The sequence below is a fragment of the Azospirillum sp. ST 5-10 genome, from assembly GCF_051225715.1.
GTDB lineage: Bacteria > Pseudomonadota > Alphaproteobacteria > Azospirillales > Azospirillaceae > Azospirillum.
Genome location: NZ_JBPJSP010000025.1, coordinates 1 through 101,706, shown reverse-complemented (window position 1 = coordinate 101,706; position 101,706 = coordinate 1). Strand labels below are relative to the sequence as shown.

Sequence of the window (101,706 nt, the reverse complement as noted above, 5' to 3'; positions counted from 1 at the left end):
GCGGCTTCTCCATCCACACGTTGACTCATATTCCGAGCCCCGCGGCAACCCTTTTCGCCAACCCCGTGAGCAATTACGTTCAGCCCACCTCAATACTGGAGGAATTGCCTCCACTCGTCAAAAGAAAGGAATTTCAAAAACGGATGACCCAATACCATCGACACCATCCAAACCGAATAATCTGATATCCTACTGATTAGTTGAGCATATCCCAAAGCTCGTCGCCGCAGCTTGTTTGTAGCTCCCATATTCTCGCCATTCGCCTGGTGTGAGATCGCCTCGGAACATACAAAAGACCATGGTTTCCGTTCGCTTTTATTGCAATTTTATTCGAAACCATGTAGTGCAGTACTTTTTCTGCTGACTCAGAGTCCCAGTAGTCCTCGGCGCCGCGCAGCAAGGCATCCTCTTGCCTTCCGCCGCCTTTTTGGAAAAACAGCTTTTTGATAATTGACAACAGTGTCTTATGCGCATTGCAAAGGTTTAGCTTACTTATTCGAGATGAATTGTAAGCTCCCTGAAATTTCCCGAAAACACAATTCTGGAATATTTCGGGCAATGCATTGACACTGCCGATCCCATTTACCGCGCTGATGACGCAGTCGCTCAAAAATACATTCGAAAATGACGCCGATTCAATCTCTAGCGTATCAATTTCAACTCCATCGAGCCGCAGACCTGAAACACGCACATCTACAAAACTCAACAGCTCAAAGGCGCCCCCGGACACACTGAGATTACGAAAGTCACATGACCTATTATCGCTTCCGAGTATAAGAGCTATGTAGTCACACGCCACTTGGCTATTGCCGTGGGTTGCGCAATAGCGAATAAACTTCTCAAGACCTTGGTCAGCCTTCACTTTACTAGACAGGACTCTTAGACCAAACGTCCCTAGCGCCTGCTGCCATCTCAGAGAAGCGATTTCTTTACTACTAGTAGAGAGAGATTGACTCAATGAAATGGCCCTCAAGCCATCTTTCGCGTAGTCGTCAATAAATATTCTCTCAGCTCCGCCCGTTCCAATTCGACCGAGGTACGGAAGGCGTTGAAGGAGAGCCGCAGACTCGTCAATAGGCGCATATCCAACGATGTCATAGAACGCTTGATTAATCTCAGCGTTGGATATTCTCTCGTCGTCCTTTCTTTTTTCCCGAGTTTTTTGCGCAAGCGCCAGGAGTATCCCCTTTAAGGCGTCCGCGTAGACTGTAGGGCTTATTCTCGTCTCTCTTTTGCAGATAGCATCAAGAATGCTTTCGAAAAATTCCACTTCGCCATTTGCCGAGTCGTGAAGACGCTCAACCTCAGCTGGATCAAGTCTGCTTAGAAGCTGAAATATGAGGGGTTTTCGAGGCATCCATTCAGGAATTTTTTTAAGGCTTGTGTTTCCTTCTATGTATTTCCTAACCTCGCCTTCAGAAAACTCTTCTGGACACTTTAGTAGTATAATCTCGCTCTTCTTGAGGCCAAGGCACTCAGCCATTTCATCGTCGGAATTGAAATAGTGCTCTCTTCCAGTAATAAGCATCCCTGAACCCGGGCACGATTGGATAACGTCGCGCACCCCTTCGAGGCTTTTTTTCCGAATTTCAGTCAGGCGAGCCGGATCGCCAGACCAGGATTGGGATCCAATCTCATCAAAGCCGTCGAGCAACAGGACATGGTTTCCTCTCCGGAGGCTTCTCACTAGGTTATCCGCATAGTCACCAAGCCCAAGAGAGTCCAAGTGATTGCTTATTATATGGCTTAAGCGCTTGTAACCCCAATTATCTCTAAGGTTAATTGCAACAGGAACGAACTCACGGCCGCATGCTGAAAGTTCGCTAAAAACCTCCATTAGACACCGGGATTTTCCGGAGCCGAATTCTCCAACCAAAACAATTTTGGCGCCACTTTCAACTTTACGCGCAATGTCAGATACTCCATACTGTGCGCCATCTTTGTCTACGTATTTAATCTCAATGTATTTTGCTTTATCAACCTTCCCGGTGTCCGGATCCACCGCACTTCCAAAAGGGGATAGCAACCTTTCGTTTGTATAAAACCTCGATCCAAGAAATTTTGTCGCAAATCCATCAAGATCAAGCACTTCGACATTCAGAGCAACCCCGCTTTCCTTCAAAGACGAGTGGTTGCCGCTCGTAATGAAGTAGCACTCAGAGTAAATTCCGCGCGCCATTAGGGCTGTGCGCATAACTGCAAACTTAGCCAAGTCGTCGCGCAGCTTATCGAGCCCGTCCCTTTTCGAGACTTCAATTAATATCCAATAGTCACTTCTGTATTTTACTATAGCATCACATTTCACTCCGCTCTCGCGTTCAGGTGTCGCAACAGCTCCCCAAATCGACTCCGCTATTTTTCGAGCCTTCTGCTCAACCATCTGCCATTTCATATTTTGCCTCGTTCAACTTACAATCGAATGTGAGAGGCCCTAACGCATCTACTAGGCCAGAGCATAGCTTGCCCAAGTATCATAAATTCGCGCCGTTTGGAATAGGACACATCTGATAGGAGATAGGTTTGGGTGCCTTTCTTCCACTTTTTGGCGGACGCTCCGGTAGTGTTGAATTTCGCGGAGGTGGCTTGTTGTAAAAAAAATTCCCCAGACATATGTTGTGAGCCATCTCGGCGATGCACTTTTCCCTAGACCTTTTTGTTCAAGGGATTGACGCCCGCTGTCCGCGAGTGTACCACTCCTAGGTGCCAGGGACGCTCCGGTCTAAGTTTCCAGCCGGAAAGTGCAGTTGTTGACAAACACTTGACGGGCAACGGCCTGTCTCCTCCCCTTGGGGACGCCAACCTTTCAAATGGGTTGGCATGTCAGGCGAAAGGTGGACGGTATGACTTCCGCTGTTTGTCCACTGCGCCATCCGAAGACCGGGGCGAACGGCTGTCGTCGGGTGGTGTCTCCGGCTGTCTCGTCGGCGCCGCGCCGGCGGCGGGCCAGCGCCGACCGCGCCCGATGCGGCCACCGCCGCAAATCCCCATGACCATGCCCACCGATGACCAGCTGGCGACGCTCGGCGCCGCGTTCGACGCTTTTTCACGCCGGTACAAACTGGCCGATGCGCTCAGTTCGGAAAAGCCGCTGAACGAGCTCGACAAGCAGACGCTCCTGTACGTGGCCGACCATCCGGGCTGCGGACCCACCGACGTGGCGCGGTTCCTCGCCGTCCCGAACACGACGGTCTCTTCCGCCACCGACCGCCTCGCCAAGCGCGGGCTGCTGGAGCGCGACCGTCCGGAAGGCGATCGCCGTGCCGTCGCGCTGCGGCTTTCGCAGGACGGCAGGCGGCGGGTCGATGCCTTCGTGGCGGCGCATCGCGCGCTCTACCGGAGAATGCTGGAGCCGCTGTCGCCCGCCGAGCGGGACAGCTTCATCGGCATGATCACGAAAATCGTATCTGACGATCATTGAATAATACGAATCTCGTTCCATCTTCCGGAGGAGCGTGACCGACACGCTCCCTTCACTCGGATGGACGAGGATGACGATCAGGATCAACGGCACCGATGTGGCTGCGCCCGAGGACGCGCGCATGTCCCTGCTCGACCTGCTGCGCGAGCGGCTGCACCTGACCGGAACCAAGGTCGGCTGCAACCAGGGTGCCTGCGGCGCGTGCACCGTGCTCATCGACGACGAACGGGTGCTGTCGTGCCTGACCCTGGCCGCACAGGCGGACGGGCGGTCGGTCACGACGATCGAGGGACTGGGCAGCGCCGACGAGCCGCATCCGCTGCAGGCCGCGTTCATCGACCATGACGGCTTCCAGTGCGGCTACTGCACGCCGGGCCAGATCTGCGCGGCGGCGGCGATGCTGCGCGAGATCGATGCGGGTGTCCCGAGCTACGTCACCGCCGACCTGACGGCTCCGGCCCCGCTCTCGCGCGACGAGATCCGCGAGCGGATGAGCGGCAATCTCTGCCGGTGCGGCGCCCACAACGGCATCGTCGACGCGATCCTCCGGGTGGCGACGGAGCGCGCGGCATGAGGCCGGTCAGCTATCACCGCGCGACCTCGGCCGACGAGGCGGCGCGCCTGGCCGCCGCCGACGGCGGCCGGCTGCTCGGCGGCGGGACCAACCTCGTCGACCTCATGCGCAAGGGCGTCGAGCGGCCGGCCGCTCTGGTCGATGTGACGGCCCTGTCGAGCGCGATCGCGGAGACGGGCGATGGCGGCCTGGTGATCGGCGCCGCCGCGCGCAACAGCGCCGTCGCGGCGCATCCGCTGGTCCGCGCGCGCCATCCCATGCTGGCGCGGGCGATCCTCGCCGGCGCGTCGGCGCAGATCCGCAACATGGCGACCGTCGGCGGCAATCTCATGCAGCGCACCCGCTGCCTCTACTTCCAGGATGCCGCCGCCTCGCGCTGCAACAAGCGGGCGCCCGGCAGCGGATGCGACGCGGCGGGCGGCTTCAACCGCCATCACGCGATCATCGGCACGTCGCCCCACTGCATCGCCGCGCACCCGTCGGACATGTGCGTCGCGCTCGCCGCGCTCGACGCCGTCGTCCGCGTCGCCGGCACGGACGGCCCGCGGACCATTCCCGTCACCGAGTTCCATCGGCTGCCCGACGACCGGCCCGATCGCGACACCGTGCTCGAACCGGGCGAGGTGATCACCGCCGTCGAGATTCCTCCATCGCCGTTCGCGGCGCGCTCCGCCTACCGCAAGGTGCGCGACCGGGCGAGCTACGCCTTCGCGCTGGTCTCGGTCGCCGCCGGGCTGACGATGCGCGGCGACCGGATCGACGACGTCCGCATCGCGTTCGGCGGCATCGCCCCGAAGCCGTGGCGGGCGTTCCGTGCCGAGGCGGCGTTGCGCGGCGCTGCGGCCACGCCCGATGCCTTCGCGGCCGCCCTGGCCGACGAATTCGCCGGCGCCGCGCCGCTGGCCGGCAACGCCTTCAAGGTCGAACTGGCGACGCGCACGGCGGGCGCCGTCCTCGCCGAACTGAGCGGAAGCGAACGATGAGCAGGATGCAGAACGTCATCGTCGAGTCGGTCAAGACCGCGCTCGGCTGGGTTCCGGCGCAATGGCTGCCGGGCGGCACGCCCGATCCGCTGATCCAGCGCCGCGCCGCGGTCGGCCGGCAGGATTCCCGGCTGGACGGCCCGGCCAAGGTCGCCGGACAGGCGCGCTTCGCCGCCGAGGTCGCGATGGACGGGCTGGCCTACGCGAGCCTGGTCCACAGCACGGTGACGCGCGGGCGGATCACACGCCTCGGCACCGCCGCGGCGGAGGCCGCGCCGGGGGTGATCCTGGTGATGACCCATCGGAACATGCCCCGGATCGGCACCCTGCCCCTGATCAGCGTCACCGACCTGTCCGCCGTCGGCAACTGCGACCTGCCCATCCTGCAGGACGCCGAGATCCACTACAACGGCCAGATCGTCGCCGTCGTCGTCGCCGCGACGCAGGAGCAGGCGGACCATGCCGCCTCGCTCGTCGAGATCGCCTATGCGTCCGAAGAGGCCGGCACCCGCTTCGAAGCCGCCAGGACCAACGCGCGGACCCCGGCGTCGATCCTGATCGAGAGGAACCACGTCTCCGTCGGCGATGCCGAACGGGAGCTGGAGCAGGCGGCGCATCGCGTCGACCACGTCTATCGGACGCCGGCCCAGAACCACAACGCGATCGAGTTGCACGCCGTGACGGTCGCCTGGGAGGGCGAGGCGCTGGTGATCCACGACGCGACGCAGATGATCGCGCCGAGCGCCAAGGCACTCGCCAAGCTGTTCGGCCTCAGGAAGGACCAGGTCCGCGTTCTTTCGCCCTTCGTCGGCGGCGGGTTCGGCGGCAAGGGCCTGTGGGATCATCAGATCGTCGCGGTGGCGGCGGCCAAGCTTGCCGGCCGGCCGGTCCGCCTGATGCTGAGCCGCGAGAGCGTCTACCGCATCGTCGGCGGCCGCACCCCGTCCGAGCAGCGCGTGGCCATCGGCGCCGACGCGGACGGCCGGTTCACCGCACTGGTGCACACCGGCTACTCCGTCATGCCGCCGCACGGCGCCTGCCCCGAGCAGTACACGCTGAGTTCGCGGGCACTCTACCGCTCGAAAAGCTTCGAGATCCTGCAGCGCCACGTCGATCTCGACATCGTTCCCAACACCTACATGCGCGCGCCCGGCGAGGCGATCGGCACCTTCGCGATCGAGAGCGCCGTCGACGAACTCGCCCACGCGATGGGCATCGACCCGATCGAGTTGCGCCGGCGCAACGAGCCGGACCGCCATCCCATCCACGGCGCGCCCTTCTCGCAGCGTGCGCTGATGCAGGCCTACGACGACGGCGCCGCGCGCTTCGGCTGGCACCGGCGGGCCGAACCGGGCGTGCGCCGCGAGGGCGAATGGCGCATCGGCATGGGCTGCGCGAGCGGCAGCTTCCCCTACGTGCGCCTGCCGGGAGTGAACGTCCGCGTCACGGTGCGCCGGGACGGCTCGGCGACGGTCGCGTGCTCGGCCCAGGACATGGGCATGGGAACCGCGACGGTGCAGGTTCAGCACGCCGCGGACCGCCTGGGCCTGCCGGTCGGGGCGATCGCGTTCGAGATGGGCGATTCCGCGCTGCCGGCCGGGCCGGTGGCGGGCGGCTCGTCGCAGACCGTGTCGATCGCGGGCGCGGTCATGGCCGCGGCGGAGAAGCTGACGGGCGAGCTGCTGCGCCTTGCCGGCAACGACAGCCCGGTCGCCGGCCTGCGGCCCGGCGACGTTCGCCTCGCCGATGCCGGCATCGCCTCCATCGAGGACCCGTCCCGGCATGAGAGCTATCGATCGATCCTGACGCGTGCGGCGCGGGAGCAGGTCAGCGTCACCGCGGCCGGAAGCGCGCCGCTGGAGATGCTCAAGTTCGCGATGCACAGCTTCTCGGCCGTCTTCTGCGAACTCCGCGTGAGCGAGGTCACGGGCGAGGTCCGCGTGGACCGCCTGCTGGGGTCGTTCGATTGCGGGACGATCCTCAATCCGAAGACGGCGGCGAGCCAGTTCCGGGGCGGAATGATCATGGGCCTCGGCCTGGCGCTCACCGAGGAAACCCTGTTCGACGAGCGAAGCGGCCGGATCATGAACGCCACACTCGCCGACTATCACATTCCGACCCATCTCGACGTGCCGGAGATCGACGTGATCTGGACCGGCATCCCGGACCCGCGCTCACCCCTCGGCGCGCGCGGGATCGGCGAGATCGGCATCACCGGGGTCGCGGCGGCCGTCGCGAACGCCGTGTTCAACGCCACCGGCAAGCGCATCCGCGACCTGCCCATCACCCTGGACAAGCTGCTCTGAGGGGCGCCGGTCGCGGCCGCCGCCACCCGGGGTCGAACGGCCCACCCGCTTCGGTCGGGCGCATTCACGTGGCGGCGCCGGCGATGCGCTCGACGAGGGAGCGGTTCGGGCAGTGGGGGGGAGCCACCGCGGCGTCCGTCCCGGCCTGGATCAGCCAGCGGTCGCAGGCCTCCTTGCGCGGGCACGCGCGGCACCGGCGGACCGCGTCGTTCAGGTCCCGGCTGGCGCCGCAGGTCATCGCCGCCGCGCCGGGCCGCAGGCGGGCGACGACCCCGGCCAGGCGCAGGCGCTCCGCCGCGGCGCGCCGCGCCGCCAAGGACACGCCGGCCAGCAGGAGCGCGGCGGTCGATACGGCGAGGAACAAGGCTTCCATGATCTCCACTCCGATGGATGTCTGACATATCAAAGGTATGTCTAGCATCTCCGGACCGCCTTGACGTGGATCAATCCGGCATCGCCGCGCCTCCCGGAGCGTGTCCTGTCGGTTCCGCACGCACCGCCCCCGCGACAGGGCGCTCCGGCGTTCGGCGTCCGGCGACGGGAAGGGCGCGGCTGCCGTCGGGCCGGGGCGGCGTCGCGTCGGGCGAACTTTCCTCTGGCAAGGGATAAGCTACGACTGATATGTTAGGCTGGGTCCAGCCGATGCCCGCCGCCGGTGGGGTGTCCGGCGCCTGCCCGCGAGCGCGGCCGCCGACGGGTGGAACCATCGCGGAGGGGCCATCACATTGGACTGACCGATCTGCCATTGATATGCCTGATGGAAATCAGTCTCTCGCGGCGCGCAGAGCCGTCTTGACCTCGCCCGCCGCCACAACCCATATCGAGACCTGTGGACACCGAGGACGACCTCACGACATGCCACGTACGAAGCAAGGGGCGGCGGCCAGGCCGTCGCCCGCGGAGAAGGCCGACGGCGCCGGGGCGCCGGCGCCGGTCAAGGCTGGTCCGCCGGCCGGCGGCCGGCGCCGTTCCGCCGGGCCGGAGCCGGTGCCGGTCGAGATGCTGCCGGACCAGACGGCCCTGGCCGAACCGCCGCCGCCGGAGGAGGAGCCGGGCGACGGGACCATGACCGACCGGGCCTACCGGCAACTGGAGGAGCTGATCGTCACGTTGCAGCTGCCGCCGGGCACCGTGCTGTCGGAGCAGACCCTGGCGAACCGGCTCGCGATCGGCCGCACACCGATCCGCGAGGCGCTGCAGCGGCTGGCCCGGGAGGGGCTGGTGGTGATCCTGCCGCGCCGCGGCATCCTGGTGTCGGAGATCAACCTGCGCACCCAGTTGCGGCTGCTGGAGGTGCGGCGGGAGCTGGAACGCCTGATGGCGCGCACCGCCGCCGAACGGGCCACCGCCGCCGAGCGCAAGGAGTTCGCGGAGATCGCCGCCGGCATGCGCCAGGCGTCGGACGAGGAGGACGACATCGCCTTCATGCGGCTCGACCGGCAGCTCAACACCCTGATCTCCCTGGCCGCCCGCAACGAGTTCGCGACCCGGTCGATGGGGCTGATGCACGGGCTGTCGCGCCGCTTCTGGTACCAGCACTACAAGCAGGTGGCGGATCTGCCGCTGTGCGCCCGGCTGCACGCCGACGTGGCCGACACCATCGCCCGGCGGGACGCGGCCGCCGCCGCCGCCGCGTCCGACGCCCTGATCGACTACATCGAGGACTTCGCGCGCCGCACCCTGTACGCCTGAACGTGCGCGCGTGAACGGGCGGCGCCGGAGCGGGCGCCCGCCCGCCTCACGCTGGAGCGGGAACACTCCCGGTGGAATCACCGGGAGTGTTCCCGCTCTAAATTCAAATGTTTAGAGCAAGATTCACGCTTTTGGCCGGATCGGCCAAAAGCGATCTTGCTCTAGCGCCGGCAGGGCGGTGGCGAGGCGCCCGTCGGGCCGGGCGAGCTGGTCGAGGATCGAGAAGTGGTTCTCCCCCTCCAGGGGCAGCAGGGTCGCCGGCGTGCCCGCCGCCGCCAGGGCGGCGTGGTAGTCGCGCGACTGGCGCTGCAGTTCGGGCAGCTCGCCGGTGCCGTAGGCGATCGTCACCGGCAGCACGCGGCCCGGCGGGTGGCGGATCGGGCTCAGCGCCGCCGCCTCCCGCTCCGTCAGGCGCAGATCCTCGTTCATGGTGGCGAGCCGGCAGGGCTCCAGGTCGAAGATGCCGCTGACGCACAGGCAGGCGTCGATCTCCGGCAGGGCGAGATGGACGGCGCTCAGGTGCGCCCCGGCCGACCACCCCGCCAGCACCAGCCGGCCGCCGCCCACGCCGTGCGTCGGGCCGGCGGTGCGCAGGAAGCGGATGGCGTCGCGAATCTCGCCGGCGATCGCCGTCAGGCTCGCCTCGGGCGCCAGGGTGTAGCCGATCAGCGCGACGTCGAAGCCGTGGGCCATCGGCCCCACCGCCATGCCGGCGAACATCTCCTTGCCGTTGCGCCGCCAGTAGCCGCCATGGACGAAGGCCAGCAGGGGCGCCCCGGCGTCGCCGCACCGGAACAGGTCGATCCGGTTGCGGGGGCGGGGGCCGTAGGCGAGGTCCAGGAGGCCGGGGTGGCGCCGGCGCAGCGCCGCCCCCGCGTCGGCGTGACGTTGCAGCGTCGCCGCACCCGCCGGCACGGCGCCGAGATTGTCGTAGGCCCGGTCGAGCGCCGCGGTGTCCATGGCGCGCCAGCCGGCCGCGGGCGCGCCGCCGCCGCCCTGGCTCACTTCCGGCCGCCCTTGGCGTCGCGCGTGACCTCGGGGAACACCCACAGCGCCACCGTCATGAAGATGCCGAGGAACAGGACGGCGTATTTGGGGCCGGTCTGACCCACGGCGTCCTGGAACACGTAGGCCGCGACCATGACGAGCAGGACGGCGACGGAGAGCGTGAGCTTGATGGGGAAGGGCATCGTGGCCTCCTTCGGGTGGACCGGTGCCGCGCGGCCCCGGTCGGTATGGCAGGGATCGGGTTGGTCGGGCGCTCAGAGCACCGCCGGCGCGCCGTGCAGCAAGGACAGCGCGGCGAGCTGGGCGGCCAGCAGGGCCGCCAGTCCCGGACGCCCGTCGCGCCAGCGGGGCGGCAGGACGTCCAGCAGCAGCGGCGCGAACAGGAAGACGAGGCCGCCGCCGATCACCAGCGAGGTCCAGCGCAGCTCGTCCCAGCCGTAGAGCGCCGTACCCGCCAGGAGCGGCGGCAGCGCCGCCAGATTGGCGGCGATCAGCGCCAGGCCGCCCGCCGCCCGTGCCGGTTGCGGGCGCAGGGACAGCGGAAACATGCCGGCGACCACCAGCACGGCGAGGCAGCCGACGGCGAACAGGAGGCCGAACCACGCCAGCGCGAGAATGTTGGGTTCTATCTCGTTCATCGCTCCCCCGCACTGCTTGACGTACGGATGATATGTCAGTTATATTTCTATGGCAAGCCAATCTTGAGCAGCAGGATATCAGCATGAGCAGGACCTACCGGGGCGACCGCACCATCGACGGGGTGATGGTGACCGTCGACGGCCAGCCGCTGGCCCACCGCACCGACCTGAAGTCGATCGCCGGCGAGGATTTCGAGTGGAGCTACGAGGGCGACGCGCCCAACCAGCTGGCGCTGGCGATCCTGGCCGACCATCTGGGCGACCAGCGCGCGCTGGCACTCCACGACCGCTTCATGCGCGACGTGGTGGCGAACTTCAGCAACGAGTGGGAAATGACCTCGGCCGACATCGACGCGTTCGTGGAATCGCTGACCGACGCCGCGGCGTGACGGCGCCCGACCGCAGACCGTCGAAGGGGGCGCCGCGGCCGCGGCGCCCCCTTTTCGCTGCCCTTTTCCGCACGGCGGGCACGGCCGCCGGCGCCCGCCGGCATCACTCGGCCGCGACCATCGCCTTCGCAGCGCGGGGCTTGGGCGTGCGCGAGGTCTTGCGCATGTCCCGCTTCACGTAGCGCGTGTCGTAGCCGTTGAACAGGTGACCCCACAGGCCGCGGTCGAGATCGGAGGTGCCGAACAGCCAGTCCATGATCGGGAAGGTCAGGTTCATGTTCCGCTCCATCATGATCGACTGGTCGTGGTGGGCGGTGTGATGGCGGCGGTTGGTGTTGATGAACGGCACGTTGCGCACGAACCAGTTCTCGTCCACGTGGGTGCAGAAGTGCATGAACTCGTAGATCAGGTACATCGAGGTGGTGGTCGTGATGAACAGCCAGCCGATGTTGGCCGTGAACAGCCACGCCGCCGCCAGTGCCATCGGGATCGACATCAGGGTGAAGGTCGCCAGGGCGTAGGGCGGGAAGAACGTGACGCGCCAGTCGTGATGACCGGCGAAGCGCATCTCCTCCTCGGTGAAGAACTGGTGGTGCATCAGCGTGTGGCGGTTGTAGATCGCCCGCAGTGCCGGGATGTGCGACGGCCGGTGCATCACATAGCGGTGCAGGAACCATTCGAAGAAGTTGCAGCCGATGAAGGTGACCGGGACGATCGCCAGCTCCCACCACTTCAGGTCGTCGACGTTCGACAGGTAGATGTAAAGCGCCGTGAAGCCGATGGTGTAGATGATGAAGACGTGAAGCCATCCGTTGTACCAACCGGCCACGCGCTCCCGGTACGTCGAGCGGTACTTGCGCTGGCGGTCGGTCATGACCGTTTGCGTGAGTTCCATGAGGCGCCTCCTTCGACCTTGGCTGAGGTTCGTCCGGGCGGGGCGGCGTGGCCGCCGGCCCGATCTGACATATCAGCAGCCTATCAGTGACGTTTCTTGATGTCCACAACAATCGGGCCAGCGCATGGTTGCCGTCGCCGGAACGGGGGCTTGAAGAATATCAGTGATATGTTAGTCTTGTCCGGGCTGCATCTCACGCTGCGCCCGCCGCGGGACCGGCCGACCGGCGGGACCGCTCGCGACTGACTTCACGGGATTGAAACGCCATGCCTTTGGACTATCGGGCCGCCGTCCTTCACGAGGCCGGGACGCCGCTGCGGATCGAGACGGTCACCGCTCCCGAGCTGCGGCCGACCGACGTTCTCGTGCGCGTCCGCGCCGCCGGCCTCTGCCACACCGACCTGGAGGTGATTCAGGGGCAGCTGCGCTACCCCATGCCGATCGTCCTCGGCCACGAGGCGGCGGGGGAGGTGGTCGCGGTCGGCGAGGCGGCGACCGGCGTCAGGCCCGGCGACCACGTGGTGCTGTCCTGGAATCCCCACTGCGATCACTGCTTCTATTGCGATCGCGACCTGCCCATCCTGTGCGAGACGTACCAGCGCGAAGGGCCCCGGGCGATGCAGTTCGACGGTGCGTCCCGGGCGCGCTTGCGCGACGGGACCGAGCTGCATCACCTGATGTTCCTCGGCGCCTTCGGCGAATACTGCATCGTGCCGGACCAGTCCGCCGTCCCCGTCCCCGAGGCCGTGCCCTTCGACGTCGCCTGCCTGATCGGCTGCGGGGTGATGACGGGGGCCGGGGCCGCCCTCAACATCGCCGAGATCGCCCCGGGGGACAGCGTGATGGTGGTGGGCTGCGGCGCGGTCGGGCTTGCCGCGGTGCAGGGCGCGCGCCTTGCCGGGGCGGGCTCGGTCATCGCCGTCGACCTCGACGACGGCAAGCTGGAGCTGGCCGCCCGCCTCGGCGCCAGCCACGGGGTCAACGCGCGGCGCGCCGACACGGCCGAGGCGGTGCGGGCGCTGACCGGCGGGCGCGGCGCCGACGTGGTGCTGGAATCCGCCGGCAGCCCGGCCGCGTTCCGCGCCACGGTCGAGGCGGTGCGCCCGGGCGGCCAGGTGATCTGGCTCGGCAAGACCGACGTCCAGTCGGACATCGCCTTCCGCTGGGGCGCGCTCATGGGCGAGAAGCGCATCCGCCGCTCCAGCTATGGCGGGGCCCGGCCGACGCGGGACTTCCCGATGCTGGCCCAGGCCTACGTCGACGGCCGGCTGAAGCTCGACGAGCTGATCACGCAGCGCATCGCCTTGGACGACATCAACGAGGGCTTCGCGTCGCTCGCCCGCGGCGAGGCGATCCGCAGCGTCGTGATCTTCTGAGCGGACGGCCCGGGCGGCTCGCCGCCGAGCCGCCCGGGCCGTCCGGATCGCCGTCTCACCAGCCGCGGTTGCCGAGCACCGCGCCCTTGGAGAGCGGCTGGACGAGCTGGCCGTAGAGCGACAGCCAGCCGTGCCGTTCCGGCGGCGGCGGCGTCCAGTCGGCGCGGCGGGCCTCCAGCTCCGCGGCCGGGACGCGCAGGACCAGCGACCGGGCGTCGAGGTCGATGGCGATGGGATCGCCGTCCCGGACCAGGCCGAGCGGTCCGCCCTCGGCCGCTTCCGGCATGACCTGCCCCACGGTGATGCCGCTGTTGAGGCCCGACAGCTCGCCGTCGGTCACCACCGCGACGCCGCCGCCCAGGCCCGCCCCCACCAGCGCCGCCATGAAGCTGCAGGCGAAGACGGTGCCGGGACCGCCCTTGGGGCCCATGTTGCGCAGCACGATGACCTGACCGCGACGGATGGCGCCGGTCTCCAGCCCCTGGATGGCCAGATCCTCGTCCTCGAACACCTGGGCCGGCCCCTCGAATCGGCGCACCTCCGGCGGCACCGCCGACAGCTTCACCACGGCGCCGTCCGGGGCGAGGTTGCCGCGCACGATGATCAGCCCGGGTTCGCCGCGGAAGGGGCGGGAGAGGGGGCGGATGACCCGCTCGTCGGGCGGCGCCACCGTCTCCAGGTTCTCCCCCAGGGTGCGTCCGGTCACCGTCATGACGTCGAGGTCGAGGGCGGCGCGGAGCTGCCGCATGGCGCCGGCGCAGCCGCCGGCGGCGTCCAGGTCCTCGATGCGGTCGGGACCGTTGGGACGGACCCGGGTGATCTGGACGGCGCCTTCGGACAGGCGTTCGTACTCGGCGACCACGTCGATGGGGCATTGGCTCTCGATGGCGATGGCGGTGAGGTGCCGCACCGTGTTGACCGAGCAGCCCAGGGCCTGCGCCACGCGGATGGCGTTGCGGAAGGCGCCGGGCGTCAGGATGCGGCGGGGCCGCAGGTCGCCGGCGATCAGCTCGACGATGGCGCGCCCGGCGCGCTCGGCATACTCGTACAGCCGCTCGCCGTTGGCGCGGATCGGCGCGTTGCCGGTCAGCGCCATGCCCAGGGCCTCGGCCAGCACGTGCATGGAGTTGGCGGTGGCCAGCCCGGCGCACACGCCGGGACCCTTGATGGCGTGGCAGGACATGGCGGTGAGCTCATCCAGGGAGATCTGCCCGGACTTGTAGGTGCCGACGCTGTTGTACAGTTCCTCGATGTCGACGGACCGGCCGGCGCACTGGCCGCCCAGCTGATAGCCGCAGGCCAGCACCAGCGACGGCAGGTCGAGGCGTCCGGCGGCCATGAGCTGGCCGGGCGTCGTCTTGTCGCACGACGCCAGCAGCACCATGCCGTCGAGCTCCGCCCCTTCCACCTGCACCTCGACGTCGTTGACCAGCAGGTCGCGCGACGGCATCAGGTAGCGGGCCTTGCGCCCGGCCGAGGTGACGAAGTCGGAGGGGGCCACGGTGCGGATCTCGAAGGGCAGGCCGCCGGCGTCGCGGATGGCCGTCTGCACCGCCCGGCTGACCTCGTCGAGGTGCTGGTAGCACACGGACAGGCCGCTGGACGAGTTGACCACCGCGATCTTCGGCTTGTGGAAGTCCTCCTCCTTGATCCCCATCGCCAGCCACTGGGCCCGGCGCACGGCCCAGCGGGTGGTGCCGGGTTCGAACTCGCTGCGCAACTTTCGGGTCATCGTCGTTCCTCTCGCGGTCGGCGGCACGCGCCGGTCACATCCGGTTCGGGGTGGGAGGCGGCCCGACGCCGCCCCCGGCGGGGGGTTGCCGGCTAAAGCGCGCTGCCGTTTCGCGTCATGGCGGCGCGCACGGCCGCGACGTCCAGGTCGCGCAGTGCTGCGTCGTCGTCGATGGACATCACCGCCGCGACCGCGGCGGCGTGGCCGTACTCGAAGCACTGGGCGGTGACCCGGGCCGACGCCAGGGCCTCGTGCTCGGCGCTCAGGCAGCGGCCGGCGACCACGACGTTCTCCGCCGTCTCGGGGACCAGGGCGTGGTAGGGCACCTCGTACCAGTCGTCGAGCAGCCAGTGCAGCTTGGGCCGGTCGCCGACGTGCAGCTCGATCGGCCAGGGCACGCGGCAGATGCCGTCGCCGCGCTTGCGCCCGCCGACCACGTCGGCGTTGCGCAGCGTCTCGACGCCGGCGATCGTCCGGGTCTGCCGCACCCCGGCCTCCACCCCGGTGTCGACGACGTGGCTCGCGGCGCAGCCCGGCACGTGGTCGGCGAGGAAGCGGGCGTAGTCGCGCACCTGACGGCGGCCGAGGATCTCGGCCTCGGTGAAGTCGGCGGGGTCGACGACGTTGAGCATGCGGCCGTCGCGGCCGCTGAGCCGGGTGGCGTTGACCATCAGCTCGCCCGGCCGGGTGGTCGGGAAGACCCAGATCTTGTGCCGCGGCAGATGGTAGGCGCCGGACGCGTCGGCCGCCTGCAGCGCCTCGGTCAGCTTGGGCGGGCAGATGGTGTCGTCGCCCCACCAGGCGAGGAACCGCGCCATGTCGACGTTGCCGAGGCGGAAGAACATGGTCGGGTTCTGCACCCGGCCGTCGTCGCCGAACCGGCAGCGGTGGCCGCCGCGCGCCAGCACGGCGGCGTCGCCCGAGGCGTCGACGATCCGGCGCGCCAGAATGGTGGAACGCCCGGCCTTGGACTCGATCACCACGCCGCGGTAGGCGTCGCCGTCGGTGAGGACGCCGGTGACGGCGGTGTGGAACAGCACGCGCACGCCGGCCTCCTCCAGGAAGGCGTCGGCCGTCTCGCGCCACATCAGGGGATCGTGGGTGACGGTGAAGGTCTTGCCGTAGACCTGGGGTTCGGTCAGGCCGCCGCGGGCGGCGAGCGCGGCGCGGAACCGCTCGGTGAAGCCGAAGACGACCTGTTCGGGGGCGTTGCGCCGGTCGCTGGCCAGATACATGCCGCAGATGGTGCCGGACATCCCGGCCACCGCGGCGCCGCCGCAGAAGCCGTACTTTTCCAGGAGCAGCACGGACTTGCCGGCCTCGGCCGCGACCGTCGCCGCGGCCACGCCGGCGGCGCCGCCGCCGACCACGAGCACGTCGACACGGGCCAGCACCGGCAGGCCGGGGGCATCATCGAAACGGCATGCGGTGGTCCATCCGGGAAAGGGATTGGTCTGATCCATGAGTGATCGCATCTTGATATATCATCAGTCCATCAAACATAGACCAGTCGGCGGCGGCTGTCGACGCCTTTTCCGGGGGCGACGTCCGGTCGGGGAGTCCCCCCGTTCACGCCGTCGGCGCCAGGGCCGCCGAGGGGGCCGGGGCGTCGCCGCGGCGCAGGGTGCGGTACGCGAAGTCGGTGAGATAGTCGTTCAGCGCCAGCGACGCCGCCGCCGCCGCCGCCTCGTCGCCGCAGGCGACCGCCCGCAGGGTGGCCGCGTGCAGGCGGGCGCCGCTGCGCAGCTCCGCCCGCCGGTCCTTCAGGTTGGCGAACCAGAAGCGGCGCGACAGGCCCTGGAGGGGCATCATCGCCAGCTGCAGGTACTCGTTCTGGGCGGCGGCGCCGACGCTGTCGTGGATCGCCTTCAGAAGCTCGCCGAAGGCGTGGATGTCGTCGGTGTCCTCCAGGCGCTCCAGGTCGGCCGCCAGTCCCAGCATCGCCCGCCGCTGCTCCGCGGTGGCGCGGTGGGTCGCCATGCGCACGGCCAGCTCCTCCACCGCCCGCCGCAATTCCAGGAGCTTCAACTGCACCTCGACCGACACCGGCGGGATGACGATCCCGCGGCGGGGATGGATCTCGACCATCCGTTCCAGGGCCAGGCGCTGCAGGGCCTCGCGCACCGGCGTGCGGCCCAGCCCGGTCACATCCATCAGGGTCCCCTCCGACACCATGGAGCCGGGCTTCAGCTCCTGGAAGGTGATCATGCGGACGATCCGGTCGTAGGCGCGGTCGGTCTTGTTGGCGGACGACGGCATTGGCTTCTCCTGGCTGTGCCGGCGGCGGTCGGCGGGGTCGGCGGCGTCGATGGCCGAAAGGTATCGACAAACCCCGGCGCCGGCAATAAGCTGATCAGCGAATGATATATCTAGACACGATCAAGCGTTCACCACTGGGCGTCGCAGCGCGCGGGGTTTGCCATCCCTGTTCGCGGTGCCGCCGCCGCAGATTGGTGGACGGTTGACGTGGGAGAGATGTCCCAGCGTTCGGCGGCCGGCATGCGGACCCGCTCCGGTCCGCCGCGCGCCGGCCGTGGACGGCAGGGCGGGAGGCTGCCGGCGGGATGGGGCGGCCGCCTCCGGGGCAGGGGAAACGTTCTCCCGTCCAGCGGGACGCCACCGAAAGGCGCCCTCCGCGTCCGTCGTCGTGCGCAAGGCGACGGGTGGTTCCATCCGTGTCCGATGCCACCGAATCCGAAGGTCGGGCGGCGGCGGTGCGCCGGAACTCGAAGGCGCGATTGCTTCGCGGTCCGTACAAATGCGTTGACGGACTGCTTCGGCCAGAACTAGCATGCCGATGAACTATCGGTGAGATATCAGGTCGTGCGCAGTTGTGCGCCAGGTGGCGTGCCGGTCGACGGCCCGATGCACGGGGAGGGAAAAATGAAACGCATGTGGACATACGCCGCCGGCCTGGTCGCGGCACTGCTTATCGGCGGGCCGGCGGACGCCGCCGACACCTACAAGTGGAAGATGGCGACGGGCTGGGCCGGCGGTCCGCTGATGGACTACGGCGCCAAGGCGTTCGCGGAGCGTCTGGAGCAGCTGACCGACGGGCGCATCCAGGTCCAGGTCTTCACCGGCGGCGCCCTGGGCAACGCCTTGAAGGTGTCGGAGACCGTCAAGAACGGCGTCGCCGAACTGGGGCACACCTGGATGGGCTACGACTGGGGCAAGGACCCCACGGTGGTGCTGTTCGGCGGTTACGCCGGCAGCCCGGACAGCGAGCGCATGCTGCACTGGCTCTACGCCGGCGGCGGCGCCGAGCTGCAGCGTCAGTACCGCGAGGAGAAGTTCGGCGTCGTCTCCTTCCCGCTCTTCATCCGGCCGGCCGAGGTGTTCCTGCACTCCCGCAAGCCGGTCCGCACGCTCGCCGACCTGAAGGGCCTGAAGCTGCGCACGGCCGGTGCCTGGCTGGAGATGGCCAAGGAACTGGGGGCCTCGCCGGTGACCACCGCCGGCGGCGACGTCTTCCCCATGCTGGAGCGCGGCGTCATCGACGCCACCGAATGGGGGACGCTGTCGGAGAACATTCCCACCGGCTTCCACAAGGTGGCCAAGTACGTGATCGTTCCCGGCGTGCACCAGCCGGTCGCCCCGTTCGAGCTGGTCGTCAACAAGGACGCCTTCGCGTCCCTGTCGGAGGAGGACCAGAAGCTGGTCGCGCTCGCCGCCAAGCTCGTCACCTTCGAAAGCTGGCTCAAGGTCGGCCAGGACGACGCCAAGGCGCTCGAGTTCTACCGCAGCCAGGGCAACGAGGTGATCGAGCTCGACGCCGAGGTCCAGCAGCAGACCCGGGACATCGCGGCCAAATGGGCCAAGGAGACCGCCGCGGACAACTCCTGGTTCAGCAAGACGCTGGACTCGCAGCAGGCGTTCGACGCCCTGTGGCACGATGCCCCGCACTACCGCAATCTGAAGCTGAAGGACTGACGTCGCGGGAGGCGGGGCGGCCCCCGCCTCCGTCCTGGAACCCGTGGGACGGGGAGTCTTCCAACATGAAGTGGTTTGTCACAGCCGTCGACCGGCTCACCGGCGCGACCGGTGTGTTGGGCGCCTGGATGGTTGCCCCGCTGGCCCTGGCGATCGGGTACGAGGTGTTCTCCCGGTACGTGATGGGCGCGCCGACGATCTGGGCGTTCGAGCTCGGCTACATGCTGACCGGCGCGAACTTTCTCCTGGGCGCCCCGCTGGTGCTGCGCATGGATGGCCACATCCGGGTCGACGTGCTGTACGGGCGCTATTCGGAGCGCGCCCGCGCGCTGGTCAACGCGCTGACCCACATCCTCATCGTCATTCCGTTCAGCGCCTGGCTGGCCTGGAGCCTGTGGCACTACGCGCTCGACGCCTACGTCAGCGGCGAGGGCAGCGGGATGTCGGCCTGGAACCCGCCGGTCTGGCCGTTCCGCACCGTCTTCTTCGTGTCGTTCGCGGTGCTGGGCCTGCAGGCGCTGGCCGAGCTGGTGCGCTGTCTGGACGTCCTTTTCGCCCGTTCGGGCGCGGCCGAGGGCGCCGCGCTGGGCTTCGAAACCGGCACGCAGCCGCGGGGGCAGTGAGATGGGGTTCCTGGCGCTCTACATGTTTCCGGGCCTGCTCGGCGCGCTGCTGATCGGGGTCCCCGTCGCCTTCGCCATGTTCGGCGTGGCCATGTCGTTCGGCTACATCGTCTTCCAGGACGCGATCATCTACCAGCTGATCGAGAAGGTCGAGGACGTCGCCTCGAACTACGTGCTCGCCGCGGTGGCGCTGTTCGTCTTCATGGGCTGCATGCTGGAACGCGCCGGCGTCGCCGAGCGCCTGTTCGAGGCGGTCCACCTGTGGACGCGGCGCATACCCGGCGGGCTGGCCGCGGGCACGGTGCTGATGTGCATCGTCTTCGCCGCCTCCAGCGGCGTCGTCGGCGCCACCGAGGCGGTGGTCGGCCTGCTGGCCATCCCGGTGATGCTGAAGAACCGCTACGACAAGGGGCTGATCGCGGGCACCATCTGCGCCGGCGGCTCGCTCGGCACGATCATCCCGCCGTCGGTGGTGGTGGTGGTGATGGGCCCCCTGGCCAACGTCTCGGTCGGCGATCTGCTGGTCGGCATGGTGATCCCCGGCCTGATCATGGCCGGCCTCTATCTCGTGTACATCGTCCTGCGCTGCGTGCTCCAGCCGTCCGCCGGTCCGGTCGTCCACGAGGAGGACCCGATGCCGCTGTCGGTCAAGCTGCGGATCACGGCGACGGCGCTGGTCCCGCCCATGTGCATGATCGTGGCGGTGCTGGGCTCGATCATGACGGGCGTCGCCGCCCCGACCGAGGCGGCGGCCCTCGGCGCCCTCGGCAGCGTGCTGCTCAGCGCGTTCTACGGCACCTTCTCCTGGTCGGTGCTGAACGAGGCGATCATGAAGACGGTGCAGATCACCGCCATGATCATGATGATCCTGCTGGCCGGCAGCATGATGACCGGCGTCTTCATCTCCGCCGGCGGCGTCACCCTGACCCAGGAGCTGGTCGAGACGATGAATCTCGGCTCATGGGGGCTGCTGTTCCTGATCCTGGGGCTGGCCTTCGCCGCCGGCTTCTTCCTCGACTGGATCTCGATCGTCCTGATCATGATCCCGCTGTTCACGCCGTTGGTGGTGGCCCAGGGCTTCGACCCCGCCTGGTTCTGCATCGCGTTCCTGGTGGTCATCCAGACCAGCTACCTCACGCCGCCGATGGCGCCCGCCATCTTCTATCTCCGCGGCATCGCCCCGCCGGAGATGACGACGCGCGACATGTACCTGGGCGTCCTGCCGTTCATCGGGCTCCAGGCGATCACCCTCGCCATCGTCCTGGCGTTCCCGCAGACGGTCCTGTGGCTGCCGTCCAAGCTGCTGGGGTTCTAGAGCGGGATCACTCCGGGTGGAATCACCTGGAGTGTGAATCTTGCTCTAGGCGCCGTCGCGGGGGCCGTCGCGGTCTCGCCCCCGCCCTTCCCGTGTCGCGCACGGGGAGGGCGGGGGCAAACACGCCGAGCGCCCGCCGTCGCCGTCGCGAAACCGGCCGCCGCCGGCGAGGAAATCCGCGTAGGCCATCCGCAGGCCCGCCCGCAGCGGCGTGCGCGGGCGCCATCCCAGGGCGGTCAGCCTGGACGAGTCCAGCAGCTTGCGGGGCATGCCGTCGGGCTTGCTGGTGTCGAAGGTGACGAGCCCGCGAAAGCCGACGACGTCCGCCACCAGCCGCGCGAAGGCGGCGATGGTGGTCTCCTCGCCGCTGCCGACGTTGAGGAACATCTCGCCGGAGTAGCGTTCCAGGGCGAACGCGCAGGCGTCGGCGAGATCGTCGACGTAGAGGAACTCACGGAGCGGCGCTCCGGTGCCCCAGATGGCGACCCGGTCCACCGCCGCCTCCTTGGCCTCGTGGAAGCGCCGGATCAGGGCCGCGGGGACGTGGCTGTGCAACGGGTGGTAGTTGTCGCCGGGGCCGTAGAGGTTGGTCGGCATCAGCGCGATGAAGTCGCGGCCATGCTGGCGGCGGTAGGCCTGGCAGAGCTTGATGCCGGCGATCTTGGCGACGGCGTACCACTCGTTGGTCGGCTCCAGCGGCCCGGTCAGGAGCTGGTCCTCGGCGATCGGCTGCGCCGCCTGGCGGGGGTAGGCGCAGGACGAACCGAGGAAGAGCAGCTTGCGCACGTCGGCGAGGTGCGCCCCGTGGATGATGTTCGCCGCGATGACCAGGTTGTCGTGCAGGAAATCGGCGGGCAGGCTGGCGTTTGCATGTATGCCGCCGACCTTCGCCGCCGCCACCACCACCGCGTCGGGGCGGACGTCGGCGAGCCAGTCCCGGACCGCCGCCTGATCGCTCAGGTCGAGGTGATCGCGGCCGACGGTCAGGACGTCCGCGCCGGCCGCGCCGAGGCGGCGGACGAGCGCGGAGCCGACCATCCCCCGGTGCCCGGCGACCCAGACGCGCCGGCCCTCCAGGGGGAAGGGGATGGGCTGGCCGTGGTCCGACGTCATGGCGCTGGAATTCTCGTGGTGTGGCGGCAAGATCACGTCTCCGCTGGGCCGCGCCGGACTGGCCGGCGGCCGTCCGGCCTGGGCCGCGCCGCGGCGGCGTCGACACAGTAGCGCGCTTCGGGCTCCCGGGCGGAGGAAATCCGGCGTCGGGTTCAGGGCCGGTGCCGGCCATTGGACCGGCCCGGCCGGACCCGCTCAGAGGATCGAGCTCAGAGGGTCGAGTTCGCGATGCGCAGGCTCGCGTCGGCCAGCAGTTCCTGCATCGCCTTGCGCGCCCGGTCCGGGTCGCGCGCCTCGATGGCGTCCGCCACCGCTTCGTGCAGCTTGAGCGAGGAACGGTTGTTCTCGGGGCGCGGGTTGGTGACGCGGATGCTCGCCTGCAGCCCGGCGAAGATGACGGCCTCCAGCGCGTCGAGGAACTCGTTCTCGGCCGCACGCAGCACGGCGGCGTGGAAGGCGGCGTCCGCCACGACATAGCCGTCGGCGCTGTCCACCACCTCCTGCATGGCCTGGTACGCGGCGCGGATCGACTTGCAGGCGCGCAGGTCGGCCCGTTCGGCGGCGAGGGCGGCCACTTCGGGCTCGATGATCCGCCGCACCTCGAGGAGCTGCTGCAGCACCTCCCGCGTCGGCGTGATGGTCTGCTGCCACGCCAGGAGATCGGAATCGAGGCGCTGCCAGCGCTTGCGCGGCAGGACCGTGGTGCCCCGACGGGGCCGCACCTCGATGAGACCCTTCGCGGCGAGGATCTTGACCGCTTCGCGGACGACCGTGCGGCTGACGCCCAGCTGCTCGCACAGCGACGGCTCGTCGGGCAGCGTGTCGCCCGGCTTCCAGTCGCCGCGAATCACGCTGGTGCCGATCTCCCGCGCGACATGCTGGGACAGGTTCCGCGGAACGCGTTCCTGGAACGTCGGGTCGGTGGTTTTCATCATACCTTTCCATACCGCAGCTCCGGCGGGTTCGTCAAATCCTACCCGCCGACATTCAGGCTTGACAGCGCTCCTCGTGGGCTCGTAGCCTTTTCATATTATGAAAATATGAAGAGAGGACGAGAATGTCCGGGGCGCAAGCGAAGTCGGACGGCACGGCCCGAGCGGGGATCGGTGCGGTGCGGATCACGGCGATCCGCAGCCACATCCTCAGCTATCCGATGGACGTCGAACTCGGCTATTCGCAGCAGTACTATCGGGCGCGCACCGCTCACCTCGTCGAGGTGGAGACCGACGGCGGCCTCACCGGCTGGGGCGAGTGCTTCGGCCCGGGCAACGTCGCCCTCGGCAACCGGGCAATCGTCGAGAAGACGATCGCGCCGATGCTGCTCGGCGAGGACGCGCTCGCCCGCGAGGCGCTCTGGCACAAGGTGTACAACGCGCTGCGCGACCACGGGCAGAAGGGCATGCCGCTCCAGGCGCTGTCGGGCATCGACATCGCCCTGTGGGACATCGCCGGCCAGGCGGCGGGGTTGCCGCTCTATCGGCTGCTGGGCGGGCCGTGCCGCGAGCGGGTGCCGGTCTACGGCTACGGCATGATGCTGCAGCGCGTGCCCGACCTCGCGGACCGCTTCCGCGAGGAGGCCGCGGTGCTCGGGCAGGAGCCTTTCGTCGGCGTCAAGATGAAGGTCGGCCGCGGCCCGCGGGAGGACATCGCACTGGTCGAGGCGGTGCGCGACGCGCTGCCCGACGACAAGCTCCTGATGGTCGACGCCAACCACTGCTACTCCATCCGCGAGGCGGTGTCCGTGGGGCGCGCCCTCGACCGTCTCGGCGTGTACTGGTTCGAGGAGCCGCTGGCGCCCGAGGACCGGGTCGGCTACCGCGAGCTGCGCACGGCGATCGACACCAACGTCGCCGGCGGCGAGGCGGAGTTCAGCCGCTTCGGCTTCCGGGACCTCCTGGCCGACCGGTGCGTCGACATCCTGCAGCCGGAGGTCTGCGGGCTGGGCGGCATCACCGAGTACCTGAAGGTGACGGCGCTGGCCGCGGCGCAGCTCGTGCCGGTGGTCAACCACGTCTGGGGATCGGCGGTCGCCGTGGCGACGAACATGCATCTGCTGATGACGCTCCCCGACATGCCGGGCGGCGCCCACCCCATCCCGCCGATGCTGGAGTTCGACACCACGCCGAACCGCTTCCGCGACGAGCTGCTGACCGAGCCGCTGGCCATCCGTGAGCAGCTGCGCGAGCACGGCGCGGTCCGCCCGCCGGAGCGTCCCGGCCTGGGCATCGCCCCGGACCGCGACTTCATCAAGGCCTACGCCGTCGCCGCCTAGAGCAAGATCGCTTTTGGCCGATCCGGCCAAAGCCGTGAATCTTGCTCTGAACATTTGAATTCAGGGCGGGATTCACACTCCAGGCGATTCCACCTGGAGTGATCCCGCTCTAGACGCCCGCCGCGGGCATGGCCGACCGGAACCAGAAACCCCAAGGAGGAAACATGAAGATTTGGACCTTGCTGCCGCTCGCCGCGCTCCTGGCGTCGGGCACCGCCCAGGCGGCCGATTTCACGTTGCGCGTCGGCGTGGTCACGCCGACCGACCATCCCCACAGCGTCTCCGCCCGCGAGTTCGAGCGGATCGTCGAGGAGAAGAGCGGCGGCCGGATCGACGTCGCCGTCCACGACAACGGCACCCTCGGCTCCAACCCCGAACTGCTCGACGGCGTGAAGGCCGGCGTCATCGACATCTGCATCAACACCCCGGGCGTGATGGCGGAGTACGCCAACGTCACCGGCATCCTCGAGCTTCCGTACGTCTTCCAGTCGATCGACCACATGCTGGCGGTGACGCGGGGCGAGATCGGCAAGGAGATCGCCAAGACGTACGAGGAAAAGGCCGGCATGGCGATCCTCGCCTATTTCGGCGGGGCCGAGCGCAACATGATCACCCGCTCCAAGCCCATCGCGTCGATCGACGATCTGGCCGGGCTGAAGATGCGCACCTGGGAATGGGACGTCATCCTGGGCTGGTGGTCGTCCCTCGGCGCGTACGGTGCGGTCGTCGCCTTCCCGGAAACCTACTCCGCGCTGCAGACCGGCGTCGTGGACGGGGCGGAGAACGAGTACAGTACCTTCACCTCGGCGCGCTGGGCCGAGGTGGCGCCCTACGTCGCGCTGACCCAGCACAACGTCACGGTGCGGCCGGTGGTGATGAACCTGGCCTCGCTGGAGAAGCTCCCCGACGATCTCAAGGCGGTCGTGCGCGACGCCGCGCTCGAGGCGGCCGACTTCGACGTGGCGCTGGAGCAGAAGCTCGACCGGGAGAACAAGACCCGCCTCGAGAAGGAGTTCGGCGTCACCTTCACCAGCCCGGACAAGGCGCCCTTCATCGCCAAGACGGTGCCGGTGATCGACGCCTACGCCCAGAAGGAAGGGGTGACCGAACTGGCGGAGCGCATCCGCGCCGCCGCCAAGTGACGAGCGTGTCCGCTCGATCGCTCCGAGCGGACGGCCCCCGTCCACCCCGCAGCACCGACGTCCACTGATGGGAGGAGGCGGAAACGCAGGTTTCCGCCTTTTTCAGCCAATGCCCACCTTCTTCGACCGGCTGGAGCGCATCCTGAACGCCGTGATCGCCACCTTGACCGTCCTGCTCGTCTTCGTCCTCTTCGAGCAGGTGGTCCACCGCTACGTCTTCGGCGGAAGCTGGCCGGTCACCGGCTTCCTGATTCCCCTGTTCTTCGTCTGGCTGTCCATGGTCGGCAGCGCCATCGGGGTCCGGCGTGGCGTCCACTTCTCGGCCGACGTCATCGTCCCCGCCCTGCCGCCGGAACTGCGTCTGCCCTTCCGCCTCGTGCAGATCGCCCTGTCGGGGCTCGTCGGCATCCTGCTGGTCTGGACGGGGATCGGCTTCGTCGGCCTCGGCCTCGTCAAGTCGGACCCCTTCACCGGGTTTCCCATGGCGGCGACCTACGCGGCGCTGCCGGCCGGCGGTCTGCTCATGATCGTCTTCGCCCTGGAGATCGCGCTGCGCGGCGGCGAGCCCCTGCTCGACGAGACCCTGCGGGCGGAAAGCTGAGGGAGCCGGCATGTCGATCCTCGTCCTCTTCGCCGTCTTCACGGCGATCCTGATCATCGGCGCGCCCATCGCCGCCGGGCTGCTCCTGGCCTCGGCCGGGGTGATCGCGCTCGATCCCGGGCTCACCCTGTCGGTCCTGCCGCTGCGCCTGTTCTCCGGACTGAACAGCTTCCTCCTGCTGGCGGTGCCCGGCTTCATGTTCGCCGCCTTCCTGATGAACCGCATCGGCGTCACGCGCGACGTCCTGGCGCTCGCCGGCCTGCTGGTCGGCCGGCTGCGCGGCGGCCTCGGCCACGTCAACGTCGCCGGCAGCGTGCTGTTCGGCGGGATCTCCGGCTCCTCCACGGCGGACGTCGCCGGCGTCGGCGGGTTCCTCATCCCGGCGATGACGCGCAAGGGCTTCGACCCGGGATTCACGGCGGCGCTGACCGCGGCCTCGTCGGTCATCGGCAGCGTCATCCCGCCGAGCATCCTCATGGTCATCTACGGCGCGGCGGGGAACGTGTCGATCGGCGCCCTGTTCGTTGCGGGCTACATCCCGGGCCTCCTCATCGCCCTGCAGCAGATCCTCGTCGTCTGGTTCTACGCCCGCCGCCACAATCTGGAGGCCGAACGTCAGGAGCACAGCGCGGCCGACGTCCTCCTGATCCTGGCGCGCGCGCTCATCCCGCTGACGGCCGTGGTGGTGATCGTCGGCGGCATCCGCTTCGGCATCATGACGGCGACCGAGGCGGCGGCGGTCGGCGCGGTGTACGTGATGCTGCTCGGCGTGTTCGTCTACCGCAACCTGACCCTGCGGGTGCTCTACGAGACCGCGCTGCAGACCGGCATCCTCAGCGCCGCGGTGATGTTCTGCGTCGGCGCGGCGACGCTCTTCGGCTGGCTGCTCACCTACTACGACGTGCTGGGCGCGGTGCGCGGCGCCATCGACATGATGGCGGTCGGGCCGGTGCTGTTCCTGTTCGGCGTCGCCGCCATCTTCCTGGTGCTCGGCACCTTCCTCGACCCGGCGCCGGCCATGCTGATCTTCGTGCCGGTCCTGACGCCCGTCGCCATGACCCTGGGGGTCGACCCGGTCAAGCTCGGCCTGATCGTGGTCATGGCCCTCTCGGTCGGCAAGATCACCCCGCCCTACGGCATCAGCCTGATGCTCGCCTGCACCATCGCCAAGATCCCGCTGGAGCGCAGCCTCGGCTGGACCGGCGTCTTCGTGGCCTGCTACTGCGCCCTCATGGGGGTCATCATCCTCTGGTGAGGTCGTCGGGGCGGCCGCGGCCGCGGCCGCTGTCGTCGGGGCGGCCGCGGCTGCGGCCGCTGTCGTCGGGGCGGCCGCGGCCGGCTACGGCGCGCCGTCGCCGGCCGGCCGCTCCGGCGCCGCGCGCTCCCAGGGGGCGACCGGCGACAACGCCGCCTTGAGGTGGCCGATCAGGGCCTGGACGGCCGGGGTGGCCGGACGGTTGGCCGGAAGCGTCGCCTTGATCCAGAATTCGGGCAGCGGGTGGTCCTCCAGGACCGGCACCAGCCTGCCGCTTCCGATCAGCGACGCGCTGACGTATTCCGACGCGGCGGCGATGCCCATGCCCGCGGCGGCGGCGTCGACGATGAGCTGGCCGTCGTTCGAGCTCAGCCGCGGCGCCACCTCCAGCTCGATCGGCGCCGTCCCGGTGCGGAAGACCCACACCGCGCCGGACGGCATGAAGTTCAGGCAGGTGTGGTGGACGAGGTCGCGCGGACTCTCGGGCCGGCCGAAGCGCGCGAGATAGGCCGGCGAGGCGCACAGGAAGCGGCGCAGGCGGCACAGCGTGACGTCGGTGATCGTCCCGACGGTGACCGGGACGGCCCCGATCGACACGTCGAATCCCGATCCCTCCGAGACGATCGGGCGCTCGGAGATCACCAGCTCCAGCCGCACCTTCGGATGGGCCGTCAGGAAGTCCTGGATGATGGCGCCGAGGAACATCCGCGTCATGGTGACCGGGGCGCGGACACGGATGAAATCCTCGAGCTCCCGGCGCGTCTGGGGCGGGGCGATCAGATCGTCGATCTGGGCGACGATCGAGCGGCAGCGGTCGAGATGCTTGCGGCCCGCCTCGGTGAGCGTGAGGCTCCGCGTCGAGCGGCGGAACAGCTCGATCCCCAGCTGGTGCTCGAGCTGGTTGACCCGCTTGGTGACGACGGACGCCGCGACGCCGAGTTCGCGCGCCGCCTGCGAGAAATTGCCGGCGTCGGCGGTCGCCAGGAAGGCGCGAAGATTGAGATAGGTGTCCACGGTCTCCCCCGATCCGCGCCGCACCCGGCAGCCTCGAAAGGCGCGGCCCATTATGCTCCGAATCGCGTGAGCTGCTTTCGCACATACCTCTATTCCACACGAGATGGCGGCATGCAAGAAGGGGCCAAGAGCCCAAGAATGGCTGAATGGGGAAAGGAGGGACACCCATGAGGAACGTATGCGCGGCGCTGCTGTGCGCCCTGGCCCTGGCCGCCACGGCGGCGCCGGCGTCCGCCGAGGTGACGCGCGTGGTCATCGGCACGGCGGGCACCGCCGGCGCCCTGTACCCGATGGGCGTGGCCATGGCCGAAAGCATCAACCGCCACTCCGAGACCATACGCGCCTCGGCGGAAGCGACGGCCGGCTCGCTGGCGAACATCCGCAATCTCGCCAACGGCGAACTGCAATGGGCGATTTCCGCGAACGACGTCGCCTATCAGGCGTACACCGGTGCGGGAGCGTACGAAGGCAGGGCGGTCAAGGACCTGCAAGGCCTGTTCGGGACCGTCGGCAACTACGTGCAGGTCTTCGCGCCCGCCGACAGCGCCGTCGACTCGATCGCCGACTTCCGCGGCAAGCGGATCGGCGTCGGCGCGCCGGGCAGCGGCGGCGAGCAGGCGGCGCGGGCGCTGCTGGCGTACTTCGGCCTGTCCTACGACGACGTGGACGAGCAGTTCATGGAGGACGCCGACATGGCGACGGCCTTGCAGGACGGCCAGCTCGACGCGTTCATCATCACCCATCCCCTGCGCTCGGCGCCGTTGCTCGACCTGACGACGAGCTTCAGGACCAAGCTGGTCTCGATCGCCGACGACGGCTTCTACAAGCGGTATCCCTACTTCTCCAAGACCGAGGTCAAGGGCGGCACGTACGACCACATCGACGGCGCCGCCACGCTGCCGGTCAGCCGCATCGTGATGTACACGACCCCGGAATCCGGCCTGTCCGACGGGCAGGTCTACGAGATGCTCGGAATCATCTGGGATCACGCGTCCGAGTGGCAGGACGTGCACGCCGCCGTGAAGTCCAACGTCACCCTGGAACGCGCGCTGCAGGGCCTCGGCGGCATTCCGCTGCACCCCGCGGCGGCACGCTTCTACCGGGAGCGGGGGCTGGCGCTTCCCCAATAGAGAGCGTCGATCCGACGCGGGGCGGGACCGCCGTCCCGCCCGCCAGCGGCCTTCGATGCGCTTCCGATTTGGCCGGCGCCGCCGTACGGCGGCGCCGATCCGCCTGGAGTCCATGACGTGATGTCCGAGACCGACGTTCAGAGACCAGACGACGCGACCGCCGGCCGCCTCGACGGTTCGGCCCTGCGTGCGCTGGCGCAGTCGCCGCGTGCCCTCGCCGTGTGGGCGCTGGCGCTGCTGCTCGCGGGCTTCCATCTCCACACCGCCACGTACGGGATCGCGGCGCCGTACACCCAGCGCGGAACCCACCTGCTCGGGCTGCTGCTGATCTGCTACGCCATGGGGATGGGGCATGACGGCCGGGGCCGGTCCCTGGCGCGCCTGTCCGACCTCGTCCTGTTCGCCGCCACGGCCGCCGTCGCCGCCTATCTCTGGTTCGCCTTCGATCCCCGGCTGGTCCTGGAGCGCGGCATCGCCGGGCCGACGCGCGCCGACCTCGTGGTCGGGGTGCTGCTGATGGCGCTCGTGCTCGAGGGGACCCGGCGCAGCGTCGGCCTGCCCATCGTCCTCGTCGCCGTCGCCTTCCTGCTCTACGGGCTCGCCGGCCCCTACATGCCGGACATCATCTCCCACCGCGGCTACAGCCTCGACCGGCTGACCACGTACCTGGTCTGGAGCACCAGCGGGATCTTCGGCACGCCGGTCGCCGTCTCCGCCACCTTCGTCATCCTCTTCATCATGCTCGGCGCCCTGATGGACAAGCTGGGCGCCGGGGCGCTCTTCATCGACCTCGCGGTCGCCCTGACCGGCCGGCTGCGGGGCGGGCCCGCCCTGACGGCCGTCGTCGGCAGCGCCCTGATGGGCAGCGTCAACGGCTCCTCCGTCTCCAACGTGGTGACGACCGGCACCTTCACGATTCCGCTGATGCGCAGGACCGGCTACCGGCCGGAGTTCGCCGCCGGCGTCGAGGCCGTGGCGTCGACCGGCGGGCAGATCATGCCGCCGATCATGGGTGCCGGCGCCTTCGTCATGGCGGAGATGCTGGGCGTCTCCTACGCGAGCGTCGCGCTGATGGCGCTGATCCCGGCCCTGCTCTATTTCCTGTCCATCGGGCTGATGGTCTATTTCGAGGCGCGCCGCCTCGACATGCCGCGCCTCGACAGGGACGCGCTGCCCGACGTCCGGCAGGTCCTCGCCAGGGGCTTCCACCTGCTGCTGCCGCTGGCGCTGCTGATCTATGCGCTCGTCTTCGCGCATCTGTCCCCGATCATCGCCGGCGTCGTCGCGATCGTCAGTCTGGTCGGCATCGCCAGCCTGGCCACGCTCCTGCGCGAGCGGCGTCTGCCGTGGCGCGAGGTTCTCGAGGCCCTGCGGCTCGGCGTGGTCACCGCGGTGCCGGTGGCGCTCGCCTGCGCCTCGGCGGGCATCGTGATCGGCGTCATCTCCATGACGGGCCTCGGCGTACGGTTCACCCAGATCATCATCGACCTGTCCAGCGGGATGCTGTGGCTGGGGGCGATCCTCACCATGATCGCCTGCATCGTCCTCGGCATGGGGCTGCCGACCACGGCGGCCTACATCATCACCGCCGTGCTCGGCGCGCCGGCGCTGGCGAAGCTCGGCGTTCCGCTGGTGTCGGCGCACATGTTCATCTTCTACTTCGCCATCGTCTCGTTCATCACGCCGCCGGTCGGGCTCAGCTCCTACGCGGCCGCCGGGGTGGCGCGGACAAACCCGATCACCACCAGCGTGGTCGCGTTCAAGCTGGGGATCGCCGGCTTCATCGTGCCCTACGTGATCCTCTACAGCCCGGCCATCCTGCTCCAGGGCTCCCCCTGGGCGATCGCCGTCGTCTCGCTGACCGCGGTCCTCGGCGTCACCGCGCTGGCCGCCGCCATCGTCGGCTGGTTCCTGGTGCCGCTCAACGGGCTGCTGCGCGTGCTGTTCGCACTGGGTGCCGTGGCGCTGATCCATCCCGACCCGGTCTATGCCCTGGCCGGAGTGATCCCGATGCTGGGGGTGCTGGCCTCCCGGGCCGTCGGCCGCAAGGGCCGCTCGACGGCACCCGCCCGGCCGTGACCGGCCGCGGCCGGCGGCGCCCGCCGCACACACGAAGGAGCTTTCCATGTCTGAGTCGGTGGACCGGTACGACGTCGTCGTCGCCGGCGGCGGCAGCGCAGGCGTCGCCGCGGCGGCGGCCGCCGCGCGATCCGGCGCGCGCACGCTGCTGATCGAGAAGTTCGGCTGCCTCGGCGGGGCGTCGACCATGCGCAACGTCGTCACCTATTGCGGGCTCTACACGCTCGGCGAGACGCCGCGGAAGGTGGTCGGCGGCATCGCCGACGAGGTGCTCGACGGGCTGGCGGCGCACGGCGCGCTCAGCGGGATCCACCGCCACCGGGGGGTCTACGTCGTCTTCGATCCGGAGGCCCTCAAGGCCGTCCTGGACGAGGTCTGCGCTTGCGCCGGCGTCGAGGTGCTGCTGGGCGCGGGCCTGATCGGCGCCGACCGGGCCGGGGGACGGATCACCGCCGTCACCTACGCCGACCACGCCGGGATTCGCCGGGTCGAAGCGGCGGCCTTCGTCGACTGCACGGGGGACGGGGACCTCGCCTGCTTCGGCGGGGCCGCGACGCGCTACGGCAACGGCGGCGCGGTCAACCTCGGCACGCTCGGCACGCGCTTCGGCGGCATTCCCGCCGCGGTCGAGGTGACCGCCCAGGACATCGCCGACGCCGTCGCCCGGCTCCGGGACCGCGGCGTCGACGTGTTCACCAAGGACCGCAGCGTGGTCGCCCGCCTGCCGGTGTCGCACGACCTCGTGTGCTATGTCGCCTCGGCCGACTACGATCCCCGCGATTCCGCCTCGATGAGCGCCGCCGAGCGGCAGGGCCGGCGGCAGGCCTGGGCCTACCTCGAGGCGATCCGCAGCATCGCCGGGTGCGAGGGCGCCTACCTCGTGTCGACGGGACCGGAGTTCGGGACGCGGGAATCACGCCACATCGACAGCGTCGGGCAGTTGCGGTGGGACGACGTGGTGGCGCGCCGGCGGTTCGCCGACTGCGTCGCGCTCGGCGCCTGGGGGGCCGAATGGCACGACCGCGGCGATTACGGCAGTTCGTTCGATCTGCCGCCGGACCGCGCGACGTACGACATCCCGCTGTCGTGCCTGCGCTCGGTGGACACGCCCAACCTGTTCGCCGCCGGCCGGACGGCCGACGGCGACCGCAAGGCGGGCGCCGCCATCCGGGTCATGGGCACGGCCTTCGCCACCGGCCAGGCGGCCGGCGTCGCGGCGGCGCTCGTCGCCGACGGGCGCGACGCGCCGGCGGCGGAGGTGCGGGCGCGGCTCGTCCGCCAGGGGGCGATGCTGGAGGATCCCGGGGCCGCCTGAGGCCCCGTCCAGAGCAGCCGCTCGCCGAAGGGCGGAGGGCTCGCGAGGTGGGCTGGACCGCCGGGGACCGGAGGACCGCCCGCAGAAAAATTTGCGGCTGCCGCAAACATTCCTGCCGGTGACAGGCCCGCCGCCGTCCGCCACAGTCGGCCTGCGATGGCCGCCGTGCCGTGGCCCGCGCCCCTCCAGCACCGGGACTGCCGACCATGCGCCAGCGATCCGCCGCCCTCGCCATCCTGGCCATCGCGCTGTTCGCGCGGCCGGCCGCCGCGGCGCCCGTCTGCACCGTGGTGGCCGACGCGGCGAGCGGCACGCTCCTGCTGGAGGAGGGCCGGTGCGGCGCGCGCGTGACGCCGGCATCGACGTTCAAGATCGCCCTCAGCCTGATGGGCTACGATTCCGGTGTGCTCGTCGACGGGCACGCGCCCGCCCTGCCCTTCCGCGAGGGCGATCCGGACTGGTCGCCGGCGTGGCGGGCGACGACCGACCCGGCGCGCTGGATGGCGCTCTCCGTGGTCTGGTATTCCCAGCGGATCACGGCGGCGCTCGGCGAGGAGCGCTTCCGGCGGTACGTCGACGCCTTCGGGTACGGCAACGGCGACGTCTCCGGCACGCCGGGCGGCAACGACGGGCTCCGCCGCGCCTGGATCAGTTCGTCGCTCGCGATCTCGCCGCTCGAACAGGTGCGGTTCCTCGGCCGGCTCGTCCGGCGGGAGCTGCCGGTCGGCGCCCACGCCACCGCGATGACGCGGCGGATCACGGCCGTCGGCACCCTGGCGGGCGGCTGGGAGGTCCACGGCAAGACGGGGACGGGGGCGCCGGCCGGGCGCGACGGGACGCTCGACCGCAACCGCCCCTACGGCTGGTTCGTGGGCTGGGCGACACGGGGCGAGCGGACCGTGGTGTTCGCGCACCTCATCCAGGACGCGGCGCGGCAGCCGACCCTCGCCGGGGTGCGGGCGCGCGACGCCCTGATGGCCGAACTCCCCCGCATCCTCGGCACCCCGTGAGGAGCGGGCGGAGCGGACGCCCGCCGCCGGGAGGGACCGTCGACAGGGTCTGGCGGCCGGCCGCCGGATAGGCCATGGTGGCGGGGGAAGGGCGGCCCCATTCCGGGCGCCCGGCCGGACCTGGGAGAAACACGACGTGAGACGACGCCAAGCGCACGATCCCGACGGTCCGTCTGCCCGGCCGGCGCGAACGACCGGCGGCACGGGACGACGGCGATGAGCCACTCGGCCCAGCATCTGGACAGCCTGCGCAAGCTTCTGGACACCCACCGGAAGTGGCTGGACGGCAGGGCCGGGGGGCGGCAGGTCGACCTGAGCTTCTTCGACCTCGCGGACCTGTCGCTCCCCGACGTGTCGTTGCGCAACGCCAAGCTGATCGGCGCCAGCTTCGCCCGGAGTGCCCTGTCGCGGGCCAACTTCCGAGCGGCGGTGCTGCTGATGGCGGAGTTCGAAGGTGCGACCCTCGACGGTGCCGACTTCCTCGGCGCCGACCTGCGCGGCGCCAACTTCATGGGCGCCAGCCTGGCCGACGCCAACCTCGCCGGGGCGGACCTGCGCACCGGCACGGTGGGAGCGGTCAGCACCACCAACGACGCCAAGGGGCGCGACACCGCCTTCAGCCGCAACGCCAGCATGGTCGACGCCCGGCTGCCCCGCGCCATGCTGATGGGGGCGCGGCTCGACGGGTGCGACCTGACCGGCGCGGAGCTGCTGGACGCCGACCTGAGCGGCGCCGACCTGTCGGGTGCCGTGCTGATCGCCACCGACCTCTCCGGCGTGTCGCTGAAGAACACCAAGCTGGACCGGGTCGTGCTCTCCGGCGCCCGCATGGACGAGGCGACCATCGCCGTGCTGGCGGACCTCGGCGTCCATCCCCGGGCGTCGCTGGTGCCGGTCGGCGGCCGGTTGCCCGAGCTTCTGGAGGCGCACCGGCGCTGGCTCGACAGCCGCGGCGCGGACGGCCGCCGCCTCGAGCTGGACATGGCGGACCTGAACGGGGCACGGCTGTCCGGCGCCGATCTCTCCGCCGCACGCATCGTCCGCTCGGATCTCAGCGGGGCCGACCTGTCCGGCGCGTCCCTGGTGATGGCGGAACTCGCCTACGGCAACTTCACCAACGCGGACCTCAGGGACGCGGACCTGTCCGGCTGCAACATGCGCCGGGCCAACCTCGCCGGGGCGACGCTCGCCGGCGTCGTCCTCGACGCCCTGCCGATCATCGGCGACGCGGCCCGGCCGTGGCCGGCCAACCTGCAGAACGCCTGCCTGGTCGGCGCCGACCTGCGGTGCCGGAGCGCCCAGGGGGCGCTGGTCCGCCATGCCGACCTGAGCGGCGCCAAGGTGAACATGGCCTTCCTGAAGGGCTGCGACCTGACGGGCGCCAAGCTCCCCAAGGCCGCCGGGAGCCCGCCCGAGGGCGAGTGAGCGGCGACTCCCGGCTCGGCCGGCGCCCGACCTAGTCGGCCGCCGCCCGGACCGGGGCGGGGGCGGCGCGGCGCCGGCCGAGCCGGGGAATCGCCGCGATCAGCCGCCTGGTGTAGTCGTGCGCCGGGTCCTCGAAGATCTGCTGGGCGCCGCCCTGCTCGACCACCCGGCCGAGATGCATGACCAGCAGATGGTCGCTGATCAGGCGCACCAGGTTGAGGTCATGGCTGACGAAGATGAAGGCCACCCCCAGCTCGGCGCGCAGCGCCAGCAGCGTCTGGATGACGTGGGCCTGAAGCGACGCGTCGAGCGCCGAGGTCGGCTCGTCGAGGATGATGAGCTTCGGCTTGAGCACGATGGCGCGGGCGATGTCGACGCGTGCCCGCTGCCCGCCGGAGAGCTGGTGCGGGTAGCTCGCCAGCAGCCGTTCCGGCAGGCCCGCGTGGGCGGCCGCCTCGACCACCAGGGCGCGCGCGTTGCGGCGCTCCTCGGGGGTGCCGAGGCGCAGGACGGGGTCGGCGATCGCCTCGCCGGCGCGGAAGCGGGGATTGAGGCTCGCCAGCGGGTCCTGGAACACCATCTGCAGCAGGCGCCGCGCCGGCATGCGGGCGAACGCCGCGCCGCCGAGGAACGAGATGTCCTTGCCGTCGAAGACGACGCGCCCGTCGTCCTGCTCGACGAGGCGCGCGACGATGCGCGAGAGCGTCGTCTTGCCGCTGCCGGACTCGCCGACGATCCCCAGGATCTCCCCCGGCTTGACGCGGAAGGTGACGTCGTCCACGGCGGCGATCCGGCCGCCGTGGACGGCATAGTGCTTGGTGGCGCTCAGCACCTCCAGAAGGTGGGGGGCGGCGGGACGCGCCGAGGCGGCGGCGGTCATGGCGTGATCTCCGGCGGCAGATGGGAGAAGTCACCGGACATCAGCCGGAGTTCGGAGGCGCTGGTCTTGCCGTAGGGCAGCGCGTCCAGCAGCGCCCGGGTGTAGGCGTGGCGGGGCTCGGTGAAGATGACCGACGCCGGCCCGCTCTCGAGGATGCGCCCGGCGTTCATGACGATCCCCCGGTCGCAGTACTCGCTGGCCAGCGCCAGGTCGTGGGTGACGAAGATCACCGCGACGCCGCGCTCCCGGCACGCGGCGATCAGCATGTCCATGACGAGCTGCTGGGTGGTGACGTCGAGCGCCGAGGTCGGCTCGTCGGCGATGATCAGCTCCGGCTCGCACGCCAGGGCCGCGGCGATGGCGATGCGCTGGCACATGCCGCCCGACAGCTCGGAGGGATAGCTGCGCACCCGCTGCTCCGCCCGGGCGATGCCGGTCTGCGCCATGATCGCCGTGACCTTGTCCAGCGCCGCCGCGCGCGACAGCCCGGAGCGGTCGTGGGCGCGCACGATGTCGACCAGCGTGTCGCCGACGCGGCGGATCGGATTCAGGCTGGCCTTGGCGTTCTGGAACACCATGCCGATGCGCCGCCCGCGGATGGCGCGCATGGCCCGCTCCGGCAGGCCGAGCAGATCCTGCCCGTCCAGCCGGATGGCGCCGCCGCCGATCCGCGCGTTGCGCCCCAGCAGCCGCATGATCGCCAGTCCGGTCACCGACTTGCCGGAGCCGGACTCGCCCACCAGCGCCAGGCATTCGCCGCGGTCGACGCCGAACGACACGCCGCGCAGCGCCGGCACCAGGCCGCCGCTGCCCTCGAAGCCGAGCACGAGGTCCTGGATGTCGAGAAGTCTGGTCATCAGCTGCGCCGCCTCGGGTCCATGATGTCGCGGATGCCGTCGCCGAGCAGCGAGAAGCAGAAGACCGACAGGACGAGCGCCAGGCCGGGGAAGACCACGACCCACCATTGCCCGGACACCATCATGGACGCCCCTTCCTGGATCATGATTCCCCATTCCGGGGTCGGCGGTGCCACGCCCAGCCCGATGAAGGCGAGGCCGGCCGTGTTGAGGATCGCCCAGCCGAGGTTCAGCGAGATCTGGACCACGACCGGCGGCAGCGCGTTGGGGATGAGGAAGCGGAAGATCACCCGGGACGCCCGGTTGCCGTTGATGATCGCCGCCTCCACGTAGCCGGCCGAGCGGCGGGCGCTGATCTCCGCCCGCATCAGGCGGAAATAGAAGGGCAGGTTGATGATCGCCGTGGCCAGGACGATGCTCTCGACCGAGTTCCCCAGCACGGCGACGAGCGCCATGGCGGCGACGAAGAGGGGAAACGCCATCATGACGTCGACGACGCGGCTGAGCAGGCGGTCGAGCCAGCCGCCGACGTAGCCGCTGAGCGCGCCCACCGACACGCCGACGGCCGCCGAGAGCGCCACGGCGACGATGGCGATGGCGAAGTCCAGCCGCGCCGCGACGACGACCCGGCTGAAGATGTCGCGCCCGAGATGGTCGGTGCCGAACCAGTGGATCGCCGACGGCGGCGCCAGCACGGCGCGCAGGTTGGTCGCCAGCGGCTCGTGCGGCACCAGGTACGGGCCGACCAGCGCCACCGCGGCGAGGACGAGGAGGAGCACGCCGGCGACCGCCGTCACGAAGTTGCGGCGCAGGACGAAGCGGATGTCTGCCACGCTCGCCATGTCAGCCCCGCACCGCGTAGCGGGGGTCGACGGCGGCGGAGACGATGTCGATGGCCAGCGTCATGACCACGAACAGCGTCGCGACGATCAGCACGAAGGCCTGGACGGGCGCGTAGTCGACGGCGATCAGCGCGTTCACGGCGTAGGCGCCGATGCCGGGCCAGGCGAAGAGCTTCTCGATCATGATGTTCGCCCCCAGCATGGTGGACAGCACCATGCCCATGGTCGCCAGCACCGGGAGCATGGCGTTGGGCAGCGCGTAGCACAGGACGATGCGGGGGCGCGGCAGGCCGAAGGCGCGGGCGGCCAGGACGTAGTCGCTGTCCAGCGCGTCGATCATGGCACCGCGCGTCATGCGCAGCAGCGGCGCCACCGCGAAGATCGCCATGGAGGCGGCGGGCATCACCATCTTGCCGACCGCCATCGCGAACAGCTCCCAGTCGCCGGCGATCAGGGCGTCGACGGTGGCGAAGTTGGTCACCGGCTCCGGCGGGATGATCATGCTCGGCCACCGGCCGATCGGCTCCGAGCCGATGCCGAGGCGGAAGTAGAAGACATAGATCAGCAGCAGGCCGAAGAAGAAGACCGGCATGGCGGCGGCCACCGACGACACCACCCGGCAGAGCTGGTCGAACCAGGTGTGGCGCCAGATCGCCGCCAGCACGCCGGCGGGCAGCGCCACGGCGATGGAGAGGGCGAAGGCCAGGACCGCGAGCTCGATGGTGGCGGGCAGGCGCACCGCGAAGTCGCTGAGGACGGGCTGGCCGGTCTGCATGGAGTTGCCGAAGTTGCCCCGCGCGATCTCCCGGAGATAGAACGCGAATTGCTCGACGACGGAGCGGTCCAGCCCGAGCTCGCGACGGATGGCCTCGATCTCCGCCGGGCCGGCGGTCGGGCTGGTCGCGTACTGGACCGCCGGATCGCCGGGCAGGGCGCGGACGAGGACGAACGTCACGAGCAGGACGCCGAAGAGGACGGGGACGGCGCTCCAAAGGCGCGTCAGGACGGTTTTCGCCAGCGTGTTGCGCATGGTCGGTCGGGATCCTCGGGTGATGCGGGGCGCACGGGCGGCGCGGCACGGGCGGGGACGGCCGCGGCCGCTCCCGCCCGCGCCGGCGCCGTCAGGCCTTCTTCAGGTGGCGCAGCTCCAGACCGCGGTGGAACATGTAGGTGTAGGCGCTGACCGACGGGCTCAGCACCGTGTCCTGGAAGGCGGACCACAGCGGCACCACCGGCACCTCGGTGCGCGCCAGCTCGATCATGCGCTTGACCAGCGCCTCGTAGCGTGCGGGGTCGTTCTCCCAGCGGGCGTCGGCGACCAGCTTCGCCATCTCCGGATTGCCATAGCTGCCGAAGTTCCAGCGCGAGTTCCCCTGGTAATAGACGCGGAAGAAGTAGTCGGGGCTGCGCATCCAGGCGCCGGCGTTGGCGATGTACAGCGGCAGCTTCTTCTCGGTCACCAGGGTTCCCATCTGGCCCGCCGGCACCTTGTTGATGGCGACCCGGATGCCGATCTTGCCGAGCGCCTCCTGCATGAGGATCGCCACCGGCTCGCCGACGGTGACGTCGTCGGCGTCGATGGAGAAGGTCGTCTCGAAGCCCTGCGCGAGGCCCGCCTCGGCGAGCAGCGCCTTGGCCCGGTCGAGGTCCTGCGTGTAGGGGATGGGCGCCGGCCACTGCGTCGAGGCGATCTCCGCCGGACCGCCGAACAGCGGCGTCCCGCGCTCGTAGAGCACGGCCGTGAACATGTCCTGGTACGGCACGCTCCAGGCGATCGCCTGGCGCACCTTGACGTTGTCGAACGGCGCCAGGGTGTTGTTCATGGCGATGAAGGTGACGGACGAGGGATTGGCGATGCCGAGCACCCGCACCTTGCCGTCCTTGACGAGGCCGGCCACGTCGCGGCCGGGAAGGTCGCAGACCAGGTCGGCCTGGCCGCGTTCCGCGGCGATCCGGCGGCTGGCCGCCTGCGGCACGATCTGGTAGAGGATGCGCGCCGCCGGCGCGGCGTCGCCGTTCTTCCACTCCGTGAACGGCTCCAGCACGAACTGCTGGCCCGCCTGGTGGCTGCCCAGCTTGAAGGGCCCGCCGCCGGCGACGTTGTTCTTCAGCCATTCCGTCGCCCAGGGATCGTCCGGCGTGGCGTGCTGCCTGGCGAGCTTGGAATTGAAGATGGCCGGGAACAGCACGGCCAGGTTCGGCAGGGTGAAGCGGTCGAGGCGTTCCGTCTTCACCTGGATGGTCATGTCGTCGAGGACGACGAACTGCGCCGGGTCCTTCAGGGATCCCGTGGCCATCTGGTTCTTCGCCGTGGTGACGTTGACGGCGCGGTCGAGCGACCATTTCACGTCCTCGGCGGTGACCGGGCTGCCGTCGTGGAAGGTGGCGCCGGGGCGCATCCTGAAGGTGATCATCGTGCCGTCGGGCGAGACGTCGAAGCTCTCGGCCGCCTGCGGGACGACGCGATCGAAGTCGTAGATGAAGGCTCCCTCCTGGCCCGGCCCGGCGAGCGCCTTCGGGGCGAAGGTGACCAGGCGGTCGTAGACGTTCCAGGTGATGCCGACGGACGGCGTGTTGTAGCCGGTGCCGGCGGGATCGAAGGTGTTGGGGGCGCCTTCGGCGAGAATGCGGATCACCCCGCTCTGCCCCTGGGCCAGGGCGAACCGCGGCTGGAAGGCCAGTCCGAGGGCCGCCGCGCCACCGACGGCGACCGCGCTGCCGAGAAAATCGCGTCTACGCATCATTCCACCTTCCTGTTGGATGGGAGCCATGGCCTGGTTCTTCTTAGAGCAAGATCGCTTTTGGCCGATCCGGCCAAAACCGTGAATCTTGCTCTAAACATTTGAAATTAGAGCGGGATTCACACTCCAGGTGATTCCACCAGGAGTGATCCCGCTCTAGAAGCCCGGGAGCGGGCGTTCGCGGGCGGCGGCGCCGTAGCCGCCGCCGCCCGAGGACTCCACGACGACCAGGTCGCCCCGGCCGATCTGTACGTTCTGCTTGCCGCGCAGGCGGACCTCCTCGCCCGACGCCCGTGTCAGGGTGGCCTGGAACACCGCGCCCGGCGCACCGCCCTCCAGCCCGTACGGCGGCACGACGGCGCGCTCGAACATGGTGGTCAGCGCCGTCTCCTCGCCGCGCATGCGGTAGCCGCGGGCGATGCCGTCGCCGCCGCGGTGGCGCCCGGCCCCGCCCGAGCCGCGCCGCAGGCGCTGGAACTCGACGGTGATCGGGTACTCCGCCTCGATCACCTCGGCGGGCGTGTTCATGACGTTGGCGAGGTGCACCCGCGTCGCCGACATGCCGTCGCGGTCGGTGCGCGCCCCTTCGCCGCCGGGATGGACCTCGTAGAAGGTGGACCAGCCGTCCGCGGTGCGGGTGCCGAAGATCAGCAGGCCTGCGGTGGTCGGGCCGCCGGCGCTGAGACGCTCGGCGGCGACCGGCGCCAGGGCGTGGAAGATCGCGTCGGCGAAGCGCTGGCAGGTCTCGTGGTTGCCGCCGACGACCGGGCGGTCGCCCGGCGCGTCGGCGATCGAGCCGGCCCGGGTGATGACGGTGAGCGGGCGGTTGCAGCCGCCCGAGGGCTGGATCTCCGGGCCGTAGAGAGCCTTCATGGCGTAGTAGACGGCGGCGCCGGCGATGAAGCGGGTGGTGTTGATGGGGCCCGGCACGGCGTCGGCCGACGCGCTGAAGTCGAAGGTGGCCCTGTCGCCGTCGATGGTGACGGTGACGCGGATCGGCACGGGGGGGCCGCCGTGGCCGTCGTCGTCCATCCAGTCCTCGCCGACGTAGACGCCGTCGGGGATTGCGCGGATCGCATCGGCCATCTGCCGTTCGGCGCGGTCGTGGATGGCCTCGAAGGCGTCGTGCAGCCAGGCCACGCCGTGGCGGCGCGCCAGTTCCTCCAGGCGCCGGCCGGCGACCGTGGTGGCGGCGATCTGCGCCAGGATGTCGCCCTTGCGCTCCTCCGGCCCGCGGACGTTGGCGAGGATCAGGCCGAGCTTCTCCTCGTCCATCGCCTCGTCGGCGACGAGGCGGGTCGGCGGCATCCGCAACCCTTCCTGCCAGGCGTCGCGGGCGTCGGCGAAATAGCTGCCGGGCATGGCGCCGCCGACGTCGGCCCAGTGGGCGAGGCTCACCGCGAAGGCGTAGAGCACGCCGTCGTGGAACAGCGGGCGGATGAGCTTCACGTCGGGCAGGTGGTTGCCGCCGACCTCGGGCAGGTTGACGATCCAGACGTCGCCCGGGCGCAGCCGCCCGGCGGGAACGCGCTTCAGGAACTCGCGGACCGTGAAGCTGAGCACGCCGAGATGGACGGGGACGTCGGCGCCCTGGGCGACGAGGAAGCCGGCGGCGTCGGTCAGCGCCGACGAATGGTCCCCCGCCTCGCGCAGCAGCGGCGAGCGCGCCGCCCGCATCACCACCATCGACATCTCCTCGGCGATCGCGGTCAGCGCGTTGCGGATGACTTCAAGGGAAACGGGATCGATGCTCACAGCCGGACCTCGATGTGCAGGTTGCCCGCGGCGTCGGCGCGCAGCCGGTCGCCCGGGGGCAGGATGACGGTGGACCAGGCGTCCTCGACGACCAGCGGGCCCTCCAGGGGGGCGCCGACGGGCAGCCGCGCGCGGTCCAGCACGGGCACGTCGGCGGTCTCGCCGGTCTCGAAGGTGACGCGGCGGACGCCCGTGCGGGGGGCGGCGCCGTCGCGCCGGATGGCGGGCGGCGGCGCTTCGTCCGGCCGCGGCGCCGACACGTCGATGCGCAGCGAGGCCAATTCCCACGGCTCGCCGGTGGAATAGCCGTAGAGCGCGGCGTGGGCCCGGTCGAACTGGCGGTCGAGCGTCGCCCGGTCGTCGAGGGCCGGATCGGCGATCGGCGTCTCGTAGCTCTGCCCGCTGTAGCGGATGCCGGCCGTCATGGCGATGGCCAGCGCCCCGGGATCGTGTCCGGCCTCCACCAGCACCGCCGACAGCGCCCGCACCTGGGCCTCCACCAGGGCGGCGAGGGCGGCGCCGTTCCAGGCGGTGGACTTCATGCCGACGGTCATCTGCCGCGAATAGCTCATCGTCGCCTCGACGCACCCCAGCGCCGAGAACCCGGAGGAGAAGGCCGGAACGGTGATGCGCGCGATGCCGCACAGGCGGGCCACCTCGACGGCGTGCATCGGCCCGGCGCCGCCGAACGCGATCATCTCGAAGCGGCGGATGTCGAGCCCCCGTTCGACGGTCGCCCGGCGCAGCGCCCGCGCCATGTTGGCGTGGACGATCTTGGCGATGCCGATGGCCGCCTGCGGCACGCTGAACCCCATGGCGTCGGCGAGCGGGCGGACCGCCTCCACGGCGCGCTCCGGCGACAGCCGGACGGAGCCGCCCAGCGTGCGGCCGGGGTTGAGGTAGCCGAGGATCAGGTCGGCGTCCGCCACCGTGGGCTGGGTGCCGCCCAGTCCGTAGCAGGCCGGGCCGGGGCGGGCGCCGGCGCTTTCCGGGCCGACCACCAGGGCGCCGCTGACCAGCCGGGCGATGGAGCCGCCGCCGGCGCCGATCGAATCGACGGCGACCATCGGCATGCGGATGCGCTGGCCGCCGAGGTCCCGGTTCACGGCGATCTCGGCCTTCTGGTCGGTGATCAGGCAGACGTCCGTGGTGGTGCCGCCCATGTCGAAGGTCACCGCATGGCGGATGCCCAGGTCGCGCGTCGTCCTGGAGCTGGCCGAGACGCCGGCGGCGGGGCCCGACATGGCGAGCATCAGCGGGCGCTCCGCGATCAGCGCCGGCGAGGCCATGCCGCTGGCCGAGTGCATCAGGTGCAGCCGGCTGCCCTCGGGCTGGCGCTCGTCGATCAGGCCGAGGTGGTGCTTGATCTTGGCCATCATCATCGCGTTCAGAACGGTGGTGTTCATCCGTTCGAACTCGCGGAACTCGGGGCTGACCTCGTGGGACAGGCTGACGTGCGGAACCACCCCGCGCAGGGCGGCCCCCAGCCGGCGCTCATGGTCGGGGTTGCGGAAGGAGTGGAGCAGGCAGACCGCCACCGTGTCGACGCCGCTCGCCGCCACCGCCGCGACGACCCGGGCGATCTCGCCGTCGCTCAGCGCCACCGCCACGCCGCCGTCGTGGGCGACTCGCTCGGCGACCTCGAACCGCAGCTCCGACGGGACCAGCGGCTGCGGCCGCGGCAGCGCGTCCATCCGGTAGAGGTGGCGGCGCGAGCCGCGGGCGATCTCGATGGTGTCGGCGAAGCCGGCGGTGGCGATGAGCGCGCACGGCCGGTAGCGGTGCTCGACGATGTCGTTGGTCACGATCGTCGTGCCGTGGACGATCTCGGCCACCTCCTCCCAGGCCAGGCCGACGGCGGCGATCGCGTCGACGATCGCCTTGACCGGCTCCTGCGGCTGGCTCGGCACCTTGGCCGAGCGGCGGTCGGCCCCGTCCGGCGCGACGGCGATCACATCCGTGAACGTGCCGCCGATATCGATTCCCAGTCGCCAGCCTGTCACCCCGGACTCCTCTCGAACTTCGAAAAATCGGAATTTGTTTCCTGATTTTCGAATATCGGCACGGGGATCGGGGTCCTGTCAATACGGTTTTCCCGCGGACCCCGCATCGGCCCGCGCCGGGCGAGGCGCCCCGGCAGGAGGGTGCATATTCCGTGCCTGGGCAGCCGGCGTGCGGATACCCCGGCATCCTCTCGGCGGGCCGGCGCCCGGGAGCGGGCGCCGTGATGGCGTGGCGACGCGTGGCGGTTCGTTCGCGTGGGGCGCCGCGCGGGAGCGGGCGGATCCGGACGGGCAAGGCCGATCCGGACCGTGGCCCGTCACCCGCCGGGCTCGCGCCGCGGTCCCAAGGTCCAGGCCATGCCGCCCGCGGCCGCCGCGCGTCTGCCTGGAATTTGCGCATCAGGTTGGATTCGATGCAGCCGCGCGGCGGCCGCGGGCGGCGTGCCCGGCGATGGGAGTTGACAGCCCCGGCCGCGGCTTCTAATCCGGCCCGGGATCTTCCGGATATCGGAAATCCGCCGCCGGCGGCGCGCGGCGGAGAACGGACCAAGGCATCGGTGGAGCGCGGATTCCATGTCTGAACACGACGACACCCCCCTCGGCCGGGCGTTGCGCATCATCGAAATCCTTGCCGCCGCCCCCCAGGGCATGAGCCTGACGGAGATCGCCGCGGCGGCCGACCTCGTGGTGACGACGGCGCACCGCCAGCTCGCGACGCTGCTCAGCGTCGGCATGGTGCGCAAGACCAACGCGCGGACCTTCGTGGTGGGCGAGCGGATGCTGAAGATCGCCGCGCTCATTTCCGGCGGGCAGGACGTGGCGGCCCTGGCCCAGCCGGTCCTGCAGGACCTGGTCGATCGCTTCGGCGAGACGGCCTTCCTCGCCAAGCTCGACGGCAGCCACGTCCAGCTCCTGGCGACGGTGCTGCCGGACGCCAACGGCCAGGCCTACGCCCAGCCGGGACGCGACATGCCCCTCTACGCCGCCGCTTCGGGCAAGATCCTGCTGGCGCTGCAGGACGAAGCGTTCATCAGCCAATACCTGAAGCTGAAGCGCCACGCCTACACCGCCAACACCAAGACCGCGGAGGCGGACATCCGCGCCGACATCGAGGCGGCGCGGGCCCGTCATGTCGCCATCTGCGACAACGAGTTCGATCCGGGCATCCTGTCCTACGCGACGGCCGTCTTCGATCCGCGCACCGGCTATCCCTATGCCATCGCGGTGTTCGGCCTCGCCGAGCGCTTCAGCCGTGTCGAGCGGGCGACCGTCGAAACGCACCTCATCAACGCGGCCCAGCGGCTGAGCCGCGCCCTGCGGGCGAACTGATCGCATCAATTCCGTAAATCGGAAATTTCTTGCGAAAATAGGAAGTCCGCGTCATCGTGGCGGAACCGTACCCCGCGCCCGGCCGCCCGGCGCGCCATGACGGCCGACGCACCCCTCGTCCCCTCGGGGCGGCATCCCGCTCGCCGCGGCGGATGATTCCCGGGTGGCGCGGACACGACCACGGACAAGGACAAGCGACGTGAAGCGACTTCTCAAAACCGGACTCAACGCCGGATCGGACACGGTCGTCGAGGTGGTCGGCGGCCGGGGCGCGTGGTTCGAGCTCGCCGACGGCCGGCGGGTCCTCGACGGCTCCAATTCGGCCGGCGCTCTCGGCCACGCCCACCCCGACATGGTCGAGACGGTGCGCCAGGCCGCCGGCTTTCCCGCGGTCAGCGAGGGCTGGGCCTTCCGCGAACGGGAACGGGCGGCCGAGGATCTGATCGACGTCGCCTTCGCCGGCGAGCACGACTGGGTCGGTGCCGTGCGCTTCGGCCTGTCGGGCAGCGAGATCAACGACCTCGCCCTTTCCCTGACGCAGGCGATCACCCGGCGCGCACCGCTGGCCACGCGCGAGCGCGCCTACCACGGCCTGACCGGCCTGTCGCGCGACGTCACCGTGCAGCCGCAATGGCATGGCGGCCTGTCGCTGCTGTCGGGGGGCGTGCAGCCCGCCGTCCGGTCCGCCGAGACGCGCATCCTGGCGGCACCGATGGGGTCGCTGTGGGGGACCCGGGTGTACGACCTGCCCGCGGAAACCCCGGCCGAGGTGGAGGCCAAGCTCGCCGGCGTCGCCGGCCTCATCCTCGACTATAGTCAGGGTGGCATCTACCACGATGCCGCCTGGCAGGACATGGTCGCCGCGGCGGCGAAGGCGCAGGGGGCGCTGTGGATCGCCGACGAGGTCATCACCGGGGCCGGCCGGATGGGGCGCTGGTTCTGCTTCCAGGGCGGCGCCAGCCGGCCCGACATCGTCACCATGGGCAAGGCGCTGGCCGGCGGCTCCGCCCCCATCGGCGCGGTGGTGCTGTCGAAGGACCTGGTGGAGTGCCTGGACGGCGCGGTCTGGCAGGCGTACAGCACGTTCCGCGGCCATCCCGTCGCCATGGCGGCGGTGCGCGCCTATCTGCGCGTGGTCAAGCGCGACGGCCTGCTCGCCCGCGTCCGGGAACTCGAGGCGGCGATCGCCCCGCGCCTGGTCGCCATCGCCGAGAAGCACCCGAGCGTGGCGCGGGTCGACGGCCGCGGCATGCATTGGACCGTCGAGCTGCACGGCCGGCATTGGAAGCACTGGCGGGCCGACACCGCCGAGACGCCGGTCGCCTCGCGGGTCGCCGCGCGCGCCTTCGCCAACGACGTGGTGATCGGGACGAGCGGCGAGGAGACCTCCCTCTTCCTGGCGCCGCCCCTGATCGTCAGCGACGCCGAGATCGGCCAGCTGCTCGACGTGCTCGACGACGCGCTGCTGGTCGCCGACGGGGCGTTCGCCCGCCGCTCCGCCTGAACGGCCGCGGCCATCCTTTCACCTGGGACCGACATCATGAGCGACGAAGAGCAGATCCGCGCCGTCCTGACGGATTATTTCGACGGGCTGTACCATGGCGACCTCGAGCGGTTCGGCAGCGCGTTCCATCCGCTGTGCCGGCTGTTCACGGTGGCCGACGGCGAGTTGGTGTCCGTCGATTACGGACCCTACATGGAGCGCTGCGCCGGGCGGCAGGCGCCGGTGCGCTCCGGCGTGCCGCAGGTCGCCGAGATCCTGGAGCTGACCGTCTCCACGGCCGACACGGCGCACGCGCGCGTGCGGGACGCCTTTCCGCCCCGGACCTTCGTCAACGAGCTGACGCTGGCGAAGGCGAAGGGGCGGTGGAGCATCGTCTGCAAGGTCTACCACGCCTTCGATTGACGGTCTCACGGCCCGTGCCCCGGGCGGGCGCCGGCGCGGACCGGGCGGCAGGCCGGCTCCGGCGGCGCCCACCTCCCGCCCGGGGGGACTCCCGCGCCCCGCCGGGGAAGGGTAGGGTGGTGGCGCACCGACCGCCCGCCAACGGAGTCCCCTCATGCCGATCGTCCACACCGCCGTCGTCCTGCTGGCGGCCGCGGTCCTCGCCGTGCCGTTGGCGAAACGGCTGGGCTTCGGCAGCCCGCTCGGCTATCTGGCGGCGGGGCTGGCGATCGGCCCGAACGGGCTCGCGCTCGTCACCGACGCCGAGGCCATCGGCCACGTGTCGGAGCTTGGCGTCGTCATGCTGCTGTTCCTCATCGGGCTGGAACTGCGGCCGCAGCGCCTGTGGGTGATGCGGCGGTCCGTTCTCGGGCTGGGCGGAGCGCAGCTCGGCGCCACCGCGGCGCTGCTGGGCGGCGGCGCCGCGCTGCTCGGCACGCCGGTCGCCGGGAGCGTGGTGGTCGGCGCCGGGCTGGCGCTCTCCTCCACCGCCATCGCGCTGGCGCTCCTGGCCGAGCGGGACCTGCTGTCGACCCGCGGCGGGCGCGACGCCTTCGCGATCCTGCTGTTCCAGGACCTCGCCGTGATTCCGCTGGTGGCGTTGCTGCCCCTGCTCGGCGGCGCGTCCGCCGGGCCCGTGGATTCGGCGGGTGCCTGGATCGCCGTCGCCGAGGCGGCGGGCGCCGTCCTGGCGGTGCTGGTCGGCGGCCGGCTCCTGGTCCGGCCGGTCTTCCGGCTGGTCGATGCCGCGAAGACGCCGGAGATCTTCACGGCGACGGCGCTGCTGATCGTGCTGGGGACCGCGTCCTTCGTCGAGCTGGCGGGGCTGTCCATGTCGCTGGGCGCCTTCATGGCCGGCGTGCTGCTGTCCGATTCGGAATACCGGCACGAGGTGAAGGCCGACATCGAGCCGTTCGAGGGGCTGCTGCTCGGCCTCTTCTTCGTGTCGGTGGGCGTGTCCGCCGACGTCGCCGGCTTCCTCGCCGCTCCCGCCGGTGTCCTGCTGCTGGTGCTGGGCCTGGTGGCGGTGAAGAGCGCCGTGGTGTTCGCCCTGGCCCGGCTGGCCGGCGCCACCGCCCGGGGCGCGGTGCGCATGGGCGTGGTGCTGGCGCAGGGCGGGGAGTTCGGGTTCGTGCTGTTCGGTCTGGCCGCCCAGGACGGCGTGCTGTCCAGGGCCGACGCCGACCGCGCCACCATGGTGGTGGTGCTGTCGATGGTCGTCACCCCCTTCCTGTTCGCGGCCACCGAGCGCTGGCTGCTGCCGCGCCTCGCCAAGGCGCCGCCGCGGCCCTTCGACCGGGTCGAGCAGGATGGGGCGCCGCCGGTCATCATCTGCGGCTTCGGCCGGGTCGGGCAGATCGTCGGCCGGGTCCTGCGGGTGCGCGGCATCCCGTTCACCGCGCTGGAAAAGAGCGCCGACCAGGTGGATTTCGTGCGCCGCTACGGCACGCCCGTGTTCTACGGCGATCCCACCCGGCCCGAGCTGCTGCGCGCCGCCGGGGCGGACACGGCCCGCATCCTCGTCGTGGCGCTGGAAGACATGACGGAGAACCTGACGGTGGTGGACATGGCGCAGCGCGCCTTTCCGCACCTGACCATCGCCGCGCGGGCCCACAACCGGCGGCACGCCCATCTGCTGATGGACCGGGGCGTGGGCATCATCGAGCGGGAGACCTTCCACAGCAGCCTGCGCCTGACGGAGCGCATCCTGGTCAGCCACGGCATGGACGCCAACGAGGCGCGGCGGACGGTGGAGACCTTCCGCGCCCACGACGAACGCACCCTGGAGGCCCAGCACGCCGTCTACCGGGACGAGCGGAGGCTGATCCAGAGCACCCGCGACGCCGCGGCCGAGCTCCAGTCGCTGTTCGAGGCCGACAAGCCGCGGCGGTGACCGCCGGGGCCTTCTCCGGAGCGGCGCCACGGCCCGGCCGGCGCGCCGCCGCAGGTGATCCGGCCGGATCGGAGCGATCCGGCCGGGACATCACGCCGGGACGTCGCTTTAGGCCTTCGCCCCGCCGAGGCGGGCGGCGACGGCCTCCCAGTCGACGAGCTCGCCGACGAAGGCCTTCAGGTAGTCCGGCCGGCGGTTGCGGTAGTCGACGTAGTAGGCGTGCTCCCAGACGTCGCAGCCGAGCAGGGCGTGCCGGCCGTGGGCCAGGGGGTTCTCGCCGTTGGGCGTGCGCATCAGGGCGAGGCGCCCGTCGGCCTCCTCGGTCAGCCAGACCCAGCCGGACCCGAACTGGGCCGTGCCCTCGGCCACGAAGCCGGAGGTGAAGGCGTCCACCGAACCGAAGCTGTCGACGATGCGGCGCTCAAGCTCGCCCGGCATGGCGCCGCCGCCGCCCGGCTTCATCCAGCTCCAGAAGAGCCGGTGATTCCAGTGCTGGCCCGCGTTGTTGAAGATCGCGTCGGCCTTGCGGAAGCTGCGCACGACGAGATCGTCGAGGCTCAGCCCGTCGAATTCGGAGCCGGGAACCAGCTCGTTCAGCTTCGTCACGTAGGCGCGGTGGTGCTTGCCGTGGTGCAGCTCCAGCGTCTCCGTCGACATGACCGGGGCCAGGGCGTCGGCGGGGTACGGCAGATCGTCCAGCGTGAAACTCATCGAATCCTCCTCCTGCGATCGGGTCCGGAGGGCGGGTCGGTGTTGCGCGCGCCGCCCCGCCCTCCTATTTTCAAAGACTGGGCTTTGATAATCGACGCGGCGCCAGATATGTCAAGTCAGACCTCGGGAAATTGCGGCCGGCGGGCCCGCACCCCGGTGGACCGCCTGCTCGCCCGGTTGAAGACGGGCGGGCCGCAGGGCACGGCGGAACTCGCCGCCGCGCTCGGCGTCACCGGCGAGGCCGCGCGCCAGCGACTCGCCCGACTCGCCGACGACGGGCTGGTGGAGGCGAGAGCCCAGGTCAAGGGGGTTGGGCGGCCGCTTCAGGTGTGGAGCCTGACCGCCGCGGGGCACGCCCGCTTCCCCGACGGCCACGCCGAACTGACGGCCCAGCTGTTGCGCGCCCTCGGCCAGGAGCTGGGGGCGGACGCCCTCGACCGGCTGATCGCGGCGCGCGAGCGCGAGATCCGGGCGGCCTATGGGCGGGAGCTGGAGGGCGCCGCCACGCTGGCCGACCGGGTCGCGCGTCTGACGGCGATCCGGTCGCGCGAAGGCTACATGGCGGAGTGGCGCGAGACGGCGGACGGCTCCCTGGTCCTGGTCGAGAACCATTGTCCCATCGGCGCTGCGGCAACCGTCTGCGAAGGCTTCTGCCGGTCGGAGCTCGCCGTCTTCCGGGCGCTGCTGGGCCCCTTCGCCACTGTCGAGCGGCTGGAGCACATCGCCCGCGGCGCCCGGCGCTGCGCCTACCGCATCGCGCCGGCCTCCTGACGGCGGCCGCCGTGCCGGACGCGGACGCGCGGGGCGCGCGGCCGGGACGGACCCGTGCTCATCCGATCTCCAGGCCGGTGATCTCGGAACCGGACAGCGTGAAGCCGTAGCGCAGCGTCGCCGGGCTTCCCGGGAAATTGCCGTGCACGCGCGCGGTGACCCGATGGCCCGTCGCCGTCGCCTCGGCCGTCAGGACCTCGGCGGTGGCGCCGTACTTGGCGGTGACGGCCTCCATCCAGGCGCGGATGGCGGGCCTGCCGCGGTGGGCCTGGCGTTCGTCGGTCACGACCGCGTCGTCGGCGAACGGCGCGATCATGCGGTCGATGTCCTTGGCGTTGCCGGCCGTGAAATAGGCGGCGATCGGCGCGGGAAGCTCCGGCGTCATGGCGGTGATCCTCGTGTGTCCAGGGGATGGCGTTGGCCGTTGTGGCGGCCGGAAGAGCATGGCGCTAAGCTCCGATAGGAACAAGAACGCACGAAAACGTAAGGTACTCACCCATGAGTAAGCATGGCCATGAGCGATCATGATGGGCTGACGCCCGGATCGGCGGCGGAGCGGGTCGAGGAGGCGTTGAAGTTTCTGGAGGGGCGTTGGAAGCTCACCATTCTCTTCCGCCTCTTCGGCGGGCAGGTCCGACGGTTTTCGGAGCTGGAGAAGGCGATCCCCGGGATCTCGCAGAAGATGCTGATCCAGCAGCTAAGGCAGATGGAGGCCGACGGCATCGTCCGGCGGATCGTCCACCACCAGGTGCCGCCCAAGGTGGAATACGGCCTCACCGACTGGGGGCAGGCGCTGTGCCCGGCCCTCGACGCGCTCCTGCGCTGGGCGGCGTCGCGCGAAGATCGGAAGGAGGAAAACTCCGCGTAGACCGCCGATCATCCCCGCGGCGGCTGGCGGTCGTCCGCCCGCTCGTCGAGATGGTTCAGCGGCAGCGCCGTGCGGTAGCGCACCTGCTTCAGGGCGAAGCTCGAGCGGATGCTCGCCACACCGGGAACGCGGGTCAGGTGCTCCTTCAGGAACCGCTCGTAGCTGGCGAGGTCCGGCACGACGACGCGCAGCAGGTAATCGGCGTCGCCGGTCATCAGGTAGCATTCCAGCACCTCCGGCCGGGCCATCACCGCCGCCTCGAAGGCATCGAGGCGCTCGTCCACCTGGCGCTCCAGGCTGACGCTGACGAAGACGTTGACCGGCAGGTCGACCTGGGCGGGGTCGACCAGCGCGACGTAGCGGCTGATCACGCCGGCATCCTCCAGCGCCTTGACCCGGCGCAGGCAAGGCGAGGGCGACAGGCCGACGCGCGCCGCCAGATCGTTGTTGGCCTGGCGGCCGTCCTCCTGCAGCAGGGCGAGGATGCTGCGGTCGATCCGGTCGAGTCTGATCCTTGGCATCGGATGCTGCGAGTCCCTGGTGGCACGGCATCCGATGCTAACGCGGGCGTGGCCGGCGCGCCACTTCGCAACCTCCTGCCGCGGCTCCCGTGGTAGGCTCCGCCGATCTTCCACCGCGCCCGCACGACGGAGACCGCCATGGCCGCGACCGCTTCGAACCACGCCGACCTCGCCTGCCTGCGCGAGCTGGAGCGCAAGGTTCTCTGGCTCGCGTCCTGGACGATCCACCACGCCAACCACGTCCGTCCCAACGCCGACGGGCTGAAGGTGGGCGGCCACCAGGCCTCCTCGGCGTCGCTGGCGACCATCATGACGGCCCTCTACTTCGCCGTGCTGCGGCCGGAGGACCGGGTGGCGGTGAAGCCCCACGCCAGCCCCAACTTCCACGCCATCCAGTACCTGCTGGGCAACCAGACCCGCGACAAGCTCGAGGCCTTCCGCGGCTACAAGGGGGCGCAGTCCTATCCCTCGCGGACCAAGGACGTGGACGACGTGGACTTCTCCACCGGCTCGGTCGGGCTGGGGGTGGCGCAGACCCTGTTCGCCTCGCTGGTGCAGGACTACCTGAAGGCGAAGGGCTGGGCGGCGGACCGCCCGGAGGGCCGCATGGTGGCCCTGGTCGGCGACGCCGAGATGGACGAGGGCAACATCTTCGAGGCGCTGCAGGAGGGCTGGAAGCACGGGGTGCGCAACACCTGGTGGATCGTCGACTACAACCGCCAGAGCCTCGACGCCGTCATCCGCGAAGGGCTGTGGGAGCGGCTGGAGAACATCTTCCGCGCCTTCGGCTGGGACGTGGTGATCCTGAAGTACGGCTCGCTGATGCGCGCGGCCTTCGAGGAGCCCGGCGGCGACCGGCTGCGCGCCTGGATCGACGCCTGTCCGAACCAGCTCTATTCGGCGCTGACCTACCAGGGCGGGGCCGCCTGGCGTCGCCGCCTGCTCGACGAGCTCGGCGACCAGGGCCCGGTCACGCACCTGATCGAGCGCCGCAGCGACGAGGAGCTGGCGGCGCTGATGGGCAACCTCGGCGGCCACGACCTGCCGTCGCTGCTCGACGCCTTCGCCGAGGCGCGCCGGCACGACCGGCCGGTCTGCTTCATCGCCTACACCATCAAGGGCGCCGGGCTGCCGCTCGCCGGACACAAGGACAACCACGCCGGCCTGCTGACGCCGGCGCAGATGGAGGACCTGCGCGCCGCCCATGGCGTGCGGCCCGGCCACGAGTGGAAGCCGTTCGAGGGCGCGCGCCTGCCGGCGGCGACACTGCGCGCCTTCTTGGAGCGGGTGCCCTTCGCGCGGGCGGGACGGCGGCGCTTCGCCGCGCCCGCGGTCGCCGTGCCGGCGGCGCTGCCGGTGCCGGCGCAGAAGACCCTGTCGACCCAGGCCGCCTTCGGGCTGATCCTCAACGAGCTCGGCCGCAGCGACGGCGAGCTCGCCCGGCGCATCGTGACGACGGCGCCCGACGTCACCGTCTCCACCAACCTCGGCGCCTGGGTGAACCGGCGCGGCCTGTTCGCCCGCAGCGAGATGGCCGACCTGTTCCGCAAGGAGCGCATCCCGTCCACCTATTCCTGGGAGTTCTCGCCCAAGGGCCAGCACGTCGAACTCGGCATCGCCGAGTCCAACCTGTTCATCCTGCTGGCGGCGCTGGGCCTGTCCCATTCGCTGTTCGGGGAGCGCCTGCTGCCGGTCGGCACCGTCTACGACCCCTTCATCATGCGCGGCGCCGACCAGCTCAACTACGCCTGCTACCAGGACGCCCGCTTCCTGCTGGTGGCGACGCCGTCGGGGGTGACCTTGGCGCCGGAGGGGGGCGCCCACCAGTCGATCGCCACCCCGCTGGTCGGCATGGCCCAGGACGGGCTGGCCTATTTCGATCCGGCCTTCGCCGACGAGCTGGCGGTGATCCTGCGCTGGGCCTTCGACTACCTGCAGCGCGACGGCGAGGGCGCGCCCGACGAGCGCACCTGGCTGCGCGACGAGACCGGCGGGTCGGTCTACCTGCGCCTGTCGACCCGCACCCTGGAGCAGCCGACGCGGAGCATGGACGAGGGGCTGGCGCGCGACGTCGTCGACGGCGCCTACTGGCTGCGGCGGCCGGGGCCGAACGCGCAGGTCGTGGTCGCCTACAGCGGCGCGGTGGCGCCCGAGGCCATCGCCGCGGTCGGCATGCTGGGCGAGGACCGGCGCGACGTCGGGCTGCTCGCCGTCACCTCCGCCGACCGCCTGCAGGCCGGCTGGAGTGCCGCGCAGCGGGCGCGCGAACGGGGCCAGTCGCACGCCCGGTCCCACGTCGAGCGGCTGCTCGACGGGGTGCCGCCGCACTGCGCCCTGGTCACGGTGCTGGACGGGCATCCGGCGACCCTGGGCTGGCTGGGGTCCGTGGCCGGGCACCGCACGCGGGCGCTGGGGGTCGAGCATTTCGGCCAGACCGGCACCGTCGCCGACCTCTACCGCCACTACGGCATCGACGCCCAGGGCATCGCCGCGGCGGCGGCGGCGGCGTCGCCCGGGCGGCCCGTCCGCCACCTGCGCTCCGTCGGCTGAGCGGGGACCGGCGTCGCGGCGGGCGACGGTGTCAGCGCGCCGTCCGCCGGCCGGGCGCGGTCCGCCAGACCGCCCCCGTCCACGTCGCCGCGACGCAGACCAGCGCCGACACCACCGACGACGCGGCGACGATGGCGAAGAGGACGTCCAGACCCGCCGCGAACCGGTCCACCGCCAGCCAGCCCAGCCCGGCGGCGATGGCGAGGCGGGCCGTGCCGGCGAGGAACGGCCACAAGGGCCGGCCGCCGCCCTGCGACGCGAAGCCGAGGATGAAGGTCGCCCCCACCGCGGCGTAGAGGGGGGCCACGACCCGCAGGTAGAGCGCGCCGTCGGCGAGCACCGCCGGGTCGGCGCTGAACAGGCCGAGCCAGAGGGACGGGGCGAACGCCGCGGCGAGGCCGATCAGTTCGGCCAGTCCGGCGCCCGCCAGGGCGCCGATCCAGGCGATGCGGCGCGCGCGGCGGAGATGGCCGGCGCCCGTGTTGGCGCCGACCATCGTCAGCACCGCGGTGCCCAGGCCGAACAGCAGCGGGATCAGCAGATAGTCGAGGCGCGCGGCGGCGCCGTAGCCGGCCAGCGCCGCCGGACCGAAGCGGCCGACCGCGCCGGTCACCAGGATCACCGTGAGATTGAGCTGGACCGCGCTGAGGGCGGAGATCACGCCGATCCCCAGGATGTCGCGGAACAGCCGCGCTTCGAGGCGGCCGGGGCGCAGCACGAGATCGGACCGCCCGCCGGCCATGTGGGCCAGCAGCGCCACCGCGGCGGCGGCGTAGTAGGCGGCGAGGGCGATCCCGGCCCCGGCGATCCCGAACCTGGGCACCGGCCCGACGCCGAAGATCAGCGCCGGAGAGAGCGGGATCAGCACGACCGCACCGACCAGGGTCACCAGCGCCGGGACGCGGACGTTCCCCGCCCCGCGCAGCGCCGCCGACAGGAGGTTGACGATCCAGATCGGCACGGCGCCGGCGAAGACGAAGCCGGAATAGACGAGCGCCGCCTCCAGAGCGCCGCCGTCGCCGCCCAGCGCCCGGTAGAGCCGCGGTCCCAGCAGCAGCGTGCCCGCCGTGAACAGCAGGCCGAGCACGACCGCCAGGACCAGCGCGTGCCGTGCCAGGGCGTCGGCGTCGTCGTGCCGGCCGGAGCCGATGGCGCGGGCGACCGCGGCGGCGACGCCGTTGCCGACGCCGCCGGCCGACGTCATGGTCATCAGCATCCACACCGGGAAGACCAGGGCCACGCCGACGAGGGCGTCGGTCCCGAGGAAGCCGACGTAGAAGGCCTCGGCGACACCCACCAGCGTCTGGGCGAACAGCACGCCGATGGTGGGCAGCGCCAGGCCCGTCATGGTCGGCAGGATGGCGCCCGACAGCAGGGCCTCGCGGGTCCGCGCCTTGCGCTCGGCCGCCGCCGCGACGCGGGCGGGGGCCGCGGGCGGGGAGGGCAGGGGGGTGCCGGACAGAACGGCGGCGTCGCCGGCGCCGGGTCTGACGTCCATGACGGGGGCTCCTCGCGGAAGGGTCGGCCGAGGGTCAGACGCGTTCGACGGCGATGGCGGTCGCTTCGCCGCCGCCGATGCACAGCGCGGCGACGCCGCGGGTCAGGCCGCGTGCGGCCAGGGCGTGCAGCAGGGTGACGGCGAGGCGCGCGCCGGTGGCGCCGATCGGATGGCCCAGCGCGCAGGCGCCGCCGTTGACGTTCAGGCGGTCGCGGGGAATGCCGAGGTCGCGCTGTGCCGCCATGGCGACGACGGCGAAGGCCTCGTTGATCTCGAACAGGTCGACCTCGCCGACCGACCAGCCGACCCGGTCCAGCAGCGCGCGGATCGCCGGGATCGGCGCCGTGGTGAACCACGCCGGGTCCTGGCTGTGCGTCGTGTGGGCGCGGATCTCCGCCAGCACCGGCAGCCCCTCGCGCTCCGCCACCGAACGGCGGGCCAGCACCAGGGCGGCGGCGCCGTCGGCGTTCGCCGAGGAGCTGGCGGCGGTGATGGTGCCGTCCGGGCGGAAGGCCGGGCGCAGCGTCGGGATGCGGTCCGCGGCGACCTTGAGCGGGTTCTCGTCCTGCCCGGCCAGCCGTTCGCCGCCCTTCGCCGGAACGGGCACCGGGACGATCTCCGCCGCGAAGGCGCCGCCCTCCGCCGCCGCGCGGGCGCGGTTCAGGGTCTCGGCGGCGTAGGCGTCCTGCTCCTCCCGGCCGAAGCCGTAGGTGTGCGCCGTCGCCTCGCCGAAGTCGCCCATCGCCCGGCCGCCCTCGTAGGCATCCTCCAGCCCGTCCAGCATCATGTGGTCGAGCACGCGGTCGTGGCCCATGCGGTAGCCGCCGCGCGCCTTGGCGAGCAGATACGGCGCGTTCGACATGGACTCCATGCCGCCGGCCACGACGATGTCCGCCGAGCCGGCGCGGATCAGGTCGTGCGCCAGCATGACGGCCTTCATGCCCGAACCGCAGACCTTGTTGACCGTCGTCGCGCCGACGGCGTCGGGCAGACCGGCGCCGCGCGCCGCCTGCCGGGCCGGCGCCTGGCCCTGCCCGGCGGGGAGGACGCACCCCATCAGGACCTCGGCGATCCGCTGCGGGGCGAGGCCGGCGCGCTCGACGGCGGCGGCGATGGCGCGCGCACCCAGGACGGGGGCGGGCAGCGCCGCGAGCTCCCCCTGGAAGCGGCCGAGCGGCGTGCGGGCGGCGGACAGGACGACGACGGGATCGTGGCTGGGCATGGGCGGATGCTCCGGGAAGGGCACGGCGGGGTCCGCTGCCGGCCCGCCAATTAAATGATGATCATCATGTTTGCGTATTGATGATGTGCGTCATTATAATTTGTCAACACGTTTCCATCGGGGGGATGCCATGCGGGTGAGCAGGGAGCAGGCGGCGGAGAACCGGCGCCGGATCGTCGAGGTGGCCGGCGCGCTGTTCCGCGAGCGCGGCTTCAACGGCATCGGCGTCGCCGACCTGATGAAGGAGGCCGGGCTGACGCACGGCGGCTTCTACGGCCATTTCGCCTCGAAGGACGATCTCGCGGCGGAAGCCTGTACGCGCACGCTGGCGGCGGCGGCGGAGCGCTGGGAGCGGACGGCCGCGGCGGCGCCCGGCGACGCGCTGGCGGCGATCGCCGCCTTCTATCTCGCGCCGGCGCACCGGGACGCCCCCGCGGCGGGCTGTCCGATCGCCGCGCTCGCCGTCGACGTCGCGCGGCAGGGCGGCCCGGCGCGCCGCGCCTTCACCGGCGGACTCCGGCCCTTCGTCGAGCTCCTCGCCCGCTGCTTGCCCGGCCGGTCGGCGGCGGCGCAGCGCCGGGCGGCGCTGGCGTCCTTGTCGGGCCTGGTGGGGGCGGTGATCCTCGCGCGCGCGGTCGACGACCCCGCCCTGTCGGACGAGATCCTCGACGCCGCCCGGGCGGCCGCCGGCATGCCCGGGCGCGGCGATTCCGCCGGCGGGCCGTGACCCCGCCTATCCCTTGTAGGCGACCAGGGCGGCGCCCACGGCGATCAGCGCCACGCCCAGCCAGTTGCTCGGCGACAGCCGCTCCCCCAGCAGGGCGGCCCCGAACAGCGCGACGAACACGACGCTCAGCTTGTCGATCGGGGCGACCCGCCCGGCGTCGCCCAGCTTCAGGGCACGGAAGTAGCAGAGCCAGGAGGCGCCGGTCGCCAGGCCCGACAGGAGGAGGAAGAGGTAGCCGCGCCCGGGAATGGCGGAGAGCGGCTGCCACTGGCCGGTGGCGGCGACGATGCCCCCCACCATCGCCAGGATCACCAGGGTGCGGATGAAGGTGGCGAAGTCGGCGTTGACGTTCGCCACCCCGACCTTGGCGAAGAGCGCCGTCAGGGCGGCGAAGACGGCGGACAGCAACGCCCAGAACGGCCAGGGAAGATCGACCGGCTGCATGGAGTCCTCCCGCGGGAGCCGGCCGGCGGCCGGAGGGAACGGTCAGGTGAAGTAGATGCAGATCCGCTTGCCGTCGATGATCCGCACCGTCATGTCGAGGCCGTAGACCGCGTGCAGGACGTCCTCGCGGATCACCGCCTCGGGCGGGCCCTGGAAGGCGATCCCGCCGTCGCGCATGGCGACGATGTGATCCGAATAGCAGGACGCGAAGTTGATGTCGTGCAGGACGACGACGAGCGTCTTGCCCATCGCGTCGGCGAAGCGCCGGACCTGCTTCATCATGGCGACGGCGTGCCGCATGTCGAGGTTGTTGAGCGGCTCGTCCAGCAGGATGCAATCGGTGTCCTGGGCCAGCACCATCGCCACGAAGGCGCGCTGGCGCTGGCCGCCCGACAGCTCGTCCAGGAAGCGCCCGGCGAGCGGGGCGAGGCCGAGATGGTCGATGGCGCGCGCCACGTGGTCGTGGTCGGCCGGGGCCAGACGCCCCTTCGAGTGGGGGTAGCGGCCGAACTCCACGAGGTCGCGCACCGTCAGGCGCGAGGCGACGTGGTTGTCCTGCCGCATGATGGAGAGCCGCCGCGCCAGCACGTCGCCCGGTGTCCGCGTGACGTCCAGCCCGTCGACGGTCACCGTGCCGGCCGACATCGGCAGCAGGCGGCTGATCATCGACAGCAGGGTCGACTTGCCGGCGCCGTTCGGTCCGATGATGGAGGTGACGCCGCCGGCCGGCAGGCGCAGCGACACGTCCTTGACGACGACCGCATCGCCGTAGCGCCTGGTGACGTTCTTCGCGTCGATCATCGGGCGGCGCCGCGCAGGAGCAGGGTGATGAACACGATCCCTCCGAGGAAGTCGATGATGATCCGCAGGTTGCCGTCGAAGGCGAAGGCCCGCTCGAGCGCCAGCTGCCCGCCGACCAGGCTGATCACGGCCAGGAGGACGGCGGCCGGCAGCGTGTGGCGGTGCCTGCCCGACGGCACCACGAGATAGGCGAGGTTGGCCACGAGCAGCCCGAAGAAGGTGATCGGGCCGACCAGCGCGGTGGACACCGAGACCAGCACGGCCACCACCATCAGGACGAGGGTCACCATCCGGCGGTGGTCGACTCCCAGGCTGATGGCCTGTTCGCGCCCGAGCGCCAGCACGTCGAAGCTGTGCCGGATGCGCCAGGCGACCAGCGAGGCGCCGGCCGTGAGCACGGCGGCGGCGAGCAGCAGGTCGCTGCCGACCGCGTTGAAGCTGGCGAAGAAGCGGTCCTGCAGGACGACGAACTCGGCCGGGTCGATCAGCCGCTGGAGGAAGGCGGACAGGCTGCGGAAGAAGATGCCGAAGACGATGCCGACCAGGATCAGCAGGTGCAGGCTGCGCCGGCTGCCGGCGAAGAGCGTGCCGTAGAGCAGGACGGAGAACACCACCATCGCCGCGATCTCGCCGGCGAAGCGCAGCCGGGGATCGATCGCCACCACCGCGCCCGAGCCGAACAGGAAGACGGCGCCGGTCTGGATGAGCAGGTAGAGGAAATCGAAGCCCATGATGGCGGGCGTCAGGATGCGGTTGTGGGTCACGGTCTGGAACAGGACCGTGGAGACGGCGACGGCGTAGGCGACCAGCACCATCACCGCCACCTTGGTGCCGCGGAAGGGCAGGACGAAGCCCCAGCTCCCCTTCGCCCCGACGGTCATGAAGGCGGCGATCGCCGCCACCGCGGCCAGGGCGAGCAGCAGCAGCAGCGGTCCCGGGGCGGGCCGGCCGAACCTAGCCAAGGGACGCATCCTTCCTCAGCAGCAGGTAGAGGAACAGCGCGCTTCCGGCGACGCCGACCACCGTCCCCACGGGGATCTCGTAGGGATGGCGCACGGTGCGGCCGATCAGGTCGCAGACCAGGATGAATCCGGCGCTGGTCACCGCCACCCAGGGCACCGCCCGGCGTGCGTTGTCGCCGATGGTCATGCTGACCAGGTTGGGAACGATCAGGCCGAGGAAGGGGATCATGCCCACCGTCACGACGACGACCGCCGTGACCATGGAGACGATGGTCAGCCCGAAGGCCATGACCCGCCGGTAGTTCAGCCCCAGGTTGGTGGTGAAGGCCTGCCCCATGCCGGCGACGGTGAAGCGGTCGGCCGCCAGATAGGCGGCGGCGGTGAGGACGAAGGCGATCCACAGCAGCTCGTACCGGCCGCGCAGCACGCCGGAGAAGTCGCCGGTGGTCCAGGCGTTCAGCGACTGCAGCAGGTCGTAGCGGTAGGCGAAGAAGGTTGTCGCGGACTCGAACACGCCGCTGAGCATGAGGCCGACCAGCGGCACCATCAGGGCGGAGCGCAGGGGGATGCGGCTGAGGACGAGCAGGAACAGCCCGGTGCCCGACAGCGCGAACAGCGCGGCGACCGCCATCTTGGCGATCGGCGCGGCGCCGGGGGCCAGCAGCGTCACGACGAGGATGCCGAGGCTCGCCGATTCCACCGTGCCGGCGGTGCTCGGCTCGACGAAGCGGTTGCGCACGAGCGTCTGCATGATCATGCCGCTGACCCCCATCGCCACGCCGGACAGGACGACGGCGACGGTGCGCGGGATGCGGCTGACCAGCAGGACCCGCATGGCGTCGCTGTCCGGCCCGGAGGAGAACAGCGCGGACGGCGGCAGGTCGGTCGCCCCGACGAACAGGCTGAGCACCGCCAGCAGGGCGACGCCGACGCCGGCCAGGAGGAGTTTCGTCATCGGATCGTGGGATCGCGGGCGCCGGTTCCCTCAGCCCTTCCTGAACGCCTGCGCCAGCTGGTCGACCATGGTCTCGAGCGACACCAGGCCGCCGCCCACGAGATACCAGCTCACCGGGTCGAGGTAGACGACGTGCCCCTGCTTCCAGGCCTTGGTCTGGGTGACGAGCTCGTTGTCCAGCACGGCCTGCGCCGCGCTGCCGCGACCGATCGCCGCATCGCGGTCGATCACGAACAGCCAGTCGGGATCGCTGTCGAGGACGAACTCGGACGAGATCGATTGGCCGTGGGTCGAGGCCTGCAGGTCCGCGACGGCGGGCTTGACGCCGAAGAGGCTGTGCAGGATGCCGAAGCGCGACCCCGGGCCGTAGGCGCTCATCTTCGTTCCCGTGGTCAGGACCAGCAGCCCGTCGCCGATGCCGGCGGTGGCGGTGCGCAGGTCGGCGATCGACCGGTCGAGGGCGGCGAGCCGGTCCGCCGCCTCGCGCTCCTTGCCGAAGAGGCGGCCGAGCAGCGCGACGTTCTTCGCGACGCTGCCCTTGAAGTCCTTGACGTCGACCGTCAGGTCGATGGTCGGCGCGATCCGCGACAGCTCCTTGTACTTGGCCGCCGAGCGGCCGCCGATGATGATCAGGTCAGGCGCGAGGGCGTTGACCGCCTCGTAGTCCGGCTCGAACAGGGTGCCGACCTTCGGGATGTCGTCGGAGGCGTATCTGGAGAGGTAGGGCGGGAGCAGGCCGCCCGGCACCCCGTCGACCGTCACGCCCAGGGCATCGAGCGTGTCGAGCGACGCCGGATCGAAGACGACGACCCGCTCCGGGTTGCGGGGAACGGCGGTCGTGCCCTGGGCGTGGGTCACCTCGATCCGCTCCGGGGATGCCGCCTGCGTCCCCTGTGCCAAGGCCATGATCATCAAGGCGGCGGCGAGGGCGTTCGTGAGGCCCGGCAGAAGCGATCGCATGGAGGGAAATGCCATTCCGTGCTGTTCCTCTGTTCCTGGCGGCGGCCCGGCCGGCCCCCGCCCGTTCTCTCGGTGGCGCCCCGCATCCCGCCGGCGGCCGCGGGGACGCGCGCCGCGAGGCGCGGGGCTGAATTGTCGCGAATGAGAGTGAATCTCATTGATCGCTCTCTTGTATCAGGCAAGCCGCCGTCTGGGAAACCGGTTCTGCTGGATGCTGACGCGACAATCCTGCATGCGGCGGCATGCCGCACACCGGGAGCGGACGCGGAAGGGGGAACAGCCGGCTGTTGCGCAACCGAGAAAAACGATATATCGTCTTGTTATATCGTGTTGTGTTGGCCAGAAGGGTGAGCCGCGTTCACCGGGGCCGCACCCGCGCGATGGAGACCCTTCGTGAGGACGACGGAATGAACGTTCGCAGCACGGCCTGCGTGCCGACCACCAACGGCAGCCGTTACCTTCAGCAGCTCTGCAAGCACTGGAGCCACAATCTCGCCGTCGACTTCACGGCGGAGCGCGGCACCGTGGTCTTCCCCAGGGACGCGCGTGGTGCGGACTGGCCGGGCGACGCCACGCTGGTGCTGCAGGCACGCGAGGCCGTCCTCGAATGCCGGCTGGAGGCGAGCGCGGTGGGGCAGCTCGACGGTCTGAAGGAGGTCGTCGCCCGCCATCTCGACCGGTTTGCCTTCCGCGAGGCGCCGCTGCGGTTCGATTGGCAGAACGGGTAGGCGGGCGGCCTGCCACCGTCGCCGCCGGCCGCCCCCGCCCCGTGCGACGTCAGAGCCGCACCCGCCGAGCCCGGCCGAGGATGCCTCGGTGCGCGGGCGGGCGACCGCCGCCGGTCATTCCGGCGGCGGGGGCGCAAACAGCGTCCGGCGCAGCGCGGCGAACGCCTCGTCCGGGTTGGCGATGCCGGCGTCGGCCATCGCCGCCACGACCTGCCCCCAGATCCCGACCTCGCCTTCGACGGCGATCACGAAGGCGCGCAAGGTCCCGACCTCCGCATCCGACAGCGCGAGCATGGCATGGTCCTCCCCGTATTCGCGGGCCGGCGGCGTGCCGGCCGCGCGTGGATCGACGTGATCGTCGTGGTCTCCCGTCCGCCCGGGCGGTGCGGTCCGGAGGGACCCGTCAGGCGGCCGGCACCGTCTCCTCGCCCACGGGGTGGTGCTTGCCAACCGCCATGACGGTGGTGGCCTGCGGTCCCTCGGGGCTTTCGCCCTCGGCGACGCTCAAGCGCACCTCGGCGCCGACGGTGAGCGCGTCGAAGCCGCCGTCGGGGACGCTGTTGCGGTGGAAGTAGACCTCCTGCCCGTCGGCGGTCCGCACGAAGCCGTAGCCGTCCGCCGCGAACAGGCGCTCCACGCGGCCGTGCAGGGGGACCGCGTGGGTCTTCACGTCGAGGCGCAGCCGGCGGGCATGGTCCTCCAGTTCGCGGCGGACCGCATCGAACGTGTCGCGGATCGCCACCTTGGGGTCTTCGTGGGCGTGGTCTTCCGGACGGTGGCGGCCGGCGACCAGCTCGCCGTGGGGAACCGTGACGTCGATGCGCACGACGTAGAGCTTGCCCCGGTGGTGATGGCGGTGCGGCGCTTCCACCTCGATACGGCAGCTCGTGATGTCGTCGCAGAAGCGTTCGAGCCTCGCCGCATGCCCGCGGATGGTTTCCTCCAGGGCGGGCGACGGGTCCATGTTGCGGAAGGTGATCTGAAGGGGCAGTCGCATGGAGCCCTCCCTGAGCCTGCGGCCGCGCCCCCGTTCGGGGACGGCCGGGAACGTGCGATGATGCCGGCAGTGTGGCACGATCGGCCGGCCCGGCCTTAACCTGGGTCAACCCCCACCCCGGCGCGGCTTCAGGCGGCGGCGACGCCGGGAGCCGGCGGGACCGGCCCGTCGGCCGGCCGGGGCGGTTCCGCCTGCGGCCGCGGCAGCTCGTCGGCCGACAGGGTCTCCTTGGCGAGCAGGGTCCGCGCGCCGTCCTCCAGGAGCGCCCGGTTGCGCTCGAGGATGGCCGTGGCGCGCCGCGAGGCGGCTTCGACCAGGGCGCCGACGGCGTCGTCGATGCGGTCGGCCGACGCGTCGCCGTAGCGGCGCGGCTGCCAGAAGGCGCCGTCGGGCTGGCCGAGGAAGCGGCCCGTTTCGGTGTCGAACGACACCGGCCCCAGGGTCTCGTCCATGCCGTAGCGCATGACCATCCCGCGGGCGATGTCGGTCACCCTGGCGAGGTCGTCGGCGGCACCCGTGGAGACCTCGCCGAACACCAGCCGCTCGGCGGCGCGCCCGCCCATCAGCACGGCCATCTTGCTTTCCAGCTCGTGCCGGCCCATGACGAAGCGGTCCTCGGTCGGCCTCTGCACGGTGTAGCCCAGGGCGGCGATGCCGCGCGGGATGATCGACACTTTCTGGACGGGATCGCCGCCGGGAATCGCCAGCGCCACCAGGGCGTGCCCCATCTCGTGGTGGGCCACCACCGCGCGCTCGTGCCGGTTGAGGATGCGGGTCTTCTTCTCCAGGCCGGCGACGATGCGTTCGATGGCCGCCTCGAAGTCGGCCAGGGTCACCGCCTCGCCGTGCCGGCGGGTGGCGAGGATCGCCGCCTCGTTGACCAGGTTGGCCAGATCGGCGCCGGTGAAGCCCGGCGTCAGGGCGGCGACCCGGCCGAGATCGACGTCGGGGTCGAGGCGGACCTTCCGGGTGTGGATGCCGAGGATCTGCACCCGCCCCGCCTTCTCCGGCCGGTCGACCAGGATCTGGCGGTCGAACCGGCCGGCGCGCAGCAGCGCCGGATCGAGGATCTCCGGCCGGTTGGTCGCCGCCAGGAGGACCAGGCCGACGCTCGGGTCGAAACCGTCCACCTCGGCCAGGAGCTGGTTCAGCGTCTGCTCCTTCTCGTCGTGGCCGCCGTGCATGGGGACCGCACCGCGGGCCCGCCCCAGCGCGTCGAGCTCGTCGATGAAGATGATGGCCGGCGACTGGGCGCGCGCCTGCGCGAACAGGTCGCGCACGCGTGCGGCGCCGACGCCGACGAACATCTCCACGAACTCGGACCCGTTGGTCGAGAAGAACGGCACCCCGGCCTCGCCGGCGACGGCGCGCGCCAGCAGCGTCTTGCCGGTGCCGGGCGGGCCGACCAGCAGGACGCCCCTGGGCACGTGGGCGCCGAGGCGGGTGAACTCCTGCGGCCGCTTCAGGAACTCGACGATCTCCTGGAGTTCCGCCTTCGCCTCGTCGACGCCGGCGACGTCGGCGAAGGCGGTCTTGATGCCCCGTTCCACGTAGATCTTCGCCCGGCTGCGGCCGACGGACAGCAGCCCCGTCCCGCCGCGCCCGCCGGTTCCCAGGCTCCAGATCGCGTAGAGCACCACCGCCCAGACGATCCACGACGCGACCTCGGACGTCCAGCGCCGCGGCGGATCGCCGCTGAAGGGAATGCCGCGCGTCTGCAGGTCGTGCGCGACCGGGGTGTCGACGCGCACGGTGGTGAACTCCGTGTTGCCGTCCGGCAGCGGCTCGGTCAGGGTGCCGTGCAGCGACTCCTCGCCGACCACCACACTGGCGACCTGCCCCTTCTCGAGCAGCGTCAGATAGTCGCTGTAGCCGACGGCCGTCACCCGCGCCGGTTCGGCCAGCCAGGCGAGCGCGAGGCCGACCCCCAGCACGACCAGCCACAGCATCATCAGGGCCCGCAACCGCTTGTCGTCCATCGCATCCTCCCGCCCGCCCTCAGGGCCGGCCGTCGGGGGCCGGTCGTCGGGGCCGGTCAGCGCGCCTCGTCCTCCAGCGTCGACAGGTCGCCTTCCGGCAGGCCCAGTTCCCGCGCCTTGAGGAGCCGGCGCATGATCTTGCCGCTGCGCGTGTGCGGCAGGGCCGGCCGGAACTCCAGGCAGCGCGGCGCCACCGCCGGCCCGAGCCGCGACCGGGCGTGGCCGAGCAGCTCCTGGCGCAGCGCGTCCGACGCGGTCCAGCCCGCCCGCAGCGTCACGAAGGCCTTGACGGTCTCGCCGGCGACGGGATCGGGCACGCCGATGACGCCCGCCTCGGCGACCGCGGCGTGCTCCATCAGCGTGCTCTCGACCTCGAAGGGACCGATCAGGTGGCCGGCCGCCTTGATGACGTCGTCGGCCCGGCCGACGAACCAGAAATAGCCGTCGGCGTCGCGCATGCCGAGGTCGCCGGAGAGGTACCAGCCGTCGGCGAAGCAACGGCGGTAGCGGTCCTCCTCGCCGAGATAGCCGCGGAACATCGACGGCCAGCCCGGGCGCAGGGCGATCTCGCCGACGCTCATCGGCGTCTCCAGCGGGCGGACCCGGCCGTCGGGGGTGCGGGCGACGACGGCCGCGTCGATGCCGGGCAGCGGCCGCCCCATGGAGCCGGGCTTGACGTCGGCGCAGGCGAGGTTGGCGATCACGATGGCGCCCGTCTCGGTCTGCCACCAGGTGTCGTGGAAAGGACGGCCGATGGCGTCCCGCCCCCACGCCACGGCCTCGGCGTTGAGCGGCTCGCCGACGCTCGCCAGGAAGCGCAGGCCCGACAGGTCGTGGCGGCGTGCCAGGGCGGTGCCCGCCTTCATCAGCATGCGGACCGCCGTCGGCGCGGTGTACCAGACGGACACCCGGTGCCGCTGCAGGACGCCGTACCAGCGTTCGGCGTCGAACTCGCCCTCGTCGAGCAGGAGCGTGGCGCCGACGGTCAGCGGTGCGATGATGCCGTAGGAGGTGCCGGTGACCCAGCCGGGGTCGGCCGTGCACCAGAAGACGTCGTCGGGGCGGAGGTCGAGGGCGGCGCGCGCCGTGGCGTGGTGGGCGACCACCGCCCCGTGCACGTGCACCGCCCCCTTGGGCCGGCCGGTGGTGCCGCTGGTGAAATGGAGCAGCGCCATGTCCTCCGGCTCCGTCCGGACGCAGGCGAACGCCGGGTCGGCGGCGGCCAGCGCGGCCGCGAGGTCGATGGCGCCGGGCACCCGCCCGGCGCCGTCGCCGACCAGCAGCACGTGCTCCAGGCCCGGCACCTCGTGGCGCCAGGGCATGACCTTGCGGCGGTAGAGCGCCGGCGTGGTGACCAGCACGCGACCGCCGCCCAGGGCGACGCGGGTCCGCACCGGCTCCGGCCCGAAGGCCGAGAAGAGGGGCGAGAAGACGCTGGCGTTCTTCAGCGTGCCGAGCGCCGCCACGTGGAGGTCCGGCACCCGCCCCAGCAGGGTGAAGACGCGGTCGCCCCGGCCGACGCCGAGCGAGCGCAGCAGGCTGGCGAACCGGCTGGACTGCCGGGCGAGGTCGGCGTAGCGGACGTCGCGGACCGTGCCGTCCCTGGCGATCCAGCGCAGGGCGACCCGGTCGCCGCGGCCGTGGGCGACGTGCCGGTCGACCGCCTCGTGGGCGATGTTCAGGCCGCCGCCCGGCAGCCCGTCGAGTGCGGCGCGCGCCGCCGGCCAGGCGAAGGCGGCGCGCGCCCGGTCGTAGTCCGGGACGACGGACCCGGCGCGCTCGGCCTCGGTCTTGCGGATGGTCTCCCAGGGCATGGGCCCCCTCTCCGGGCGCGGGTCCCGCCGCCGGCGGCGGGCCGCGCCGATGCGGCTCGCGGTTCCGGCCAGTATGCGGCAGGTCGGCGCGGCGGCGATTGATCCAGGTTAGGTTCCCCCGCCGCCGCCGGCGCCTAAAGGGCGAAGCTCACCGCGTGGCCGCCCTGCGGGCTGCGCAGCACGCCCATGTCCAGGCCGTAGATCCGCTTCAGCGTCTCCGGCCGCATGATCTCCGCCGGCGTGCCGTGGGCCGCCAGCCGGCCGCAGCGCAGCGCGAGGATCGCGTCGCAGTACCGCGCCGCCATGTTGACGTCGTGCAGGATGACCAGCACCGACAGGCCGTGCCGGCGGCTGAGGTCGCGGACCAGCGAGAGCACCTCGACCTGGTGGGCGATGTCGAGGGCCGACGTCGGCTCGTCGAGCAGCAGGCAGTCGCCGTCCTGCGCCAGCATCATCGCCAGCCAGGCGCGCTGCCGCTCGCCGCCGGACAGGCTGTCGACCATGCGGCCGGCGAGCGGGCCGAGGCCCGTCCGGGCGATCGCCTCGGCGACGGCGGCGCGATCGGCGTCGGCGAACCGGCCCAGCGCGCCGTGCCAGGGGAAGCGGCCGAGCGCCACCAGCTCGCGCACCGTCATGCCGTCGGTCGGCGGCGTGAACTGGGGCATGTAGGCCACCCGGCGGGCGAAGTCGCGGCCGGCGTAGCCGTCCACCGGGCGTCCCAGGAAGCGGACGCGGCCGCCGTCGGCCGGAAGCTGGCGGGCGAGCAGCTTCAGGAGCGTGCTCTTGCCCGATCCGTTCGGGCCGATGAGGCCGTAGACCCGGCCGGCCGCCAGCTCCAGGCGGAGCGGGTGGAGCACCGTCCGTGCGCCGATGCGCACCTCGGCGTCCTCCAGCGCGAACAGCGGCCCCGTCGTCACCAGCGGTAGACCAGCGAGCCGATCACCGTCCGCGACACGCCGGGCTGGCAGTCGAAGCGGCTGTAGCAGACCTGGTAGTCCTTGTCGAAGATGTTGTGCACGTTGAGCGCCACCCGGGCGCCGTCCAGACGCTGGTCGACCTGGCCCAGGTCGTAGCGGAGCGCCGCGTCGAACAGGGTGTAGGCGTCGTTCTTGCGGCGCTCGGGGCTGGCCGTCGTCGCGTCCCAGGCGTAGGTGCTGGACACGTAGCGCACGCCGCCGCCGACGCTCAGCCCGTTCACCAGCGAGGCCGGCAGAGCGTAGTCGAGCCACAGGGACGCCATGTGCTTCGGCGTCTGGGCCGGCACGTCGCCCTCGCTGCCGCTGTTGGATTCCGTCACCTCGGCGTCGAGGAAGGTGTAGGCCGCCTGCAGCTTCAGGCCGTCGGCGATCTCCGCCGTCGCCTCCAGCTCCAGGCCGCGGGAGCGGACCTCGCCGGTCTGCACGCTGAAGCCGACGTTGTCGGGGTCGGTCGTGGTGACGTTCTGCTTGGTCAGGTCGAACAGGGCGGCGGTGAAGAAGCCGCGGAAGCCGGTGGGCTGGTACTTGACGCCCACCTCGTACTGCTGGCCGGTGGTCGGCTCGAAGGGATCGCCGTTGATGTCGCTGCCGCCGGTGGGCAGGAAGGACTCCGTGTAGCTGAGGTAGGGCGCCAGGCCGTTGTCGAACAGGTAGGTCAGCCCGGCCCGGTAGGACATGGCGTCGTCTTCCTGCGCCTGCTCGCCGCCGGACAGCAGGTCTTCCAGCGTCGTCCGCGACCAGTCCTTGCGCGCGCCCAGCGTGAGCACCCAGCGCTGGTCGATCTTGATTTGGTCCTGCAGGTAGAGCCCGCGGTTGTAGGTCGTGGCGCGCGTCGTCTGGAACGCTTCCGGGACCGGGATGTACTGGTCGTAGTCGGGGGCCCAGAGGTCGAGCGACGGCGCGGCGCCGAAGGAGAAGGAGTACTTGTCCTCCAGGCGCTGGAAGTCGAAGCCGACGAGGACGGTGTGCTCGGTGATGCCCCAGGTCAGGGTCTTCTGCAGGCGGCTGTCGATGGTGAAGTCCTCGCGCCGTTCCTTGAAGCCGAAACCGTAGCGGTCGACGATGTGCCCGTCGGTGGGCGGCGTGTCGACGCTGTTGACCTGGCCCAGCGTCACGTAGTCGTAGTTCAGGTAGCTCATCCGCAGGTTCTGCTGGAACAGCAGGCTGTCGTCGAAGCGGTGCTCGAAGGCGTAGCCGAACGAATAGTCCTCGTAATCGTTGTAGACGCCGCGGTCCTGGTCGAGGCGGATGTCGGTGACGTCGTAGCCCGGCGCCGTGTGGGGGACGATCTGGTCGGCGTCCTCCTTGAGGCGGCTGGCCAGCAGGGTCAGGCTGGTGTCGGGCGTGACGTTCCAGGTGAACGCCGGGGCGATGAAGCTGCGGTCGTCGGCGATGTCCTCGCCGAACTCCCAGTCGACGGCGCCCTCGGCGTCGCGGCCCATGCCGACCAGCCGGTAGAGGAACCTGCCCTCCTCGTCGACGGCGCCGCCGACATCGAACGCCAGCTGCTTCCAGTCGTGCGTCCCGTACTCCACCTCGATCTCACGGATCGAGTCGGCCCGCGGCCGCTTGCTGACGCGGTTGATCAGGCCGCCGGCATCGGCCTGGCCGAACAGCACGGAGGTGGGGCCGCGCAGCACCTCGATCCGCTCGTAGGCGAACGGCTCGTAGCGGTAGTTGACCGGGCTGACCAGGCTGTCGACATAGCTGCCGCCGGACGACGTCGCGAAGCCGCGGATGCGGTAGAAGTTGTTGGACTGGTTGAGGGCCGAGCCGAAGGGCTGGGCGAAGATGCCGGGCGTGTAGAGCAGCGCCTCGGACTCGACCTGGACGTTCCGGTCCTGGAGCTGTTCCGGCGTGATCACCGAGATCGCCTGCGGCACCTCGATCAGCGGCGTGTCGGTCTTGGTGCCGGTGGCCGTCTGCCGCGCGACGTAGCCGTCCACCGGGCCGGTGGCGCTCTCGGCCTGGCCGCCGACGCGCACCGGCGGCAGCACGGTCACGTCGCCGCCGGTCTGCGGGCGCGTCAGCACGACGCTGTTGCCGTCGATCTCGTAGGTGAAGCCGGTGCCGGTCAGCAGCCGGTCCAGCGCCTGGCCGACGCTCAAGTCGCCGCGCACGGCGGGCGACCGCACGCCCTGCACCTGGCTCTGGTTGAAGAGGACCTGCACGTTGGCCTGCCGGCCCAGCGCCACCAGGGCGTCGGCCAGCGGCTGCGCGGCGATGTCCAGCTCGGCCGCCCGGACGGCCTGGGGCACCGCCGCGAGGGACAGGCCGAGGCTTCCGGCGATCATGGCGCGCCGCCAGGATCCGCGGTCCGCCAGGGCGGCCCGCGACGTGGCGACGCAAAGCGCCGCGCGGATGGACATCGTCTTCATCGTTCGGTCATCTCCAAGGGGGGACTCACCGACACAGACGAACGAGTGCGATCGATCACAAAGGGATTGCGCCGAATTTTCAGGGCCTGTGTCATTTTCGGTCCGCCGCCGGCGCCGGACAGCCCCGGCAGTAGCCGTAGCCGGGCAGCCGGTAGGTGAGGCAGCACACGCGCGGCTGCGGCGCCCCGCCGTCGGGGAAGCGGACGCCGCCGAACAGCGGGTTGCGCTCCCCGTCGGGCCAGTGGCGGCAGCCGAACAGGCCCTCGCGCAGGCGCGCGCCGGCCTCCGGCCCGCCGGCGCGGTGGCACGCGGCCTCGACGACTCCGGCGATCCGGATGGCCGCGTTGCCCCACAGGAGCCGCGGCGAGACCCCGGTGCGGCCGGCGAAGGCGGTGACGAAGGGGGCGAGGTGGCCGCGGATCAGCGGCGCCAGGCGGGCCGCCGGTTCGGCCGGCGACGGGGCGGGGCGGCAGGCCGGCAGGTGGAGCGTGCCGGGCGCCCCCTCGGCGAGGGTGACGCGGACGTCGTCGAAGCCGAGCGGCCGGTCCGCCCCGTGCAGCAGCGCGGTGCCGGCCGCGGGGGGGATCAGCAGGCCGAGATACCACTGCGACCACATGGAGAGGACGGCCCGCCGGTCGGCCCCGTCGTAGCGGCGGGCGAAGCGCTCCAGCACCGCATCGAGCCGGTCCCCGTCGAACAGGGCGCGGATGGGCAGCGCGTCGGCGTCGCCGACGCCGACCGGCAGGACGTGGCCGCGCAGATGGGCGAAGGGGCCGCTGAGGACGGCGGCGAACTCGTCGGTCATGCCGGCTGCTCCCGCCCCGCTCATCGCCGCATCAGCCACATCAGGTAGGGGCCGCCGATGAAGGTGGCGAACAGGCCGGCCGGGATCTCCCAGGGGAAGATCGCCATGCGGCCGGCCCAGTCGGCGCCGACCATGATGGCGCCGCCGAGCAGCGCCGAGCCGATCATGGCCGGGGCCGGCGCGCGCAGGCCGAGCAGGCGCGCCATGTGCGGCGCCATCAGGCCGACGAAGCTGAGCGGCCCGACCGTCAGGGTCGCCGCCGCGGTCAGCACCGACGCCAGCAGCAGCAGCACCAGGCGGCTGGCTCCCAGGTCGAGACCGAGGGCGCGGCCCACCGCGTCGCCCAGCGGCAGGATGCGCAGCCAGCGCAGGGCCGGCAGCGCCAGGACCATCGGCACCAGCGCGCCGGCCAGCGCCGTCGCCGCCTGCGCCTCCGTCACCCGGTAGGTCGAGCCGGCCATCCAGCTCAGCAGCAGGCCGAGCCGGGGATCGCCGCTGGCCATGATGAAGGTGGTGACGGCGACGAGGAAGGTGCCGAGCGCGATGCCGGCCAGCAGCAGGCGTTCCGGCGCGAAGGCATCGCGGCGGCCGAGCCACAGGATCGCCGCCGTGGTCGCGCCGGCGCCGGCGGTCGCCGCACCCAGCATGGCGGCGGTGCCGAAGGCCGGGACGACGGCGATCAGCAGCACGACGCCGAGCGCCGCGCCGGAGCTGACCCCCAGCACCTCCGGGCTGGCGAGGCCGTTGCCGGTCATCCGCTGCAGCAGGAGGCCGGCGACGGCGAGGGCGGCGCCGGCGCCCAGCGCCGCCGCCACCCGGGGGGCGCGCCAGGGCAGCAGAGCCTCCAGGGCGCCGCCGCCCGCCCAGTGCCATCCCGTCGTGTCGCGGCCGAGCGCCAGGGCTGTCCACAGCAGCAGGCCGAGCAGGACGGCGCCGCCGGCGAGCCAGCGCCCGGGGCGGGCGAGCCGTGCCGGCGGCCGGGCCGGTGCCGGCCGCAGGGCGCCCGAGCGGACGAGGCGCAGCAGCACCAGCAGCAGCGGCGCCCCCAGCACGGCGGTGGCGACGCCGGTGGGGATGTCCGGGCCGAACCGCCCCGCCGTCTGCACCGCCTGGTCGGCCAGCCACAGCAGCACCGCCCCCAGCAGGGTCGACCACAGCAGCCGCTCCCCCGGCCGGCGGGCCCCGGTCAGGCGCGCCAGGGTCGGCGCCGCCAGGCCGACGAAGCCGATCACCCCGACCGTGGCGACGACGACGGCGCTGAGCGCCGTCGCCACGGCGAGGCCGGCCAGCCGGGCGGTCGAGAGGCCGAGGCCGAGGCTGCGGGCGGAGTCGTCGTCGAGCGCCAGCAGCGCCAGCGGCCGCGCCATCAGGGCGGCCGCGACCGCGCCGGAGGCGACCCGCGGCGCCAGATAGGCGGCATCGTGCCAGCCGTTCTGGACCAGCGAGCCGCTCTGCCAGATGAACAGCTCGCCCATCCGCTCGTGGTGGAAGAGGACGAGCACGGCGCCGACGCTGCTGGCGTAGAGGCCGACGATCATGCCGGCGAGCACCAGCGACAGCGGCGTCATGCCGCGTCCCGCTGCGAGCGCCAGCACCAGCGCGGTGGCCGCGACGGCGCCCGACAGGGCGACCCATTCCCGCCCGCCGTCGAGCAGCCAGGGCGCGTAGAGGAGCGCTGCGCCCAGCGCGAGGTGGGCGCCGGCCGACACGCCGAGCGTGGTCGGCTCCGCCAGCGGGTTGCGCAGCACCGCCTGGTAGAGCGCCCCGGCGAGGCCGAGGGCGCCGCCGGCCAGCAGGGCGACGGCGACGCGGGGCAGGGCGGCGTGGTGGAAGCGCAACTGCCGGAAGTCGCCGGCGTCGGGCGCCCACAGCGCCTCGCGCCACAGCGGCGGCGGCAGGGCGTCGGCCAGCCCGAGCAGCGTCAGGGCGAGCGCCGCCGCCGCCAGCCCGGCGGCCAGCCACGGCAGCGGCCGGGCGGCGAGGACCGGCATCGCGCGGGCCACGGCGTCAGTCATCGCCCGCCCATGCGGACGCCGCGGGGCGCAATGTCGCTTCGGCCAGCAGGTCCGCCAGCCGGCTGGCGGTGGCCAGACCGCCCCAGACGAACACCGCCGGGATCGCCGTGACGCGGCCGGCCCGCACCATGGGCAGCGCCCGCCACAGCGAGCTGCGCTGCATCCGGCGCAGCGCGCGCCGTCCGTCGGCGCCATCGCCGAGGCAGATCAGCCGGGCCTGCGGGTCGCCGAGCCGCTCCAGGCCGGTGGAGATCCAGCCATAGGCTTCCACCGGCGCCGTCCAGGCGTTGCGCAGGCCGACGCCGGTCAGGGCGTCGTGCAGGATGTTGCCGGGGCCGTAGACGTCGACCAGCCGGCCGCCGCCGCGGATGTCGGCGAGGTAGACCGGCCGGTGCGCCTGCCCCGCCAGGGCGTCGCGGGCCCGCGCGAAGCGGGCCCGGCAGCGGGCGATGGCGTCCTCCGCCGCGTCCGCCCGGCCGAGCCAGCCGGCGACCGTCCGCCAGGTGCGCTCGGCGGCAGCGAGGCGGTCGATCCCCGCGGCCTCGGGCACCACCCGGGTCGGCGCGATCCGCCCCAGAAGCGCCGCGTTCACCGTCTGCTCCGGCGGCAGGAGGATGAGGTCGGGAGCGAGGCGTTGCAGCAGTTCGAGGTTCGGCTCCCACACCGCGCCGAGGTCGACCACGCCGTCGGGCAGCGCCGGCTCCGGCAGGCGGTCGCGGTAGGTCGCCGTCTCGCTGATCGCCGTCGGCACGACGCCGATCGTCAGCAGCAGCTCGGCCAAGTGCCAGCTCGTGGTGACGATCCGCATCGCCGCCGCCGCCGCGGCCGGCCGCGGCGCCAGCGCCAACCACGCGGCCGCGCCCAGCAGGCGGCGGCGGCCGATGCGCGTTCCCGGCGGCGTTGCCTGGTCTGCGCCGCCTCTGCCCCCACCCTCCCCTGCACAGCGGGGGAGGGCCGGGTCGGGGGCAGAACGTGGCACTCCGGACGGCATCCCGCTCAGGCCTCGGCGCCGCCGGCCAGCCGGACGTTGGCCGGGCGCTCCGGCCGGCCAACGTCGGCCAGGCGGCCGGCGTCGAGCCGGACGACCCGGTCGGCGACGTGGAAGTAGCGGTCGTCGTGGGAGATGACGACGATCGTCTTGCCCAGCCGTTTCAGGTCCTGGAGGATCTCGGTGTAGAAGATGCGGCGGAAGGTCGGGTCCTGGTCGGCGGCCCACTCGTCGAACACCAGGACGGGCCGGTGTTCGAGCCAGGCCTGGATCAGGGCGAGGCGCTTGCGCTGGCCGGTCGACAGGTCGGTGGTGGAGAAGTGCCCGTCGGCGACGCTGACCTTGTGGGCGATCTCCAGCCGTTCCAGGTAGCGCGCCGCCTCCGCCGGCAGGTCGCCGCCGGCGCGCCCGAGGTCCTCGAACAGGAAGTAGTCGGCGAACACGGTGGTGAAGAGCTGGCGGTAGTCGTCGCGCGTGGCGTCGCTCACCGGTTCGCCGTTCCACAGCAGCCGCCCGGACTGCGGCTTGTAGAGGCCGAGCAGGAGCTTGATCAGGGTGGTCTTGCCGCTGCCGTTGTCGCCGACGATGAACAGCAGCTCGCCCGCGGCGAGGCGCAGGTCGACGGGGCCGAGGACGAAGGGCTCGCCGGTCTCCGGCGGCGGGAAGGCGTAGCGCGCCCCCTCCAGGGCGATGCTCCGCATCTCCGGCCGCGGCCGTCCCTCGTCGCTGAGGACGAGGTCCGGCTCGGGGGTGGAGAATTCGGCCGACAGCTCGGCGATGCGCTGGAAGGCGACCTGCGCCCGGCCGACGACGGGCAGGGTGGCGACCAGCAGCTCCAGCGGCCCCTTCATGTAGAGCAGGACCAGGACGAAGCCGCTGAGCGTCGCGGTGTCGGCGCTCGGCCACAGGGACTGGAAGCCCAGGGCGACGCCGATGACGATGAAGAAGAGGGTGGAGCCCAGCGTCTTGGCGACGACGTACAAATTGATCGAGCGGATCTGGACGTCGCGGATGCGCTCGGCCGTCCCCTGGAGCTTGTGGACGAACACGCTTTCGCGCCGCGGCCGGTTGATGCGCAGCTCCTTCGCCCCTTCGGCGAGCGCCCGGTAGTTCTTCTGCATCTCGTCTTCGAGCTCGCGGGCGGCGGCGAACCCCTTCAGGCCGCGGCTCTGGGCGACGTACTGGATGATGGAGCCGATGACAACCGCCAGCGCGGTGGCGAGGAACATCGTCCAGGACAGGGCGGCGAGATAGACGAGGCAGCCCAGCGTGATGGTCAGGGCGACCGCCAGCGGTGCGAAGCAGAAGGCGAAGTCGCTGATCACGTCGACGTCGTGGGTCAGCACCGGGATGAGCCGGTGGGTGCGGTAGCGCTCCAGCCGGTCGACGGGGGCCATCAGGATCTTGCGGCCGAGGTCCTCGCGCAGGCGGGCGATGACGTGCTGGCCCACGTAGTTGGTGCCCATGTCGGACAGGATCGAGCCGGCGAGCGCCACCACGCAGAAGCCGGCGAAGGCCAGCAGGAGGGACGGCGACGTCCCCCCCGCCTCCTGCAGGCCGGCGTTGATGGTGGCGAGCAGCGCGGTGACGCTGGCGCCGCCCACCATGCCGAGCACGGTGGCGGCGAGGAGGACGTGCCAGTGGGGGCGCAGGAGCTTGGTGAGTTCGGCGAAGGTGTGGTGCGATCGCGACCGGGCCATCGTGTCGTCGTCTGTCCGCGGGAAAGCCATATGGGCAAGGACGAACGGGCCGACGGAATCTTTAGGGGGCGGCGGGCGTTTTTTCGGGCCTACCGGCTGTACAGGACGGTCTCGCCGTCGCGGCGGACCGTGCGCACCGGCAGGACCTTGCCCAGGGAATCCGGCAGCCTGCCGAGCTGGGCGATGTCGTAGATGCCGCCAATCCGCATCGCCGCCACCCGGGCGTCGCCGATGCGCACGGGGCGGTCGAGATAGTGGTTGATCATCGGCAGGGCGCGTTCGAGGGGCAGGTCGTTGAGGACCAGCTTGCCGTCGCGCCACGCCACGGCGGCGTCGGTGTCGACCGCGGCGACGCTCGGCTCCGCCTCGCCGCGGCGCAGGCGCGCCTGCATGCCCGGCGACAGGGGGCGGGCGGCGCCGTCGCCGCCCTCGACCGTCACCGCGCCCTCCAGCAGGGTGACGACGAGCTGCTGCGGGTCGGACCACACGTCGAAGCGGGTCCCCGTCACCGTCACCGTGCCGTCGCCGGCGTGGACGGCGAACGGGCGCTCGCGGTCGTGCGACACCTCGAAATAGGCCTCGCCGTCGCTCAGCCGGACGCTGCGGCGGTCGCGGAAATCGGCGTAGAGCAGGGCGGTGCGGAGGTTCACCTCGACCGCGCTCCCGTCGGGCAGGGTGACGGTGCGCACCGTGTCGGCCCGGCCGTAGTAGGCGATCCGGCTGGGCAGCAGGCCGACGCCCCATCCCCCGGCCCACCCCAGGCCGATGGCGAGCGCCGCCAGGCCGGCGGCGGCGGCCATGCGCCGCCATTCCCGGCGCCGGCCGGCGGGGCGGGCGGCAAGCGTGCCGCCGGGCGGGGGCGGCATGGCGCGGCGCGGCGGCGCGCTGCGCGCCGGGATGCGGTCGGCGATGGCCCAGATCTCTTCGATGGCCGCGTATTCCCGGGCATGCTCCGGTGCCGCCGCGCGCCAGCGCCGGAACGCCGCGCGCTCGTCGTCGCTGCACTCCGGCGCATGCAGGCGCATGAACCAGTCGGCGGCCTCGCGGCTCAGACGGTCGTCGCTGGATTCGGCGGAACGTTCGGACATGCGCTGGACACTCGGCGGAAACGGACCTCGGCCGGCGCGTCCCCATGGCGGGGAGCCGTCGGCCCGGTCGGCAGGATAGGTCGTGAAAGGTGAAGGTTCACCTTACGACCCGGTGCGGCCATCGGCCGGAGAAAACCATACCGCAATCCGGGTTGTGACAAAACGGCGGCATCATGGCCGCGGTTCCATGGCCGGGACGGCGACCAGGCTGTGGACGCGGTCCGGCCCGACGGCGAAATGCGCCTCGACGCAGCGCCCGGCCGGCCAGTCCGGGGAGAGCGGTCGGCACAGCCGGAGCCGCGCCGTTCCCGTGGCGGTGCACGCCTCGATCTCGGCCGCGTCGCAGTAGAACATGCGCCGGCACAGCGGAAACAGCGCCTTGAACAGGCTTTCCTTCAGCGACAGGGCGAGCGTCACGGCGGCGCCGGCCGATCCGGTCACCGCCTCCAGCCGCGCGATCTCGGCCGGGCCGGCGATCGCATCCTGCAAGGGGCGGGCGTCCGCGTCCGCAACCCGGTCCTCGACGTCGACGCCGAGACCGGCCCAGCGGCCGAGCGACCCCACCACCGCCACGGCCCGGTCCCGGCCGTGGGAGATCGAGCCGCAGCATCCCGGCGGCCACACCGGGGCGCGGTCGGCGCCGATGGGCGGACAGCCGCCGCGCCCGGTGAGGCCGCGCAACGCCCGGTCGGCGCACAGGCGCCCGGCGAGGAAGGCGGCCTGCCGCTTGGCCACGGCGCGGACGACCGGCGCCGGCATTTCCCAGCCGCACCGCCGGAAGGCGTCCGCCTCGTACAGCCCGGCGTCGAAGGCGAGGGCGGCGAAGTGGCCGCCGGGCAGCGCCACGGCGAACGGCCAGCCGTCGGCGCAGGGGGTGCAGCAGGCGGGCAGCGCCGGCGGCTGGGTCATCGCCGTTCCTATTCCGCGGCGTGCTTGTCCTGCAGCGTCTTGCGGCAATGGACCAGGGCGTCGCGGATCATGAAGTTGACGAGGGTCGGGGACACCCCCAGGCTGTCGGCGATGTCCTTCTGGCTGAAGCCGTGGATGCGGTGCATCTCGAAGGCGTAGCGGGTGCGCTCCGGCAGTTCCGCCAGGGCCGAGTCGAGCGTCTTCAGGGTCTCGCGGTCGCGGCTGATGCTCTCGGGGGAAGCGGCTTCCGGGGAGACGACGGAATGCCCCTCCTCCTCGCTGGTCATCAGGTGGAGTTCCATCAGTTTGCGCCGGTAGTGGTCGATCGCCAGGTTGCGGACCACCTTCATCAGGTAGCCGCTCTGCGACCGGATCGAGTTGGAGAGCGGCATGCTGATGAGCTTCACGAACGCGTCGTGGACGATGTCCTCGGCATGGCTCCGGGATCCGGTGATGCGCTCCGCGACGCTGATGTACGACTGCCGGTGAGTCGCGAATATCAGGGCGAGGGGATGCTCGTCGGCGGTGCCTGGCTGGGTCATGGCGGCAGCTACCTCGTGTCAATCGCTGGGGCGTCAACCACTGGTGATGGGAGCGCCGGTCATTGGGGCGCCGATCACGGGGGCCTCGGTGACCGGGATGTCGATGACCGGGGGCGACGATCCGTGCGCAGGACGATAGTGCAAACGATTCTCATTTTCAACGCCCTATAAGCGGGAGAATGTCCCTCCTGTACGTCGGTGGAAGCGCGGTCCGGACGCCGCCGGCAGGGCGCCGGCCGTGTCGTCGCCGGACAATTTGAACCAATTGCGTGTCCGACGCCGTACCGCCGCCCGGCACCGGCGACGGCGCGGGGCTAATGATTTCCCGACCTCGTTCGTCCTTGTGGTTGGAACGGCATGACGCGCCCCGGCGGCGTCCCGCATCCGCCAATGCAGAGGTCCATCATGGCTTTCGATCGTGAAGACACCGTGTTCAAAGTCGTGGTCAACGACGAGGAGCAGTACTCGATCTGGCCCGACTACAAGGCCATCCCGGCGGGCTGGCGCGAGGTGGGAAAGAGCGGGCTGAAGAAGGACTGCCTGGAATACATCGAGCAGGTGTGGACCGACATGCGTCCGCTGAGCCTGCGGCGGCACATGGACGGGCAATCGGACGGGCAGTCGGCGACGTGAGCCTGCGCCTGTTCTGCCTGCCCCACTCGGGGGCGAGCGCCATGGTCTACGGGCGCTGGCGCCCGGCGCTGCGCGGCCACGTCGACGTCCGGCCGGTCGAGATCCCGGGGCGGGGCCGGCGCTTCGCCGAGGCGTTCGCCGACGACATCGGCGAACTCGCCGGGCGGCTGGCGCAGGAGATCCGCGGCGATCTCGGGCCGCGCCACGCCCTGTTCGGCCACAGCCTGGGCGCCCTGATCGCCTTCGAGATGGCGCATGCCCTGCGCGCGCTGGGGGCGCCGGAGCCCGCCGCCCTGATCGTCTCGGGCACCGAGGCGCCGTCGCGGCGCGACGACGCGCGCTACGCCGGCCTGACGAGCGACGCCGCGCTGAAGGAGCGCCTGCGCAGCCTCGACGGGACCCCGGACGAGGTGCTGGCCAACGAGGAGCTGATGCGTCTGACCCTTCCCGTGCTGCGGGCGGACTTCGCCATGTGCGCGCGCTACCGGCACCGGCCGCGCCCGCCGCTGGACTGCCCGATCCTCGTCCTCGGCGGGCGGGACGACGAGCCGACGCCGGACCAGCTCGGCGCTTGGCGCCAGGAAGGGGCGGGGGGCTTCTCCATGACGCTGTTCGACGGCGGCCACTTCTTCCTGCGCGACCGCGAGGCGGACGTGCTGCGGCTGATCGGCGCCGCGCTGCGGCCCGAGGCGGCCGCCGCGGCCGCGCTCTAAAGGCACGGCGGCCGCCGCGGCCGCCCTCTGAGGGCACGGCCGCCGCGGCTTCAGGGCGGCGGCCGGCCGACACCACGCAATTCTGATGGGGACGACATGACCGGGCGCGATGCAGGCACGCTGGTGGACGCCCTGATGGAGCGGGCCGGCCGGGAGCCGGAGAGTGAGGCGGTGCGCTTCCTCGTCGACGGCGGGAGCGACGCGCGGACGCTCGCCTGCGGCCGCCTGGAACGCCGCGCCCGGGCGGTCGCCGCCGTCCTGGCGGAGCGGGCCGGCCCGGGCGGACGGGCGCTGCTGCTGCTGCCCAGCGGCCTCGCCTTCGTCGAGGCGTTCTACGGCTGCCTGTTCGCCGGCGTCGTCGCGGTTCCCGCCTATCCCCCGGAGTCCTTGCGCCCGCACCACGTCGCGCGGCTCCGCACCATCGTCGACGACGCGGCGGCGGCGGTGATCCTCACCGACGGCGCCTCCGTCGACGCCCTGGCGCCGCTGTTCCCCGGGCAGGCCGTGCTGGCGGTCGATTCGCTGCCGGACGGGCTGGCGGACGACTGGCGGCGCCCGCCGCTCGACCCCGACTCCATCGCCTTCCTGCAGTACACCTCCGGCTCGACCTCGGCGCCCAAGGGCGTGCAGGTCAGCCACGGCAACCTCGTCGCCAACGAGCGGCTGATCCGCGACGGCTTCGGCATCGGCCGCGACGACACGGTCCTGAGTTGGCTGCCCCTGTTCCACGACATGGGGCTGATCGGCGGGCTGCTGCAGCCGGTCTTCACCGGCGCCGCCTGCGTGCTGATGGCGCCGGCCGCCTTCCTCGAGCGGCCCGTGCGCTGGCTGGAGGCGATCGGCCGCGAGGGCGCCACCGTCAGCGGCGGCCCCGACTTCGCCTTCCGCCTGTGCGTCGAGCGGATCGCCGATCCGGCGCTCGCCGGCCTCGACCTCGGCGGCTGGCGGGTCGCCTTCTCCGGCTCCGAGCCGATCCGTCCCGACACGCTCGACGCCTTCGCCGCGCGGTTCGCGCCGGCGGGGTTCCGCTCCGAGTCCTTCTTCGCCTGCTACGGGCTGGCCGAGGCGACCCTCTTCGTCTCCGGCGGGCGGCGGGGCGGCGGGATCGAGCGGCTGCGCTGCGACGCCGCCGCCCTGGCCGACCGGCGCCTGGCCGCCGGCGACGACGCGGTGCTGGTGAGCTGCGGCCGGCCGCAGCCCGGCCACGCCGTGCGCATCGTCGATCCCGAGACCGCCGCGCCGCTGCCCGAGGGGCGGGTCGGCGAGGTGTGGACCGCCGGGCCCAGCGTCGCCCGGGGCTATTGGCGCAACGCGCCGGCGACCGCCGCCGCCTTCGTCGCGTTCGGCGGCCGCACCTGGCTGCGCACCGGCGACCTCGGCGTGCTCCACGGCGGGCAGCTCTGCATCGCCGGCCGCCTCAAGGACATGCTCATCATCCGCGGGCAAAACCTCTACCCCCAGGACCTGGAGCGCGCGGTGGAGGAGCGGGTCGCCGGTGTCCGCAAGGGGCGCGTCGCCGCGTTCCCGGTGGAGCACGACGGGCGGGAGGCGATCGGCGTCGCCGCCGAGGCGGGGCGCGGCGCCCTGCGCGGCGACGGCGCCCGCCACCTCGCCGAGGCCGTCGGCCGGGCGGTGGCCGAGGTGTCCGGCGAGGCGCCCGCCCTGGTCGCCCTGCTCAACCCCGGCGGCCTGCCGCGGACCACCAGCGGCAAGCTCCAGCGCTCGGCCTGCCGCGCCGGGATCGCGGCGGGCAGCCTCGACGTCGCCCTCGTCCGGCGTGCCGGCGACCCCGCCGCGGCGGGCACCGGCACGCCGCCGGCGACCCCGACGGAACGGCTCCTGGCCGCCCTGTGGGGCGAGCTGCTGGGCGTCGCGGCGCCGCGGCGGGAGGACAACTTCTTCGCGCTCGGCGGCAACTCGGTCACGGCGGTGCAGGTGCAGGCGCGGCTGCGCCGGCGCCTCGGCGTCGCCGTCGACCTGGGCCCGCTGTTCGAGGCGGCGACCCTGGCCGACGCCGCGGCCCTGATCGACGCCCGGAGCGCCGTCGCCGCGCCGTGCCCGGCGGAGACCATCCTTGCCGAACCGGGCGACGCCGGCCCGCTGGCACCGGCGCAGAGCCGCATGTGGTTCCACTGGGTCCTCGATCCACGGAGCTGCGCCTACACCATCCAGGGCACGGTCCGGCTGACCGGCGCGCTCGACGAGGCGGCGCTGCGGTCCGCCTTCGACGCCCTGGCGGCGCGCCACGCCGTCCTGCGCACCGCGTTCCACGAGGGGAACGACGGCCGGCCGGTCCAGGAGGTGCGCCCCGCCGCACCCCTGCCCATCGACCGCCACGACCTGTCCGCCGTGCCGGCGGCGGAGCGCGAGGCGCGGGCGGCGGCGCTGGCCGAGGCGGCGGCGCGCCGGCCGTTCGACCTGCGCGCCGGCGCGCCGCTGCGGGTGACCCTGCTGGTGCTGGAGCCGGCGCGCCACGCGCTGCTGCTGACCGTGCACCACATCGTCGCCGACGGCTGGTCGATGAACCTGCTGCTCGACGAGTTCGGGGCGCTCTACCGCGCCGCCCGGGCCGGGCGCGCCGCGACGCTGCCCGAGCCGCCGATCCGCTATCTCGACTTCGCGCGCTGGCAGCGCCGCTGGCTGGAGCGGGGGGACGCGGCGGCGCTGCTGGAGCACTGGCGCGACCGGCTGGGCCCGCCGCCGCCGCCGCTCGCCCTGCCGTTCGACCGGCCGCGCCCGGCCCGCCCGGACCTCGACGGGGCGGCGCTGACCTGCGCCGTCGCACCGCCCCTGGCGGCGGCCTTGGCGGCCCTGGCGGCGCGCCTGCGGGTCACCTTGCCGACGGTGCTGCTGGCCTCCTTCCAGGCGCTCCTCCACCGCTACACCGGCGAGCGCGACCTGCGGGTCGGGGTGACGGTGGCGAACCGCACGCGGCCGGAGACGGAGCGGCTGATCGGCGTGTTCGTCAACATGCTGGTGCTGCGTGCCGAGATCCCCGAGGGGCTGGGCTTCGACGCCCTGGTCCGGCAGGCGCGGACGCGCGCGCTCGAGGCCCAGGCGCACCAGGACCTGCCGTTCGAGCTGCTGGTCGAGGCGCTGCAGCCGGAGCGCACGCTCTCCCACAACCCGCTGTTCCAGGTCGCCTTCGACCACCAGTGGCGGCGGCTCGACGGCCTGCGCGGCCTGCCGGACCTCGCCGTGGACGGGGTCGGCCAGACCCAGCTCGCCACGCAGTTCGACCTGATCCTCCACACGGTGGAGCAGGACGGGGAGCTGGAGGCCACCTTCACGTACGCCACGGCGCTGTTCGACCGTGCGACGGTCGCCCGGATGGCCGGCCACTGGCTGGCGCTCCTGGAGGCGGCCGCCGCCGACCCGGCCCGGCCGGTCGCGGCGCTGCCCATGCTGGGGGAGGCGGAGCGCCGGGCGGTGCTGGCCCGGTGGAACGGACCGCCGGCGCCCGCGGCCGCGGTCCGCACCAGCCTGCATGAGGCCTTCGCCCGCCAGGCGGCGCTGCGCGGCGAGGCCGCCGCCGTCACCGTCGAGGGCCGCTCCCTGTCCTACGCCGCGCTGAACGCCCGCGCCAACCGGCTGGCGTGGCGCCTGCGGGCCCTCGGCGTCGGGCCGGACCGGCTGGTCGGGCTGGCCATGGAGCGGTCGGCCGACCTGATCGTCGGGATGCTGGGCATCCTCAAGGCCGGCGGCGCCTACCTGCCCCTCGACCCGGCCTACCCGCGCGAGCGGCTGGCCTTCATGCAGGCCGACAGCGGCATCGCCGTGCTGGTGGCCGACCCCGCTCTCCTCGACCGGGTGCCGGTGGCGCCGGGCGTGCGCGTCGTCTCGCCCGGCGCCACGGAGGTCCGCGACGCGCCCGCCGACGACCCGCCCTCGGCCGTGCGGCCGGACGGCCTCGCCTACTGCATCTACACCTCGGGGTCCACCGGCACGCCGAAGGGCGTCCTCGTCACCCACGCCAACGTGCTGCGGCTGTTCCACGCCGCGGAACGGGAGTTCGCCTTCGACGGGACGGACGTCTGGACGCTCTTCCACTCCTACGCCTTCGACTTCTCGGTGTGGGAGATCTTCGGCGCGCTGCTCCACGGCGGGCGGCTGGTGGTCGTGCCCTACTACACCAGCCGGTCGCCGGCCGACTTCCTCGCCCTGGTGCGCGACGAGCGGGTCACCGTGCTGAACCAGACCCCTTCGGCCTTCCGCCCCTTCACCCAGGCGGCGATGGCGGCGGGACCGGAGACGCTGTCGCTGCGCCACGTCGTGTTCGGCGGCGAGGCCCTGGAAGCCGCCGACCTGCGGCCCTGGTTCGACCGGCTGGGCGACGCGGCGCCGCGCCTGGTCAACATGTACGGCATCACCGAGACGACGGTGCACGTGACGGTGCACCCCGTGAGCCGCGCCGAAGCCGAGGCGGGCGGCAGCCCGATCGGCGAGCCGCTGGCCGACCTCGCCTGGTACTGCCTGGACGGCGCCCTGGAGCCGGTGCCGCCCGGTGTCGCCGGGGAGCTCTACGTCGCCGGGCCGGGGCTGGCCCGCGGCTATCTCGGCCGCCCCGCCCTGACCGCCGAACGCTTCGTGCCCGATCCGTTCGGCACGGCGCCGGGCGGGCGGCTCTACCGCACCGGCGACCTCGCCCTGCGCCGCGCCGACGGCCGGGTCGTCTATCTCGGGCGCGCCGACCAGCAGGTGAAGGTGCGCGGCTTCCGCATCGAGCCCGGCGAGATCGAGGCGGCCCTGCGCGACGAGCCGGAGGTGCGGGACGCCGCCGTGCTGGTCCAGGACGACCGCGCCGGCGGCAAGCGCCTCGCCGCCTGCGTGGTGGCGGACGCGGAGCGGCTGCGCGACGGGCGCGCCGAGGGGACGGAGCTGGTCGGGCAGTGGGCGGCGGTGTTCGACGACACCTACGCGCCGGATGGCGAGGCCGCGGGACCGCGCTTCACCGGCTGGAACGACAGCTACGCCGACGCCCCGATCCCGCACGAGCAGATGCGCGAATGGCTGGACGCGACGGTCGGGCGCATCCTCGCCCTGGAGCCGCGCGACCTGCTGGAGATCGGCTGCGGCATCGGCCTGCTGACCCAGCACCTGGCGCCGCGCTGCCGCACCTACCGCGGCACCGACCTGTCCGAGCGCGCCATCGCCGGCCTGCGCGCCTGGACGGCCGGGCGTCCCGGGTTCGCCCACGCCGTGCTGAGCCGCCAGGAGGCGTGCGACTTCTCCGGCATCGGGACTGCGACCTACGACACGGTGGTGCTGAACTCGGTGGTCCAGTACTTCCCCGACGCCGACCACCTCGCCGCCGTGCTGCGCGGTGCCGCGGCGGCGCTGCGGCCGGGCGGGCGGATCTTCGTCGGCGACGTCCGCCACCTCGGCCTGAACCCCCTCTTCCGCACCTCGGTGGAGCTGGCGCGCGCCGCGGACGGGCTGAGCGTCGCCCAGCTGCGTGCCCGCGTTGCCCGCGCCGTGGCCGAGGACAGCGAGCTGCTGCTGGCCCCCTCCTTCTTCCTCGGGCTGGCGGCGCGGGTGCCGCAGCTCACGGGGGCGGCGATCCGCCTGCGGCGCGGCCGCTTCGACAACGAGCTGACCCGCTACCGCTACGACGTGGTGCTGACGGTGGGCGCGCTGCCGCCCGGCGGGGCCGAGGCGATCCCCGTCTGGGAGATCCCCGCGTGGGACGGACCGGCGGACGACGGCCTGGACGCCCTGGAGCGCCACCTGCGGAGCGCGGCACCGCCGCGGCTGCGCCTTGCCGGGCTGGCGAACCGCCGCCTGGAGGCCGACGCCGCGGCCTGGCGGGCGCTTGCCGACGGTCCCGGCGACCGCACCGTCGCCGGCCTGCGCCGCCGCCTCGGCGCCGCCGCGGCAGAGGGTGAGGGTGTCGATCCCGAACGGCTCTGTGCCCTGGCCGAGGCGCTGGGCTACGCCGCCGACCTCTCCTGGAACGACGACCCCACCCGGTTCGACGCGGTGCTGCGCCGCCCCGACCTGCCGCCCGCCATGGCGCCGGTGACGGCGCCGCCGGGATACGCGCCGGGCGACCACGCCAGCGACCCGGTGCTGGCCCGCCGCCGGCGGGCCCTGCCGCAGCGCCTGCGCGACCGGCTCCGCCAGCGCCTTCCCGCCCACATGGTGCCGGCGCAGATCCTGCTGGTCGAGGCGCTGCCGCTGACCGCCAACGGCAAGCTCGACCGCCAGGCCCTCGCCGTGGAGGAGCCCGGCGGCGCCGGCCACGCCTTCGTGCCGCCGGGCAGCGCCGTCGAACGGGCCCTCGCCGCCCTGTGGGAGGAGGTGCTGGGCGTCGAGCGGGTCGGCCTCCTGGACAATTTCTTCGACCTCGGCGGCCACTCGCTGCTGGCGACCCAGGTGATCGCCCGCGTCGAACGGGACCTTCACGTCAAGGTCGGGCTGCGCGCCCTGTTCGAGGCGGCGGACCTGCGCGCCTTCGCCGCCGACGTGGAGCGCCAGCGCGGCGGCGGGGCGGCGGAGGCGGACGTGCTGGCGGCGGCCGAAAGCCTGCGCGGCCTGTCGCCCGACGAGCTCGCCCGCCTGGTGGCGCCGGCGGAGCCGCAGCGGGAGGCGGTGTCATGAGCACGGTGCTGCAGACCCTGCGCACGCTCTCCCCGGACCAGCGCAAGGGGCTGGTGGCGGTGATGGCGCGCAAGGGCGTCGACCTGTTCCGCGACCTGCCGGTGTCCCGCGCCGGGCGCGACGGGCCGCTGCCGCTGTCGCACGCCCAGCAGCGGCTGTGGATCCTGAACCGTCTCGACCCGGCCGATCCCGCCTACCTCGTGCCCGGCGTGTTCCGGCTGAGCGGCCCGCTCGACCCGGCGGCGCTGGACGACAGCCTGAGCCTCCTGGTGCGCCGCCACGAGTCCCTGCGCACGGCCTTCCCCGAACGCGACGGCGGGCCGGTGCAGGAGATCCGCGCGCCGTATCCGGTGCGCCTGCTCCGCCACGACCTCGCCGGGCTGGGCGAGGAGGAGCGCCGGGCGCGGCTGGCGGCGCTGTGCGACGCCGAGGCGACGACGCCGTTCGACCTGGCCTGCGGCCCGCTGCTGCGCGGCCGCCTGGTGCGCCTCGCCGCCGCGGAGCATGCGCTGCTGCTCACCCTGCACCACATCGTCGCCGACGGCTGGTCCGTCGACCGGCTGATGGGCGAGCTGGCGGTGGTCTACGGCGCCCTGGCCGACGGCCGGACGCCGGACCTGCCGGACCTGCCGGTGCAGTACGCGGACTTCGCCCTGTGGCAGCGCTTCTGGCTGGAGTGCGGCGACGGCGACCGCCAGCTCGCCTGGTGGACGCAGCGCCTCGCCGACGATCCGGGGCCGCTGGCGCTGCCGCTCGACCGCCCCCGCCCGGGGGCGCGCCGCGGCGCCGGCGGCAGCGTCGCCGCGACCCTGCCGGCCGAGCTGGCGGTGCGCCTGCGGCGCCTGGCGGAAAGCCGGCGGGTGACCCTGGCGGCGGTGCTGCTCGCCGCCTTCCTGGCGCTCCTGCACCGGCACGGCGCCGGCCGCGACCTGCGGGTCGGCATGCCGGTGGCGGGCCGGCGCAAGGTCGAGCTCGAAGGGGTCGTCGGCCTGTTCGTCAACACGCTCGTCGTGGGCGCCGCCGTGGACGGGCGCGACCGCTTCGCCGACCTGCTCGGCCGCGTGCAGGACGCCATGCTCGCCGCCCAGGACCACCAGGACCTCCCCTTCGACCGGCTGGTCGAGGCGCTCCGGCCCGAGCGCGACGCCGGCCACAGCCCGCTGGTCCAGGTGCTGTTCAACCATCTCGGCGCCGGCCCGGCGGGTGCGCGCGACCTGGGGCCGGTGCGGCTGACCCCGGTCGAGCGCGAACGCACGGCCCAGAAGCTCGACCTCACCCTGACCACGCGGGAGGACGCGGACGGCGGCCTCGTCGCCGACTTCGGCTATTGCGCCGACATCCTCGACCGGGCCGGCGTCGAGGCGCTGGCCCGCCGCTACCGCGCGCTGCTGCGCCAGGCGGCCGGCGATCCCGCCCGCGCCGTCGGCGACCTCGACCTGCTGGAGGAGGTGGAGCACCGCCAGCTCGCGGCCTGGGCCAATCCCGCGCCGCTGGCGGCGGTGACCGGCGTCCTCGACCTGTTCGCCGCACAGGTCGCCCGCGTGCCCGGGCGTGCCGCCGTCGTCCAGGGCGGCCGGTCGCTGAGCTACGCCGCGCTGGACCGCCGCGCCGGCCGTCTCGCCCGGCGGCTGGCGGCCGCCGGGGCCGGGCCCGGCCGGCCGGTGCTGCTGCCGTGCGGCCGTTCGCCGGAGTTCGTGGTCGGGCTGCTGGCGGTGCTGCGGACCGGCGCCGCCGCGGTTCCCCTGGAGCCCGACACGCCGGCGGCGCGGCTGGCGCGGATCGCCGCGCTGTGCGGCGCCGGCCTGGTCCTCGCCGCCGGCCCGGTGCCGGAGGTCGGCCTGCCCGTGCTCGGGGTCGCGGACGACGCCGACGGGACCGACGCGGGGTTGGAGCCGGCCGCCGTGCATCCGCGCCAGCCCGCCTACATCGTCTTCACCTCCGGCTCCACCGGCGAACCCAAGGGGGTGAGCGTCCCGCACCGGGCGCTCGCCGCCTACGTGCGCGGGCTGGAGCGGCGCCTGCGCCTCGACGACACGGCGGCCATGGCGATGGCCTCCACCGTCGCCGCCGATCTCGGCCACACCGTGCTGTTCGGGGCGCTGTGCGCCGGCCGCACGCTCCATCTGCTGGACGGCGAGGAGGCGCGCGACCCGCTCCTGTTCCGCGAGGCCATGGCGCGCGGCCGGATCGGCGTGCTGAAGATCGCCCCCAGCCACCTGGAAAGCCTGCTGGCGGAGGGCGGGGAGTCCGCCGCCCTGCCGTGGCACGCACTGATCCTGGGCGGCGAGCCGTGCAGCGGAGCGCTGCTCGGCCGCCTGCGGGCGGCCCGCCCGGACTGCCGGCTGATCAACCATTACGGGCCCACCGAGACGACGGTCGGCGTCCTGACCGAGGAGGTCGAGGGCGTGCCGGCGCCGCCGGCAACCATCCCCCTCGGGCGGCCGCTGCCTCAGGCGACCGCCTGGGTGCTCGACGGCGACCTCAACCCGTTGCCCGCGGGGGTCGCCGGCGAGCTCCACATCGGCGGCCCGGCGGTCGCCGACGGCTATGTCGGGCGCCCGGGGGCCACCGCCGAGCGCTTCGTGCCGGACCCCTTCGGCGCTCCCGGCGCGCGGCTCTACCGCAGCGGCGACCGCGTGCGCCGCCGGCCGGACGGACGGCTGGAGTTCCTCGGCCGCACCGACCAGCAGGTGAAGATCCGCGGCTTCCGGGTCGAGCCGGGCGAGGTCGAGGCGGCGCTGCGCGCCGAGGACGGCGTGCGCCAGGCGGTGGTGGTCGTCCACCGCGACCACGCCGGACCGCAGCTCGTCGGCTACGTCGTCGGCACCGCCGATCCGGCGTCGCTGCGCCGGGCGCTGAGGGCGCATCTGCCCGACCACATGGTGCCGGCCCACATCCTGGCCCTGGAGCGGCTGCCGGTGACCGCCAACGGCAAGCTGGACCGCCGGGCGCTGCCCGCCCCGGCGCCGCGGACGACGGCGGCGGAGCCGCCGCGCACCGCCACCGAACGGGCGGTCGCCGCCGTCTGGTGCGCGGTGCTCGGCGTGGAGCACGTAGGCCGCGACGACGATTTCTTCGACATCGGCGGTCATTCGCTGTCGGCGACCCAGGTGGTGTCGCGGCTGCGCCAGGCCCTGGCCGTTCCGGTGCCGCTGCGCAGCCTGTTCGAGGCGCGCCGCCTGGCGGACTTCGCCCGCGCCGTCGAGGCCTCCGGGGTCGCCGCCGGGGCCGCCGGCGCGGCGGCCGGCACCGACGAGCCGCCCCTTCGGCCCGCCGCCGGCGCGGCCGCCGGAGAGGACGCAGCACCCCTGTCGTTCGCCCAGGAGCGGCTGTGGTTCTTCGCCCAGCTGGCGCCCGAGGCGGCGATCTACACCATTCCCGGCGCCCTGCGCCTGCGCGGCCCCCTCGACCGCGACGCGCTGCGGGCGAGCCTGTCGGCCCTCGTCGAGCGCCACCCGGCGCTGCGCACCCGCTTCGCCGAGGCGGCCGGCGGACCGATCCAGGTGGAGGTTCCGCCGGCGCCGGTGCCGCTGGACGTCGTCGACCTCGCCCACCTGCCGCCCCACGCCCGCGAGCCGGCGCTGCGCCAGCACGCCGAGGCCGAGGCGCAGCGCCCTTTCGACCTGGCGCTCGCACCGCTGCTGCGCGCCGTGCTGATCCGCACCGCGCCCGACGACCACGTCCTGCTGGTCACCCTGCACCACATCGCCGCCGACGGCTGGTCCATCCGCATCCTCGTCGCCGAGCTCGGCACCCTCTACGCCGGCTTCCGCGCGGGAACGCCGGCCGCCCTGCCGCCGCTGCCCGTGCGCTGCGGCGACGTCGCCCGCTGGCAGCGCCGGCGGCTGGAGACGGGACGGCTCGACCGCCAGCTCGCCTACTGGCGCCGCCACCTCGGCACCGACCACCGGGTGCTGGAGCTGCCGCCGGATGGCCGCCGTCCGCCGCCCGGGCGGGGTGTCGGGATGCACCACGCGACGGCCGTCGACGCGGCGCTGACCGGGCGCCTGCGGGCCTTCGCCCGGCGCCGCGGCCTCACCCCCTTCATGGTGCTGCTGGCGGCGTTCGCGGTCGTCCTGCACCAGCGCACCGGCGAACGGCGGGTGCGGATCGGCGGCGACATCGCCAACCGCAACCACGACCGGCTCGAAGGGCTGGTCGGCTTCTTCGTCAACCAGCTCGTCCTGCAGGTCGACGTCGACCCGGCGGCACCGGCGGCGGACCTGCTGGAGCAGTGCCGCCGCGTGGTGGTGGACGGCTCCGACCACCAGGACCTTCCCTTCAACCACCTGGTGGAGGCGCTGCGGCCGCCGCGCCGCGAGGGGCGGGCCCCCTTCTTCAGCGTCAAGCTGATCTACCAGGACGGGGTGCACGCCCTGCCGGACCTGCCCGGGCTGACGGTCGAGCCGGTCGCGGCGGGGCGGCACGCCGCGGAGATCGACCTCGTCGTCGCCTTCAACAACGCCGCCGAGACCCTGGAGGCGCGCTTCACTTGGCCCGAAGGGCTGTTCGCGCCGGCGACGGTGCGCGGCCTGTTCGCGGCGATGCGCGCCGTGCTGGCGGTCCTGGTCGCCAATCCCGGCGCCGCGACCGCCGACCTGGTCGCCGCCGCCGGGGAGGCCGGCGCCGCCGCGTCGGCGGCGGTGGCCGGCCCCGGCGGCGCGGCTCCGTCGCAGCCGCTGCGCCGCGCCGTCCGCGCCGCCGCGGCCGTCCGCCATCCGTCTTGAGCCGGCCCGCCCCAGGCGTGCCGCACCCGTCCGTTGTGGGGAAATGATCATGAACGACACGGCAGTGCCAGCGATCCCCAAGCTCAGCCGCGGCAGCCGCCGCGGGCTCTCCCCGGCCGGCGGCGGCCGGCTGGTCGTCGTCGAGCCGCTGTTCGCCGACGGCACCATGCCGGCGCTCTGCCGGCCCGCGGTCGCCGGGGTCAGCCTCGTCGACTGGGCGCGGGAGAACCGCGCCGCCGTGGAGGAGACCCTGCTGCGTCACGGCGCCATCCTGTTCCGCGGCTTCGACGTCGCCGGCATCGACGAGTTCAACCGGATCGTCGACGCCGTGTCCGGCGGCGCGCTGGAGTACATGTTCCGCGCCTCGCCGCGCACGCAGATCTCCGGGCAGTTCAACATCTACACCTCGACCGACTACCCCGCGCCGGAGTCCATCTTCGCCCACAACGAGCATTCCTACTCCCCGGTCTTCCCGCTCCATCTCTATTTCTACGCCGACCTGCCGTCGGCGACGGGGGGCGAGACGCCGCTGGGCGACACGCGGCTCCTGATGGACCGCATCGACCCGGCGGTGCGCGAGGAGTTCATCGCCCGCAAGGTCCTCTACGTGCGCAACTACGGTCACGGCATGGGGCTGCCCTGGCAGACCGTCTTCCAGACCGAGGACCGCGCCGCGGTGGAGGCCTACTGCCGCCGCGTCGGGGTGACGGCGGAGTGGCGCGACGGCAACCGCCTGCGCACCCGCCAGATCGGCCCGGCGGTGGTGCGCCATCCCCGCACGGGCGGCCTGGTGTGGTTCAACCACGCCACCTTCTTCAACGCGCTCACCCTGCCGGAGACGCTGCGCGCCGGCCTGATCGCCGAATTCGCGCCCGACGACCTGCCGCAGAACACCTTCTACGGCGACGGCGCGCCGATCGACGCCGCGACCATCGCCCACCTGCAGGACGCCTACCGCAGCGTGATGGTCGAATTCCCCTGGCAGAAGGGGGACGTCGTCCTCCTCGACAACATCCTGACGGTGCACGCCCGCAACCCCTACACGGGTCCGCGCCGGATCATGACCGCCATGGCCATCGCGCTGAACAGCGCCGACGTGGCCGTCGAACCGGAGGCCCGAGCATGACCGACCACCCCGTCGCGGACGTCTTCGCCCTCTCCGCCCAGCAGGCCTTCGTCCTCGCCCGCCATCCGGCGTCCGGCCATCCGGCGGTCGCCGGCGTGGTGGTCGACCTGCCCGACGGCACCGATCCCGGCCGGGTCGCCGAGGCGGTCGAGGCGCTGTGCCGCGAGCACGAGATCCTGCGCACCCGCTATGTCCCCCTGCCGGGCCTGCGGCTGCCGGTGCAGTCGATCCAGGACGGGCCCGCCTGCGCCGTGCGCACCGTCGCCGCCGGCGCCGTGCCCGAGGCGCTGCTGGCCGAGGCGGCGGCGCGCCTCGACCTCGCCGCCGGGCCGCTGCTGGTCGCCGACGTGATCCCCGGCGACGGCGCCACCGGCTGCCGGGTGCTGCTGGCCGGCCCCGCCTGCAGCCTCGACGCCCGCTCCCTGGCCGTGCTGGCCGCCCGGCTGCGCGGCGCGCCGGCGGCGGCCGACGAGGAGGCGCTGCAGTACGCCGACTACGCCGCCTGGCAGGCCGAGCTGCGCGAAGGCGAGGCGGGCCGCCAGGGGGAGGCCTTCTGGCAGGACGTGCTGGCGCGCACCGGCGAGCCGCCGCGCCTGCCGTTCGAGCGGACGCCGGACGGCACCGGCGCCGGTGCGGCCACCCGTCCGCTCGGCGCGCTGGCGGAGCGGCTGGCCGCGGCGGCGGCCGCCCTCGGCGCGCCCGAGGACTCGCTGCTGCTCGTCCTGTGGGCGGCCTTCCTCGCCCGCATCACCGGCGCCGGCCGCCTGCTCGTCGGCTACGCCGTCGACGGGCGGCGGGAGGAACTGCGCGACACCGTCGGGCGCTTCGCCCGCACCCTGCCGGTCGCCGTGGCGCCGGACCCGGCCGGGTCGCTGCGCGCGGCGTGGGCCGCCGTCCGCGACGGGCTCGAGCACGGCCTGTCCTGGCAGGACAGCCTCTACGACCCCGACCTGCTGGACGAGCGCGGTCGGCTGCGCTGCCCCTTCGTGTTCGGGCGCGACGCCGCCGCCGCGCCGGGAACGCGCATCCTCGCCGACCTGGTCCACCCGCCGCGCCTGCACCTGACGCGCGGCGACCGCGACCTGCGCCTGGCCAGCCCCGACGGCGGCGTCGATCCGGCGATGCCGGCGGTCTGGCTCGGCCAGTTCGCGGCGTTCCTTGACGGCGCCCTGGCCGACCTCGACCGGCCGCTGGGCGCGGTCGGGCTCCTCGGGGCGGAGGAACGCCGGCGCGTGCTGGAGACGTTCAACGCCTCGGGTCCGGCCGACGCCGGTGGCGCCGTCCTGCTGCACCGGCTGTTCGAGCGCGAGGCGGCGGCGGATCCCGAGCGGGTCGCCGTCGCGGCCGGCGCGGTCCGGCTCTCCTACCGGGAGCTCGACCGCCGGGCCGAGCGCGTCGCCGCGGCGCTGCGCGCCCGGGGCCTGGCGCCCGACCGGCCCGTCGGCGTCTACGCCGGGCGCGCCGTCGAGACGGTGGTCGCCGTGTTCGGCGTCCTCAAGGCGGGCGGTGCCTACCTGCCGCTCGATCCCACCTACCCGGACGAGCGGCTGGCCTTCATGCTGGCCGACAGCGGTGCCCGCCACGTGCTCGCCCTCGACCCGCTGCCGGCGCGGCTGGCGGACGCCGGGGCCGCGGTGCTGTCGCTGGCCCCGGACTCGCCGCTGTGGCAGGGCGCGGCGCCGGACTCCGCCCCCTCGGGCGCCGGGCTCGGCGCCGGGCCGGGCCCCGGGCCGGGCACGATGGCCTATCTCATCTACACCTCGGGCTCGACCGGCACGCCCAAGGGGGTGATGGTCAGCCACGCCAACGCCGTCGCCTCCACCGCCGCGCGCGACGCCTTCTACGCCGAGCGGGTGCGCCGCTTCCTGCTGCTGTCGTCGTTCTCCTTCGACAGCTCGGTGGCCGGGCTGTTCTGGACGCTCGCCCAGGGCGGCACCCTGCACCTGCCCGACGAGCAGGCCCACCGCGACCCGGCGCACCTGGCGGCCACCATCGTCGGCGAGGAGATCTCCCATTACCTGGCGCTGCCGTCGCTGCACGCCCAGGTCCTCGACCAGCTCGCCGGGGGCGGCGCCACCCGGCTGGCCTGCGTCATCGTCGCCGGCGAGGCCTGTCCGGAGGCGCTGCCGGCGCGCCACGCCGCGGTGCTGCCGGAGGTGGCGCTGGTCAACGAGTACGGGCCGACCGAAGGGACGGTCTGGTGCACGGGATGGCGGGCGGAGGACGCCCCGGCCGGGCCGGTGCCCATCGGCCGGCCGGTGCCCGGCGCCCGGGTCCACGTGCTCGACGGGGCGTTGGAGCCGGTGCCGGTGGGTGTCCAGGGCGAGATCCACGTGGCCGGTGCCGGCGTCGCCCGCGGCTATCTCGGGCGGCCGGGGCTGACGGCGGAGCGCTTCCTGCCCGACCCGCACGGCGCCGCGCCGGGTGCGCGCCTCTACCGCACCGGCGACCTCGGCCGCTACCGGCCGGACGGGGTGCTGGAGTTCCTCGGCCGGGTCGACCAGCAGATCAAGATCCGCGGCTACCGGGTCGAGCTGGGCGAGATCGAGGCGGCGCTGCGCGGGGCCGGCGGCGTGGCGGACGCCGCGGTGATCGCCCGCGCCACGCCGGCCGGCACGCAGCTCGTCGGCTTCGTCGTGCCGGAAGCGGCCGAGGGGGCGGCGGCCAACGGGGTGGTGGTGGCGGAGCGCTGCCGCGCCGTGCTCGCCGACCGGCTGCCGGCCTACATGGTGCCGGCCCGCCTGCATCCGCTGGACCGTCTGCCGCAGACCCCCAACGGCAAGGTGGACCGCCGCGCGCTGGAGGCGCTCGACACGCGCAGCCGCGCCTACGTGGCGCCGCGCACCGAGCTGGAGCGGGTGCTGGCCGCGGTGTGGCAGGAGGCGCTGGGCGTCGAGCGGGTCGGCGTGCACGACAACTTCTTCGAGCTGGGCGGCCACTCCCTGCTGGCGACCCGCCTGCGCACCCGCCTCCAGGCGGAGCTGAACGTGGCGCTGCCGCTGCGCCTGTTCTTCGAGGGCCAGACCCTGGAGCGGTTCGCCGCACGGGTCGAGGAGCACCGCCGGTCCGGCGCCGAACCGGCCACGGTCGACGCCCTGGAAACCCTGTTCGAGGACGTGGACGCGCGATGATGGCGACCGCAGACCGTTTGCTGGCCCTGTCCCGGCGCTTCGCCGCCCTGCCGCCCGAAGGCCGCCGGCAGCTCCGCGCCCGGCTGGCGGAGCAGGGGATCGCCCCCGGCGTGCTGCCGGTGCCGCCACGCGATCCCAGAGCGCCGGTGCCGGCGTCGCACGCCCAGCAGCGGCTGTGGTTCCTGTGGCGGCTCGATCCCGACGGCCCGGCCTACAACCTCGCCGCCGGGGTGCGGCTGGCCGGCCCCCTCGACGAGGACGCGTTGCAGCGCGCCTTCGACGCCCTGGTCGCCCGTCACGAGCCGTTGCGCACCGTGTTCCGGGAGGAGGACGGCACCGTGCTCCAGGAGGTGCGGCCGGCGACGCCGGCCGTGGTGGCGCGGCGCGCGGTGCCGGAGGACGAGCTCGACCGGGTGCTGGCCGAGGCGGTGCGCGAGCCGTTCGACCTCGCCGCCGGCCCGCTGCTGCGGATCGACCTGCTGCGGATCGCCCGGGACCGCCACGTGCTGCTGCTGCGCATGCACCACATCGTCTCCGACGGCTGGTCGCTGGGGCTGCTGGTGCAGGAGTTCGCCCGGCTCTACGCCGCGTTCCACCGCGGCGAGACGCCGGCGCTGGCGCCGCTGGCGGTGCAGTACGGCGACTGCGCCCTGTGGCAGCGCCTGTGGAGCGAGGCCGGCGCGGACGACGGGGCGCTCGCCCATTGGCGCGCCGTGCTGGGCGACGGGCAGCCCGTCCTGGAACTGCCGGCCGACCGGCCGCGCCCGGCCGAGGCGAGTCACCGCGGCGGCGGCGTGCAGGTCGATCTGCCGCCGGCGGAGGTCGCGGCGCTGCGCGCCGTCGCCGCGGCCGGCGAGGCGACCCTCTTCATGGTGGTGCTCGCCGGCTTCCTGCTGCTGCTGCACCGCCTGACCGGCCAGGACGACCTGCGGGTCGGCCTGCCGGTCGCCGGCCGCACCCGCGCCGAGACCGAAGGTCTGATCGGCCTGTTCGTCAACACCGTCGTCCTGTGCCAGCGGGTCGACGGCACGGCGAGCTTCGCCGCCCTGCTGGAGGCGGTCCGCCAGGCCTGCCTGGACGCCCAGGACCACCAGGACCTGCCCTTCGAGCGGCTGGTCGAGGCGCTGGCGCCGCAGCGCAGCCTGAGCCATCACCCGCTGTTCCAGGTGATGGTCAACCACCAGCGGCTCGACCTGGCGCCGCTCTCCGGCCTGCCGGGCCTGGCGGCGGATCCCTTCAGCCCGCCGCAGCGGGTGGCCAAGCTCGACCTCGCCCTGGACAGCCTGGAGGGGGAGGACGGCGCGCTGCGGCTGGGGATCACCTACGCCTGCGACCTGTTCGACGCCGCCACCGCCGGGCGCATGCTCGACCGCCTGCGCCGCCTGCTGGCGGCCGTGGCGGCCCGCCCCGACGCGCCGCTGCACGCGGTCGACGGTCTCCTCGACGACGAGCGCGCCGCCCTGCTCGGGCGCTGGAACGACACCGCGGCACCGGTCGCCGGCCCCCTTTCGCTGCGCCTGCGCTTCGCCCGGCAGGCGGCGGCCACGCCGGACGCGCCGGCCCTCGTGTTCGGCGACACCACCCTGTCCTACACCGCGCTGGAGGCGCGCGCCGGGCGCTGGGCTATGGCGCTGCGGGGACTGGGGGTCGGTCCGGACGTGCTGGTCGGCGTCGCCGCCGAGCGGTCGGTGGAGATGGTGGTCGGCCTGCTGGCGGTGACCCTGGCCGGCGGCGCCTACGTGCCGCTGGAGCCGGACCATCCGCCCGAGCGCCTGGCCTTCCTCATCGCGGACAGCGGCGTCGGGCTGGTGCTGACCCAGGCCCACCTGGCGGAGCGGCTGCCCGCCGGGGCGGTGCCGGTCCTCCACCTCGACGGCGCGGTTCCGGACGCCGGCGCCGCTCCGCCGCCGCCGGCGGAGCATCCCCAGGCGCTGGCCTACTGCATCTACACCTCGGGCACCACCGGCCGGCCGAAGGGGGCGGGGAACAGCCACGCCGCGCTGGCGAACCGGCTGGACTGGATGCAGCGCACCTATCCCATCGGCCCCGGCGACCGGGTGCTGCAGAAGACGCCGTTCGGCTTCGACGTCTCGGTGTGGGAGTTCTTCTGGCCGCTGACGACGGGCGCCACCCTGGTGGTGGCGCCGCCGGGCGCCCACCGCGACCCCGCCGAACTGCGGCGGATCGTGACCGGGGCGGGCATCACCGTCCTGCACTTCGTGCCGTCCATGCTGCACGCCTTCCTGGCGGCGGAGGACATCGGCGCCTGCACCAGTCTGCGCCACGTCCTGTGCAGCGGCGAGGCGCTGCCGCTCGACCTGCAGCGGCGCGTCCTCGCCCGCAGCCGGGCGGCGCTGCACAACCTCTACGGCCCGACCGAGGCGGCGATCGACGTCAGCGCCTGGACCTGCCGCGAGGAGCCGGGGCGGCAGGCCGTGCCGATCGGGCATCCCATCGCCAACATCCGCCTGCACGTCCTCGACCGCCACATGAACCTGGTGCCGCCGGGCGTTGTCGGCGAACTCCACATCGGCGGCATCGGCCTGGCCCGCGGCTATCACCGGCGTCCCGGCCTGACCGCCGAGCGTTTCGTCCCCGATCCCTTCGCGCACGGCGGGCGCCTCTACCGCACCGGCGACCTGGTGCGGCGGCGGGCCGACGGCGCGCTCGACTACGTCGGCCGGGCCGACCACCAGGTGAAGATCCGCGGCCTGCGCATCGAGTTGGGGGAGATCGAGGCGCGGCTCCTGGAGCATCCGGACGTCCGCGAGGCGGTGGTGGTCGCCGCCGACGGACCGGGCGGGCGGCGCCTCGTCGGCTACGTCGCCGCCGCTCCCGGCGAGGGGCTGGCGGCGGCGCTCAAGGACCATCTGCTCCGCCACCTGCCGGACTACATGGTGCCGGCGCGGATCGTCCGCCTCGATGCCATGCCGCTCAGCGCCAATGGCAAGCTGGACCGGCGCGCCCTGCCGGCCCCGGAGACCGGACCCGCGGCCGACTGGATCGCCCCCGCCGGCGCCGCCGAACGCCGGCTGGCCGCCCTGTGGGAGGAGCTGCTGGGCGTGCGCGGCGTCGGCGCCGCCGACAATTTCTTCGAGCTCGGCGGCGACTCCATCGTCTCCATCCAGCTCGTCAGCCGCGCCCGCCAGCAGGGGCTGCACCTGACGCCCAAGGACGTGTTCCAGCACCAGACGCTGCAGGCGCTGGCGCGGGTGGCGCGCCCCGACGACCGGCCGGCGGTCCCGCAGGGACCGGTAGGCGGCCCCTGTGCGCTCACGCCGTTCCAGACGCGCTTCTTCGCCACGGCCATGGCGCGGCCCCACCACTGGAACCAGTCGGTGCTGCTGCGTCCGCGCGCACCCCCGGCCGAGGAGCCGCTGCGCGCGGCGCTGGACGCCCTGGTGGCGCACCACGACGCCCTGCGCCTGCGCTTCGACGCCAGCGCGGCGCGGCACGCGGCGCCGGAGGCGGGCGCCGGGGCGGCGCTGCTGTGGACGGCCGACGCGCCGGACGCCGACGCCGTCCGCGCGGTCGGCGCGCAGGCCCAGGCGAGCCTCGACCTCGCCCACGGCCCGCTGCTGCGCGCCGTGCTGATGCGCCTCGGCGACGGCGGCCAGCGGCTGCTGCTGGTGATCCACCACCTCGTCGTCGACGGCGTGTCCTGGCGCGTCCTGCTGGAGGATCTGGCCGCCGCCTGCGGCCAGGCCGCGGCCGGGACGGCGCCGGCGCTGCCGGCCAAGACGACGCCGTTCCGCGACTGGACCGCCCATCTCCACCGCCGCGCCGCCGATCCGGCCCTGCAGGCCGAGCGGGCGTGGTGGGAGGCGCAGCTCGCCGGTGCCGACAGCGGGCTGGCGCCCGACCGGCCGGGCGAACCCGGGTGCGTCGCCGACGCCGGGCGGATCGAACTGGCCTTCGATGCGGACTTCACCGACCGGCTCCTCCACGAAGCGCCGGCCGCCTACCGCACCCGCATCGACGAGCTGCTGCTGACCGCGCTGGCGCGCGCGCTGTGCCGCCGCTCCGGCCGCCCCGACACCCTGGTGGAGCTGGAGCGCCATGGCCGCGAGGACGGGGAGGGCGCCTTCGACCTCGGCCGCACCGTCGGCTGGTTCACCGCCACCCACCCGCTGCGCCTGACGCCGCGCGCCGGCCTCGGCGAATCCCTGCGCGCCGTCAAGGAGCAGCTGCGCGCCGTGCCGGGCGGCGGGCTGGGATTCGGGCTGCTGCGCGACATCGCCGGCGATCCGCGGATCGCCGCCCTGCCGGTGCCGCGGGTGACCTTCAACTATCTCGGCCGGTTCGACGGCAGCTTCGCCGCCGACGCCCCCTTCGAGCGCGCCGGCGAGGACGCCGGGCCGAGCGTCGACGGGCAGGCCCCCCTGCCCAACTGGCTGTCGGTGGACGGCGGCGTCGCCGAGGGTCGGCTGCGGCTGGCCTGGACTTACAGCCGCGCCCTCTTCGACGACGCCACGATCGCCGGTCTGGCGGCGTCGTTCCGGACGGAGCTGTCGGCGCTGGTGGCGCACTGCCTGGAGCCGACGGCGGGCGGGCTGACGCCGTCGGACGTGCCGCTGGCCGGCCTCGACCAGGCGGCCCTCGACCGCCTGCCCTTCGCACCGCGCACCGTCGCCGATGTCTACCCGCTCACCCCGCTCCAGCAGGGCATCCTCTTCCACGGCCTCTACGAGCCCGGCGGTGCTGCCTACCTCAACCAGATCGCCGTCACCGTCGACGCCCTCGATCCCGACTGCTTCGCCGCCGCCTGGCAGGCGACGGTCGAGCGCCACGACGTCCTGCGCTCCGCCGTCCTCTGGCAGGACGGCGCCGCCACCCCGGTCCAGGTCGTCCTGCGCAGCGCCGAGTTCCGGCCCGAGGTGCTGGACTGGCGCGGCCGCGCCGACGCGGCGGCGGCGCTGGACGCCCTTGCCCTGGCCGAGCGCCGGCGCGGCCTCGACTTGGCCGCACCGCCCCTGATGCGCCTCGTCCTGGTGCGCCTCGATGGCGGACCTGATGGCGGCGCGCACCGCGTGCTGTGGACCTTCCACCACATCATGCTCGACGGCTGGAGCGCCGGCCTGCTCATGGCCGAGGTGCTGCAGCGCTACGCCGGTGAAGCGCCGCCTTCGCCGCCGGCCCCCTTCCGCGACCACGTCGCCTGGCTGCTGGGACGCGACACCGCGGCCGAGCGCCGCTTCTGGAGCGAGCGCCTGGCCGCGGTCGAGGAGCCGACCCTGCTGGCCGACGCCCTTCTGGACATCGGGGGGGATGCCGACCGCGGGGAGGGCCACGGCGCGCTGGCCGGCGGCCTCGACGCGGCGGCGACGGCGCGCCTGCAGGCCTTCGCGCGGGCGCGGCGGGTGACGGTGAACACGCTGGTGC

77 protein-coding genes are annotated in these 101,706 nt (G+C 72.4%); 35 read left to right on the top strand and 42 right to left on the bottom strand.

What is annotated here, in order from left to right:
* Positions 1 to 196 precede the first annotated feature (196 nt).
* Positions 197 to 2,380, bottom strand: a complete 2,184-nt coding sequence (locus ACSBPG_RS23480) for a hypothetical protein (protein ID WP_435539654.1) — start codon at positions 2,378 to 2,380, stop codon at positions 197 to 199.
* A gap of 606 nt (positions 2,381 to 2,986) precedes the next feature.
* Here ACSBPG_RS23480 and ACSBPG_RS23475 point away from each other — a divergent pair.
* The 4 genes from ACSBPG_RS23475 (at position 2,987) to ACSBPG_RS23460 (ending at position 7,281) form a co-directional block, all read left to right on the top strand.
* The gene (locus ACSBPG_RS23475) at positions 2,987 to 3,418 is read left to right on the top strand and encodes a MarR family winged helix-turn-helix transcriptional regulator (protein ID WP_435539653.1); all 432 of its coding nucleotides are present in this window, start codon (positions 2,987 to 2,989) and stop codon (positions 3,416 to 3,418) included.
* A gap of 70 nt (positions 3,419 to 3,488) precedes the next feature.
* Positions 3,489 to 3,992: a (2Fe-2S)-binding protein gene (locus ACSBPG_RS23470; protein WP_435539652.1), complete on the top strand. Its 504-nt coding sequence runs from the start codon at positions 3,489 to 3,491 to the stop codon at positions 3,990 to 3,992.
* On the top strand, positions 3,989 to 4,975 hold the full coding sequence (locus tag ACSBPG_RS23465; protein ID WP_435539651.1) for an FAD binding domain-containing protein: 987 nt from the start codon (positions 3,989 to 3,991) through the stop codon (positions 4,973 to 4,975). The genes ACSBPG_RS23470 and ACSBPG_RS23465 overlap by 4 nt, the downstream gene beginning before the upstream one ends.
* Positions 4,972 to 7,281: a xanthine dehydrogenase family protein molybdopterin-binding subunit gene (locus ACSBPG_RS23460; protein ID WP_435539650.1), complete on the top strand. Its 2,310-nt coding sequence runs from the start codon at positions 4,972 to 4,974 to the stop codon at positions 7,279 to 7,281. The genes ACSBPG_RS23465 and ACSBPG_RS23460 overlap by 4 nt, the downstream gene beginning before the upstream one ends.
* 64 nt (positions 7,282 to 7,345) lie before the next feature.
* On the opposite strand, the gene ACSBPG_RS23455 is transcribed toward ACSBPG_RS23460, so the two are convergent.
* Entirely contained in the window at positions 7,346 to 7,654 is a 309-nt protein-coding gene (locus ACSBPG_RS23455; RefSeq protein WP_435539649.1) for a DUF6455 family protein, read from the bottom strand.
* Positions 7,655 to 8,136: 482 nt separating this feature from the next.
* Between ACSBPG_RS23455 and ACSBPG_RS23450 the strand changes: the two genes are divergently transcribed.
* Entirely contained in the window at positions 8,137 to 8,973 is an 837-nt protein-coding gene (locus ACSBPG_RS23450) for a GntR family transcriptional regulator (RefSeq protein WP_435539648.1), read from the top strand.
* Between the two features lie 123 nt (positions 8,974 to 9,096).
* On the opposite strand, the gene ACSBPG_RS23445 is transcribed toward ACSBPG_RS23450, so the two are convergent.
* From ACSBPG_RS23445 to ACSBPG_RS23435, 3 genes are all read right to left on the bottom strand, one after another.
* The gene (locus tag ACSBPG_RS23445) at positions 9,097 to 9,978 is read right to left on the bottom strand and encodes an alpha/beta hydrolase (RefSeq protein WP_435539647.1); all 882 of its coding nucleotides are present in this window, start codon (positions 9,976 to 9,978) and stop codon (positions 9,097 to 9,099) included.
* The gene (locus tag ACSBPG_RS23440; RefSeq protein ID WP_435539646.1) at positions 9,975 to 10,163 is read right to left on the bottom strand and encodes a hypothetical protein; all 189 of its coding nucleotides are present in this window, start codon (positions 10,161 to 10,163) and stop codon (positions 9,975 to 9,977) included. The genes ACSBPG_RS23445 and ACSBPG_RS23440 overlap by 4 nt, the downstream gene beginning before the upstream one ends.
* Positions 10,164 to 10,235: 72 nt before the next feature.
* Entirely contained in the window at positions 10,236 to 10,619 is a 384-nt protein-coding gene (locus ACSBPG_RS23435; protein WP_435539645.1) for a hypothetical protein, read from the bottom strand.
* A gap of 83 nt (positions 10,620 to 10,702) precedes the next feature.
* On the opposite strand from ACSBPG_RS23435, the gene ACSBPG_RS23430 reads away from it, so the two are divergent.
* Positions 10,703 to 11,008 carry a DUF6166 domain-containing protein gene (locus ACSBPG_RS23430; RefSeq protein WP_435539644.1) on the top strand — a complete coding sequence of 102 codons (306 nt, stop codon included), beginning with the start codon at positions 10,703 to 10,705 and terminating at the stop codon, positions 11,006 to 11,008.
* Positions 11,009 to 11,111: 103 nt separating this feature from the next.
* Here the strand turns inward: ACSBPG_RS23430 and ACSBPG_RS23425 are convergent, their stop codons facing one another.
* Positions 11,112 to 11,903, bottom strand: coding sequence for a sterol desaturase family protein (locus ACSBPG_RS23425; RefSeq protein ID WP_435539643.1), 792 nt, complete (start codon positions 11,901 to 11,903; stop codon positions 11,112 to 11,114).
* A 266-nt stretch (positions 11,904 to 12,169) separates the two neighbouring features.
* Here ACSBPG_RS23425 and ACSBPG_RS23420 point away from each other — a divergent pair, with 266 nt between their 5' ends.
* Positions 12,170 to 13,279 (top strand): Zn-dependent alcohol dehydrogenase, encoded by a 1,110-nt coding sequence (locus tag ACSBPG_RS23420; protein WP_435539642.1) that lies wholly within the window; start codon positions 12,170 to 12,172, stop codon positions 13,277 to 13,279.
* A gap of 55 nt (positions 13,280 to 13,334) precedes the next feature.
* Here the strand turns inward: ACSBPG_RS23420 and ACSBPG_RS23415 are convergent, their stop codons facing one another.
* From ACSBPG_RS23415 to ACSBPG_RS23405, 3 genes are all read right to left on the bottom strand, one after another.
* On the bottom strand, positions 13,335 to 15,011 hold the full coding sequence (locus ACSBPG_RS23415; RefSeq protein ID WP_435539641.1) for a dihydroxy-acid dehydratase: 1,677 nt from the start codon (positions 15,009 to 15,011) through the stop codon (positions 13,335 to 13,337).
* Positions 15,012 to 15,103: 92 nt separating this feature from the next.
* Positions 15,104 to 16,474, bottom strand: coding sequence for an FAD-dependent oxidoreductase (locus ACSBPG_RS23410; RefSeq protein ID WP_435539640.1), 1,371 nt, complete (start codon positions 16,472 to 16,474; stop codon positions 15,104 to 15,106).
* Positions 16,475 to 16,580: 106 nt separating this feature from the next.
* A complete protein-coding gene (locus ACSBPG_RS23405) occupies positions 16,581 to 17,270 on the bottom strand; it encodes a GntR family transcriptional regulator (protein WP_435539639.1) in 690 nt (229 codons plus the stop codon).
* Positions 17,271 to 17,894: 624 nt separating this feature from the next.
* Here ACSBPG_RS23405 and dctP point away from each other — a divergent pair.
* From dctP to ACSBPG_RS23390, 3 genes are all read left to right on the top strand, one after another.
* Positions 17,895 to 18,944, top strand: a complete 1,050-nt coding sequence (gene dctP, locus ACSBPG_RS23400) for a TRAP transporter substrate-binding protein DctP (protein WP_435539638.1) — start codon at positions 17,895 to 17,897, stop codon at positions 18,942 to 18,944.
* A gap of 128 nt (positions 18,945 to 19,072) precedes the next feature.
* Entirely contained in the window at positions 19,073 to 19,567 is a 495-nt protein-coding gene (locus ACSBPG_RS23395) for a TRAP transporter small permease subunit (RefSeq protein ID WP_435539637.1), read from the top strand.
* Between the two features lies 1 nt (position 19,568).
* Positions 19,569 to 20,882 carry a TRAP transporter large permease gene (locus ACSBPG_RS23390; protein ID WP_435539636.1) on the top strand — a complete coding sequence of 438 codons (1,314 nt, stop codon included), beginning with the start codon at positions 19,569 to 19,571 and terminating at the stop codon, positions 20,880 to 20,882.
* 45 nt (positions 20,883 to 20,927) lie between these two features.
* Here ACSBPG_RS23390 and ACSBPG_RS23385 read toward each other — a convergent pair whose 3' ends face one another.
* On the bottom strand, positions 20,928 to 21,995 hold the full coding sequence (locus ACSBPG_RS23385; RefSeq protein ID WP_435539635.1) for a GDP-L-fucose synthase family protein: 1,068 nt from the start codon (positions 21,993 to 21,995) through the stop codon (positions 20,928 to 20,930).
* Between the two features lie 209 nt (positions 21,996 to 22,204).
* A complete protein-coding gene (locus ACSBPG_RS23380; protein ID WP_435539634.1) occupies positions 22,205 to 22,927 on the bottom strand; it encodes a FadR/GntR family transcriptional regulator in 723 nt (240 codons plus the stop codon).
* Between the two features lie 125 nt (positions 22,928 to 23,052).
* Here ACSBPG_RS23380 and ACSBPG_RS23375 point away from each other — a divergent pair, with 125 nt between their 5' ends.
* The 4 genes from ACSBPG_RS23375 to ACSBPG_RS23360 all read left to right on the top strand — a co-directional run bounded on the left by ACSBPG_RS23375 (position 23,053) and on the right by ACSBPG_RS23360 (position 27,265).
* Complete coding sequence (locus ACSBPG_RS23375) at positions 23,053 to 24,267, top strand: mandelate racemase/muconate lactonizing enzyme family protein (protein WP_435539633.1); 1,215 nt, start codon at positions 23,053 to 23,055, stop codon at positions 24,265 to 24,267.
* 164 nt (positions 24,268 to 24,431) lie between these two features.
* Complete coding sequence (locus ACSBPG_RS23370) at positions 24,432 to 25,409, top strand: TRAP transporter substrate-binding protein (RefSeq protein ID WP_435539632.1); 978 nt, start codon at positions 24,432 to 24,434, stop codon at positions 25,407 to 25,409.
* Positions 25,410 to 25,518: 109 nt separating this feature from the next.
* Positions 25,519 to 26,010 carry a TRAP transporter small permease gene (locus tag ACSBPG_RS23365; RefSeq protein WP_435539631.1) on the top strand — a complete coding sequence of 164 codons (492 nt, stop codon included), beginning with the start codon at positions 25,519 to 25,521 and terminating at the stop codon, positions 26,008 to 26,010.
* 10 nt (positions 26,011 to 26,020) lie between these two features.
* On the top strand, positions 26,021 to 27,265 hold the full coding sequence (locus ACSBPG_RS23360) for a TRAP transporter large permease (RefSeq protein ID WP_435539630.1): 1,245 nt from the start codon (positions 26,021 to 26,023) through the stop codon (positions 27,263 to 27,265).
* 84 nt (positions 27,266 to 27,349) lie between these two features.
* On the opposite strand, the gene ACSBPG_RS23355 is transcribed toward ACSBPG_RS23360, so the two are convergent.
* Positions 27,350 to 28,279, bottom strand: coding sequence for a LysR family transcriptional regulator (locus ACSBPG_RS23355; RefSeq protein ID WP_435539629.1), 930 nt, complete (start codon positions 28,277 to 28,279; stop codon positions 27,350 to 27,352).
* A 167-nt stretch (positions 28,280 to 28,446) separates the two neighbouring features.
* Here ACSBPG_RS23355 and ACSBPG_RS23350 point away from each other — a divergent pair, with 167 nt between their 5' ends.
* The 5 genes from ACSBPG_RS23350 (at position 28,447) to ACSBPG_RS23330 (ending at position 35,238) form a co-directional block, all read left to right on the top strand.
* Positions 28,447 to 29,409, top strand: a complete 963-nt coding sequence (locus ACSBPG_RS23350; protein ID WP_435539628.1) for a TAXI family TRAP transporter solute-binding subunit — start codon at positions 28,447 to 28,449, stop codon at positions 29,407 to 29,409.
* Positions 29,410 to 29,529: 120 nt separating this feature from the next.
* Positions 29,530 to 31,488 (top strand): TRAP transporter permease, encoded by a 1,959-nt coding sequence (locus ACSBPG_RS23345; RefSeq protein WP_435539627.1) that lies wholly within the window; start codon positions 29,530 to 29,532, stop codon positions 31,486 to 31,488.
* Positions 31,489 to 31,534: 46 nt separating this feature from the next.
* Positions 31,535 to 32,803, top strand: a complete 1,269-nt coding sequence (locus ACSBPG_RS23340; protein ID WP_435539626.1) for an FAD-dependent oxidoreductase — start codon at positions 31,535 to 31,537, stop codon at positions 32,801 to 32,803.
* A gap of 206 nt (positions 32,804 to 33,009) precedes the next feature.
* A complete protein-coding gene (gene blaOXA / locus ACSBPG_RS23335; protein WP_435539625.1) occupies positions 33,010 to 33,813 on the top strand; it encodes a class D beta-lactamase in 804 nt (267 codons plus the stop codon).
* A gap of 216 nt (positions 33,814 to 34,029) precedes the next feature.
* Positions 34,030 to 35,238: a pentapeptide repeat-containing protein gene (locus ACSBPG_RS23330; RefSeq protein ID WP_435539624.1), complete on the top strand. Its 1,209-nt coding sequence runs from the start codon at positions 34,030 to 34,032 to the stop codon at positions 35,236 to 35,238.
* A 31-nt stretch (positions 35,239 to 35,269) separates the two neighbouring features.
* Here the strand turns inward: ACSBPG_RS23330 and ACSBPG_RS23325 are convergent, their stop codons facing one another.
* From ACSBPG_RS23325 to ACSBPG_RS23295, 7 genes are all read right to left on the bottom strand, one after another.
* Complete coding sequence (locus ACSBPG_RS23325; protein ID WP_435539623.1) at positions 35,270 to 36,118, bottom strand: ABC transporter ATP-binding protein; 849 nt, start codon at positions 36,116 to 36,118, stop codon at positions 35,270 to 35,272.
* A complete protein-coding gene (locus ACSBPG_RS23320) occupies positions 36,115 to 36,975 on the bottom strand; it encodes an ABC transporter ATP-binding protein (RefSeq protein WP_435539622.1) in 861 nt (286 codons plus the stop codon). The genes ACSBPG_RS23325 and ACSBPG_RS23320 overlap by 4 nt, the downstream gene beginning before the upstream one ends.
* Positions 36,975 to 37,817, bottom strand: coding sequence for an ABC transporter permease (locus ACSBPG_RS23315; protein ID WP_435539621.1), 843 nt, complete (start codon positions 37,815 to 37,817; stop codon positions 36,975 to 36,977). The genes ACSBPG_RS23320 and ACSBPG_RS23315 overlap by 1 nt, the downstream gene beginning before the upstream one ends.
* 1 nt (position 37,818) lies before the next feature.
* Positions 37,819 to 38,847: an ABC transporter permease gene (locus ACSBPG_RS23310; RefSeq protein WP_435539620.1), complete on the bottom strand. Its 1,029-nt coding sequence runs from the start codon at positions 38,845 to 38,847 to the stop codon at positions 37,819 to 37,821.
* Between the two features lie 91 nt (positions 38,848 to 38,938).
* Entirely contained in the window at positions 38,939 to 40,561 is a 1,623-nt protein-coding gene (locus ACSBPG_RS23305) for an ABC transporter substrate-binding protein (RefSeq protein ID WP_435539619.1), read from the bottom strand.
* A gap of 153 nt (positions 40,562 to 40,714) precedes the next feature.
* Positions 40,715 to 42,313, bottom strand: coding sequence for a hydantoinase B/oxoprolinase family protein (locus tag ACSBPG_RS23300; RefSeq protein ID WP_435539618.1), 1,599 nt, complete (start codon positions 42,311 to 42,313; stop codon positions 40,715 to 40,717).
* Entirely contained in the window at positions 42,310 to 44,316 is a 2,007-nt protein-coding gene (locus ACSBPG_RS23295; protein ID WP_435539617.1) for a hydantoinase/oxoprolinase family protein, read from the bottom strand. Before ACSBPG_RS23295 ends, ACSBPG_RS23300 begins: the two co-directional genes overlap by 4 nt.
* A 573-nt stretch (positions 44,317 to 44,889) precedes the next feature.
* On the opposite strand from ACSBPG_RS23295, the gene ACSBPG_RS23290 reads away from it, so the two are divergent.
* The 4 genes from ACSBPG_RS23290 (at position 44,890) to ACSBPG_RS23275 (ending at position 49,484) form a co-directional block, all read left to right on the top strand.
* Positions 44,890 to 45,645, top strand: a complete 756-nt coding sequence (locus ACSBPG_RS23290; protein ID WP_435539616.1) for an IclR family transcriptional regulator — start codon at positions 44,890 to 44,892, stop codon at positions 45,643 to 45,645.
* Between the two features lie 199 nt (positions 45,646 to 45,844).
* Positions 45,845 to 47,149, top strand: coding sequence for an aminotransferase class III-fold pyridoxal phosphate-dependent enzyme (locus ACSBPG_RS23285; RefSeq protein ID WP_435539615.1), 1,305 nt, complete (start codon positions 45,845 to 45,847; stop codon positions 47,147 to 47,149).
* A 36-nt stretch (positions 47,150 to 47,185) separates the two neighbouring features.
* The gene (locus tag ACSBPG_RS23280) at positions 47,186 to 47,551 is read left to right on the top strand and encodes a nuclear transport factor 2 family protein (protein WP_435539614.1); all 366 of its coding nucleotides are present in this window, start codon (positions 47,186 to 47,188) and stop codon (positions 47,549 to 47,551) included.
* A gap of 154 nt (positions 47,552 to 47,705) precedes the next feature.
* Positions 47,706 to 49,484 carry a monovalent cation:proton antiporter-2 (CPA2) family protein gene (locus ACSBPG_RS23275; RefSeq protein ID WP_435539613.1) on the top strand — a complete coding sequence of 593 codons (1,779 nt, stop codon included), beginning with the start codon at positions 47,706 to 47,708 and terminating at the stop codon, positions 49,482 to 49,484.
* Between the two features lie 108 nt (positions 49,485 to 49,592).
* Here the strand turns inward: ACSBPG_RS23275 and ACSBPG_RS23270 are convergent, their stop codons facing one another.
* Positions 49,593 to 50,195 carry a superoxide dismutase gene (locus tag ACSBPG_RS23270; RefSeq protein ID WP_435539612.1) on the bottom strand — a complete coding sequence of 201 codons (603 nt, stop codon included), beginning with the start codon at positions 50,193 to 50,195 and terminating at the stop codon, positions 49,593 to 49,595.
* 108 nt (positions 50,196 to 50,303) lie between these two features.
* Between ACSBPG_RS23270 and ACSBPG_RS23265 the strand changes: the two genes are divergently transcribed.
* Complete coding sequence (locus ACSBPG_RS23265) at positions 50,304 to 50,966, top strand: helix-turn-helix transcriptional regulator (RefSeq protein WP_435539611.1); 663 nt, start codon at positions 50,304 to 50,306, stop codon at positions 50,964 to 50,966.
* A 58-nt stretch (positions 50,967 to 51,024) separates the two neighbouring features.
* Here ACSBPG_RS23265 and ACSBPG_RS23260 read toward each other — a convergent pair whose 3' ends face one another.
* Positions 51,025 to 51,351 (bottom strand): nuclear transport factor 2 family protein, encoded by a 327-nt coding sequence (locus tag ACSBPG_RS23260; protein WP_435539610.1) that lies wholly within the window; start codon positions 51,349 to 51,351, stop codon positions 51,025 to 51,027.
* Positions 51,352 to 51,480: 129 nt separating this feature from the next.
* Between ACSBPG_RS23260 and ACSBPG_RS23255 the strand changes: the two genes are divergently transcribed.
* The gene (locus tag ACSBPG_RS23255) at positions 51,481 to 51,834 is read left to right on the top strand and encodes a winged helix-turn-helix transcriptional regulator (RefSeq protein WP_435539609.1); all 354 of its coding nucleotides are present in this window, start codon (positions 51,481 to 51,483) and stop codon (positions 51,832 to 51,834) included.
* 8 nt (positions 51,835 to 51,842) lie between these two features.
* On the opposite strand, the gene ACSBPG_RS23250 is transcribed toward ACSBPG_RS23255, so the two are convergent.
* Positions 51,843 to 52,355, bottom strand: a complete 513-nt coding sequence (locus tag ACSBPG_RS23250; protein WP_435539608.1) for an Lrp/AsnC family transcriptional regulator — start codon at positions 52,353 to 52,355, stop codon at positions 51,843 to 51,845.
* A gap of 138 nt (positions 52,356 to 52,493) precedes the next feature.
* Between ACSBPG_RS23250 and ACSBPG_RS23245 the strand changes: the two genes are divergently transcribed.
* Entirely contained in the window at positions 52,494 to 54,905 is a 2,412-nt protein-coding gene (locus ACSBPG_RS23245; protein WP_435539607.1) for a transketolase, read from the top strand.
* A gap of 31 nt (positions 54,906 to 54,936) precedes the next feature.
* Here the strand turns inward: ACSBPG_RS23245 and ACSBPG_RS23240 are convergent, their stop codons facing one another.
* Entirely contained in the window at positions 54,937 to 56,403 is a 1,467-nt protein-coding gene (locus ACSBPG_RS23240; RefSeq protein ID WP_435539606.1) for an MATE family efflux transporter, read from the bottom strand.
* 34 nt (positions 56,404 to 56,437) lie between these two features.
* Positions 56,438 to 57,625, bottom strand: coding sequence for an acetyl-CoA C-acyltransferase (locus ACSBPG_RS23235; protein ID WP_435539605.1), 1,188 nt, complete (start codon positions 57,623 to 57,625; stop codon positions 56,438 to 56,440).
* A gap of 130 nt (positions 57,626 to 57,755) precedes the next feature.
* On the opposite strand from ACSBPG_RS23235, the gene ACSBPG_RS23230 reads away from it, so the two are divergent.
* Positions 57,756 to 58,352, top strand: coding sequence for a TetR/AcrR family transcriptional regulator (locus ACSBPG_RS23230; protein ID WP_435539604.1), 597 nt, complete (start codon positions 57,756 to 57,758; stop codon positions 58,350 to 58,352).
* Positions 58,353 to 58,358: 6 nt separating this feature from the next.
* On the opposite strand, the gene ACSBPG_RS23225 is transcribed toward ACSBPG_RS23230, so the two are convergent.
* The 5 genes from ACSBPG_RS23225 to ACSBPG_RS23205 are packed head-to-tail and all read right to left on the bottom strand — an operon-like array spanning position 58,359 to position 62,474.
* Positions 58,359 to 58,796, bottom strand: a complete 438-nt coding sequence (locus ACSBPG_RS23225; protein ID WP_435539603.1) for an EamA family transporter — start codon at positions 58,794 to 58,796, stop codon at positions 58,359 to 58,361.
* A 42-nt stretch (positions 58,797 to 58,838) separates the two neighbouring features.
* A complete protein-coding gene (locus ACSBPG_RS23220; protein WP_435539602.1) occupies positions 58,839 to 59,597 on the bottom strand; it encodes an iron ABC transporter ATP-binding protein in 759 nt (252 codons plus the stop codon).
* On the bottom strand, positions 59,594 to 60,559 hold the full coding sequence (locus tag ACSBPG_RS23215) for an iron chelate uptake ABC transporter family permease subunit (protein ID WP_435539601.1): 966 nt from the start codon (positions 60,557 to 60,559) through the stop codon (positions 59,594 to 59,596). Before ACSBPG_RS23215 ends, ACSBPG_RS23220 begins: the two co-directional genes overlap by 4 nt.
* On the bottom strand, positions 60,552 to 61,514 hold the full coding sequence (locus tag ACSBPG_RS23210) for an ABC transporter permease (RefSeq protein ID WP_435539600.1): 963 nt from the start codon (positions 61,512 to 61,514) through the stop codon (positions 60,552 to 60,554). Before ACSBPG_RS23210 ends, ACSBPG_RS23215 begins: the two co-directional genes overlap by 8 nt.
* A gap of 30 nt (positions 61,515 to 61,544) precedes the next feature.
* Complete coding sequence (locus tag ACSBPG_RS23205) at positions 61,545 to 62,474, bottom strand: siderophore ABC transporter substrate-binding protein (protein ID WP_435539599.1); 930 nt, start codon at positions 62,472 to 62,474, stop codon at positions 61,545 to 61,547.
* A gap of 407 nt (positions 62,475 to 62,881) precedes the next feature.
* Here ACSBPG_RS23205 and ACSBPG_RS23200 point away from each other — a divergent pair, with 407 nt between their 5' ends.
* Complete coding sequence (locus ACSBPG_RS23200; protein ID WP_435539598.1) at positions 62,882 to 63,202, top strand: DUF2218 domain-containing protein; 321 nt, start codon at positions 62,882 to 62,884, stop codon at positions 63,200 to 63,202.
* Between the two features lie 114 nt (positions 63,203 to 63,316).
* Here ACSBPG_RS23200 and ACSBPG_RS23195 read toward each other — a convergent pair whose 3' ends face one another.
* The 13 genes from ACSBPG_RS23195 to ACSBPG_RS23135 all read right to left on the bottom strand — a co-directional run bounded on the left by ACSBPG_RS23195 (position 63,317) and on the right by ACSBPG_RS23135 (position 79,394).
* The gene (locus tag ACSBPG_RS23195; RefSeq protein ID WP_435539597.1) at positions 63,317 to 63,496 is read right to left on the bottom strand and encodes a hypothetical protein; all 180 of its coding nucleotides are present in this window, start codon (positions 63,494 to 63,496) and stop codon (positions 63,317 to 63,319) included.
* A gap of 109 nt (positions 63,497 to 63,605) precedes the next feature.
* Positions 63,606 to 64,199: an HPF/RaiA family ribosome-associated protein gene (locus ACSBPG_RS23190; protein ID WP_435539596.1), complete on the bottom strand. Its 594-nt coding sequence runs from the start codon at positions 64,197 to 64,199 to the stop codon at positions 63,606 to 63,608.
* Positions 64,200 to 64,327: 128 nt separating this feature from the next.
* Positions 64,328 to 66,178, bottom strand: coding sequence for an ATP-dependent zinc metalloprotease FtsH (ftsH, locus tag ACSBPG_RS23185; RefSeq protein WP_435539595.1), 1,851 nt, complete (start codon positions 66,176 to 66,178; stop codon positions 64,328 to 64,330).
* Between the two features lie 56 nt (positions 66,179 to 66,234).
* Positions 66,235 to 67,992 (bottom strand): acetate--CoA ligase, encoded by a 1,758-nt coding sequence (gene acsA, locus ACSBPG_RS23180; protein ID WP_435539594.1) that lies wholly within the window; start codon positions 67,990 to 67,992, stop codon positions 66,235 to 66,237.
* A gap of 134 nt (positions 67,993 to 68,126) precedes the next feature.
* Complete coding sequence (locus ACSBPG_RS23175; protein ID WP_435539593.1) at positions 68,127 to 68,909, bottom strand: ATP-binding cassette domain-containing protein; 783 nt, start codon at positions 68,907 to 68,909, stop codon at positions 68,127 to 68,129.
* The gene (locus ACSBPG_RS23170; RefSeq protein ID WP_435539592.1) at positions 68,906 to 71,347 is read right to left on the bottom strand and encodes a TonB-dependent siderophore receptor; all 2,442 of its coding nucleotides are present in this window, start codon (positions 71,345 to 71,347) and stop codon (positions 68,906 to 68,908) included. Before ACSBPG_RS23170 ends, ACSBPG_RS23175 begins: the two co-directional genes overlap by 4 nt.
* A 91-nt stretch (positions 71,348 to 71,438) precedes the next feature.
* Positions 71,439 to 72,152 carry a siderophore-iron reductase FhuF gene (gene fhuF, locus ACSBPG_RS23165; protein ID WP_435539591.1) on the bottom strand — a complete coding sequence of 238 codons (714 nt, stop codon included), beginning with the start codon at positions 72,150 to 72,152 and terminating at the stop codon, positions 71,439 to 71,441.
* Between the two features lie 20 nt (positions 72,153 to 72,172).
* Positions 72,173 to 74,167, bottom strand: a complete 1,995-nt coding sequence (gene fhuB / locus ACSBPG_RS23160) for a Fe(3+)-hydroxamate ABC transporter permease FhuB (RefSeq protein WP_435539590.1) — start codon at positions 74,165 to 74,167, stop codon at positions 72,173 to 72,175.
* Positions 74,160 to 74,975, bottom strand: coding sequence for an ABC transporter substrate-binding protein (locus ACSBPG_RS23155; protein WP_435539589.1), 816 nt, complete (start codon positions 74,973 to 74,975; stop codon positions 74,160 to 74,162). The genes fhuB and ACSBPG_RS23155 overlap by 8 nt, the downstream gene beginning before the upstream one ends.
* A gap of 188 nt (positions 74,976 to 75,163) precedes the next feature.
* Entirely contained in the window at positions 75,164 to 76,855 is a 1,692-nt protein-coding gene (locus tag ACSBPG_RS23150) for a cyclic peptide export ABC transporter (protein ID WP_435539588.1), read from the bottom strand.
* A gap of 89 nt (positions 76,856 to 76,944) precedes the next feature.
* Entirely contained in the window at positions 76,945 to 77,943 is a 999-nt protein-coding gene (locus tag ACSBPG_RS23145) for a FecR family protein (protein ID WP_435539587.1), read from the bottom strand.
* Positions 77,944 to 78,114: 171 nt separating this feature from the next.
* On the bottom strand, positions 78,115 to 78,852 hold the full coding sequence (locus ACSBPG_RS23140; protein ID WP_435539586.1) for a 4'-phosphopantetheinyl transferase family protein: 738 nt from the start codon (positions 78,850 to 78,852) through the stop codon (positions 78,115 to 78,117).
* A gap of 8 nt (positions 78,853 to 78,860) precedes the next feature.
* The gene (locus ACSBPG_RS23135; RefSeq protein WP_435539585.1) at positions 78,861 to 79,394 is read right to left on the bottom strand and encodes an RNA polymerase factor sigma-70; all 534 of its coding nucleotides are present in this window, start codon (positions 79,392 to 79,394) and stop codon (positions 78,861 to 78,863) included.
* Between the two features lie 405 nt (positions 79,395 to 79,799).
* Here ACSBPG_RS23135 and ACSBPG_RS23130 point away from each other — a divergent pair, with 405 nt between their 5' ends.
* The 7 genes from ACSBPG_RS23130 to ACSBPG_RS23100 all read left to right on the top strand — a co-directional run.
* A complete protein-coding gene (locus ACSBPG_RS23130; protein WP_435539584.1) occupies positions 79,800 to 80,027 on the top strand; it encodes an MbtH family protein in 228 nt (75 codons plus the stop codon).
* On the top strand, positions 80,024 to 80,740 hold the full coding sequence (locus ACSBPG_RS23125; RefSeq protein WP_435539583.1) for a thioesterase II family protein: 717 nt from the start codon (positions 80,024 to 80,026) through the stop codon (positions 80,738 to 80,740). The genes ACSBPG_RS23130 and ACSBPG_RS23125 overlap by 4 nt, the downstream gene beginning before the upstream one ends.
* 96 nt (positions 80,741 to 80,836) lie before the next feature.
* Positions 80,837 to 87,340: an amino acid adenylation domain-containing protein gene (locus ACSBPG_RS23120; RefSeq protein ID WP_435539582.1), complete on the top strand. Its 6,504-nt coding sequence runs from the start codon at positions 80,837 to 80,839 to the stop codon at positions 87,338 to 87,340.
* On the top strand, positions 87,337 to 92,067 hold the full coding sequence (locus ACSBPG_RS23115) for an amino acid adenylation domain-containing protein (protein WP_435539581.1): 4,731 nt from the start codon (positions 87,337 to 87,339) through the stop codon (positions 92,065 to 92,067). Before ACSBPG_RS23120 ends, ACSBPG_RS23115 begins: the two co-directional genes overlap by 4 nt.
* Positions 92,068 to 92,116: 49 nt before the next feature.
* On the top strand, positions 92,117 to 93,193 hold the full coding sequence (locus tag ACSBPG_RS23110) for a TauD/TfdA family dioxygenase (RefSeq protein WP_435539580.1): 1,077 nt from the start codon (positions 92,117 to 92,119) through the stop codon (positions 93,191 to 93,193).
* Positions 93,190 to 96,324 carry a non-ribosomal peptide synthetase gene (locus tag ACSBPG_RS23105; protein WP_435539579.1) on the top strand — a complete coding sequence of 1,045 codons (3,135 nt, stop codon included), beginning with the start codon at positions 93,190 to 93,192 and terminating at the stop codon, positions 96,322 to 96,324. The genes ACSBPG_RS23110 and ACSBPG_RS23105 overlap by 4 nt, the downstream gene beginning before the upstream one ends.
* Positions 96,321 to 101,706: amino acid adenylation domain-containing protein (locus ACSBPG_RS23100; RefSeq protein ID WP_435539578.1), on the top strand; the 5,386-nt coding region annotated here is incomplete at its 3' end. The genes ACSBPG_RS23105 and ACSBPG_RS23100, both read left to right, overlap by 4 nt.

Coding starts and splice junctions, on each gene's coding strand:
- ACSBPG_RS23410 (WP_435539640.1), bottom strand. CDS start 16,474: ATGGATCAGACCAATCCCTTTCCCGGATGGACCACCGCATGCCGTTTC.
- ACSBPG_RS23480 (WP_435539654.1), bottom strand. CDS start 2,380: ATGGTTGAGCAGAAGGCTCGAAAAATAGCGGAGTCGATTTGGGGAGCT.
- fhuF (WP_435539591.1), bottom strand. CDS start 72,152: ATGACCGACGAGTTCGCCGCCGTCCTCAGCGGCCCCTTCGCCCATCTG.
- ACSBPG_RS23305 (WP_435539619.1), bottom strand. CDS start 40,561: ATGATGCGTAGACGCGATTTTCTCGGCAGCGCGGTCGCCGTCGGTGGC.
- ACSBPG_RS23270 (WP_435539612.1), bottom strand. CDS start 50,195: ATGAGTTTCACGCTGGACGATCTGCCGTACCCCGCCGACGCCCTGGCC.
- ACSBPG_RS23375 (WP_435539633.1), top strand. CDS start 23,053: ATGTCCGGGGCGCAAGCGAAGTCGGACGGCACGGCCCGAGCGGGGATC.
- ACSBPG_RS23395 (WP_435539637.1), top strand. CDS start 19,073: ATGGTTGCCCCGCTGGCCCTGGCGATCGGGTACGAGGTGTTCTCCCGG.
- ACSBPG_RS23245 (WP_435539607.1), top strand. CDS start 52,494: ATGGCCGCGACCGCTTCGAACCACGCCGACCTCGCCTGCCTGCGCGAG.
- ACSBPG_RS23430 (WP_435539644.1), top strand. CDS start 10,703: ATGAGCAGGACCTACCGGGGCGACCGCACCATCGACGGGGTGATGGTG.
- ACSBPG_RS23345 (WP_435539627.1), top strand. CDS start 29,530: ATGTCCGAGACCGACGTTCAGAGACCAGACGACGCGACCGCCGGCCGC.
- ACSBPG_RS23260 (WP_435539610.1), bottom strand. CDS start 51,351: ATGACGCCGGAGCTTCCCGCGCCGATCGCCGCCTATTTCACGGCCGGC.
- ACSBPG_RS23405 (WP_435539639.1), bottom strand. CDS start 17,270: ATGCCGTCGTCCGCCAACAAGACCGACCGCGCCTACGACCGGATCGTC.
- ftsH (WP_435539595.1), bottom strand. CDS start 66,178: ATGGACGACAAGCGGTTGCGGGCCCTGATGATGCTGTGGCTGGTCGTG.
- ACSBPG_RS23380 (WP_435539634.1), bottom strand. CDS start 22,927: ATGAAAACCACCGACCCGACGTTCCAGGAACGCGTTCCGCGGAACCTG.
- ACSBPG_RS23425 (WP_435539643.1), bottom strand. CDS start 11,903: ATGGAACTCACGCAAACGGTCATGACCGACCGCCAGCGCAAGTACCGC.
- ACSBPG_RS23465 (WP_435539651.1), top strand. CDS start 3,989: ATGAGGCCGGTCAGCTATCACCGCGCGACCTCGGCCGACGAGGCGGCG.
- blaOXA (WP_435539625.1), top strand. CDS start 33,010: ATGCGCCAGCGATCCGCCGCCCTCGCCATCCTGGCCATCGCGCTGTTC.
- ACSBPG_RS23200 (WP_435539598.1), top strand. CDS start 62,882: ATGAACGTTCGCAGCACGGCCTGCGTGCCGACCACCAACGGCAGCCGT.
- ACSBPG_RS23385 (WP_435539635.1), bottom strand. CDS start 21,995: ATGACGTCGGACCACGGCCAGCCCATCCCCTTCCCCCTGGAGGGCCGG.
- ACSBPG_RS23350 (WP_435539628.1), top strand. CDS start 28,447: ATGAGGAACGTATGCGCGGCGCTGCTGTGCGCCCTGGCCCTGGCCGCC.
- fhuB (WP_435539590.1), bottom strand. CDS start 74,167: ATGACTGACGCCGTGGCCCGCGCGATGCCGGTCCTCGCCGCCCGGCCG.
- ACSBPG_RS23265 (WP_435539611.1), top strand. CDS start 50,304: ATGTCAAGTCAGACCTCGGGAAATTGCGGCCGGCGGGCCCGCACCCCG.
- ACSBPG_RS23170 (WP_435539592.1), bottom strand. CDS start 71,347: ATGAAGACGATGTCCATCCGCGCGGCGCTTTGCGTCGCCACGTCGCGG.
- ACSBPG_RS23440 (WP_435539646.1), bottom strand. CDS start 10,163: ATGCCCTTCCCCATCAAGCTCACGCTCTCCGTCGCCGTCCTGCTCGTC.
- ACSBPG_RS23310 (WP_435539620.1), bottom strand. CDS start 38,847: ATGCGCAACACGCTGGCGAAAACCGTCCTGACGCGCCTTTGGAGCGCC.
- ACSBPG_RS23195 (WP_435539597.1), bottom strand. CDS start 63,496: ATGCTCGCGCTGTCGGATGCGGAGGTCGGGACCTTGCGCGCCTTCGTG.
- ACSBPG_RS23140 (WP_435539586.1), bottom strand. CDS start 78,852: ATGACCCAGCCGCCGGCGCTGCCCGCCTGCTGCACCCCCTGCGCCGAC.
- ACSBPG_RS23320 (WP_435539622.1), bottom strand. CDS start 36,975: ATGACCAGACTTCTCGACATCCAGGACCTCGTGCTCGGCTTCGAGGGC.
- ACSBPG_RS23210 (WP_435539600.1), bottom strand. CDS start 61,514: ATGACGAAACTCCTCCTGGCCGGCGTCGGCGTCGCCCTGCTGGCGGTG.
- ACSBPG_RS23455 (WP_435539649.1), bottom strand. CDS start 7,654: ATGGAAGCCTTGTTCCTCGCCGTATCGACCGCCGCGCTCCTGCTGGCC.
- ACSBPG_RS23290 (WP_435539616.1), top strand. CDS start 44,890: ATGTCTGAACACGACGACACCCCCCTCGGCCGGGCGTTGCGCATCATC.
- ACSBPG_RS23240 (WP_435539606.1), bottom strand. CDS start 56,403: ATGGACGTCAGACCCGGCGCCGGCGACGCCGCCGTTCTGTCCGGCACC.
- ACSBPG_RS23120 (WP_435539582.1), top strand. CDS start 80,837: ATGACCGGGCGCGATGCAGGCACGCTGGTGGACGCCCTGATGGAGCGG.
- ACSBPG_RS23475 (WP_435539653.1), top strand. CDS start 2,987: ATGACCATGCCCACCGATGACCAGCTGGCGACGCTCGGCGCCGCGTTC.
- acsA (WP_435539594.1), bottom strand. CDS start 67,992: ATGCCCTGGGAGACCATCCGCAAGACCGAGGCCGAGCGCGCCGGGTCC.
- ACSBPG_RS23135 (WP_435539585.1), bottom strand. CDS start 79,394: ATGACCCAGCCAGGCACCGCCGACGAGCATCCCCTCGCCCTGATATTC.
- ACSBPG_RS23315 (WP_435539621.1), bottom strand. CDS start 37,817: ATGGCGAGCGTGGCAGACATCCGCTTCGTCCTGCGCCGCAACTTCGTG.
- ACSBPG_RS23110 (WP_435539580.1), top strand. CDS start 92,117: ATGAACGACACGGCAGTGCCAGCGATCCCCAAGCTCAGCCGCGGCAGC.
- ACSBPG_RS23150 (WP_435539588.1), bottom strand. CDS start 76,855: ATGGCCCGGTCGCGATCGCACCACACCTTCGCCGAACTCACCAAGCTC.
- ACSBPG_RS23115 (WP_435539581.1), top strand. CDS start 87,337: ATGAGCACGGTGCTGCAGACCCTGCGCACGCTCTCCCCGGACCAGCGC.
- ACSBPG_RS23470 (WP_435539652.1), top strand. CDS start 3,489: ATGACGATCAGGATCAACGGCACCGATGTGGCTGCGCCCGAGGACGCG.
- ACSBPG_RS23325 (WP_435539623.1), bottom strand. CDS start 36,118: ATGACCGCCGCCGCCTCGGCGCGTCCCGCCGCCCCCCACCTTCTGGAG.
- ACSBPG_RS23225 (WP_435539603.1), bottom strand. CDS start 58,796: ATGCAGCCGGTCGATCTTCCCTGGCCGTTCTGGGCGTTGCTGTCCGCC.
- ACSBPG_RS23250 (WP_435539608.1), bottom strand. CDS start 52,355: ATGCCAAGGATCAGACTCGACCGGATCGACCGCAGCATCCTCGCCCTG.
- ACSBPG_RS23145 (WP_435539587.1), bottom strand. CDS start 77,943: ATGTCCGAACGTTCCGCCGAATCCAGCGACGACCGTCTGAGCCGCGAG.
- ACSBPG_RS23330 (WP_435539624.1), top strand. CDS start 34,030: ATGAGCCACTCGGCCCAGCATCTGGACAGCCTGCGCAAGCTTCTGGAC.
- ACSBPG_RS23370 (WP_435539632.1), top strand. CDS start 24,432: ATGAAGATTTGGACCTTGCTGCCGCTCGCCGCGCTCCTGGCGTCGGGC.
- ACSBPG_RS23255 (WP_435539609.1), top strand. CDS start 51,481: ATGAGCGATCATGATGGGCTGACGCCCGGATCGGCGGCGGAGCGGGTC.
- ACSBPG_RS23235 (WP_435539605.1), bottom strand. CDS start 57,625: ATGCCCAGCCACGATCCCGTCGTCGTCCTGTCCGCCGCCCGCACGCCG.
- ACSBPG_RS23420 (WP_435539642.1), top strand. CDS start 12,170: ATGCCTTTGGACTATCGGGCCGCCGTCCTTCACGAGGCCGGGACGCCG.
- ACSBPG_RS23365 (WP_435539631.1), top strand. CDS start 25,519: ATGCCCACCTTCTTCGACCGGCTGGAGCGCATCCTGAACGCCGTGATC.
- ACSBPG_RS23130 (WP_435539584.1), top strand. CDS start 79,800: ATGGCTTTCGATCGTGAAGACACCGTGTTCAAAGTCGTGGTCAACGAC.
- ACSBPG_RS23460 (WP_435539650.1), top strand. CDS start 4,972: ATGAGCAGGATGCAGAACGTCATCGTCGAGTCGGTCAAGACCGCGCTC.
- ACSBPG_RS23220 (WP_435539602.1), bottom strand. CDS start 59,597: ATGATCGACGCGAAGAACGTCACCAGGCGCTACGGCGATGCGGTCGTC.
- dctP (WP_435539638.1), top strand. CDS start 17,895: ATGAAACGCATGTGGACATACGCCGCCGGCCTGGTCGCGGCACTGCTT.
- ACSBPG_RS23230 (WP_435539604.1), top strand. CDS start 57,756: ATGCGGGTGAGCAGGGAGCAGGCGGCGGAGAACCGGCGCCGGATCGTC.
- ACSBPG_RS23280 (WP_435539614.1), top strand. CDS start 47,186: ATGAGCGACGAAGAGCAGATCCGCGCCGTCCTGACGGATTATTTCGAC.
- ACSBPG_RS23340 (WP_435539626.1), top strand. CDS start 31,535: ATGTCTGAGTCGGTGGACCGGTACGACGTCGTCGTCGCCGGCGGCGGC.
- ACSBPG_RS23435 (WP_435539645.1), bottom strand. CDS start 10,619: ATGAACGAGATAGAACCCAACATTCTCGCGCTGGCGTGGTTCGGCCTC.
- ACSBPG_RS23415 (WP_435539641.1), bottom strand. CDS start 15,011: ATGACCCGAAAGTTGCGCAGCGAGTTCGAACCCGGCACCACCCGCTGG.
- ACSBPG_RS23190 (WP_435539596.1), bottom strand. CDS start 64,199: ATGCGACTGCCCCTTCAGATCACCTTCCGCAACATGGACCCGTCGCCC.
- ACSBPG_RS23275 (WP_435539613.1), top strand. CDS start 47,706: ATGCCGATCGTCCACACCGCCGTCGTCCTGCTGGCGGCCGCGGTCCTC.
- ACSBPG_RS23105 (WP_435539579.1), top strand. CDS start 93,190: ATGACCGACCACCCCGTCGCGGACGTCTTCGCCCTCTCCGCCCAGCAG.
- ACSBPG_RS23450 (WP_435539648.1), top strand. CDS start 8,137: ATGCCACGTACGAAGCAAGGGGCGGCGGCCAGGCCGTCGCCCGCGGAG.
- ACSBPG_RS23205 (WP_435539599.1), bottom strand. CDS start 62,474: ATGCGATCGCTTCTGCCGGGCCTCACGAACGCCCTCGCCGCCGCCTTG.
- ACSBPG_RS23360 (WP_435539630.1), top strand. CDS start 26,021: ATGTCGATCCTCGTCCTCTTCGCCGTCTTCACGGCGATCCTGATCATC.
- ACSBPG_RS23390 (WP_435539636.1), top strand. CDS start 19,569: ATGGGGTTCCTGGCGCTCTACATGTTTCCGGGCCTGCTCGGCGCGCTG.
- ACSBPG_RS23155 (WP_435539589.1), bottom strand. CDS start 74,975: ATGCGGATCGTCACCACGAGCTGGCACTTGGCCGAGCTGCTGCTGACG.